Origin of the sequence: Pseudonocardia sp. (genome assembly GCF_029263155.1) — a bacterium.
Lineage (GTDB): Bacteria > Actinomycetota > Actinomycetes > Mycobacteriales > Pseudonocardiaceae > Pseudonocardia.
Map to the genome: position 1 here is coordinate 113,409 of NZ_JAJCYB010000074.1, position 92,925 is coordinate 206,333.

At 73.0% G+C, this 92,925-nt stretch carries 92 protein-coding genes, 2 tRNA genes, 1 other RNA gene, 2 pseudogenes and 1 riboswitch (1 of these 98 cut by a window edge); of the genes and pseudogenes, 35 read left to right on the forward strand and 62 right to left on the reverse strand.

Translation table 11 applies throughout. The annotated features are described in order from the left end of the window. On the forward strand, window positions 1–76 hold the 3' end of the coding sequence (locus Q1K26_RS15110) for a GNAT family N-acetyltransferase (protein ID WP_300012383.1). It extends 971 nt beyond the left edge of the window; only the last 76 of its 1,047 coding nucleotides appear in the window; the start codon falls outside the window, past its left edge; its stop codon occupies window positions 74–76. Between the two features lie 40 nt (window positions 77–116). Here Q1K26_RS15110 and ugpC read toward each other — a convergent pair whose 3' ends face one another. After that, complete coding sequence (ugpC, locus tag Q1K26_RS15115; protein ID WP_300012386.1) at window positions 117–1,202, reverse strand: sn-glycerol-3-phosphate ABC transporter ATP-binding protein UgpC; 1,086 nt, start codon at window positions 1,200–1,202, stop codon at window positions 117–119. Between the two features lie 255 nt (window positions 1,203–1,457). Between ugpC and Q1K26_RS15120 the strand changes: the two genes are divergently transcribed. The 4 genes from Q1K26_RS15120 (at window position 1,458) to Q1K26_RS15135 (ending at window position 5,852) form a co-directional block, all read left to right on the forward strand. After that, window positions 1,458–2,834: an ABC transporter substrate-binding protein gene (locus Q1K26_RS15120; RefSeq protein WP_300012389.1), complete on the forward strand. Its 1,377-nt coding sequence runs from the start codon at window positions 1,458–1,460 to the stop codon at window positions 2,832–2,834. Window positions 2,835–2,900: 66 nt separating this feature from the next. Next, window positions 2,901–3,881 carry a sugar ABC transporter permease gene (locus Q1K26_RS15125; protein ID WP_300012392.1) on the forward strand — a complete coding sequence of 327 codons (981 nt, stop codon included), beginning with the start codon at window positions 2,901–2,903 and terminating at the stop codon, window positions 3,879–3,881. Continuing rightward, window positions 3,878–4,810 (forward strand): carbohydrate ABC transporter permease, encoded by a 933-nt coding sequence (locus Q1K26_RS15130; protein ID WP_300012395.1) that lies wholly within the window; start codon window positions 3,878–3,880, stop codon window positions 4,808–4,810. Before Q1K26_RS15125 ends, Q1K26_RS15130 begins: the two co-directional genes overlap by 4 nt. Window positions 4,811–4,838: 28 nt before the next feature. Further along, the gene (locus Q1K26_RS15135; RefSeq protein WP_300012398.1) at window positions 4,839–5,852 is read left to right on the forward strand and encodes a LacI family DNA-binding transcriptional regulator; all 1,014 of its coding nucleotides are present in this window, start codon (window positions 4,839–4,841) and stop codon (window positions 5,850–5,852) included. Window positions 5,853–5,888: 36 nt separating this feature from the next. Here the strand turns inward: Q1K26_RS15135 and Q1K26_RS15140 are convergent, their stop codons facing one another. From Q1K26_RS15140 to Q1K26_RS15155, 4 genes are read right to left on the reverse strand one after another with little or no spacing between them, the layout of a single operon-like run. Beyond that, window positions 5,889–7,196: a GH1 family beta-glucosidase gene (locus Q1K26_RS15140; RefSeq protein ID WP_300012401.1), complete on the reverse strand. Its 1,308-nt coding sequence runs from the start codon at window positions 7,194–7,196 to the stop codon at window positions 5,889–5,891. Continuing rightward, complete coding sequence (locus tag Q1K26_RS15145; protein WP_300012404.1) at window positions 7,193–8,197, reverse strand: glycoside hydrolase family 6 protein; 1,005 nt, start codon at window positions 8,195–8,197, stop codon at window positions 7,193–7,195. Before Q1K26_RS15145 ends, Q1K26_RS15140 begins: the two co-directional genes overlap by 4 nt. After that, complete coding sequence (locus tag Q1K26_RS15150) at window positions 8,194–10,149, reverse strand: galactose oxidase early set domain-containing protein (RefSeq protein WP_300012406.1); 1,956 nt, start codon at window positions 10,147–10,149, stop codon at window positions 8,194–8,196. Before Q1K26_RS15150 ends, Q1K26_RS15145 begins: the two co-directional genes overlap by 4 nt. A gap of 13 nt (window positions 10,150–10,162) precedes the next feature. Beyond that, a complete protein-coding gene (locus tag Q1K26_RS15155; RefSeq protein WP_300012409.1) occupies window positions 10,163–12,322 on the reverse strand; it encodes a glycosyltransferase family 2 protein in 2,160 nt (719 codons plus the stop codon). A gap of 358 nt (window positions 12,323–12,680) precedes the next feature. On the opposite strand from Q1K26_RS15155, the gene Q1K26_RS15160 reads away from it, so the two are divergent. Continuing rightward, the gene (locus Q1K26_RS15160; RefSeq protein WP_300012412.1) at window positions 12,681–13,721 is read left to right on the forward strand and encodes an endonuclease/exonuclease/phosphatase family protein; all 1,041 of its coding nucleotides are present in this window, start codon (window positions 12,681–12,683) and stop codon (window positions 13,719–13,721) included. Here the strand turns inward: Q1K26_RS15160 and Q1K26_RS15165 are convergent. The 3 genes from Q1K26_RS15165 to Q1K26_RS15175 form a co-directional block, all read right to left on the reverse strand. Further along, window positions 13,718–14,803: an aspartate-semialdehyde dehydrogenase gene (locus Q1K26_RS15165; RefSeq protein WP_300012415.1), complete on the reverse strand. Its 1,086-nt coding sequence runs from the start codon at window positions 14,801–14,803 to the stop codon at window positions 13,718–13,720. The genes Q1K26_RS15160 and Q1K26_RS15165 overlap by 4 nt on opposite strands. Beyond that, window positions 14,800–16,065, reverse strand: a complete 1,266-nt coding sequence (locus Q1K26_RS15170; RefSeq protein ID WP_300012418.1) for an aspartate kinase — start codon at window positions 16,063–16,065, stop codon at window positions 14,800–14,802. Before Q1K26_RS15170 ends, Q1K26_RS15165 begins: the two co-directional genes overlap by 4 nt. A gap of 122 nt (window positions 16,066–16,187) precedes the next feature. Further along, on the reverse strand, window positions 16,188–16,484 hold the full coding sequence (locus Q1K26_RS15175) for a hypothetical protein (RefSeq protein ID WP_300012421.1): 297 nt from the start codon (window positions 16,482–16,484) through the stop codon (window positions 16,188–16,190). A 342-nt stretch (window positions 16,485–16,826) separates the two neighbouring features. Here Q1K26_RS15175 and Q1K26_RS15180 point away from each other — a divergent pair, with 342 nt between their 5' ends. The 4 genes from Q1K26_RS15180 (at window position 16,827) to leuA (ending at window position 21,838) form a co-directional block, all read left to right on the forward strand. Then, window positions 16,827–17,978 carry an ATP-binding protein gene (locus Q1K26_RS15180; RefSeq protein ID WP_300012424.1) on the forward strand — a complete coding sequence of 384 codons (1,152 nt, stop codon included), beginning with the start codon at window positions 16,827–16,829 and terminating at the stop codon, window positions 17,976–17,978. After that, the gene (locus tag Q1K26_RS15185; protein ID WP_300012426.1) at window positions 17,975–19,150 is read left to right on the forward strand and encodes a hypothetical protein; all 1,176 of its coding nucleotides are present in this window, start codon (window positions 17,975–17,977) and stop codon (window positions 19,148–19,150) included. The genes Q1K26_RS15180 and Q1K26_RS15185 overlap by 4 nt, the downstream gene beginning before the upstream one ends. Before the next feature lie 61 nt (window positions 19,151–19,211). Next, complete coding sequence (locus Q1K26_RS15190) at window positions 19,212–19,853, forward strand: response regulator transcription factor (RefSeq protein ID WP_300012429.1); 642 nt, start codon at window positions 19,212–19,214, stop codon at window positions 19,851–19,853. A 188-nt stretch (window positions 19,854–20,041) separates the two neighbouring features. Then, window positions 20,042–21,838: a 2-isopropylmalate synthase gene (gene leuA, locus Q1K26_RS15195; RefSeq protein WP_300012432.1), complete on the forward strand. Its 1,797-nt coding sequence runs from the start codon at window positions 20,042–20,044 to the stop codon at window positions 21,836–21,838. A gap of 190 nt (window positions 21,839–22,028) precedes the next feature. On the opposite strand, the gene Q1K26_RS15200 is transcribed toward leuA, so the two are convergent. Further along, window positions 22,029–22,634 carry a hypothetical protein gene (locus tag Q1K26_RS15200; protein WP_300012435.1) on the reverse strand — a complete coding sequence of 202 codons (606 nt, stop codon included), beginning with the start codon at window positions 22,632–22,634 and terminating at the stop codon, window positions 22,029–22,031. A gap of 119 nt (window positions 22,635–22,753) precedes the next feature. Between Q1K26_RS15200 and Q1K26_RS15205 the strand changes: the two genes are divergently transcribed. Beyond that, window positions 22,754–23,602 carry a nitrilase-related carbon-nitrogen hydrolase gene (locus Q1K26_RS15205; RefSeq protein WP_300012438.1) on the forward strand — a complete coding sequence of 283 codons (849 nt, stop codon included), beginning with the start codon at window positions 22,754–22,756 and terminating at the stop codon, window positions 23,600–23,602. 7 nt (window positions 23,603–23,609) lie between these two features. On the opposite strand, the gene Q1K26_RS15210 is transcribed toward Q1K26_RS15205, so the two are convergent. The 3 genes from Q1K26_RS15210 to Q1K26_RS15220 all read right to left on the reverse strand — a co-directional run bounded on the left by Q1K26_RS15210 (window position 23,610) and on the right by Q1K26_RS15220 (window position 28,586). Then, a complete protein-coding gene (locus tag Q1K26_RS15210) occupies window positions 23,610–24,227 on the reverse strand; it encodes a DUF4232 domain-containing protein (protein ID WP_300012441.1) in 618 nt (205 codons plus the stop codon). A gap of 81 nt (window positions 24,228–24,308) precedes the next feature. Next, window positions 24,309–25,847 carry an asparagine synthase (glutamine-hydrolyzing) gene (gene asnB / locus Q1K26_RS15215; protein ID WP_300012443.1) on the reverse strand — a complete coding sequence of 513 codons (1,539 nt, stop codon included), beginning with the start codon at window positions 25,845–25,847 and terminating at the stop codon, window positions 24,309–24,311. Window positions 25,848–25,958: 111 nt separating this feature from the next. After that, window positions 25,959–28,586, reverse strand: a complete 2,628-nt coding sequence (locus Q1K26_RS15220; RefSeq protein WP_300012446.1) for a CHAT domain-containing tetratricopeptide repeat protein — start codon at window positions 28,584–28,586, stop codon at window positions 25,959–25,961. Window positions 28,587–28,635: 49 nt separating this feature from the next. Here Q1K26_RS15220 and Q1K26_RS15225 point away from each other — a divergent pair, with 49 nt between their 5' ends. After that, window positions 28,636–29,991, forward strand: coding sequence for a S8/S53 family peptidase (locus tag Q1K26_RS15225; RefSeq protein ID WP_300012449.1), 1,356 nt, complete (start codon window positions 28,636–28,638; stop codon window positions 29,989–29,991). 67 nt (window positions 29,992–30,058) lie between these two features. On the opposite strand, the gene Q1K26_RS15230 is transcribed toward Q1K26_RS15225, so the two are convergent. From Q1K26_RS15230 to Q1K26_RS15275, 10 genes are all read right to left on the reverse strand, one after another. Next, window positions 30,059–30,529, reverse strand: coding sequence for a hypothetical protein (locus tag Q1K26_RS15230; protein WP_300012452.1), 471 nt, complete (start codon window positions 30,527–30,529; stop codon window positions 30,059–30,061). 1 nt (window position 30,530) lies between these two features. Next, window positions 30,531–31,103, reverse strand: coding sequence for a sigma-70 family RNA polymerase sigma factor (locus tag Q1K26_RS15235; protein ID WP_300012455.1), 573 nt, complete (start codon window positions 31,101–31,103; stop codon window positions 30,531–30,533). Between the two features lie 205 nt (window positions 31,104–31,308). Continuing rightward, entirely contained in the window at window positions 31,309–31,698 is a 390-nt protein-coding gene (locus Q1K26_RS15240) for a group 1 truncated hemoglobin (RefSeq protein WP_300012458.1), read from the reverse strand. 102 nt (window positions 31,699–31,800) lie between these two features. Continuing rightward, the gene (locus Q1K26_RS15245; protein ID WP_300012461.1) at window positions 31,801–32,913 is read right to left on the reverse strand and encodes an ABC transporter ATP-binding protein; all 1,113 of its coding nucleotides are present in this window, start codon (window positions 32,911–32,913) and stop codon (window positions 31,801–31,803) included. 7 nt (window positions 32,914–32,920) lie between these two features. Then, window positions 32,921–33,943: an ABC transporter ATP-binding protein gene (locus Q1K26_RS15250; protein ID WP_300012463.1), complete on the reverse strand. Its 1,023-nt coding sequence runs from the start codon at window positions 33,941–33,943 to the stop codon at window positions 32,921–32,923. Further along, window positions 33,940–34,863, reverse strand: a complete 924-nt coding sequence (locus Q1K26_RS15255; protein ID WP_300012466.1) for an ABC transporter permease — start codon at window positions 34,861–34,863, stop codon at window positions 33,940–33,942. The genes Q1K26_RS15250 and Q1K26_RS15255 overlap by 4 nt, the downstream gene beginning before the upstream one ends. A 2-nt stretch (window positions 34,864–34,865) precedes the next feature. Continuing rightward, window positions 34,866–35,867: an ABC transporter permease gene (locus Q1K26_RS15260; protein ID WP_300012469.1), complete on the reverse strand. Its 1,002-nt coding sequence runs from the start codon at window positions 35,865–35,867 to the stop codon at window positions 34,866–34,868. Window positions 35,868–35,936: 69 nt separating this feature from the next. After that, complete coding sequence (locus Q1K26_RS15265; RefSeq protein WP_300012472.1) at window positions 35,937–37,601, reverse strand: ABC transporter substrate-binding protein; 1,665 nt, start codon at window positions 37,599–37,601, stop codon at window positions 35,937–35,939. Between the two features lie 408 nt (window positions 37,602–38,009). Continuing rightward, window positions 38,010–38,231: a DUF397 domain-containing protein gene (locus tag Q1K26_RS15270; RefSeq protein ID WP_300012475.1), complete on the reverse strand. Its 222-nt coding sequence runs from the start codon at window positions 38,229–38,231 to the stop codon at window positions 38,010–38,012. Further along, window positions 38,228–39,139: a helix-turn-helix transcriptional regulator gene (locus Q1K26_RS15275; protein WP_300012478.1), complete on the reverse strand. Its 912-nt coding sequence runs from the start codon at window positions 39,137–39,139 to the stop codon at window positions 38,228–38,230. The genes Q1K26_RS15270 and Q1K26_RS15275 overlap by 4 nt, the downstream gene beginning before the upstream one ends. Window positions 39,140–39,497: 358 nt before the next feature. Between Q1K26_RS15275 and Q1K26_RS15280 the strand changes: the two genes are divergently transcribed. Next, window positions 39,498–39,677, forward strand: coding sequence for a hypothetical protein (locus Q1K26_RS15280; RefSeq protein ID WP_300012481.1), 180 nt, complete (start codon window positions 39,498–39,500; stop codon window positions 39,675–39,677). A gap of 51 nt (window positions 39,678–39,728) precedes the next feature. On the opposite strand, the gene recR is transcribed toward Q1K26_RS15280, so the two are convergent. From recR to ffs, 5 genes are all read right to left on the reverse strand, one after another. Continuing rightward, window positions 39,729–40,346, reverse strand: coding sequence for a recombination mediator RecR (gene recR / locus Q1K26_RS15285; RefSeq protein WP_300012484.1), 618 nt, complete (start codon window positions 40,344–40,346; stop codon window positions 39,729–39,731). 12 nt (window positions 40,347–40,358) lie between these two features. After that, window positions 40,359–40,691, reverse strand: coding sequence for a YbaB/EbfC family nucleoid-associated protein (locus Q1K26_RS15290; RefSeq protein WP_300012487.1), 333 nt, complete (start codon window positions 40,689–40,691; stop codon window positions 40,359–40,361). Window positions 40,692–40,872: 181 nt separating this feature from the next. After that, window positions 40,873–43,209 (reverse strand): HAD-IC family P-type ATPase, encoded by a 2,337-nt coding sequence (locus Q1K26_RS15295; RefSeq protein ID WP_300012491.1) that lies wholly within the window; start codon window positions 43,207–43,209, stop codon window positions 40,873–40,875. A gap of 137 nt (window positions 43,210–43,346) precedes the next feature. Next, window positions 43,347–45,566, reverse strand: a complete 2,220-nt coding sequence (locus tag Q1K26_RS15300; RefSeq protein WP_300012494.1) for a DNA polymerase III subunit gamma and tau — start codon at window positions 45,564–45,566, stop codon at window positions 43,347–43,349. 49 nt (window positions 45,567–45,615) lie between these two features. Then, window positions 45,616–45,712: signal recognition particle sRNA small type (ffs, locus tag Q1K26_RS15305), an RNA gene on the reverse strand. 103 nt (window positions 45,713–45,815) lie between these two features. On the opposite strand from ffs, the gene Q1K26_RS15310 reads away from it, so the two are divergent. Continuing rightward, window positions 45,816–45,900, forward strand: a tRNA-Ser gene (locus tag Q1K26_RS15310). A 102-nt stretch (window positions 45,901–46,002) separates the two neighbouring features. Here the strand turns inward: Q1K26_RS15310 and Q1K26_RS15315 are convergent. The 3 genes and pseudogenes from Q1K26_RS15315 to Q1K26_RS15325 form a co-directional block, all read right to left on the reverse strand. After that, on the reverse strand, window positions 46,003–46,395 hold the full coding sequence (locus tag Q1K26_RS15315; RefSeq protein ID WP_300012497.1) for a hypothetical protein: 393 nt from the start codon (window positions 46,393–46,395) through the stop codon (window positions 46,003–46,005). Window positions 46,396–46,670: 275 nt separating this feature from the next. Beyond that, window positions 46,671–48,093: pseudogene (locus Q1K26_RS15320) on the reverse strand (IS1380 family transposase). A gap of 235 nt (window positions 48,094–48,328) precedes the next feature. Further along, window positions 48,329–48,907, reverse strand: coding sequence for an XRE family transcriptional regulator (locus tag Q1K26_RS15325; RefSeq protein ID WP_300012500.1), 579 nt, complete (start codon window positions 48,905–48,907; stop codon window positions 48,329–48,331). 51 nt (window positions 48,908–48,958) lie between these two features. Between Q1K26_RS15325 and Q1K26_RS15330 the strand changes: the two genes are divergently transcribed. From Q1K26_RS15330 to Q1K26_RS15355, 6 genes are all read left to right on the forward strand, one after another. Next, on the forward strand, window positions 48,959–49,972 hold the full coding sequence (locus Q1K26_RS15330) for an NAD(P)/FAD-dependent oxidoreductase (protein WP_300012503.1): 1,014 nt from the start codon (window positions 48,959–48,961) through the stop codon (window positions 49,970–49,972). A 354-nt stretch (window positions 49,973–50,326) separates the two neighbouring features. After that, window positions 50,327–50,392, forward strand: a riboswitch (guanidine-III (ykkC-III) riboswitch). A 14-nt stretch (window positions 50,393–50,406) separates the two neighbouring features. Further along, window positions 50,407–50,721 (forward strand): SMR family transporter, encoded by a 315-nt coding sequence (locus Q1K26_RS15335; RefSeq protein WP_300012506.1) that lies wholly within the window; start codon window positions 50,407–50,409, stop codon window positions 50,719–50,721. 122 nt (window positions 50,722–50,843) lie between these two features. Beyond that, window positions 50,844–51,113: a GlsB/YeaQ/YmgE family stress response membrane protein gene (locus tag Q1K26_RS15340; protein WP_300012509.1), complete on the forward strand. Its 270-nt coding sequence runs from the start codon at window positions 50,844–50,846 to the stop codon at window positions 51,111–51,113. A 105-nt stretch (window positions 51,114–51,218) separates the two neighbouring features. Then, on the forward strand, window positions 51,219–51,638 hold the full coding sequence (locus Q1K26_RS15345; protein WP_300012512.1) for a hypothetical protein: 420 nt from the start codon (window positions 51,219–51,221) through the stop codon (window positions 51,636–51,638). Then, window positions 51,635–51,952, forward strand: a complete 318-nt coding sequence (locus tag Q1K26_RS15350) for a transcriptional regulator (RefSeq protein ID WP_300012515.1) — start codon at window positions 51,635–51,637, stop codon at window positions 51,950–51,952. Before Q1K26_RS15345 ends, Q1K26_RS15350 begins: the two co-directional genes overlap by 4 nt. Window positions 51,953–52,017: 65 nt before the next feature. Then, window positions 52,018–52,419 carry a protein-tyrosine phosphatase family protein gene (locus tag Q1K26_RS15355; RefSeq protein ID WP_300012518.1) on the forward strand — a complete coding sequence of 134 codons (402 nt, stop codon included), beginning with the start codon at window positions 52,018–52,020 and terminating at the stop codon, window positions 52,417–52,419. Window positions 52,420–52,650: 231 nt separating this feature from the next. Here Q1K26_RS15355 and Q1K26_RS15360 read toward each other — a convergent pair. From Q1K26_RS15360 to Q1K26_RS15375, 4 genes are all read right to left on the reverse strand, one after another. Further along, window positions 52,651–52,738 (reverse strand) — tRNA-Ser (locus tag Q1K26_RS15360). Window positions 52,739–52,901: 163 nt separating this feature from the next. Beyond that, entirely contained in the window at window positions 52,902–53,312 is a 411-nt protein-coding gene (locus Q1K26_RS15365) for an NUDIX hydrolase (protein WP_300012521.1), read from the reverse strand. An 85-nt stretch (window positions 53,313–53,397) separates the two neighbouring features. Continuing rightward, window positions 53,398–53,862: a nucleoside deaminase gene (locus Q1K26_RS15370; RefSeq protein ID WP_300012524.1), complete on the reverse strand. Its 465-nt coding sequence runs from the start codon at window positions 53,860–53,862 to the stop codon at window positions 53,398–53,400. Further along, entirely contained in the window at window positions 53,859–54,377 is a 519-nt protein-coding gene (locus tag Q1K26_RS15375) for a tRNA adenosine deaminase-associated protein (protein WP_300012527.1), read from the reverse strand. Before Q1K26_RS15375 ends, Q1K26_RS15370 begins: the two co-directional genes overlap by 4 nt. 93 nt (window positions 54,378–54,470) lie before the next feature. Here Q1K26_RS15375 and Q1K26_RS15380 point away from each other — a divergent pair, with 93 nt between their 5' ends. The 3 genes from Q1K26_RS15380 (at window position 54,471) to Q1K26_RS15390 (ending at window position 58,164) form a co-directional block, all read left to right on the forward strand. Beyond that, window positions 54,471–55,679, forward strand: coding sequence for a M20 family metallopeptidase (locus Q1K26_RS15380; RefSeq protein ID WP_300012530.1), 1,209 nt, complete (start codon window positions 54,471–54,473; stop codon window positions 55,677–55,679). Window positions 55,680–55,869: 190 nt separating this feature from the next. After that, window positions 55,870–57,156, forward strand: a complete 1,287-nt coding sequence (locus Q1K26_RS15385) for an amidase (RefSeq protein WP_300012533.1) — start codon at window positions 55,870–55,872, stop codon at window positions 57,154–57,156. A gap of 60 nt (window positions 57,157–57,216) precedes the next feature. Further along, window positions 57,217–58,164, forward strand: coding sequence for a prephenate dehydrogenase (locus Q1K26_RS15390; RefSeq protein ID WP_300012536.1), 948 nt, complete (start codon window positions 57,217–57,219; stop codon window positions 58,162–58,164). A 105-nt stretch (window positions 58,165–58,269) separates the two neighbouring features. On the opposite strand, the gene Q1K26_RS15395 is transcribed toward Q1K26_RS15390, so the two are convergent. From Q1K26_RS15395 to ligD, 3 genes are all read right to left on the reverse strand, one after another. Next, complete coding sequence (locus Q1K26_RS15395; RefSeq protein ID WP_300012668.1) at window positions 58,270–58,875, reverse strand: putative glycolipid-binding domain-containing protein; 606 nt, start codon at window positions 58,873–58,875, stop codon at window positions 58,270–58,272. 83 nt (window positions 58,876–58,958) lie between these two features. Beyond that, window positions 58,959–59,147: an antitoxin gene (locus tag Q1K26_RS15400; RefSeq protein WP_300012539.1), complete on the reverse strand. Its 189-nt coding sequence runs from the start codon at window positions 59,145–59,147 to the stop codon at window positions 58,959–58,961. Between the two features lie 78 nt (window positions 59,148–59,225). Beyond that, window positions 59,226–60,143, reverse strand: coding sequence for a non-homologous end-joining DNA ligase (ligD, locus tag Q1K26_RS15405; protein ID WP_300012542.1), 918 nt, complete (start codon window positions 60,141–60,143; stop codon window positions 59,226–59,228). A 27-nt stretch (window positions 60,144–60,170) separates the two neighbouring features. Between ligD and Q1K26_RS15410 the strand changes: the two genes are divergently transcribed. Further along, entirely contained in the window at window positions 60,171–61,082 is a 912-nt protein-coding gene (locus tag Q1K26_RS15410) for a Ku protein (RefSeq protein WP_300012545.1), read from the forward strand. A 131-nt stretch (window positions 61,083–61,213) separates the two neighbouring features. Here the strand turns inward: Q1K26_RS15410 and Q1K26_RS15415 are convergent, their stop codons facing one another. Both Q1K26_RS15415 and Q1K26_RS15420 read right to left on the reverse strand, forming a co-directional pair. Then, entirely contained in the window at window positions 61,214–62,296 is a 1,083-nt protein-coding gene (locus tag Q1K26_RS15415) for an LCP family protein (protein ID WP_300012548.1), read from the reverse strand. Window positions 62,297–62,574: 278 nt separating this feature from the next. Further along, a complete protein-coding gene (locus Q1K26_RS15420; protein WP_300012551.1) occupies window positions 62,575–63,096 on the reverse strand; it encodes a VOC family protein in 522 nt (173 codons plus the stop codon). Between the two features lie 86 nt (window positions 63,097–63,182). On the opposite strand from Q1K26_RS15420, the gene Q1K26_RS15425 reads away from it, so the two are divergent. After that, the gene (locus tag Q1K26_RS15425) at window positions 63,183–63,788 is read left to right on the forward strand and encodes a hypothetical protein (protein ID WP_300012553.1); all 606 of its coding nucleotides are present in this window, start codon (window positions 63,183–63,185) and stop codon (window positions 63,786–63,788) included. A gap of 105 nt (window positions 63,789–63,893) precedes the next feature. Here Q1K26_RS15425 and Q1K26_RS15430 read toward each other — a convergent pair whose 3' ends face one another. The 4 genes from Q1K26_RS15430 to Q1K26_RS15445 form a co-directional block, all read right to left on the reverse strand. Beyond that, window positions 63,894–64,607: a maleylpyruvate isomerase family mycothiol-dependent enzyme gene (locus Q1K26_RS15430; protein ID WP_300012556.1), complete on the reverse strand. Its 714-nt coding sequence runs from the start codon at window positions 64,605–64,607 to the stop codon at window positions 63,894–63,896. Continuing rightward, the gene (locus tag Q1K26_RS15435) at window positions 64,604–64,738 is read right to left on the reverse strand and encodes a hypothetical protein (RefSeq protein ID WP_300012559.1); all 135 of its coding nucleotides are present in this window, start codon (window positions 64,736–64,738) and stop codon (window positions 64,604–64,606) included. The genes Q1K26_RS15430 and Q1K26_RS15435 overlap by 4 nt, the downstream gene beginning before the upstream one ends. 87 nt (window positions 64,739–64,825) lie before the next feature. Beyond that, window positions 64,826–65,905, reverse strand: coding sequence for an alpha/beta hydrolase (locus tag Q1K26_RS15440; protein WP_300012562.1), 1,080 nt, complete (start codon window positions 65,903–65,905; stop codon window positions 64,826–64,828). A gap of 128 nt (window positions 65,906–66,033) precedes the next feature. Further along, window positions 66,034–66,609, reverse strand: coding sequence for a TetR/AcrR family transcriptional regulator (locus Q1K26_RS15445; protein WP_300012565.1), 576 nt, complete (start codon window positions 66,607–66,609; stop codon window positions 66,034–66,036). A 76-nt stretch (window positions 66,610–66,685) separates the two neighbouring features. Between Q1K26_RS15445 and Q1K26_RS15450 the strand changes: the two genes are divergently transcribed. Both Q1K26_RS15450 and Q1K26_RS15455 read left to right on the forward strand, forming a co-directional pair. Next, window positions 66,686–67,825, forward strand: a complete 1,140-nt coding sequence (locus Q1K26_RS15450; RefSeq protein WP_300012568.1) for an acyl-CoA dehydrogenase family protein — start codon at window positions 66,686–66,688, stop codon at window positions 67,823–67,825. A gap of 31 nt (window positions 67,826–67,856) precedes the next feature. Next, entirely contained in the window at window positions 67,857–68,606 is a 750-nt protein-coding gene (locus tag Q1K26_RS15455) for an SDR family NAD(P)-dependent oxidoreductase (protein WP_300012571.1), read from the forward strand. A 143-nt stretch (window positions 68,607–68,749) separates the two neighbouring features. On the opposite strand, the gene Q1K26_RS15460 is transcribed toward Q1K26_RS15455, so the two are convergent. The 9 genes from Q1K26_RS15460 to Q1K26_RS15500 form a co-directional block, all read right to left on the reverse strand. After that, window positions 68,750–71,134 carry an excinuclease ABC subunit UvrA gene (locus Q1K26_RS15460; protein WP_300012574.1) on the reverse strand — a complete coding sequence of 795 codons (2,385 nt, stop codon included), beginning with the start codon at window positions 71,132–71,134 and terminating at the stop codon, window positions 68,750–68,752. A gap of 27 nt (window positions 71,135–71,161) precedes the next feature. Further along, window positions 71,162–71,572 carry a VOC family protein gene (locus Q1K26_RS15465; protein WP_300012577.1) on the reverse strand — a complete coding sequence of 137 codons (411 nt, stop codon included), beginning with the start codon at window positions 71,570–71,572 and terminating at the stop codon, window positions 71,162–71,164. Window positions 71,573–71,577: 5 nt separating this feature from the next. Further along, the gene (locus tag Q1K26_RS15470) at window positions 71,578–72,027 is read right to left on the reverse strand and encodes a helix-turn-helix transcriptional regulator (RefSeq protein ID WP_300012580.1); all 450 of its coding nucleotides are present in this window, start codon (window positions 72,025–72,027) and stop codon (window positions 71,578–71,580) included. 22 nt (window positions 72,028–72,049) lie between these two features. Further along, a complete protein-coding gene (locus Q1K26_RS15475) occupies window positions 72,050–72,394 on the reverse strand; it encodes an MmcQ/YjbR family DNA-binding protein (RefSeq protein ID WP_300012583.1) in 345 nt (114 codons plus the stop codon). Next, window positions 72,394–73,221: a class I SAM-dependent methyltransferase gene (locus Q1K26_RS15480; RefSeq protein WP_300012586.1), complete on the reverse strand. Its 828-nt coding sequence runs from the start codon at window positions 73,219–73,221 to the stop codon at window positions 72,394–72,396. Before Q1K26_RS15480 ends, Q1K26_RS15475 begins: the two co-directional genes overlap by 1 nt. A 30-nt stretch (window positions 73,222–73,251) precedes the next feature. Continuing rightward, window positions 73,252–73,755: a PaaI family thioesterase gene (locus Q1K26_RS15485; protein WP_300012589.1), complete on the reverse strand. Its 504-nt coding sequence runs from the start codon at window positions 73,753–73,755 to the stop codon at window positions 73,252–73,254. A gap of 205 nt (window positions 73,756–73,960) precedes the next feature. Then, window positions 73,961–75,259 (reverse strand): FAD-dependent oxidoreductase, encoded by a 1,299-nt coding sequence (locus Q1K26_RS15490; RefSeq protein WP_300012592.1) that lies wholly within the window; start codon window positions 75,257–75,259, stop codon window positions 73,961–73,963. A 369-nt stretch (window positions 75,260–75,628) separates the two neighbouring features. Continuing rightward, a complete protein-coding gene (locus tag Q1K26_RS15495) occupies window positions 75,629–76,435 on the reverse strand; it encodes a YmdB family metallophosphoesterase (RefSeq protein WP_300012594.1) in 807 nt (268 codons plus the stop codon). 23 nt (window positions 76,436–76,458) lie between these two features. Continuing rightward, window positions 76,459–77,637, reverse strand: coding sequence for a cobalamin-independent methionine synthase II family protein (locus Q1K26_RS15500; RefSeq protein WP_300012597.1), 1,179 nt, complete (start codon window positions 77,635–77,637; stop codon window positions 76,459–76,461). A gap of 123 nt (window positions 77,638–77,760) precedes the next feature. Here Q1K26_RS15500 and Q1K26_RS15505 point away from each other — a divergent pair, with 123 nt between their 5' ends. Further along, entirely contained in the window at window positions 77,761–78,615 is an 855-nt protein-coding gene (locus tag Q1K26_RS15505) for a MurR/RpiR family transcriptional regulator (RefSeq protein ID WP_300012600.1), read from the forward strand. A 47-nt stretch (window positions 78,616–78,662) separates the two neighbouring features. Here Q1K26_RS15505 and Q1K26_RS15510 read toward each other — a convergent pair. The 6 genes and pseudogenes from Q1K26_RS15510 to Q1K26_RS15535 all read right to left on the reverse strand — a co-directional run. Continuing rightward, a pseudogene (locus Q1K26_RS15510) lies at window positions 78,663–78,866 on the reverse strand (LuxR C-terminal-related transcriptional regulator); the annotation flags it as partial. 79 nt (window positions 78,867–78,945) lie between these two features. Then, the gene (locus Q1K26_RS15515) at window positions 78,946–79,194 is read right to left on the reverse strand and encodes a helix-turn-helix transcriptional regulator (protein ID WP_300012603.1); all 249 of its coding nucleotides are present in this window, start codon (window positions 79,192–79,194) and stop codon (window positions 78,946–78,948) included. Next, entirely contained in the window at window positions 79,194–79,694 is a 501-nt protein-coding gene (locus tag Q1K26_RS15520; protein ID WP_300012606.1) for a DUF2975 domain-containing protein, read from the reverse strand. Before Q1K26_RS15520 ends, Q1K26_RS15515 begins: the two co-directional genes overlap by 1 nt. A gap of 73 nt (window positions 79,695–79,767) precedes the next feature. Then, window positions 79,768–80,667, reverse strand: coding sequence for an alpha/beta fold hydrolase (locus Q1K26_RS15525; RefSeq protein WP_300012609.1), 900 nt, complete (start codon window positions 80,665–80,667; stop codon window positions 79,768–79,770). 48 nt (window positions 80,668–80,715) lie between these two features. After that, entirely contained in the window at window positions 80,716–81,750 is a 1,035-nt protein-coding gene (locus Q1K26_RS15530; protein ID WP_300012612.1) for a helix-turn-helix domain-containing protein, read from the reverse strand. Window positions 81,751–81,924: 174 nt separating this feature from the next. Continuing rightward, window positions 81,925–83,094: an FAD-dependent monooxygenase gene (locus Q1K26_RS15535; protein ID WP_300012615.1), complete on the reverse strand. Its 1,170-nt coding sequence runs from the start codon at window positions 83,092–83,094 to the stop codon at window positions 81,925–81,927. Window positions 83,095–83,250: 156 nt separating this feature from the next. Between Q1K26_RS15535 and Q1K26_RS15540 the strand changes: the two genes are divergently transcribed. After that, complete coding sequence (locus tag Q1K26_RS15540; protein WP_300012618.1) at window positions 83,251–83,841, forward strand: TetR/AcrR family transcriptional regulator; 591 nt, start codon at window positions 83,251–83,253, stop codon at window positions 83,839–83,841. 50 nt (window positions 83,842–83,891) lie between these two features. On the opposite strand, the gene Q1K26_RS15545 is transcribed toward Q1K26_RS15540, so the two are convergent. Continuing rightward, complete coding sequence (locus tag Q1K26_RS15545; protein ID WP_300012621.1) at window positions 83,892–84,656, reverse strand: DUF4386 domain-containing protein; 765 nt, start codon at window positions 84,654–84,656, stop codon at window positions 83,892–83,894. Continuing rightward, a complete protein-coding gene (locus tag Q1K26_RS15550; RefSeq protein WP_300012624.1) occupies window positions 84,653–85,696 on the reverse strand; it encodes an NAD(P)-dependent alcohol dehydrogenase in 1,044 nt (347 codons plus the stop codon). Before Q1K26_RS15550 ends, Q1K26_RS15545 begins: the two co-directional genes overlap by 4 nt. 108 nt (window positions 85,697–85,804) lie before the next feature. On the opposite strand from Q1K26_RS15550, the gene Q1K26_RS15555 reads away from it, so the two are divergent. The 4 genes from Q1K26_RS15555 (at window position 85,805) to Q1K26_RS15570 (ending at window position 89,359) form a co-directional block, all read left to right on the forward strand. After that, complete coding sequence (locus Q1K26_RS15555) at window positions 85,805–86,497, forward strand: TetR/AcrR family transcriptional regulator (protein WP_300012627.1); 693 nt, start codon at window positions 85,805–85,807, stop codon at window positions 86,495–86,497. A 135-nt stretch (window positions 86,498–86,632) separates the two neighbouring features. Further along, a complete protein-coding gene (locus Q1K26_RS15560) occupies window positions 86,633–88,048 on the forward strand; it encodes a serine hydrolase domain-containing protein (RefSeq protein ID WP_300012630.1) in 1,416 nt (471 codons plus the stop codon). Window positions 88,049–88,083: 35 nt separating this feature from the next. Next, entirely contained in the window at window positions 88,084–88,695 is a 612-nt protein-coding gene (locus tag Q1K26_RS15565) for a DUF1648 domain-containing protein (RefSeq protein ID WP_300012633.1), read from the forward strand. 331 nt (window positions 88,696–89,026) lie between these two features. After that, entirely contained in the window at window positions 89,027–89,359 is a 333-nt protein-coding gene (locus Q1K26_RS15570) for a DUF3024 domain-containing protein (protein WP_300012671.1), read from the forward strand. Window positions 89,360–89,760: 401 nt separating this feature from the next. Here Q1K26_RS15570 and Q1K26_RS15575 read toward each other — a convergent pair whose 3' ends face one another. After that, complete coding sequence (locus Q1K26_RS15575) at window positions 89,761–90,225, reverse strand: hypothetical protein (RefSeq protein WP_300012636.1); 465 nt, start codon at window positions 90,223–90,225, stop codon at window positions 89,761–89,763. Between the two features lie 35 nt (window positions 90,226–90,260). Beyond that, window positions 90,261–90,527 (reverse strand): hypothetical protein, encoded by a 267-nt coding sequence (locus tag Q1K26_RS15580; RefSeq protein ID WP_300012639.1) that lies wholly within the window; start codon window positions 90,525–90,527, stop codon window positions 90,261–90,263. Between the two features lie 427 nt (window positions 90,528–90,954). Between Q1K26_RS15580 and Q1K26_RS15585 the strand changes: the two genes are divergently transcribed. Next, a complete protein-coding gene (locus Q1K26_RS15585; protein ID WP_300012642.1) occupies window positions 90,955–91,899 on the forward strand; it encodes a hypothetical protein in 945 nt (314 codons plus the stop codon). 31 nt (window positions 91,900–91,930) lie between these two features. Beyond that, on the forward strand, window positions 91,931–92,806 hold the full coding sequence (locus Q1K26_RS15590) for a hypothetical protein (RefSeq protein WP_300012645.1): 876 nt from the start codon (window positions 91,931–91,933) through the stop codon (window positions 92,804–92,806). Window positions 92,807–92,925: the final 119 nt, after the last annotated feature.

The window sequence follows — 92,925 nt, forward strand, 5'->3', positions numbered from 1 at the left end:
CGCGGAGATCACCGACGGTGAGGTGCGCCTGCGCGCGGGGCTCAGCCCCGCGACGAACGGGACCCTCGTCGGATAGGTCCGTACGACGGTCCCACTCGTCGCGGGTACGGCGGTCCCTACAGCTCGATGCGACTGCCGCTCTCCCCGGCGAACAGGTGCAGGGCGCCCTGCCTCGGCGCCAGGTGCACCACCGAGCCCTTGGCCGGTGGTGTGCGGCCGTCGACGCGGGCGATCACCGCCTTGCGCTCGCCACCGATCTCGGTGCTGCCGTAGACGTAGGCGTCGGCCCCGAGCTCCTCGACGACCTCCACCTCCGTGGCCAGGCCCTGCCCGGCGTCGGCGAGCGACATGTCCTCGGGACGGACGCCGACGGTGACCGACCGGTCGGAGCCGACGGCCTCGGCGGCCCGGCGCGGCACCTGGATCTCCGAACCGCCGAACTTCAGCACGTCACCGTCGAGGTCGATCGGGAGCAGGTTCATCGCGGGCGAGCCGATGAAACCGGCGACGAACAGGTTGGCCGGCTTGTCGTACATCGCGCGCGGCGAGTCGACCTGCTGCAGGAGGCCGTCCTTGAGCACCGCGACGCGGTCACCCATCGTCATGGCCTCGACCTGGTCGTGCGTGACGTAGACGGTGGTGATGCCCAGCCTGCGCTGCAGCGACGCGATCTGCGTGCGTGTGGACACGCGCAGCTTGGCGTCCAGGTTGGACAGTGGCTCGTCCATGCAGAACACCTGGGGCTGGCGAACGATCGCGCGACCCATCGCGACGCGCTGGCGCTGTCCGCCGGACAGGGCCTTGGGCCGCCGATCGAGGAAGTCGGTGAGGTCGAGGATCTTCGCCGCCTCCGCGACCCGCTCGGCGATCTTCGCCTTGGGCTGCCCGGCGATCTTGAGGGCGAAGCCCATGTTCTCGGCCACCGTCATGTGCGGGTAGAGCGCGTAGTTCTGGAACACCATCGCGATGTCGCGGTCCTTGGGCGGCATGTGGGTGACGTCGCGGCCGCCGATGTGGATGGCCCCCTCGTCGATGTCCTCCAGGCCGGCGAGCATGCGCAGCGAGGTGGACTTCCCGCAGCCCGAGGGGCCGACGAGGACGAGGAACTCCCCGTCGGAGATCTCCAGGTCGAGCTTGTCGACCGAGGGGCGCGTGGCGCCGGGATAGATGCGGGTCGCCTTGTCGTAGGTGACGGCAGCCATGAGGAATCCTTCCCACCGGCAGGAACGTGCCGGACGATCCGAGTGTGAGGACGGTCTCACTCTGGCACGACCGCCGCTCCCGCACTAGCGCGATCACTGCACGTAGTTGGTTCGTCACGCAGGCATGGAGTTACGGGATCGTTAACGACCCGGTGTGGCGCCCGCGTTGCGTAAACGCTTCCATGGCCCATCGAACGTCACACGATCGGGCACGCCGCCCGTTCGGACTCACCCCATCGACGCGGAGAGGTGTGCATGTCTGCACCAACGTCCCGCCGGACCCCGCGCACGGTCGCGGTCACCTCCGGCGCCATCGCCCTGGGTCTGGTGCTCGCGGCCTGCGGCGGCAGCCCGGCCGCCGACGGTGGCGGCGGCGGCCAGGCCGCCGGCGGTCCCGAGTGCGCCGCCTACACCCAGTACGGCGACCTGTCCGGCACCACGGTCTCGGTCTACACCTCGATCGTCGCGCCTGAGGACCAGTCGCACATCGACTCCTACGACGCCTTCGAGAACTGCACGGGTGCCACGATCGAGTACGAGGGAAGTCGCGAGTTCGAGGCCCAACTGCAGGTGCGCATCAGCGGCGGCAACGCACCCGATCTGGCCTACATCCCGCAGCCCGGCCTGCTCTCCACACTGGTGCAGGACACCGGCTCGGTCGTGGCCGTGCCCCAGGCCGCGGCGGCCAACGTCGACCAGTACTTCCCGGAGACCTACCGGGAGGCAGGCTCGGTCGACGGCACCCTCTACGCGACGCCGCTGGGCGCCAACGTCAAGTCCTACGTCTGGTACTCCCCCCAGCAGTTCACCGAGCGTGGCTACACCGTCCCCACCACCTGGGACGAGATGATCGCCCTCTCCGACAGCATCGCGGCCGAGGGCAACACCCCGTGGTGCGCAGGCATCGAATCCGGTGACGCCACCGGCTGGCCACTCACGGACTTCACCGAGGACGCGATGCTGCGCACCGCGGGCCCCGACGTGTACGACCAGTGGGTCGCCCACGAGATCCCGTTCAACGACCCCCAGGTCGCCACCGCGCTCGACCGCGTCGGCAGCATCCTGAAGAACCCGGCCTACGTCGGCGACGTCACCGCGATCGCCACCACATCCTTCGGCGACGCCGGCCTGCCGATCCTCGACGGTGCCTGCTTCATGCACCGCCAGGCCAACTTCTACGCGGCCAACTGGCCCGAGGGCACCGACGTCTCCGAGAACGGCGAGGTCTTCGCCTTCCCCTTGCCGCCGATCGACCCCGCCCTGGGCGAGACCATCCTCGTCGGTGGCGAGTTCGTCGCTGCCTTCGCCGACCGCCCCGAGGTCCAGGCCTTCCAGGCCTACCTGTCCTCGCCCGAGTGGGCGAACGAGAAGGCCAAGGCCACCACGGCCCTGGAGCAGACCGGCTGGATCAGCGCCAACACCGGGCTGGACACCGCCAACCTGCTCAGCCCGATCGACGTCAACTCCGTGGAGATCCTGCAGGACCCCGAGAACGAGTTCCGGTTCGACGGCTCGGATCTGATGCCCGGCGCGGTCGGGTCCGGCACGTTCTGGACGGCGATGACGAACTGGGTCACCGGGGCGAGCACGGCAGACGCCCTGAACCTCGTCGAATCGTCCTGGCCGCAGTAGGGCCCTGAGACCGACGCCCGGGGGCGGGCCCGCCCCGCCCCCGGGCGTCCGTAGGAGGTGGTCTTGATGACCCTGCTCGACAAGGTCTTCCAGCTCGTCGTCGCCGTCGCGCTGTTCGCACTGATCATGGCGCTGGTGCTGTTCGTCTCCGACCGGCTGCGCGGTCGCCGGGCCGAGTCGTGGCAGGGATTCACGTTCGTGCTGCCCGCGGTGCTGCTGTTGCTCGTGGGACTGATCTACCCGGCCCTGCGCACCCTCTACCAGTCATTTCTCAACCGCAACAGCACCGGGTTCGTCGGCCTGGACAACTACATCCGGGTCTTCACCCAGCCGGAACTGCTGTTGGTGCTCCGCAACACCGCCCTCTGGGTGATCATCACCCCGGTGCTGGCCACCGCGATCGGTCTGGTCTACGCAGTGCTGATCGACCGCTCGCGGGTCGAGTCCTTCGCCAAGGCCCTGATCTTCCTGCCGATGGCGATCTCGTTCGTCGGCGCGTCGGTGATCTGGAAGTTCCTCTACGACTACAAGCAGGTCCGGCTCGTCGACGGCGAACCGACGGGGCAGATCGGCCTGGTCAATCAGTTCATCCAATGGCTCGGCGGGGAACCGCAGAACCTGCTGGTCAACGAGCCGTGGAATACGTTCCTCCTGATCATTGTGATGATCTGGATCCAGGCCGGGTTTGCGATGACCGTGCTGTCGGCGGCCATCAAGGCGATCCCGGACGACATCGTGGAGGCCGCCCGCCTCGACGGCGTCGGTGGCCTGCGGATGTTCTTCGCCATCACGCTGCCGAGCATCCGCCCGGCCGTGGTGGTGGTGCTGACCACCATCGCGATCGGCGTGCTCAAGGTCTTCGACATCGTGCGCACCATGACCGGCGGCCAGTTCGGCACCAGCGTCGTGGCCAACGAGTTCTACACGCAGAGCTTCCGGTCCTCGGACTTCGGGCTCGGCTCGGCGCTGGCGATCCTGCTGTTCGTGCTCGTCATGCCGATCGTGATCTACAACGTGCGGCAGATGCGGAAGGTGGACGCGCGATGACCGTCGTCAACGAGGTGCCCGACGCCGCACCCGGCAGCACCACTCCCGGCCTCACCTCCGGGGCAACCGAGAAGCGGTCCTCGGTCGCGAAGAAGGGGCTGACCTCGCCGTGGGCCTCGCTCGCGGCGATCGTCATCGCCGTGCTCTGGACGATCCCCACACTCGGGTTGTTCATCACCTCCTTCCGCCCCGAGCGCGACGTTCGCAACACCGGCTGGTGGACGATCCTCACGGACCCGTCGTTCACCCTCGACAACTACGACGAGGTGCTGTTCGGCGGCACGACGGAGCTGTCGAACTACTTCGTCAACTCCATCATCATCACGATCCCGGCCGTACTCATCCCGATCGTGCTGGCCACAATCGCCGCGTACGCGTTCGCGTGGACCAACTTCTGGGGCCGCGACATCCTGTTCGTCGCAGTGTTCGCGCTCCAGATCGTGCCGCTGCAGGTGGCCCTGATCCCGCTGCTGGAGATCTACGTCAGCACCGGGCTCTCGGGCTCGTACTGGACCGTGTGGATCTCCCACTCGATCTTCGCACTGCCGCTGGCGATCTTCCTGCTGCACAACTCGATGCGCGACATCCCAGCCGAGCTCGTCGAGGCCGCGCGCGTCGACGGTGCCGGGCACGTCCGCATCTTCACCCGGATCATGCTGCCGTTGATGACACCGGCCATCGCGGCGTTCGGCGTGTTCCAGTTCCTGTGGGTGTGGAACGATCTCCTCGTGGCCCTCACCTTCGCGGGTGGCACGCGCGACGTGGCCCCGCTCACGGTCCGCGTGGCCGAGCTGACCGGCACCCGCGGCGGGGACTACTACCTGCTCGCGGCGGGTGCGTTCGTCTCGATCGTCATACCGCTCATCGTGTTCCTGTCCATGCAGCGCTTCTTCGTCCGCGGGCTGCTGGCGGGAAGCGTCAAGGGTTGACGTCGGCGGGGTCGGGGGACCCGACGGGATGAGCACGATCAGGGACGTCGCCGATGCGGCCGGGGTGTCGATCGCCACGGTGTCCCGCGCCCTGCACGGGTTGCCCCGGGTCGCCGAGGACACCCGGCGCAGGGTGCTGGACGCCGCGGACCGGCTGCACTACGTCGCCTCCCCGAGCGCGGCGCGCCTCGCGGGCGGGCAGACGATGGCCATCGGTGTCGTGGCGCCGTTCGTCAACCGGTGGTTCTTCGCGGCGGCGGTGCACGCCGCGGAGGAGCTGCTCCGGCCGGCCGGCTACGACCTGCTGCTCTACAGCATCGGCGCCGACGCCACGGAGCGCCGCCGCGTGCTCGCCGGCAACCTGTTGCGCAAGCGGGTCGACGGCGTGCTCGTGCTGGGACTGCAGCCCGACGCCGACGAGGTGGCGGCCCTGTCCGCGGCGGGTGGGCCGGTGTCGATCATCGGTGCCGAGGTGGACGGCTGGGGCAGCGTCCGCATCGACGACGAGGGCACGGCCCGCTGCGCCATGGCCCACCTGCGGGGCCTGGGTCACCGGCGGATCGGCTACATCGGCGGCGACCGCGACGATCCGCTGCACTCCACGGCGCCGACGGATCGTCACCGCGGCTACCGGCGGGAGCTGGCGGCGGCCGGGATCGCCGCCGACCCCGCCCTGGAGACCGTCGGGGGATTCACCGTGCGCGGCGGGATGGCGGCTATGGCGCGCCTCCTGCCGGCCCGCCCCACCGCCGTGTTCGCGGCGTCCGACGAGATGGCGATGGGGGCGGTGCACGTGGCGCGGCAGGAAGGCCTGCGGGTGCCCGAGGACCTGTCGGTGATCGGCATCGACGACCACGAGATGTCCGAGCTGTTCGACCTGACGACGGTGGCGCAGCCGGTCGAGGAGCAGGGGGTGCTGGCCGCGGAGATGCTGCTCGCGGCACTGGCCGACCCGGCCGCCGAACCACCGGTGATCACGGTGGCGACCAGGCTGACCGTGCGCGGGACCACCGCAGCACCCGACCCGGCCGGGCTCACGTGACCGTGACCGGCCCCCGGGGCCCGGCGCGGCCCGGTCTCAGCGCCGCGCCGCGATCTCCGCGGCCAGCCACCGGTAGGACGCCTTGGGCCGCCGGTCCCGGGTGGCCGGGTCGACCTCGACGATCCCGAAGGTCTGCGTGTACCCGTAGGCCCACTCGAAGTTGTCGAGCAGCGACCAGACCAGGTAGCCGCGCACGGGGGCGCCGGCGGCGCGGGCCCGCTCCGCGGCCGCGAGGTGCGAGCGCAGGTAGGCGATGCGGTCCTGGTCGTCGACGCTGCCGTCGGGCAGCCGACGCGCGTCGGGGTAGGCGGCACCGTTCTCGGTGACGTAGAGCGGCACGTCCGGCGCGATGGCGGCCACGCGGAGCAGGACCTGCTCCAGACCGGTCGCGTCGACCTCCCAGGCCATCGTGGTCAGCGGCCCGCGGGGGTGCAGCCCGAAGTCCCCGGCACCGGGATAGGCGCGCTGGTCGGGCACCGAGCGCCCGTCCGGCAGGGCGGGACCGACGCGCAGCGGCGTGTAGTAGTTGACGCCCAGCCATGCGGCGCTGCCCCGGATCAGCGGGAGGTCCGCGGCGTGCGCGTCGTCCCGTGGCACCGCCTCGGGGTACCGGCCCGCGAACAGGGCATCCAGCCACAGCCCGTTCTGGATCTCGTCGACGGTCCGCGCGGCGGCGGCGAACTCCGGTGACTCGGGAAGCACCGGGTAGAGGTTGCAGACGACGCCGGTGTCGGCGCCCGGCATCGCCCGCGCGCCGAGCGCGTGGGCGAGCAGCAGGTGGTGGGCCGCCCGGAACGCCGCGGTCGCGTCACGGATCCCCGGGGCGTGCACGCCCGAGCCGTGCCCCAGGAAGGCCGCGCACCACGGCTCGTTGAGGGTGGCCCACCGGGTGACCCGGTCGCCCAGTGCGGAGTGGGCGGCCTGCGCGTAGTCGGCGAAGCGCAGCGCGGTGTCCCGCACCGGCCAGCCTCCGGCGTCCTGCAGCGGCTGCGGGAGGTCCCAGTGGTACAGCGTGGGCATCGGGGCGATGCCGCGGTCGAGCAGGCCGTCGACGAGCCGCGAGTAGTAGTCCAGGCCCGCCGGGTCGGCGCTCCCCCGTCCCGTGGGCTGCACCCGCGGCCAGGACAGCGAGAACCGGTAGGCGTCGACGCCCAGGCCCGCGAGCAGGTCCAGGTCCTCGTCGAGCCGGTGGTAGGAGTCGCAGGCGACCGACCCGTCGGACCCGTCGAGGATCGCGCCGGGCCGGGCGGCGAAGGTGTCCCAGATGCTCGGCGCCCGCCCGCCGCCCGCACCCTCGACCTGGTAGGCGGCGGTCGCCGTCCCGATCAGCAGCCGGTCGTTCACCCCGCGCTCCGCCGCGCCAGGTCCAGGCCGTACTCGGGGAACCACTGACCGGCCTCCGGCTCGCCCGGGCGGCACGCGCCGTCGGACTCACCGGGGCGCTTCACCCAGAGCAGGGCGTCCACCAGCGGGATGCCCGGATCGGTGGTCGGGACGGTGCCGAGCGCGCGGCCCGGCGGGTTGCAGAAGCTCGGGGCGCCGTCGATGTCCTCCGTGGGCGGCGGGCCGGCGCCGTTGCGGCTGGTGTCGATGACGAACCGCGCGCCGCCGAGGCGCTGTGAGATCGCCGTGCCGAACTCCACGTTGTCCTGCGTCGACCGGAAGTTGGCCACGTTCAGGCTGAACCCGTCGGCCCGTCCGACCCCGGAGCGCTCCAGCGCGCCGGCGAGCGCGTCCACGTCGGAGATGAAGCCGGGGTTGCCGGCGTCGAGGTAGACGGTGGCGCCCGCGCCCTTCAGCGTGTCGATCGCGTCTGCGAGCAGCGTGTAGCGCTCGTCGCGCAGCTCGCCGTCGACGCAGCCCGACAGCTCGTGCGGCACGGCGTCGGGTTCGAGCACGACGGTGGCGTCGCGGGCGTCCACCGCGGCCGCGAGCCCGTCGATCCAGGCCCGGTAGTAGCCGGCGTCCGGGGCACCGCCGCCGGAGAAGCTGCCGCAGTCACGGTGGGGGATGTTGTAGGCCACCAGCAGCGGGCGGGCGCCCGCGGCTGCGGCCCGGCCGACGTACTCGCCCGCCTGGGCCTGCACCTGCTCCGCGTCGCCGGTCACCCACAGCGGCAGCGGCTGCTCGGCGATCTCCCGGACGAGCTCGGCATCGGACGTCCGGCCCTCCGCCTCCCACTGCCTGACCTGGGCGGCGGCCGCGGTGTTCGGGTCGACGTAGAAGCCGGTGGCCACCGGCCCGGACCCGCCGATGGTCTGCTCGGCCGTGCAGGCGACGGCCGACGCCGCGATGAGGACGCCCGCGACCAGCGCGGCCAGCGCGCCCGACGTCGCCGGTCTCATGTCACCTGCACCCATCTCGCCACGGACGGCGTCCCCGTGTCATCCACGAGGAACAGCATGTAGTAGCCCGCCGGGACCAGTGTCCGCGACCCCGGGACGCCCAGTCCGAGCGTCCCGTCCGGGCGTCGCTCCATGTCCAGGGCCACCGTGCGCTGCTCCAGATCGGTCACGTGGGTCACGGCGCTGGGCCGGACCAGCCGGGCCCGATCGACGCTCCCGGCGTCCGGCGTGGCCACCGTCATCGTGTCGCCCGGCGCCACGGCGGCGGGCGCGTCGGTGATCTCCGGGCGCGGGCCGTGGAACATGTAGGGCGGCGTGTAGATCTCCAGCCGGTGCTCGAACTCGGCGTCGCGGGTGTTGTTCACGTCGGAGAACAGCGCGTCCCCGCCCATCACCAGCACCTGACCGTTGGGCAGCAGCAGGCCCTCCGTGTGGTAGTCGCGGCCCACCGAGGAGTCCGCCGCGGGACGCAGCGAGTTGGTCGACGGCGTGTAGAGGCTCGCCTCGTAGATGTGGCTCCGGCCCTTGCCCCGGTAGTCGCGCGAACCGCCGGCGATGAGGATCTCGTCGGTCGGCAGCGTCACGACGTTCGGGTACCGGGTCGGCTCGGGCAGGTCCGGCCCCGGCGTGTACGCGGGGGTCTCGGCCGTGAGGTCGATGATGTCGGTCCGGCTGGTGGACAGCGGCGACTCGCCCACCCCTCCCCCGCCCACGACCATCAGGCGCTGGTCCTGGACCGGGCCGATCCACGCCGAGCCGCTGGTCTCCATCAGCTCGGGATCCCGCAGGCCGGCGACCGGCTCGAAGGTGTTGTCCTCCAGTTGCCAGAACCCGGGCACGCGGCCCTGGTCCGACGGCCCGTAGCCGGTGCTCGACCCGGTGAAGAACAGCTCGCCCTCGTTCTCGGTCTGGAACAGGGCCGGGTAGGTCGGGAAGTACCGGAACAGGTCCGGCCGCTCGGTCCAGGTCTTCGTCACCGGGTCGTAGAGCTCGTTCTGCCCGGGCAGGATCTCCCCCGTGCCGTCGAGCCCGGACACCGACAGCACGGTGCCGTCGTGCAGGGGGGTGAGGCTGGGGTACCAGCGCTTGTGGGCCATCGAGTCGACGCGCACGTACTCCTCGGCGATCGGGTCGAACTCGAAGGCGTCGTCGATGCCCTGGTAGTCCTGCTTCTCCAGGTCCATGTTCTCCGCGAGGCCGTAGAGGTTCTCGGCGTCCGGGCCCACCGCCAGCCCGGAGATCGAGTACTGGGCGGGCGTCGCGGTGACCCCCGCCGCGCCCTCGACCTCGGACTCCACCCACACCACGGTCTCGCTGGCGGTCACGGTCGCCGTGCCGTCGCGGGCGATCACCTTCTCCGCGGGCGGCAGCGAGAACGCGTTGGTGGCGCGGTACGCCTTGCCGTCGGGGGCCACGAACTCGGTGCCGGCCGGGAAGTCCCGTCCGGCGTCGGGGAACTCGTTCTTCACCCGCATCGGCCCGCCCGCGTGGGTGACGTCGCCCTCGAGCACCTCGTAGCGCTGGGTCCCCCCGGCCACCAGCAGGTTCCCGTCGGGGAGGAACGCGTGGCCCGCGCAGAACATGTCGGCGGGGGTGAGGACGTCGCGGGTCTGCCCGGTGACGGGGTCGTAGAGCAGCGTCCTGAACGTCCCGGCGTCGAACTGGGCGCGGTCGTTGCCCGACCCCGCGATGATCAGCACCTTCCCGGTGGACAGCAACGCCGCGTGGATCGCGTTGACGCGCTGCTCCTCGGGCAGCTCGATCACGTCCCAGCGGCCGAACTCCGCCATGTAGTCCGCACTGTTGATCATCTGGTCACGCTGCCACGCGGTGACCAGCGCGATGCCCGGCGGCACGTTCACCGCGATCAGGACGGCCGGCACGAGCACTATCATGATCATCCGGCTGCGTTTCTTGATCGCCACCAGAGATCTGCGCAGCAGGCGCCTCACGTGGGGGAACTCCTCACTTCGCGGGGTCGGAACGCGGCACGGGTGACGGGCGCGGCGGCGGGGCGACGCGCGGCACCATCGGCACGGCAGGCTCGGGAACCGGCGGGCGGCGAGGCTGCGGGGCCACCGATCCGGGCGCGGCGGGGCGCGACGGAGCGCGGTGTGCGGGCACAGCGGCGCGCACCGCGACCAGGTCGCGATCGGCCGCCTCGGGCGGACCGGCCGGCCGCGGTCGGGGAACGGGCCGCGCCGACGGCACCACCGCCCGGTCCCGCGGCGGCCCCGGCCGGGGCGTGCCGTCCGGCTCTACGACGGGGAACGGGGCCGACCGCAGCAGCGACGCCCGCGGCGGCGCGCCGCCGGGCTCCTCGTCCTCGGGATCGACCCCGACCTCGGCGGGCCGGTCCGCCCGGGCCAGCCCGACGGGGTCGGCGTCCACCGCGGCGTCGACCACGCCCGCGCCGGTGGCCGCGCTGGGCGCCATGTCGGCGGTGAGCCACCACAGCATCACCGGCGTGAGGCTCACGAGCAGGGCGATGGCCGGCCACATCATCACGTCGATGTTGGCGTAGCCCAGGACCACCGAGCCGGTCAGCGCGGTGACGAGCAGCACCGTCCACTGCAGATGGCGCCGGAACGTGACCAGCCGGTCCCGGCTGGCCGAGCCGCTCTTGGGCGTGACGACGAACCGCGCGGGCCTGCGCAGCAGCGTGGCGATCAGCGAGCTGGCGTAGATCGGCGCGGAGATCACCGACATCGCCATGCCGCGCAGGCCCGGCGAGTTGTCCGGCTCGTACGGGCTGACGTTGTAGCGGCGGTTGCGGATGTAGACCCACATCTGGAACGCCGTGGCGTCGACGTAGAGCGCCAGCCACAGCTGCGGCGGCACCACGATGCCCGCGACGCCCATCGTCAGGTAGAGCACGGCGTTGACCGAGCCGAGGATCCAGCCGATCGCCATCGACGGATAGAACGCGGTGATCAGCAGGTAGTGCAGGATCCGGCCGGGCGGCAGCCGGCGCAGGCGCTTGCGGAACGGGCCGCGCAGGATCTCGAACGTGCCCCGCGACCAGCGCAATTGCTGGGTGAAGTAGTCGGTCCAGGTCGAGGGACCCTCGCCGACCGCGACGACGTCGGGAGTGTACACCGACTTCCACTTCCCGCCGGTGACGGGGTTGCGCCGGGAGTGGATCGCGAGACCCGTCGCCATGTCCTCGGTGATCGAGTCCTCGAGGCCGCCGACGCACACCAGCGCGTCGATCCGGATGGCGTTGTTCGTGCCGACCAGCATCGGGGCCCCGTAGGCGTTCGCCGCACGCTGGATCACGCTGTGGAACGGGAACTGCTGGCTCTCCGCGCCCTTGGTGACGAAGTTGTCGACGTTGGCGTAGCACTGCGGGCCCACGACGAAGGCCACGTCGGGGTCGCGGAAGTAGCCCAGCATGCGCTCCACGTAGATGGGCAGCGGCACATGGTCCGGGTCGACGGAGAGGAACACCTCGTAGCGGTGCCCGTAGCGGTCCACCCAGGCGTTGTAGTTGCCGTGCTTGGTCTTCGCCTTGAAGCGGCCCGTGGGCTGGTTGTACTCCGGGACGCCCCGCCGGGAGAAGTGCCGCACGCCCTCCTCCAGGCACATGGCCCTGACCTCGGGATCGTCGCCCTCGTCGAGGAGCCAGACGTGGAACACGCCGTCGTGTCGGATCCGGCGCGCGGCCGCCACGGTGGCGCGCACCATCTCCACGGGTTCCTTGCCGGGCACGATCGTGGTCAGGAACGCCACCCGCACCCGGGGGTCGGGCCGTACCGGCACCGGGTCGCGCGCCAGCATCGAGGCCAGCGACAGCGAGAACACGTTGACCAGCCGCAGGCCCTCGACCAGAGCGATCGACGCGATGACGAAGACGTTCGCCGCGATCGTCCACGACCGGTTCTCGTCGATCTCGGGGGCGTGCGACGGCTGGAGCAGCCACCAGACGAACGCGGCCTCGAACAGGACGTTCAGCGTGATGATGAGCAGCGAGACGGCCCAGGACCTGCGGCCCGCGGAGGCGTGCACGCCGCGGTAGGTCACGCGGTAGCCCGGTCCGGGCTCGACGACGTCCCCGGAGAGCCGGCTGAAATCGCGGACGGCGAACGCGCCGGTCTCCGCGCCGGTCGCCGAGCTGCCCTGCACGCACTACCCCCGATCGGCTCGCCCCGGGGAGAGCCTGGTGCAGGACTCGCCACGTCGACAAATCCCGCGACACGCACGGATCCGGCCCGCGGTACACCCGACCAGCCCAATGCTGGGCCGGTTGCGTCACGCGCCTGTGAGAAGAGTCATAACGCCAGGCCCCACACCGCGGATGCGGGGCCACCGGGGGACGTTCGGCCGGACGCCGCCCCGGCTAGGTCACGCGGCCGGGATGCCCGCCCGCCGATGGCGCTGTCGCCGGGCTACGGGTCGCGCGCCCACCTCCGGCCGTGCGGGCGAGCCCACGAACCGGTGTGTGCGAGCCGGTGATCGGGCCTCCCTGGCAGACTCGGGCGCGATGAGACAGATGCGCGTCCGGGCGCAGCACGTCGCCGGGCGCGTCGTCGGGGCGGTGTTCGTGCTCGGACTCGCGCTCGTGCTGCTTCCCGATCTCGTGCTGCTCGACCACGTCACGCCGTTCGCCCAGCTCGTGGCGTTCCGGCCCGTCGTACTGGCGGGCGCGGCCGCGGTGGCGGCCGGGCCGCTGGTCGTGCTGCTCCTGCGCCGCCGGGCGCGCTGGTTCGTCGCCGCGGTGCTCGCCGTGCTCGTGACGGCCACCGGCACCCTCGCGACCCGGGCTCTCCCCGGTCCCGACACGGACGGTCCGGTGCTGACGGTCCTGGCCCTCAACGTCCACGACGGCGGGGCACCGGTCGGCGCGACGGCCGCGCTCATCGCCGACGAGCGGCCGGACCTGGTGGCCCTGCCCGAGGCGGGCGCGGAGTACCGATCCCGCCTCGCACCGCTCGTGGAACCGCTGGGCTACCGACTCTTCGGCTCCACCGGCGAGGGCGTCGGCGACATCGACGGCGTGTCGGCGCTGGCCCACGCCGACCTCGGGGACGTGACCGCGACGGTCGACCCCACCACCCCGTTCCCGTCGGTCGTGCTGACCGGGGGCGCGCTCGGCGCGCTGCGCTTCGTCGGGTTCCACTCGATCGCACCCGTGCCGGGCCGGATCCGGCAGTGGCGCTCCGATCTCGCGCACGTTGCCACCTGGTGCGCGGCCCCCACCGCGGCGATCGTCGCGGGCGACTTCAACGCCACCCTCGACCACTCCGCGTTCCGTTCGGGCACCGCGGGCTGCGGCGACGCCGCCGAGCAGGCGGGTGCCGGCCTGGTCGGCACGTGGCCCAGCTCCTGGCCGCGCGCGGTGGGCACCCAGATCGACCACGTGGTCGCGACCCGCGGCCTGAGGGCGGAGTCGCTCGACGTCCACGACGTCACGGGCACCGACCACCGCGCCGTACTGTCCCGGCTGCGGCAGGTCACGCCCCCGGACGGAGGGCACGCCCACCCGACCGGGCGGATGAGCGTGCCGTTCGGCCCGACGCGCTAGCGGCTCGCGGCCACCGTCTCGGCGATCTCGTAGGTGTTCAGCGCCGCGCCCTTGCGGAGGTTGTCGCCGCAGAGGAACAGCTCCAGCGTGTCCGGGAAGTCCAGCGCCTGGCGGACCCGGCCGACCCAGGTGGGGTCACCGCCCACCGCGTCGACGGGGGTGGGCCACTCGCCCGCGGCCGGGTCGTCGCGCAGCACGATGGTCGGCTGCGCGGCGAGCACCTTGTGGGCGGCGTCGACCGTCACGTCCCGGGCGAAGGTCGCGTGCACCACCAGCGAGTGCGTGGTGACGACGGGCACCCGGACGCAGGTGGCCGACACCTTGAGGTCCGGGATGCCCAGGATCTTGCGGGACTCGTTGCGGACCTTGAGCTCCTCGGAGCTCCAGCCGTCGTCCTTGACCGAGCCGGCCCACGGCACGACGTTGAGCGCGAGCGGGGCGGGGAACGGCGAATCGCTGCCCAGCCCCGCATCGGCCAGCGCGGCCGCGACGTCGCCACCACGTACCCCCACGTCCTTGCCCGCGACGGCCGCCAGCTCCGCGTAGAGCCGGTCCACGCCGACCTGCCCCGCGCCCGACGCCGCCTGGTAGGACGCCACGACGAGCGCGGTGAGCCCGAACTCGCGGTGCAGCGCACCCATCGCGGCCATCATCGACAGCGTGGTGCAGTTCGGGTTCGCGATGATCCCCTTGGGCCGGTTGGCGGCCTCGTCGGCGTTGACCTCCGGCACCACCAGGGGCACCTCGGGGTCCATGCGGAACGCACCGGAGTTGTCGACGGCCACCGCACCCCGCGCCGCGGCGATCGGCGCCCACTCGGCACTGACCTCGTCGGGCACGTCGAACAGCGCGATGTCGACGCCGTCGAAGACCTCGGGCTCCAGGAGCCGGACGGTGACGTCCTCGCCGCGCACGCGCAGCACCTTGCCCGCCGAGCGGGCCGAGGCGACGAGCCGGATCTCCGACCACGGCACGGTCTCCCGCGCGTCGATGATCTCGATCATCGTGGAACCCACCGCCCCGGTGGCACCCACGATCGCCAGAACGCACGGCGCCGATGATTCGCTCGCAGGCTCGCTCATCGCCCCGTCCCTCCGTGCACCACGGCCTGTTCCTCGCCGCCGAGGTCGAACGCCCGGTGCAGGGCCTGCACGGCGGTGTCGAGCTGCTCGGTCCGGCAGATCACCGAGATCCGGATCTCCGAGGTGTTCATGGTCTCGATGTTGATCCCGGCCTGCGACAGGGCCTCGCAGAAGGTGGCGGTGACGCCCGGGTGGTTGCGCATCCCGGCACCGACCAGCGAGACCTTGCCGACCTCGGCGTCGTAGAGCACCTCGGCGAACCCGATCTCGGACTGCACGGCCTTGAGGGCGTCGACGCCACGCTGCCCGTCGGTACGCGGCAGCGAGAACGTGATGTCGGTCAGCCGGTCGGAGGTGCGGCTCACGTTCTGCAACACCATGTCGATGTTGATGTCGGCGTCGGCGACCGTGCGGAAGATCCGCGCGGCCATGCCGGGGGTGTCCGGGACGTCCGTCACGGTGATCTTGGCTTCGGACCGGTCGTGCGCGACCCCGGTGATGATCGCGTTCTCCAAGGGGATCTCCTCGATCGAGCCGGTGACGAGCGAGCCCGGCTTGTCGTTGTACGAGCTGCGCACCCGCAGCGGGACGTTGTAGCGACGGGCGTACTCCACCGCGCGCAGGTGCAGGACCTTCGCCCCGCAGGCCGCCATCTCCAGCATCTCCTCGTAGGTGATCCGGTCGATGTGCCGCGCGTCCCCGACGATGCGCGGATCGGCGGAGAAGATGCCGTCGACGTCGGTGTAGATCTCGCAGACGTCGGCCTCCAGCGCCGCGGCCAGCGCGACGGCGGTGGTGTCGGAACCGCCACGCCCCAGCGTCGTGACGTCCTTCGAGTCCTGGCTCACGCCCTGGAAGCCGGCCACGAGGACGATCGAGCCCTCGTCGAGGGCCTCGCGCAGCCGGCCGGGCGTGACCTGCACGATCCGCGCGTCGCCGTGCTTCGCCGTGGTGATCATGCCGGCCTGGGAGCCGGTGAACGAGCGGGCCTGCGCCCCGAGGCCGTGGATCGCCATCGCCACGAGCGCGTTCGAGATGCGCTCACCGGCGGTGAGCAGCATGTCCATCTCCCGCGGCGGCGGTGAGGGGGAGACCTGCTCGGCGAGGTCGAGCAGCTCGTCGGTGGTGTCGCCCATGGCGGACACCACGACGACGACGTCGTTGCCCTCCTTGTGCGTCCGGACGATGCGCTCCGCGACTCGCCTGATCCGCTCCGCGTCCTGGACGGATGATCCGCCGTACTTCTGCACGACGAGGGCCACGAGCCGACCTCCAGTCCTGGCCACCAGTCGGGGCCGTCGAGTATCTGGTCGGAAGACGACCCTACCGGCGGAACCGGACAGCGCAGAACGCAATGACCCCCGCCACACCGCGGGCGGGAGCCTCAGGAGGCGCGGCGCACCAGGCGGACGACGACCGCGGTGATCGCGAACCAGATCAGCGCGGCGGTGCCGTAGTTCAGCACCACACCCACCTTGGGCTCCTCGGGCTGGAAGAGGTTGCCCAGGCCCAGACTGAAGGTGCTCGCGAGGTCGGTCACGATCCGGGTGAGCCCGTTCTCGGGGTTCGCGTCCAGCAACGTGAGCACGATGAAGACGACGAGCACGCCGACGATGGCCATACCGATGATGCGCAGGACGTTGCCGAGAGCATCGATGCCCCGACGTGCCGTGGTACCCACTGCCACAAGACCTCCCCGACCGAAGACCGCCATAGTGGCAGCAATCGGCCGCACCGACCTACCCGTGGGTATCACCCAGTCGGGTGACAGCGTTCCGGCCGGACCCCGCTGCCCCCAAAGAGCGGACAGGCGCGGTCGAACCGCTGGGCGGCACCATGGGGAGCGGTCGGGGCGACATCCGGTCGGACGCGGAGGGGGCGGCATCGGGTGTCGCTCCGCCGGTCCGGGCCGACCGAACGCGGTCCCGCACACCCGAGGACCGGACCCGCCGGCTCCCGCCGTCCGGGTGCGTGCCGCACCGCGACGTCGGGTGGGGCCCGCCGGCGAATCACCGGAGGTGCGATGAGAACCGCCACGGGCCGGAGCGGGCATCGCGACGCGCTGCAGCGTTTCGATCTCGCTCTGCAACGCGCGATCGGGGCGGGTCTGGCCGTCGCGTTGGTGGTCGCGCTGGCGACCGCGGTGCTGGGCCGCTCGCTCTACCCGGCCTGGTGGTGGCTCGCCGTTGCCCCGGTGGTGTTCGGATGGACCGCCGCCGCCGTGTGGCTGTGCCTGGTCGGCCGGTTCGGCACCTCGGCCCGGGTCCTGTTCACGCTGGTCGTCGGCGGCTCCGCGATCGGCGCGGCCATCGCGACCGACTCGGCCGTACGCGACGCGAGCACCGCGGTCCTGCCGGTGGTGGTGATCGCGATCGTCGGGGTCGGCTTCCTCGCCGCGCCCCCTGTCGCGCTCGTGCTGGGGGCCATCCTGATCACCGGCAGCACGCTCGGGCCGTTCGCGATGCGTCCCGGGACCAGCTGGCTGCTGCTGACCGAGTCCGCCATCCAGACCGTGATCCTCGGCTCTGCGATCGCCGGTGGACACGTCGCCCGTCGGTTCGCCTCCGCCGAGGAACGCGCTCTCGACGAGGTCGCCACGGCCACCGTCGCCGACCGGGCGGCCGCTGCGGCCCGGGCCGAACGGCGCGAGCTGGAGCGGGAGGTGCACGACACCGTGCTGAGCACGCTGTCCGCCCTGGGCCGGGCGAGCCTGGCCGACACCGCCGCGCTCCGCGAGCGGTGCGCCGCCGACGCCCGGTTCCTGCGCAGCCGGGGCGGCCAGGGCACGGGTCCACCCACCGGTCTGCGCGAGCAGCTCGAAGCGATCGTCGAACCGTTCGTCGCGACGGGGTTCCCGGTGCGGCTCACCGTCACCGCGCCACAGGTGCAGCTCCCACCGGTCGTCGCCCGGTCGCTCGCCCGGGCGACGCGCGAGGCGCTCACCAACGCCCGGCGCCACAGTGGCGCCGGATGCGCGCAGGTGCAGGTGCGCTCCTGGCCGGGCGGCGTGGAGGTCCGGGTGGTCGACGCCGGGATCGGGCTGCGGGCCGCCGCCCAGGATCGCCTCGGCACCCGCCGATCGCTCGTCGAACGCCTCGGCGACGTGGGCGGGCTCGCCACGGTGCGGTCGGGGACGGAGGCCGGTACGACGGTCACCCTGCGGTGGCCACGATGAGCGGTCGGTGGTCGCGGGAACGCGCGGCCGACCGCTGGCGGGAGTTGCAGCCCTTCGTCGGGGCTCCGCTGGCGGCGGGCCTCACCGTGGTGAGCATCTGGCCGCTGATCGCCCTGGCGCAACAGTGGTCGGAGTACCAGCGACCGGCGGTCGCGGCGGGCGTCTACGTCGCGTCGCTGGCCCTGATCGCCGGGCTGTGGCGGCGCGGCCGTTCCGGGATCTCGCCGACCGTCGCGCTACTGGCGGGTGTCGCGGTGGTCGTCCTCAACCTGACCCTCATCGCCGAGGTCGCCTCGACCTCGCCCTTCGGCGAAGCCGCGTGGATGTGCGGGTGGGGCGCTGCGGTACCGATGTTGCTGGCCTTCGCCCGGCCCGTGGAGGAGGCCGTCACCATCCTCGCCGCTCTGACGGTCAGCAGTGCCATCGGACTGTCCCGCTCCGGACCGAGCACCCTCACGCTGCATGCGACGGCGTTGGACATCGCGTTGCCGGTTGCGGCCGCCACCTCCGGACTCGCACTGGTCGTCGCGCTGCGCCACAGCGCCGCCAACGCGCGCGAGAGCCGCTCGCGCGCCGAGGCGATCGCGGAGCGCCACAGGGTCCTCGATGCCGTCGAGGGGGAACGGACGGTCCGCTCGCGGGACTGGGTGGCCACCATCGCGCCGGTGCTGGAGGACCTGGCCCACGGCCGCCGGTCCCCGCACGATCCCGAGCTGGCGGACACCTGCCGACGGCTGGCTGCTGCCCTGCGCGCCAACCTCGACGACAGCGCCGAGTCGATCCTGACCGGGCTGCTGCCCACCGGCAGCCCGGTCCGGATCACCGTGCGCGACCAGGACGTCGGACATCGCCTGCTGGAGACCGAGCGGATCGCACTCGTCGGGACGATCCGGCGGCTGTGCGAGGGCGCCGCCGGCGGTTCACTGCAGGTCACCCTGCTCGCCGACCGCGCAGACGCCGCGGGCCCGCAGGCGCTGGTCGTGCTGGCGGGTGCGGACATCGCGCCGCCGTGCGGGGAGCGCGAGAGCGGCTCGTTCCAGACGGGACCCGACGGACAGTGGTGGTACGACTTCCGGCTGCGCTGTACGGCCGCCCCGGCCCTGCTCGCCCCCAACCTCCTGGAGCGCCCTCCCGGCGCCACAGCTGCCCACCGACCCCCTCTTCCGGGGTGATCCTGCTGCCCGATCCGGGCCGGCGTGCAACGGATCGGGTCCCGGGTGCGATCCTTCCTCTGTGTCCAGGATCACCGTCGCACTGGTTGACGATCACGAGTTGGTGCGTGACGGCCTCGTCGCCTGGCTGGCCGGCACGTCCGAACGGATCACCGTACTCGACTCCACATGCACCGTCGGCGCACTCCGATCGGGCCCGGGCTGGGGTGCCGACGTCGTCCTGCTCGATCTGAACCTCGGCGACCGGACCACCGTCGAACAGAACATCCAGGTGCTCACCGATGCCGGTTCCCGGGTCGTCGTCGTCAGCGAGAACGAGAAGCCGACGGTCGTCCGGGAGGTCCTGCGCTGCGGGGCGATGGGCTACGTACCCAAGTCGGCCACCGCGGCGCAGATGGTGGAGGCCGTCGAACAGATCCACGCCGGTGGGACCTACATGACGCAGTCCCTCGCACTGGCCCTCCTGGCCGAGCCCGAGCCGAGCCGACCGGAGTTCAGCCGCCAGGAGCTGCGCACGCTGCAGATGTACGCAGGCGGTATGCCGCTCAAGTCGGTCGCTCTCCGGCTGGAGATCAGCGAAGGCACCGTGAAATCCTATGTGGACCGCATCAGGGAGAAGTACCACAGGGCCGGTCGCGGGGCGCCGACGAAGATCGAGCTCTACCGGCGGGCGGTCGAGGACGGCCACCTGCCCAGCGGGTGATCCCACCCGCTCCGGCGACGCCGGCAGGTCGGGGGGTTGGCAGCGGGCGCCGGGATGCGGCTAGGGTGGGCATCGTGGCGCGCCTGCTCCTTGGTTGCCGCGGCGGGGTCTGACCGACCGGCCCCTCGTCGCGGGTTCTCGGCGTGCGCCGGTCTCACCCCGATCGGCCACATCTGGAGCACACTCGCATGACCACCTCGCCCGACTCCTACACCGCTGCCGCGACCAGCGGGCTGCGCACCCCGTCGCTGCCCGTCCCCGACGCCCAGCCCGCCTGGAACCGGCAGCGCGGCTCGCACCTGCCCGTCGATCGCTACCGGCCGTTCCACGAGCTGGTGGAGCCGGTGTCGCTGCCCGACCGCACCTGGCCCGACACCCGCATCACCACGGCCCCCCTGTGGTGCGCGGTCGACCTGCGCGACGGCAACCAGGCGCTGATCGACCCGATGAGCCCGAGCCGCAAGCGCCGGATGTTCGAGCTGCTCGTCCGCATGGGCTACAAGGAGATCGAGGTCGGGTTCCCGGCCGCGAGCCAGACCGACTTCGACTTCGTCCGCGAGATCATCACCGAGGACCTGATCCCGGACGACGTCACGATCCAGGTGCTGACCCAGGCCCGCCCGGAGCTGATCGAGCGCACCTACGAGGCCTGCGAGGGTGCGCCGCGCGCGATCGTGCACCTCTACAACTCCACGTCGATCCTGCAGCGCCGTGTGGTGTTCCGGGCCGACCGCGCCGGCATCTCCAAGATCGCCACCGACGGCGCGGAGGAGGTGCTGCGGTTCAGCGAGAAGTACCCGGCCACCGACTGGCGTTTCGAGTACTCCCCCGAGTCCTACACCGGCACCGAGCTCCAGTACGCCGTCGACGTCTGCAACGCCGTCAGCGAGGTCTGGCAGCCCACGGCCGAGTCGCCGATGATCGTCAACCTGCCGGCGACGGTGGAGATGGCCACGCCCAACGTCTACGCCGATTCCATCGAGTGGATGCACCGCAACCTGGCCCGCCGCGACGGGATCGTGCTGAGCCTGCATCCGCACAACGACCGCGGCACCGCGGTGGCCGCGGCCGAGCTCGGCTACCAGGCGGGCGCCGACCGCATCGAGGGCTGCCTGTTCGGCAACGGCGAGCGCACCGGCAACGTCGACCTGGTGACGCTGGGGATGAACCTGTTCACCCAGGGCGTCGACCCGCAGATCGACTTCTCCGACATCGACGAGATCCGGCGCACCGTCGAGTACTGCAACCAGCTGGGTGTGGCCGAGCGCCACCCGTGGGGCGGCGACCTGGTCTACACCGCGTTCTCCGGCAGCCACCAGGACGCGATCAACAAGGGCTTCGCGGCGATGGAGGCCGGAGCGGCCGAGGCCGGCACGGACGTCGACGCCTACCGCTGGGAGGTGCCGTACCTGCCGGTCGATCCCAAGGACATCGGCCGCAGCTACGAGGCCGTGATCCGGGTGAACTCGCAGTCCGGCAAGGGCGGCGTCGCCTACATCATGAAGGCCGAGCACCAGCTGGACCTGCCACGACGGCTGCAGATCGAGTTCTCGAAGGTCATCCAGGAGGTCACCGACTCCGAGGGCGGCGAGGTCTCGCCCAAGGAGATGCGCGACGTCTTCGAGACCGAGTACCTCGACCGCGTCACCCCGCTCAAGCTGATCCGCCACCGGCTGACCAGCGACGGCGAGGGCACCGACGAGATCGTGGCCACCGTGCGCGTCGAGAACGACCTGCACGAGATCGTCGGCCGCGGCAACGGCCCGCTCGCCGCGTTCGTCGACGGGCTGGCCGGCATCGGCTTCGACGTGCGGATCCTCGACTATCACGAGCACGCGATGTCCTCCGGTGACGACGCCCGCGCCGCGGCCTATGTCGAGTGCACGGTGGAGGGCAAGGTGCTCTGGGGCGTCGGCGTCGACGGATCGATCGTCAGCGCGTCGCTCAAGGCCGTGGTGTCGGCCGTGAACCGCGCGATGAGGTAGCGTTTCTGGACGGCCGAGCAGATCACCGCAGCCCTGGCCGCGGCGGGCTTCGTCGACGTCGAGGTGACGGCGGCCGGTCATCGACCGGCCCCGAGCCCACCCTGCTCACAGTCACCGCCGCGGCGCCGGCTTTAGCGGCGGATGCGGTGCGAACGCGACATATCTGTCGCTATCGCACCACAGACGTCGATCATGACGCGGCGGCGGACCGGCCCTCGGCGAAGAACGCCGCCACCGCGGCCGCGTCGGGCAGGTCGGTCGCCGGCCGCAGGGCGCCGAAGCCCGCGTTCCAGAACGGGCCCTCGCGCGGCGTCCACGGGCCCACGTAGGCGTAGGGCTCGGGGTGGGCGTCGTCGCCGGGCGAGATGCCGTAGTTGACCTCGTCCGCGGTGATCGCCAGGTCGAAGTGCTCGGGCCACAGCACCGGCTCCTGGTCGGGGGCGAACGCGCGCAGGCCGGCGTCGCCGCGGGCGAACCAGCCGGTGATCTCGGCGGCGGCGGCCGGGTCGACGGAGATGTCGGTGTCCGGGTCGATGCCGGTCGTGTCGTGGTAGACGCCCTCCGGCGCGCCCGCCACGACCCCCACCGCCGCGGCCAGCTCGCGGTAGGTGCCGGCCAGCGGTGCGCGCCCGCCGTCCCAGAGGAGGTCGGTGCCCTCCACCCGCAGCGGGACGGCCACCCCGCCGAACCCGCCGGGGGTCACCCGCAGCCGGATGGTGCCGTGGGCGCGGTGCTGCGGGCCGGCGATCAGCAGCTCGGCCACCCCGTGCAGCGAGCGACGGGTCGGTTCGTCCATCGGGTCCTCCGTGTCCTGCTCCGCACCCGGATCGGGCGCCGGACCGGCTGGAGGTTACGCCGGTGTTGCACGACCGGGGCGGTGCCCGCGCCACGGCACGCGGCCGCACAATGAGCGGCATGCGAATCGCCATGGCTCAGGTGGACGCCGTCCTCGGCGACGTGGAGGCCAACATCGCGCGGGCCGAACGGGCGATCGCGGAGGCCAACGACGAGGGCGCGGATCTCGTGGTGTTCCCGGAGCTGTCGCTGACCGGGTTCTCCATGGCCGACATCGCCGACGACGTGTCGATGCCGCTGGACGACGAGCGGCTCACCGGCCTGGCCGCGCAAGCCCGCGGCGGGCTGCTCGTCGGGTTCCCCGAGGCGCAGGCGCACGGCCTGCACACCTACAACAGCGCCGCCTACTTCGAGGGCGGGAAGCTGGTGCACGTCCACCGCAAGCTCTACCTGCCCAACTACTCGATCTTCGAGGAGCGCAAGCACTTCCTTCCCGGCCAGACCTCGCGCGCCTACCCCGTGCAGGGCGGGCGGCACCGCGCGGCCACGCTGATCTGCAACGACGCCTGGCAGCCCCAGCTCGCGTTCCTGTCCACCCAGGACGGCGCGATGATCATGCTGGTGCCGGCGGCCAGCGCGCAGAGCATGTTCCCCGACCACTACGACTCCCGCGACTACTGGCAGGGCATCACCCGGTTCTACGGCCGGATGTACCAGCTCTACGTGGTGTTCGTGAACCGCGTGGGCGCCGAGGGCCAGCTGCGCTTCTGGGGCGGCTCGCACGTCGTCGACCCCTGGGGCGAGGTGATCGCCGAGGCGAAGGAGTTCGAGGAGCACCTGCTGACCATCGACATCGACGTCGCCGAGGTCCGGCGCAGGCGCCGCGGCATCCCGCTGGTCCGCGAGGCCCGCCTGGGGCTGCTGCGCCGCGAGATCGACCGGCTCCTCGAGGAGGGCGGCGACCTCTAGTCCACCGTCAGGAATCCACCGTCAGGGGCCCGACGAAGGTGCCGGGACGGGTGGCGCTGTCCTGACGCAGCACGGTGTCCCCCGACGTCCACGGCACCGTCAGCTGCGCGGTGTCGCCGGGGGGCGTCGTCACGACCCGCGCCGGCACCCACTCCGTGGACCCCAGCGAGCCGACCGAGCCGGGCTCGTAGGTGAGGTAGGTCAGCGTCGCGGTGGCGCTCTCCCCGGGACGCAGCGTCTCCTCCGGGCGCTCGTCGGTGGCTCCCGGCCGCAGCACCTGGTAGGTCTCCCCGTTGGGGTCCGGGGGCCCCACCAGGTCGACGCCCGGCACGCCCCGGATCCCGCAGGGCTGCGCCGAGGAGTTGGTGTAGACGATCGGCACCGTGCGCTGCCCCTCGCCCGCAGGCTCACCCAGGCCGACCGTCAGGTCCGCCGCGGTGCAGCGCGCCTGCGCGGCCGGGGCGGAGGACGTCTCCGAGACGGGCGCCGGGCTCGTGGACGGGGGCGCCGAGGGGCTCGTGGACGGGGCCGGCGCCGGGTCCGGCGCGGCGGCGCAGCCTCCGGCGGCGACGACCAGCGCAAGCACCGCCACGGCGCGGGCGGTCGAGCGGGAAGGAGAGATCATCACATCCCGATCATCCCGGGCGGGTCACCCGCCGGGCACGCGGGGCCCGCGAGCGGCCGGGCCGCCCCCGGTGCCCGCGGGCTACGCGGTGGCGAACGGCTCCAGCGTCGCGTCCGCCCGGATCCCGGCGAACTCCCGGTTCCAGATCGCGAAGTACATGACCTCCTCGTCGCTGCGCAGCGGCCAGCAGTGGGCCGGGGCCTCCGGCGCCCGGCCGGCGTCGGTGCCGGCCACGCGCTGCGCGGCGAGCGCGGCCAGCACCGTGCCCGCGCCCGAGCCGTCGCCGAACTGCTCCTTGCCCCGCCACAGCAGGTCCTCGGGCAGCCAGCCGGTGAACGCCTCGCGCAGCAGCGCCTTCTCCGGGCGGGCGCCGGACGCCGTCGTGCACTGCTTCCACTCCGGCGGCAGCGCGAGTGCGGTGCGCACGAGCGCCGCGTCGAGGAACGGCTCGCGCGCCTCCAGGCCGTAGAACATGGTGGTGCGGTCGCAGCGCTGCAGGTTGAGGCCGTGCAACTGCTCGAGGCTGCGCACCAGCTCGGCGTGCAGCGCGTCCGGGTCGGCGAACTCGTCGGTGTGCACGTAGGAGTACCCGGCGAACAGCTCGTCGGCGCCCTCCCCGGTGAGCACCACCTTCACCTTCCGTGACGCCTCGCGCGCCAGCAGCAGGTTCGGCACGGCGCTGCGGACCAGCGCCGGGTCGAAGTGCTCGATGACGGTGACGGCCTCGTCGAGCGCCTCGGCGATGGCGTCGGCGGTGACCTCGATCTCGTGGTGGTCGCTGCCGACGTGGCGGGCGACGCGGGCCGCCGCGACGAGGTCGGCGCTGCCCGGGGTGCCGACGGCGAAGGTCGGCAGGACCTCCCCGCGCTCGTGCGCCTCACGGGCGGCGATGGCCGCGACCAGCGCCGAGTCCAGGCCGCCGGACAGGAACACCCCGACGCCGACGTCGCTCATCATCCGTCGCCGCACCGCGGCAACCACGGCGTCGCGGACCTCGTCGAGCACGACGTTGTCCCACGTCTCGTACCGTGCCCGGCGCGCGGGCCGGACCTCGACGGGCACCGCGTCGGCGAAGCGCACGACGCCCGCGCCGGGTGTCCACAGCGAGCCGGGCGGGAACGCCTGCACGCGTGGCCGGTCGACCTCGTCGAAGGCCCGCAGCTCGCTGGCGAACACCGTGACGTCACCGTCGTCGACCCAGTACAGCGGCTTGACACCCATCGGGTCGCGCGCGACCAGGCCACCGCCGTCGGCGGTGACCATGGCGATCGCGAACATCCCGTTCAGCGTGGCCACGGCCGCGGGCCCGCCGCGCATCACCGCGTGCAGCGCGGCCTCGGTGTCCGACTTCGACATCAGCACCCCGTCGGGCAGCCGCGAGGTGAGCCGCTCGTGGTTGTAGATCTCACCGTTGCCGACGATCCACACCGTCTCGTCGAGGTCGGACAGCGGCTGGTGCCCGCCGCTGACGTCGATGATCGAGAGCCGCTGGTGCCCGAGCCACGCCCCGTCGACCTTGTGGACCCCGGTGTCGTCGGGTCCGCGGTGCGCGATCCGCGCGAGCATCCGCTCGCACCTGTCAGGGTCGATGTTGCCGTAGGCGGCCACGATCCCGCACACGATGTCCCACCTTCTCCCGCGCCTGGCGTCGACCGCGGGAATCCCAGCATGTCACGCGACACGGCGCGCTCGTCGAGCGTGCGATGCCGCCTTCCCCGCCACGGCGGCACGTCAGGCCCCACCGTAGGCCGTGAACCCGCACCAGTTGACGAACCCGCGCGGGTCCGAGGTGTCCAGGGCGGCGCGGGCCCGGTGCAGCGCATCGGTCATCCGGAGCCCGTCGGCGAGCCCCCGGTGCAGGTGGGCGGCCAGCGCGATCGACTCCGAGTCACCCACCGGAACGATGCTCGCGACCAGGCCCGCCGTGCCGCGCGACAGCAGGGCGCCGACGAAGCCGAGCACCTCGTCCCCCGCATAGCTGGTGTCCGCCGCGGAGTCGCAGGACGCGAGCACCATCCGGGCGGGCGCGATGCCGCGCAGGTCGAGCTCGTGCAGCGTCAGGGGCCCGTCCGCCATCTGCAACGACGAGAAGATCGGGTTGTCCGACCGGAGCACGCCGTGGCAGGCCAGGTGCACCAGCCCGGCGCCGGACATGGCCTCCAGCACGGACGCGGTCGTCGCCGCCGACCCGGTGTGCACGACCGCTCCGGTGTGGCAGGCCGCCACCGCGGCCGCCTCCGGCTCCGCACCGGGCAGATCGGGACCGGCGACGACGAGCACCGACGCGGGCGCGCCGCGGCGTCGCCGGGTGGCCGCCCACAGGGACGCGGACGGGGCCACGCCCACCGGCCCGTCGTGCAGGGCGGACCACGGGACCCGGTGGGTGTCGCTGGTCGGTATCACCACCAGGGGCACGTCCGGGTCCAGGCCGAGCGGCCCGACGGCGAGCCGCCGCAGCGTGGCCAGCGCGTGCTCGGCGCTCGCGCGGGCACCCTCCAGCGCTGCGGGACGGCCCGGTCTGGTCAACCGGCGCAGCGCGAACAGCAGGGAGTCCGACTCGAACCGCAGCGGCGCCAGCGGGCCCAGCTCGACGACCCGGGTCCGGGTCCGGTCCACGACGAGAGCGAGCAGGTCCGCGCCGTGGCGCACGTAGGAGACGAGGACGCGGTCCTCGAGCAGGTCCCGCACCGCGGAGGCCGGGACCACCGCCCCCGGCGTGCCGGGCGAGGCCCGGCGGCTCCAGGTGGCCCGCCGGATACGGGCCTCCCCCGCCGCCTGCCGCGCGAGCAGCGCCGCCGGTTCCACGCCGGTCCCGCGGCGGGCCTCGGCCAGCTCCGCGCGCAGCGCCGCGAGCGCCGCCCGTTCCTCGATCACGGCGTCGGGCGCCGGCGGATCGGCCACGAGCAGCGCCGCGGCGCGGGTGCGCTCGGTCCAGTCGAACGTCCGGGCCGGGCGTCGTGACCGCAGCAGGACGCCCAGCCCCAGCCGGCCCAGCTCCACACCGTGTCCCGACGCGAGCGCGCGCAGCTCCATCGACGGGAGCGCCGCGCGATGTGCGGCCAGGTCGTCGAGGCCGGCCCGGCAGTGGGCGAGGACCCCCGCGCCGTCGTCCGCCGCGGCCGCTGCGAGACCCGCGGCCAGGCGGCCCTGGAGCCGCAGGAGCACCGGGCCCTCACGGGACCGGTCGTACGCGGACATCCACCGCCTGCGGGCGGTCCCGGAGCGGCCCGCCGCGGACGCGACCCGTCCGGCGACGATGTCGGCCGCGACCGCGCCGGCCACCATCCCCGATCTGCCCAGGGTGTCCGCGGCCCGGCAGATCCGTCCCACGTCCTGGGCCTGCGACCGCGCGGACTGCCGGCCCGCCTCGACCGAGACGACGGTGGCCAGCGCGACCCACCCGTTCCGGCGCTGGCTGCGGAACTGACCGATCGCGCGGTCCGCCTCGGCCCGGGCCTGCTCGGCGTCACCGGCGTGCAGGACGACCTCGGCGAGCCGCAGCCGGGCCTCGGCCGCGATCAGCGGCACGTCGTTGAGCTCGAGCGCGTCCGCCGCGCGGCGGCCGAGCTCGGCCGCCTCGGGGAGGGCCCGCAGCGCGAGGAGCGTCTCGGTGTGCTCGGCGTAGAACTCCCCCAGCGGCAGCCCGGCGGCGGTGAGCAGCTGGACGGCCTCGTCGAACTGGCGCAGCGCCTCGGAGAGCCGGCCCGACTGGGCCAGCACCACCCCCCGGTTGTGCGCCACGAAGCCCACGAACGCGGGCCCGACCTCGCGGGCCAGCGCCGCGGCCAGGTCGATGTGTTCCAGGGCTCGGTCGAACTCGCCCGACAACGACTCGGCCAGCGCCAGGTTGTTGGCGGCCCGCGTGCGGACGTCGACCGGGGCCGCCGGGGCGGACAGGATCTCCCGCAGGATCTCCGCGCCGGACGCGACGTGCCCGACGTTGCAGAGCAGGACGGCTCGCTTGAGCTGCAGATCCGGGGAGTCGGCCGCGGTGACCAGCTCGCCCGCGCGGTGCAGGTCCCGGCGCGCCGCCGTCGTCTTCCCCAGCTCCAGGTTCACCGCCGCCCGGGTCGTCAGCACCTCACCGAGCCGGTGCGGCAGCCCGCCGCGGCGGGCCAACCGACTCGCCTCCATCAGCAGGCGCAGGGCGGCGACGTTGCGCTGCTGTGCGCGCTCGGACCACGCGACCGCGCGGAGGGCCACGACCAGGGCCTCCACCGCCCCGGCGCGCCGGGCTTCCCGGACCACCGAGCGCGCCTCGGTCTCGAACCCGGCCGGATCACCCACGACGCCGTCGTGGGCGGCGATTGCCCGTATCAGCAGTGCACCGTCTGGGCTCTCGTCATCGGCGCCGGTCACCGGGAGGATTCTGCCCACGACGGCTCGGCGCGTCGAGGAGAGGAAACCCATGGCGACACCCCCGAAGATGCCCTTCCCGACCCACGACTACCCGGACGAACGGACCCGCGAGCAGCGGCAGCGCGAGCGCCGCGAGGTGGTCAAGCAGGCGGCGAGCCTGCTGCGTCTGGCGACCGACGACGCCGAACGGCGGCGGATCGTCGGACGTATCCGCGAGCGGCGCGCAGGCGCACCGCGGTCGGTGCAGGTCGAGCTCGTGCCCCGGGCCGACGGACCCGATCTCGTGGCCGCGTCCGGGCGGCTCCTGATCCGGGAGCGTGACCTGGCGGCCAACCGGGAGGTGCTGCGGCGGCTGGGCATCACCGAGGCCGGGCGGACCGGCAACGTCACCCTGCTCGACGTCCCGGCGGGAGCGGCTCCCGACGGCATCGCCGCACTCGCCGCGCGGATCCGCAAGGACGGGGCGCCGGTCTCGGTCGACCATGTCGCACCGCTCGGTGCCTGGATGAAGGGTGAGGGCGGCCCCGAGCCGACGACGGGCGCCCGGCGCTTCCCGGCCGTCGAGTTCCCACAGAAGTCCCCGCCACCCGCGATCGCCGTCCTCGACAGCGGGATCAGCAACGCCGGCCGCACGGACGGCTACCTCGGGGCGAACATCGCTCCCGCCGATGTCGACCCGCTCGACATCTTCCCGACCCTCGGCCTGCTCGACGCCGACGCCGGCCACGGGTCGTCCGTGGTGGGCATCGTCCAGCAGGTCGTGCCGCCCGCCGCGATCGGCAGCTACCGCGTGGCCGACAGCGACGGGATCACGACCTCGTTCGACGTCGCGGACAAGATGCGCCTGGCGGTGCGGCAGGGAGCGATGATCCTGAACCTGTCGCTGGGCACGGCGACCGAGGACGGGAACCCGCCGATCGCGCTGCAGGACGTGGTCGACGAGCTCCTGCAGGACAACCCGGAGGTCCTGATCGTGTGCGCGGCGGGCAACGACGCCTCGACCACGAAGGTGTGGCCCGCGGCGTTCGCCGAGACCCACCCCAACGTCGTCGCCGTCGCCGCGCTCGACGCCGCGGGCGCTCCCGCGCCGTGGTCCAGCCACGGTCGGTGGGTGACCTGCTCCACGATCGGCGAGGGCGTCGCGTCCACCTACGTCGTGGGCACCGAGGACGGGCCACTCATCGGCGACCCCACGCCCGACACGTTCCATCCGCCCAACCCGTGGGCGGTCTGGAGCGGGACGTCGTTCGCCGCGCCGCAGATCGCCGGGGCGGTCGCCCGGATCTGCAGCCAGAACGTGGGGGTCGGGCCGCGCCAGGCGCTCAAGCTGCTCGAGGCGGACGCGACGCCGGCCGCGGCCGGCTCGCCGTACGGGTGGACGGTCGAGATCCTGCCGGGAACCTGACCGGACCCGGACCCGGACGCGGTATCGGCATCCCGGCAGGCTGCCGGTACCGCGACCGGCCGCCGCGTCACATCGCGGCGGAGGCGGTCTCCACGACGGTCCCGTCGGCGAGGCGACAGCGCAGCCATACCCGGGCGGTGCCGGAGGGGACCGGCACGGCGAACCGGCCCAGATCGTCGGCGACGGAGCTACCCACGACGGTCTCCGCACTGCGCAGCTCCAGCTCAGCGGCCTGGGCCGGGATCAGCTGCCCGAGCAACCGCCGCCCGGACGGCGTGGCGTCGAGTTCCACCTCGACCGTGAGGCCGTCGGACTCGAACGTGAGGATCCGGGGCTGCGCCGCCGCGCGGACCGCGACCGCGACGTCGTCGAGCAGGGAGTCGTAGGTCAGGGCGGCGATCTCGGCATCCACGGTGCGCCAGGTGAAGACCTCCCGGGCGGCGTCGAGCACCTCGGGGGGCGGCTCGTTCCGCCCGCGCAGCAGGGCGGCCAGCTCGTCGAGCAGGGCGCGGTCCCCGAACTCGGGATCGGCGTTCATCTCAGCACTCCGCCGCGCTCGTCGTCCCGCCGGCCGCGAGCAGCCGTCGCAGCCGCTCCAGGCAGCGGGCGCGGGTGGGGCCGATGCTGCCGATGGGCATGTCCAGTGCCTGCGCGACCTCCGCGTAGGGCGGCCCGACGACGATCACCATGTGCAGCAGCACCCGGCAGTTCTCGGGGAGCGCGGCGAACGCGTGCCAGAGCCTGCGGTCGCGGTCGCGGTCCATCGTCAGCGACTCCGGCGTGGGCGCGTGGCCGACGGCATCGAGGTCCAGCCGGGACTCGTCGTCGGTCGGGAACTCGCGTCCCCGCAGGCGCAGCAGCCGCAGCGACTCGCGGCGCGCCGTGGTGGCCAGCCAGCCGCCGAGGCGCTCGGGCTGGGAGATCCGGTCCAGGTTCTCCACCAGCCGCAACCACGTGGTCTGCGAGACCTCCGCGGAGTCCGCCGGACCCAACCGGTGAGCGGCGGCGATGGACCACACCAGCCGGCCGAAGCTCGTCACCAGCCCGTCCCACGCGTCCTTGTCGCCGGCTGCGGCCCGCCGCACGGTGTCCGCCACTTCGGTCGGTTCCACTCGCCCCATCCATGGTCCGCCACGCCCGCGGGTCTCGCGGAGCGCTGACGGTAACCCAGACGTCGCTGTCCATGTCCCACCCTTCCTCGGTGTCCTGTACGAGCGACCACGAGGCCCGGAGATACCGCGCGTCCGGGTGAGCACCACCACGGCGAACGGGGGATCACCGACGCTCGGTGATCCCCCGTTCGGCGACCGGTGGACGTCAGGCCGCCGCCGTGACCACCTGCGGGCGGTAGCTCTCGATGATGTCCATGAACTCCTTGTGCTCGGCCGCGGGCACGCCGAGGAAGTTCAGGGTGGATGCGATCTCCAAGGCGACGGCGTCGAACTGCTCCGGGGTGATGGCCATCGTCTCGTGGGCCTTGGTCATGTCCAGGCCGGGATAGCACTTCGGCCCGCCGGCCGCCTCCACCGACCACGCCGTGACCAGGAACTTGTAGCCCGGAGCGTTCGCAGGAACCCCGTGGTGAGCGTGCACCGCCTCGTTGGCGTTGACCGAGGCGTTCTCGAAGAGCCGGTCGACCAACACGTCGACCGCTCCTGCGATCGCGTAGATGCCTCCCAGCCGGTCGTACAGGGTCTCGTCAGCCATGTCCGCTCCTCGTTGCACGTGGTGGTGTGAGCAACCCCACTGTCCCAAGCACTCAGTCACGCAGTCAACGGTGCACAACACAACCCGGCACGATATGAGGGGTCAGTGGCCGAGGATCTCCGTCACCGATCCGGGTGGCTGCGGCACGTCACCACCGGCGAGCACGTCGTCCCCGGGGGCCGCGTCCACGCGGTGCGGCTGGAGGGTCCCGCTGCGGATGTCCTCGGCGAAGTGACAGGCCACCCGGTGCCCGACCGGCGACCCGTCGAGGACGCGCAGCTGCGGGCGCTCGTCGTCGCAGCGGGTGGGCTGGCGCCACGGGCAGCGGGTGTGGAAGCGGCAGCCCGCGGGCGGCGCGGCCGGGGACGGCAGGTCGCCGGTGAGCAGGATGCGCTCGCGGCGGTCCTCCAGCTCCGGGTCGGGCACCGGCACCGCTGAGAGCAGCGCGCGCGTGTACGGGTGCTGCGGGTCGTCGTAGAGGTCCTGGCTCGGCGCCTCCTCCACGATCGCGCCCAGGTACATGACCCCGATCCGGTCGCTGACGTGGCGCACCACCGCCAGGTCGTGGGCGATGACCAGGTAGGTCAGGCCCAGCTCCCGCTGCAGCCGGCTCAGCAGGTTGAGCACCTGGGCCTGCACCGAGACGTCCAGGGCCGACACCGGCTCGTCGGCGACGACGAGGTCGGGCTCGACACACAGCGCGCGGGCGATGCCGATGCGCTGGCGCTGGCCGCCGGAGAACTCGTGCGGGTAGCGGCGCAGGGCCGAGCGCGGCAGCCCGACCTGCTCGACGAGCTCGCGCAGCCGCGCGCCGTCGGCCGCGTCACCCTTCGACAGCCCGTGCGCCTTGATGCCCTCCAGCAGCAGCGACTCCACCGACTGGCGGGGGTCCAGCGACGACAGCGGGTCCTGGAAGACCATCTGGAACCGCCGACGCATCCGCCGCAGCTCCTCGCCCTTCAGCGAGGCCACGTCGGTGCCGTCGAAGACGATCTGCCCGGACGTCGGGTCGACCAGCCGCAGGATGGCCCGCCCGAGCGTGGACTTGCCGCAGCCCGACTCGCCCACCAGCCCGTAGGTCTCGCCGCGCTGCACCGTCAGCGACACCCCGTCGACGGCGTAGACGTGACCGACGGTGCGGTCCAGCACCAGGCCGCGCTTGATCGGGAAGTGGACGGCGACGTCACGGACGTCGAGCAGGGGCTCGGTGGTCATCGCCGCCTCATTCCGCGTTCGCCGGGACGGGGTTGTGACAGCGCAGCAGGCGGCCGCCGCTGGTGTCGGGCTCCGGCGTCGTGGTGCGGCAGACCTCGATCGCCCGCGCGCAGCGCGGCGCGAACGCGCACGCGTCGGTCCACGGCAGGTTGTCGGCGACCGAGCCGGGAATGGCCGTCAGGTCCTCGCCCGCGGGCGCGTCCAGGCGTGGGATCGAACCGAGCAGCCCGTTCGTGTACGGGTGGCGCGGCGTGCCGAACAGCCGGTGGCGTTGCGCGCGCTCGACGATCCGCCCGCCGTAGAGCACGTTCACCGTCTCGCACAGCCCGGCGACGACCCCCAGGTCGTGCGTGATCATCACCAGTGCCGCGCCGGTGTCACGCACCATCTCCTTGAGCAGTTCGAGGATCTGGGCCTGGATGGTGACGTCGAGCGCGGTGGTCGGCTCGTCGGCGATGAGCAGCTTGGGGCGGCAGGCCAGCGCGATCGCGATGAGCGCGCGCTGGCGCATCCCGCCGGAGAGCTGGTGGGGGTAGGAGTCCAGGCGCCGGCGCGGGTCGGGGATGCCGACGCGGTCGAGCAGGTCGGCGGCCTCGGTGCGGGCGGCCTCCTTGCGCATCCCGCGGTGCCGCGTGAGCACCTCGGTGACCTGCACCCCGATCGGGATGACCGGGTTCAGCGAGGACAGCGGGTCCTGGAAGACCATCGACAGGTCGCGGCCGCGCCGTTCCCGCATCGCGCTCTCCGGCAGCGTCAACAGGTCGACGCCCTCCATCACGGCGCTGCCGGTGACCCGCACGCCACGAGCCGGGAGCAGGCGGGTGATGGCCATGGAGGTGACGGACTTGCCGCAGCCCGACTCCCCGACCAGCCCGACGATCTGTCCGGGGGCGACGTCGAAGCTGACCCCGTCGACGGCGATCGTGTCCGGCTCGCCGCGCCGGGTGAAGGCGACGGTGAGGTCGCGCACGGCCAGCAGCGGCTCCCCCGCCGGCGTGCCGCCGGGCGACTTCTGCAGCGACGCGGTCATCGGCTGCCCTTCGGGTCCAGTGCCTCGCGCAGCGACTCGCCCAGCAGCGTGAAGCCCAGCGCCACCACGATGATCGCGAAAGCCGGGTAGAGCGCGAGGGCCGGTCGCACGTCGAGATATGCCTGGGCCTGGGCGAGCATCAGTCCCCACTCGGCGCGGCCCGGGTCGGCGTCGCCGAGGCCGAGGAAGGACAGGGCGGCGGCGTCGAGGATGGCCGTGGCCAGGGTCAGGGTGGCCTGCACGATCACCGGACCGAGCGCATTGGGCAACATGTGTCTCAGCACGACGGCGGAACGCCGGACCCCGAGCGCCGTGACCGCCACGACGTGGTCACTGTCCCGCTGGGCCAGCATCGCCCCACGCAGCAGCCGCGCGAAGATCGGCACCGCCACGATCGACACCGCGATGATCACCGTGGTCTGCGAGGGGCTGGCCGCCAGGGCCGCCACGGAGATCGCGAGGAGCAGGCTCGGGATCGAGAGCAGGACGTCGGTGACCCGCATGAGGACGTTGTCGACCCACCCGCCGAACGCGCCGGCGAGGGTACCGATGACCAGCCCGACCGCGAGTCCGATGAGCGTCGCGACCACGCCGACGACCAGCGTCTGCTGCGCGGCCAGGATCATCCGCGAGAAGAAGTCGCGTCCGAGCTGGTCGCCGCCCAGCGGGAAACCCTCCTGCGGGCCGGGGATCTGGCCCGGCCGAAGCTCGTCGAGCAGCTGCGGGAACGCCTCGGTGGCGTTGTTCGGCGCGATCACCGGGGCCAACACCGCGACCAGGACGAACAGCCCGACGATCGACGCGCCCGTGATCGCCACCGGGTCGCGGCGCAGCCTGCGCAACGCCTCCACGCTCAGGCTCCGGCCGCCGGCCACGTCGTCGATGCGGGCCCGGCGTCGCTCCAGCCATGTCGTCGCCATCGCTACAGCCGCACTCTCGGGTCGATGATCGCGTAGGAGAGGTCGACGAGCAGGTTGACGACGATGTAGACCAGCGCCCCGAGGAGCAGGATCGCCTGCAGCCGCGGGTAGTCGCGTCGTTCGATCGCCTCGGCGAGCAGGGTGCCCAGCCCGCCCCAGACGAACACCCGCTCGGTCAGCACCGCGCCGGCGAGCAGCAGCCCCACCTGCAGGCCGACCGTCGTCGACACCGGGAGCAGCGCGTTGCGCAGCACGTGCCTGCCGCGGATCGTGCCCGGCGTGAGCCCCTTGGAGCGTGCGGTCCGGACGAAGTCGGCGCCGGTCACGTCCAGAACCGATGCCCGGGTGATGCGGACGATCACCGCGAGCGGGATCGTCGCGAGCGCGACGGCGGGCAGCACGAGGTGGACGAGCGCGTCGAGGGTCGCGTCGAACTCCCCGGTGAGCAGGCCGTCGAGGATCGCGAAACCGGTGACGTCGGTGGCATCGATGCGGACCGACTGGCGTCCCGAGGGCGGGAACCAGCCCAGTTGCACCGCGAACACGGCCTTCAGCACGTAGCCGAGGAAGAACACGGGCACCGCGACGCCCACCAAGGTCCCGATCACGGTGCCCGCGTCCAGCGGGCGGCCCCGGTTGACGGCGGCGAGGTAACCCAACGGTATGCCCAGCCCGACGGCGAGGACCAGCGCCGCCACCGACAGCTCCACGGTGGCCGGCAGCGCCCGGGCGATCTCGAGCAGCACCGGCTGTCCCGTGATGGACGAGGTCCCGAAGTCGCCGGTGACCGCTCGGCCGAGAAACTGCAGGTACTGCAGCGGAATCGGCTGGTCCAGCCCGTAGAGCCGATTGAGTTCGGCGACGCGCTCGGGCGTCGCGCGATCGCCGAGCAGCGCGACCGCCGGTCCGCCCGGGAGGTTGCGCAGCCAGGCGAAGACCAGCAGCGACAGGAGGAGCAGCGTCGGGATCACCTGCAGGAGTCGGCGCAGGACGAACCGGAGCATTCATCCTCCCCGAAGACGAGCGCTAAGGGTGGCACCGCCCCGCAGGACGGTGCCACCCGGGGGTCGGCCTCAGTTCACGCCGACGGTGACGAACCGCTCGTCGGTCAGCGGGGACGGAACGAGACCCTGCACGCCCTCCCGCACCACCAGCGCGGGCGGCGAGTGGCTGATCGGGACGGCAGGCAGGTACTCCATCACCGCCGCGTTCGCGGACCGGTAGGCGGTGGCGCCCGCCTCCGGGCTGGTGGCGGCGTCCCCGGCGGCGATCTGCTGGAACAGCTGCGGGTTGTCGAACCCGAACTCCGGCTTCGGTCGTCCGAAGAACGTGCCGATGAAGTTCCCGGCGTAGTTGAAGTCACCGGTCCAGCCGAGCAGGTGCAGGTCGTGGGAGCCGTTGACGGTCACCGAGTCCAGGTATCCACCGTTCCAGGGCTGTGCGACCGGGTTCACGGTGATGCCGACCTGGCTGAGGTTCTCGGCCAGCGCGGTGAAGATGTTGGTGGGGTTGGGCATGTACGGGCGGGTCACGTCGGTCGGGTAGTAGAAGTCGAGCGTGAGGTTCGGCTGCCCGGCCTCCGCCAGCAGCGCCCGGGCTCGTTCGGGGTCGTACGGGATCGCTTCCAGGCCGGGGTTGTAGCCCTCGACGGCCTCGGGCATGAACTGCGTCGCGACCTCCGCCCCCTCGGGCAGCTGCGTCCGGACGAGCGATTCACGGTCGAGCGCGGCGGCGATCGCCTGGCGGACGCGGATGTCCTGCAGCGCGGGGTTGCCCGCCTGGTTGATGCCGAGGTAGAGGATGTTGAACGGCTGGCGGATGAGCAGCTGGTTGCCGGCGTCTCGCAGCCCCTGCCACTGTGCGGGCGGCGGGTAGTCGTAACCGTCGATCGTGCCGGCCTGCAGCTCCTGCTGGCGGGCGTTCTCGTCCGCGATGACCCGGAAGATCAGCTGGTCGAGCTGCGCGGGCTCACCCCAGTACTCGTCGTTGCGGACGAGCGTGATCGTGCCGCTGGCCCGGTCGAAGCTCTCGAACCGGAACGGCCCGGTGCCGATGGGGTGCTGGTTGGCGTACTCGCTGAACGTGAACGCCTCGCCGCTCTGGGTCACCTCGTCGCCGTTGTACTGCTCGATCGCCTCTGGGCTCTGGATGGACAGCGACGTGAGGCCGAACGCGGCCGGGAACAGGCCGCGCGGCTGGGTGAGACCCAGCACCGCGGTCTGCGCGTCGGGGGCCTCGCACCCCGCGTAGACCGACTCACCGACGCCCTCGATCTGGTTGTCGGCATAGCCACCGAACTGGTCGCTGTAGTAGATGGCCTGGCTCTGTGCCGCCGCGCTGGGCAGGTTGTGCCAGCGCTCGAAGTTGGCGCACACGGCGGCGCCGTCGAGCGGGGTGCCGTCGTGGAAGGTGACGCCCTCCCGGATGGTGAACGTCCACTCTGTGCCCTCGGCGTTCGGCGTCCACTCGGTGGCCAGGCCCGGCGCGAGGTCGGAGGTGCCCGGCGCGTAGGTGATGAGGGTCTCGTACATCTGGCGGGCGGGACGGAAGGTCTCCCCGTCCTGGGCGAAGAGGGGGTCGAAGTGCGCCGGTTCACCCGGCACCCCGAACACCATCGTGCCGCCGCCCTCGCCGCCGGCGGCATCGGCGCCGCCGTCCCGCTCGGATGCGCAGGCGGCAAGGGTCACGGCGAGCACGCCCGCGGTCAGGGCGGCGGACAGTCGTCGGGCAGATCTCATGGACGGCACCTCTTCGTAGGAGACCCGCGAACGGTAATGGGGTGAACTACGGATGGGTAGCCGTTGACGTCACGGTTGCGCTACGACGCGGGAGGCGGCGTAACGGCCCGCTCCCGGACCGTCACGGGGCGTCGGCGGCCGGTCCCGGACCGCGGGCGGGGACGCGCCGGCACGGCGCAGGCATGCGCATCCGTCGAGCACACCGGCGCTCCGGAACCGCCGCCACCGTGGCGCCGATGATCGTCGGTTCGGAACCCGGAGACGTGGCCCGATGCGCTGCGCGGTCCCGCGCGTCGATCTTCGACGGTGGGGCGAGGGAGGGCCGAAGATCACCGGAGCGGAACGGGGAGGCGTGCGAGCTGCGGCTCGGAGTTCCCGTACGTCGATCACCGGCCCCGCGCAGGCGGATCAGCCGGCGGCGGCGAGATCGGCCGCGGGCACGCCGGGACCGTCGAACTCCCCCGCCTTGACGCCGCGGACGAAGGCCGTCCACTCCTCGCCGGTGAAGGTGAGCGTCGTCGAGCGCGCCGCGTCCTTGGTGTCCCGCACGATCACCGAGCCGTCGGGCGAGTGCCCCACCTCGACGCAGTCGCCGAAGTTGCAGAAGCTGCTGGTCTTGAACTCGATCATCGCGGGGCAGTCCTCGGGTTCGGGGGGGCGTACTCGTCGTGATAACGACCGATCGTCGCCGCGGACACTTCCGCGGTCTGGGCGTGCCCCGATGCATCGGCGAAGACGTCTTTATACAGGTCCACATCGGAGGCGCCATTGAGGTAGCTGTCCCCGGCGTGGCCCTCCACGTAGACGACGTCGGAGCCGAGCGCGTGCGGGATCTCGACCAGCACGAAGTGACCGGCGTGGGCCCGGAGGATCCCCGCCGTGAACGGCAGCACCTGGATGGTCACGTTGGGCGATTCGGCCGCAACCGCGAGGTGCTCGAGCTGGGCCGCCATCACCTCACGGCCGCCGACGGGTCGGCGCAGCACAGCCTCGTCGAGCAGTGCGTGGAGTTCCAGCGGGGCCGGATCGGCACGCCGCAGTGCCTCCTGCCGCTTGGAACGCAGCTCGACCAGCCTGTCGATCTCGGCAGGCGGGTGATGCGGCAACGTCGCCGTGAGGACGGCCCGGGCGTACGCGGGTATCTGCAGCAGGCCGTGGACGACGGTGATGTCGAACGAGCGCACCGCGGTGGCGTCGTTCTCCAGCGCGGCGTAGCGGCCGGGTTGATCGAGCACGAACCGCTCGGGTGCGACCCCGTCGGTCAGCGGCTCCCACCACCCGTGTTCCCGCCCGTCCTTGACCAGCCGCAGCAGCATGTCGCTCTCGGTCTCGGACGTGACGCCGTAGATGCGCATCAGCTCGCGGACGTCGGGGACCTTCGGCACCCCCTTCCCCGTCTCCAGCCGGGAGATCTTCGACGTGGAGCACGTCATCATCTCGGCCACATCGTCGAGGGTGAGGCCGACCTTCAGGCGGAGTCGCCGCAGCTCGGCGCCGAGGCGCCGGCGGGATCCGATCGGGCTCTGCGGTGCGGCCATGGCCCCTTCTCGTTGGTGCGGGCGGGTGATGGTAGCGGGAATGCAATTGCATGAGGCACTGTCTTGCGGCAATCTAAGCACCAGCGCTCGATGTGGCGACAGTCACCACGCCGAGCCGCTGGCACATCTCTTCCCGAGAGGAGGCCGACGTGATCGCACCACCGACCGCGCCCCTTCTCGGCCCGCCTCCGCCCCGACGGTCGGTCCGGCACCCCGGACCCCCGTCTCCCGTTCCGGCCCGCGCCGGGAACCTCCGTCCCCCCGGTGACCACCAGGGGGAAGTCGCCACGGGAAGGAGCACGTCGATGTCCGCCAAGAAGATCCAGAACTCCGCCGCGCCCCGCGGGGGGTGGTCACCGTGATCGTCTTGCTGATCATCGGAGGACTCGCCCTCATCGCGCTGATCGCCGTCGTCGTCGGCATCGTCGACGCTGCCCATGCGCGGGCCTGGCGGGAGGTCGCGGCCGATCGCCGTGGCGAGTGGGAGGCACGCCGGCCCGAGTTCCACGGCCCGTACGAGGCCTGGGACGAGGACTGATCCCCGGGCGGTCCCGGGGAGTGACCGAGCCGGACCCGGCCGTCCGCGCAGCTACAGCGCGCGGCGGCCGGACAGGGCTCGGCCGAGCGTGAGTTCGTCGGCGAACTCCAGGTCGCCCCCCATCGGCAGCCCCGAGGCGAGCCGGGTGACCGACAGCCCGGGGAAGTCGCGCAGCAGCCGCACCAGGTAGGTGGCCGTGGCCTCGCCCTCGGTGTTCGGGTCGGTCGCGATGATCACCTCGGCGATCTCGGTCTCGTCCGGCGCCGGGCCGGTGCCGCCCAGGCGCGCCAGCAACTCGCGGATGCGCAGGCCGTCGGGCCCGACGCCGGCCAGCGGGTCCAGCGCCCCGCCCAGCACGTGGTAGCGGCCCTTGAACTCGCGGGTTCGCTCCACGGCCAGCACGTCCTTGGGCTCCTCCACGACGCAGACGACCGTGGGGTCGCGGCGGGCGTCGGCGCAGTAGCGGCAGCGCTCCCGCTCCGAGACGTTGCCGCAGACCTCGCAGAACTGCACCCCGAGCTTGACCTTCTGCAGCACGTCCTGCAGCCGCGACACGTCCGCCGGGTCGGCGGCGAGCAGGTGGAACGCGATGCGCTGGGCGCTCTTGGGCCCGACCCCGGGCAGCCGGCCGAGCTCGTCGATCAGGTCCTGGACCGGCCCCTCGAACACGAGACGATGTCCTCAGGCCCCGGGCAACCCGGGCAGGCCGCCGAGCCCACCGGCCAGCGGCCCCATCTTCTGGGCCTGCAGCTCCTGCGCGGCGCGCGCGGCGTCCTGCATGGCGCCGACGATGAGGTCCTGCAGCGTCTCCACGTCGGACGGGTCGACGAGCTGCGGGTCGATCTTCACGCCCTGCACCTGGCCCGACGCCGTCATCCGGACGTGCACGAGCCCGTTGCCCGCCTGCCCGACGACCTCGGTGGTGGCCAGCTCGGCCTGCGCGGACATCAGCTGTTCCTGCATCTGCTGGGCCTGCTGCATCAGCGCCTGCAGGTCGAGATCCCCCGGGTTCACGGCACGCTCCATCTGATCGGTCGGCTCGGAGAGTCCAGCCTACGGCGCCCGCCGATCGACGCGGCCGGGCGGGCCGGGCCCCCTCGCCGTCGATCAAGGGCAGATGGCGGCCCGCGAAGATCCGCCGGCGACCATCAGACCTTGATCGCGGCCGGGACGGTTCGTGTCAGGGATGGTCGGCTCACCGTCTCCGGTAGACCACTCGCGCCGCGATCTCGATCGCCACGACTCCCACCGCCGCGACGGTGAGGCCCGTGAGCAGCGTCGGGGTGTGAGCGGGGTCGAGCTGCCAGAACTCCTGACCGAAGAAGATCGGCAGGAACAGGGCGTAGCTGAACGCCGCCACCGACGCCGCGATCATCCCGAGCTTCCACCAGGCGAACGGGCGGGCGACGACCACGAGCACCCACGTCGCCACGACGTACAGCGCGACGACCGCGGCGGTGCTCTGCTGGATCTCCGTCGCCCCGGCGTCGCCGCGCACCAGCAGGTAGGTCACGAAGGTGACCGACCCGGCGACCAGGCCTGCGGGCACCGACAGCCGCAGCACCCGCCGCACGAACCCCGGGCGGGCCCGCTCGACGTTCGGCGCCAGCGCGAGGAAGAACGCCGGGATGCCGATCGTCAGCGCACCGATCAGCGTGAGGTGTCGCGGCAGGAACGGGAAGGGCACGCCGATCGCGCCGATCGAGATGGCCAGGAACACCGAGTACACCGTCTTGGTGAGGAACAGGTTCGAGACCCGCTCGATGTTGCCGATCACCCGCCGCCCCTCGGCCACGACGTACGGGAGCGTGGCGAAGGAGTTGTCCAGCAGCACGATCTGCGCGACGGCGCGGCTGGCCGGGCTACCCGAGCCCATCGCCACGCCGATGTCGGCGTCCTTGAGGGCGAGCACGTCGTTCACGCCGTCGCCGGTCATCGCGACGGTGTGCCCGCGCGACTGCAGCGCGCCCACCATGTCCCGCTTCTGCGCCGGCGTGACGCGGCCGAACACCGTGCCGGCCTCGAGCGCCTCGGCGAGGCCCTCACGGTCCTCGGGCAGCCTGCGGGCGTCGACGGGGGCGTCGGCCCGGGGCAGGTGCAGCGACGCGGCGACGGCCCCGACCGACAGCGCGTTGTCCCCGGAGATGACCTTGACCTCGACGTCCTGCTCCGCGAAGTAGGCCAGCGTGCCCGCCGCCTCGGGTCGCACCCGCTGCTCCAGCACAACGAGCGCCGCCGGGTCGACGGCGCCCAGCGCGTCCCCCGCGATGTCGGCCCGGCCCAGCAGCAGCACCCGCAGCCCGTCCGCGCCGATCCGCTCGGCCTCGGCGCGCTCGGGGCTGTCGGCGGCGAGCAGGACGTCTGCCGCCCCGAGCACCCACTGCCCGTCCTCCCCGAAGCCCGCGCCGCCCCACTTGCGGGCCGAGGAGAACGGGACCGTCGAGGTCGTCGTCCAGCCGGGGTCGGGGCAGCCCTCGACCACGGCCTCCAGGCTCGCGTTGGGTCGCGGATCGGCCGCTCCGAGTGCGCCCAGGACCCGGCGCAGCGCGGACTCGTCCTCGCCGGCGAAGGCGCGGACCTCCGCCAGTCGCATGCCGTTCTCGGTCAGGGTGCCGGTCTTGTCGGCGCACACCACATCGACGCGCGCGAGCCCCTCGATCGCCGGCAGCTCCTGGACCAGGCACTTCCGCGCCCCGAGCCGGACCACGCCGACCGCGAACGCGATCGACGTCAGCAGCACCAGCCCCTCGGGCACCATCGGCACGAGCGCGGCGACCATGCCGCGCAGGGCGTCGTCGATGTCGGCGGACTCGGTGCGGAACTGGCTCCAGATGATCAGTGCGGCGGCCGGAACCAGCAGGTAGGTGATCACCCGCAGGATCGTGTTGATGCCCTCGCGCAGTTCGGAGCCGACGAGGGTGAACCGGCTCGCCTCCTCGGCCAGCTTCGCGGCGTAGGCCTCGCGGCCGACCCTCGTGGCCCGCTGCGCGCCGCTGCCGACGGTGACGAAGCTGCCCGAGAGCACCGGGTCGCCCACCTGCTTGTGCACCGGGTCGGACTCACCGGTGAGCAGTGACTCGTCGATCTCCAGGCCCTCGGCGGCGAGCACCACGCCGTCCACGACGATCTTGTCACCGGGGCCGAGGTCGATGACGTCGTCGAGCACCACCCCGCTGGGCGAGAGCTCCACGATCTCCCCGTCGCGGCGCACCCGGGGGCGCGCCTCCCCGACGATCGCGAGCCGCTCCAGGGTGCGCTTGGCCCGCAGCTCCTGCACGATGCCGATCAGCGTGTTGATGATGATCACGAACCCGAACAGGCCGTCCTGGATCGGACCGATCACCAGGATGATCGCGAACAGCACGCCGACGATGGCGTTGAAGCGCGTCAGGACGTTCGCACGGACGATCTCGGAGACGCTGCGGCTCGCCCGCGCCGGTACGTCGTTGGTCTGCCCGGCGGCGACCCGCTCGGCGACCTGCGCGGCGGACAGGCCGGCGCGGACGTCGACGTCCTGCTCAGTGGTGGACACGTCAGCGGAGCCTACGCAACGGGGACGGACCGGGTGATCGGACCGATGGCCGATGCGGCCCGGCATCTCGTACACCCGTCCCACAAGCGGGTGTGCGGGCGGTGGGTCCCGTGGCCGGCCCGCGGCGACGGGAGCACCTAGCGCTGGTCGAGCGCCCGCGCGCCGAGCTGGGTGGTGAGCAGCTCGATGGCCGCCTCCTCGGGGTCGCGACGCTCGGCCGGGGCCGCAGCGGCCCCCGAGGCCGCCTCGGCGATCATCGACTCCTCGTCGTCGGGCGGCGCGTCGTCCGGGGGCGGCTCGGGTGGGAGCGGCTCGCCGCTGTCGGGCGTGGTGGAGCGACGCGTGGGTGGTGGCCGCACCGGCCGCTTCGGCGCGGGCGGCGGGGCGGGCGCCGGGCCACGGGGGTCACCACCGGTCGTCGCGCCGCCGTCGCCGTGCTCGCAGCGGACCCGCCAGCGCACCCCGAGGACGGCGTGCAGCGACTCCGCGATGACGTCGGTGTTGCTCTGCTCCGACAGCAGCCGCGCCAGCGGCGCCGTGCCGATGCTCAGCACCAGCGTGTCGGACTCCACGGCCCGCACCGTGGCACTGACGAGCAGCGCGGCCGTGCGCTTCTTGCGGTCCTTGGCCGCGGCGAGGATCTCCGGCCACACCCGGCGCACGGCGGCGGCGTCGAGCCCGGTCGCCGGGGCGGGCGGCGGCGTGGACTGCTCCGCACCGACGGTGTCGGGCGCTCCGGACGGACGATCCCCGGGTCCCGCGGCGGGCACCGGCGCGGGTGGGCCGTCGGCGGCCGGCGTGCGTGCCGCAGCGGCCTCGGGGCGCCCGGCAGCCGATGCGGGCCGGTCGGTGGGCCGCGCCGGGGCCTCGGTGTCCGCGGCCCCGATGGCGGGCGCGGCGCCCTCGGCCCGGACGTCGTGCGGTGCGGGGGGGCCGGTCGTGGGCGCGGCGCTCCCGCTCCGGACCGCGCGCGATGCCGCGGCGCCGGGTGGCGGCGCCGCGGTGGCTGCGGCCTCGGGCACGGGTTTCCGGGAGCTGCCCGCCGGAGCATCACCGGCCGGCACGGATGAACGGGTGCCCGCGGGCGCCGGCTCGGTGGCGGTGTCGTCGTCCGCCGCCGACGCGCTGGCCCGGCGGAACGTTCGGGTCGGCGCCGTGCGGTCCTCGACAGGCTCCGCCATCCCCGACGTGGCGGAGATGTCGCTGCGGCGTTCCAGCCGTTCGAGCCGTTCGAGCAGCCCGGCCTCGGCGGTGCTGGCGGCCGGGAGCAGCATCCGCGCGCACAGCAGCTCCAGCAGCAGGCGGGGGGCGGTGGCGCCGCGCATCTCGACGAGCCCGGTGTGCAGGATCTCGCCGTAGCGGGTGAGCGTGGCGGGGCCGAGCCGGGCGGCCTGCTCGACCATCCGCGCCACCTCGTCGTCGGCCGCCTCCACCAGCCCGCGCTCGGCGGCCTCGGGCACCGCCTGCAGCAGGGTGACATCGCGCAGCCGTTGCAGCAGGTCGGAGGCGAACCGGCGCGGGTCGTGACCCGCCTCGACGAGCCGGTCGACGGTCTCGAAGACGGCCGCGCGGTCGCCTGCCGCGAGCGCGTCGACCATGTCGTCGATCAGCGCGACGTCGGTGACGCCGAGCAGCGCCACCGCGCGCTCGTAGACCACTCCCTCCGGCCCGGCGCCGGCGAGCAGCTGGTCGAGCACCGACAGCGAGTCCCGTGCCGAGCCCCCACCGGCCCGGATGACCAGCGGATACACCGCGGGCGCGACCACCGCTCCCTCGTCGGCGCAGATCCGTTCCAGCAGCCCGCGCAGCGTGCCCGGCGGGATGAGCCGGAACGGGTAGTGGTGCGTGCGCGAGCGGATGGTGGGGAGCACCTTGTCCGGCTCGGTGGTGGCGAACACGAAGACGAGGTGCTCCGGCGGCTCCTCCACGATCTTGAGCAGGGCGTTGAAGCCCTGCGTCGTGATCATGTGCGCCTCGTCGACGATGAAGACGCGGTAGCGCGACTCGGCCGGGGCGAAGAACGCGCGGTCGCGCAGCTCGCGGGTGTCGTCGACCCCGCCGTGCGAGGCGGCGTCCAGCTCGGTGACGTCGATGTTGCCCGGCCCGCCGGGCGCGAGCGCCACGCAGGACGCGCACACGCCGCACGGATCGGGCGTGGGGCCCTGCTCGCAGTTCAGCGAGCGGGCCAGGATCCGGGCGCTGGAGGTCTTGCCGCAGCCCCGCGGGCCCGAGAACAGGTAGGCGTGGTTGATCCGCCCGGCCGCGAGCGCGGTGCGCAACGGCTCGGTGACGTGCTCCTGCCCCACGACCTCGGCGAACTTCGCCGGGCGGTACTTGCGGTACAGAGCCAGTGCCACGGGGGCGAGGCTACCGACCGGCACCGACGGTGCGGACACGAGCCAGGACATGAGGCGGACCCCGCGCACCCGCCAGAGCCCGCTGACCCTTGCTGCCTTCCGGCCCTGGGGGAGTTCACAGGATGGACGCCGCGCGGGGTCCACCGCCGAGTCTAGCCGGGAACGGAAGGGCTGACGAAGGAGGCCCGCTGTGGGTGGGCATGTGCCGGGTCGGCCGGCCGCAGCGGGGAGGTTATGCTTCTCGGCGTTGGAGGATTCGCCTAGTGGCCTATGGCGCACGCTTGGAAAGCGTGTTGGGTTCACGCCCTCGGGGGTTCGAATCCCCCATCCTCCGCAGGTGAGACCGGGTGCCCCGCTCGTCGGGACACCCGGTTTCGTCGTTCGTCATGCTGATGTCCGACACGGGGCCCGGTCGGCATCCTGGCGTCGGCGCACCTCAGGTGCGGCGCCACCACCAGGGCAGTGACGGATCGACGGTGGGATCGTCCAGGGTCTTGTCCAGGAACAGGACGTCGAGCTGGGCGACCTGGCGACGGAGCGATGCGCGGCGATGCCGTGGCAGGGCGTGCAGAGCCTGTTCGAGGACATCCCGGCTGAACGGGCCGATGAACCGGACCCGGTCGTTGTTCTCCCGCTGGAGCGTGGAGCGTGGTGTGACGGCGACGCGGCGCCATGAGAGAAGATCGGTGCGGACGCTGCCCGAGGAGAGCCGTGGCCGGTCGAGCCGGTCGAGCGCACGGCTGGTCGAGAGCGGAACACCGCGTATCGCAGTCGGGCGTGGCTGACGCTGGTTGCGCGCCCGTACCTGGGCGGGCCGCCTACGCGGCATGGACCTTTCGGATCGAAGCCATGCGACCAGCGTGCCAGGGCCCAGCGGGAGAGGGAAGGAGAACCCCCGCGGGCTCCGCCCACACCCGGCACCGCTCGGAGATCGGAGGGAGTGCGGCAGGGCTAGCCTCGATCTTTCGTAACGGTCGTACCGTGATCTCCGCGCTGCTCTGATGATCTTGCCGGTGGCCTGTTCGGTGTCGGGGCATGCGTGATCGCCGGCTCAGCGTGGTCTGCCGTTGCTCCGGGTCCTGGTCGTCGGGGTGGGTCCTGTGGTCAAGGGACGAGCAGCGCGCAGAGCCGGGCGTGCGCGGTGGTGATCACGTCGGCCCAGGGCCAGGCCGGGTCGATGTGCAGGACCCGGCGGCGTGCGGTGCGCACGATCCGTCCGGCGACGGCCAGGATGCGCAGCCGTAGCCGTTTGGGCTCGTAGGTCGCGGCCGACGCGGGCAGCGCGAGCCGGCCGGTGAAGGCGAGCAGGTCCGCGGCCAGCGCCGCGACGGCGAGCCAGACCCGGTTCTGGTCGAGCTCGTGGTAGGGCAGGTTGCGCATGCCGGTGTCCTTGCCTGCCCGGATGCGGTCCTCGACGCGGGCGTGCCGGCGGTGACGCAACTCGAGATCGGCGAGCTGGCGGCCGGGCCCACCGGGCCCGGTGTTGGTGAGGAACCCGGTGATCCGCATGCCGTCGGCGTCGGTGGTGCGCAGCTGCGCGCCCGGGTGCGGGCGTTCCTTGCGCAGGATCAGCCGGGTGCCGGGCGGCCAGGCCGACAGGTCCACCAGCGCGCTGGCCTCGGTGACCCAGGCGCCGTCACGCGGTTCGATCTGCACGCCGGTCTCCGCGGCGCGCGGCCTGCGCGCCTGGTACGCCGGGGTCCACGCCTGCGCCGGCAGGGCCGCGAGCGCGCCGTGGGTGTCGAAGTGGCCCAGGTTCGCCCCCAGCGAGAACTCCACCCCGACCTGGTCGAGATGGCGGGCGAAGTCCCTCGTGGCACCGGCGGCATCGGTGCGCACCAGCACCGGCACCCGACCCCGGGCGTCGCGGCGGCGCAGCGGTGCGGGCACCTGCGTCAGCGCCGCGTCCAGCACGGGGACGTGGTCGATGGCGGTGTTCGAACCGGCCCGCCCGGGGCGCAGCAGCTCGGCCACCGGCTCCCCGCCACCGCCGGTGCCGTGATCGACGAACCCGAGCAGCGGGTGGAATCCGAAACCCTTCTTCCAGGTCCGGGTCGCGTCCTGCTTCTCCGAGTGCGCGTCCAGCAGCGTGGCGTCCAGATCGATGACGGTGCGCCCGTCCTGGGTCGGCGCCCCGGCCCAGTCCCAGACCCGCTCCCGGGCCGTCGCCCCGCGCGGACGTGATCGCCGCGAGCGCGGCGTCGGCGTCCTCGGCGAGCCGGGCGATCAGCCGCGACACCGTCGGATCCGAGGCCACCGGCCCGAACACCCCCGGCTGGGCGCGCAGCACCGCCAGGTCGCAGGCGGCGTCCCCACCCAGCGCGATCGCGACCGCGAGATCCAGCACGATCTTGCCCGGGTCGTGCGTCGCGAGAGGCCGCCGCCACGGCCCCAGCCGGGCCGAGAGCTCCTTGGCCAGGCCACTGCGCCGCGCCGCCTCGATCAACAACGTTGCGCCGGCGTGCGACACCAGCGACTCGCCGCCAGCGATCACGGACAACCAGGGACGCAAGTCCTTATGCTTCACCCGCGGAGTGCCTCTCAGCTCGATCTGATGTGGTCTCGACTACCAACATCAAACCGCGCTGAGCAGGCACTTTCGCGTATCCAGGGCCCGCGTGTCGCTCACCAGATCAACCTCGATGAAAGCCCGAGGCTAGTGATCTCCTCACGGCGCCGAGGCGGCAGCCGGCGTCGATCACGAAACTCGCGCGCCTCCCCCGGGTCGTCGGCGGGTCGGCCCCGTCACCGTGCGTGCCGGATCACCGGCCCGCCGGACCGGCGCGGACGTGCAGGCGCTCGCCCTGGGGACCGAAGAGGCTGAGCAGCTCGGCCGGCCCGGGGCCGGGGTTGGTGAACCAGTGCGGCACGTGGGTGTCGAACTCCGCCACCTCCCCCGGGGTGAGGACGACGTCGTGCTCGGCGAGCACCAGCCGTAGCCGCCCGGACAGCACGTACATCCACTCGTAGCCCTCGTGGACCTGCGGGTCGGGCTCCGCGTCCGGCCGCGGCGGAATGATCATCTTGAACGCCTGCAGGCCACCGGGCCGTCGGGTGAGCGGGAGGAACGTCATGCCGTGGCGGGTGACCGGGCGGGGGCGGACGCGGGGGTCGCCGGTCTCCGGTGCGTCCACGAGCTCGTCGAGCGGCACCTGGTGGGCCCGGGCCAGCTGCAGCAGCAGCTCCAGGGTCGGGCGGCGCTGACCGGCCTCCAGCCGGGACAGGGTGCTCACCGAGATGCCGGTCGTCTCCGACAGCTGGGACAGGGTCGCGCCGCGCTGCTGGCGGAGGGCGCGCAGCCGGGGCCCGACCGCCTGGAGCACACCCTCCAGATTTGCCATACCGGCAACGATACTTGTCATTCGCGTCGGGCGCAGCGCACAGTGCGGAACATGGACGAGAGATACGACGTGGTGGTCATCGGTGGCGGCGCGGCCGGGCTCAGCGGGGCGGTGGCGGCGGCGCGGTCCCGGCGTTCGGTGCTGGTGGTCGACGCGGGCGCCCCCCGCAATGCCCCGGCCGGGCACATCCACAACTACCTGGGTCGCGAGGGGTGCCCTCCCGGCGAGCTGCTGGCGGCCGGCCGGGCCGAGCTCGACGGTTACGGCGGCACGGTCGTCGACGGCTCGGTCACGGCGGCCGAACCCGTCGAGGGCGGGTTCCGCGTGCGCCTTGCCGGTGGCGAGACCGTGCACGCCCGGCGGCTGCTGCTCACGACCGGGCTGGTCGACGAGCTGCCCGAGGTCGACGGCCTGGCCGGGCGCTGGGGACGCGACGTGCTGCACTGCCCGTACTGCCACGGCTACGAGGTGCGCGACCGGGCGATCGGGGTGCTCGCGACCGGGCCCGCCGCGATGCACCACGTGCAGCTGTTCCGGCAGCTCAGCTCGGACGTCACGCTGTTCCTGCACACCGGTCCGGAACCGACCGACGAGCAGTGGGAGCAGCTCGCCGCCCGCGGCATCGCGGTCGTGGACGGCGAGGTGGCGGGCGTGGAGGTGACCGACGGCCGGCTCTGCGGGGTGCGGCTGCGGTCCGGCGAGGTCGTCGCCCGGGAGGCGCTGGTCGTCGCGCCGCGCTTCACGGCCCGGACGCCCGCGGTGGCCGGGTTGTCGGTCACCGAGGTGCGGATGGGCGAGTACGTGGTCGGCAGCCAGGTGGACACCGACCCGACCGGTGCGACATCGGTGCCGGGGGTGTGGGCGGCCGGCAACGTGGCGGACGTGATGGCGCAGGTGGGAGCCGCGGCGGCGGCCGGGGTCCGGGCGGGTGCGGCGATCAACGCCGACCTCGTGGCCGAGGACGTGCGTGCCGCCGTGGCCGCGAGGCGGGTCGGGCCGTTCGCGGCGGAGCAGGAGCTGTGCGAGCGGGTGCTGGGCGAGCGCCGTCACGGGATGGCGGTGTGAGCGGCGGCCGATCGGGAGGCCGGGAGCGACCGGTGCCCGGGCACGGAACCGCGTGTGCGATCAGTGGTCGTGACCCGCGTGCCGGCCGGACAAGCTCTCGGCCCGGCGGTCCACGTCGTACCCGGGGGTCCGAGATGCGGCCCAACGTCAGGAGCGCGAGCGCGAAAGGCCCGCGCCCCCGCTCGGGAGATCCACCGTCGGCGTTGCCGAGCGAGGTCACCGTGACCGGACCCGGGTCCCGGTGACCGGCCTCGTCGGCGAACTCCGCGAACGGCGTCGACAGCTGGTCGACCCGCCGCGGTCAGACCGCCCACCAACGGGTTCCCGACGCCGCCGCGCGCCGGTACCGTCGGATCCGGACCGCACGACGCGGCACCCCGGACGAGGTACGCCGTACCCGGCACGACAAGACGGCGTGGCGACGGAGGTGTGTCATGGCGTGGATCGTGCTGGTGGTGTCCGGGGTCCTGGAGACCGTCTGGGCCTCGGCCCTGGCCCGCTCGGCTGGCTTCACCCGGCTCGTGCCCGGCGTCGTGTTCGGCGTCGCGCTGGTGCTGAGCATGGCCGGGCTCGCGTACGCCCTGCGGACGATCCCGGTGGGCACCGGCTACGCGGTGTGGGTCGGCATCGGCGCGGTGGGGACGGCGGCCTACGGCATGGCGGTGCTCGGGGAGCCGGTCACCACGGCGCGGATCCTGTGCCTGGTCCTCATCGTGGGCGGCGTCGTGGGCCTGAAACTGGTCCACTAGCGCGGTCCCGGGCCATGGTCAGGTCACGATTTCCTCATCTGCGCTTGGAACCGCGACCGATGGGGAACCCAGCCGTCAGCGGAAGCTCAGTGCGACCGCACGGGGCACGAACTGGAGGAAAAATGGGCATCATCGGCTGGATCATCGTGGGTGGCCTGATGGGCGCGCTCGCGAAATTGATCATGCCGGGGAAGGACCCGGGTGGCATCATCGTCACGATCCTCATCGGGGTCGCGGGCGGCTTGCTCGGCGGGTTCGTCGGCTCCTACCTGTTCGACGTCAACACCGCCGGATTCTTCAACATCAGCACCTGGCTGATCTCCCTGGTCGGCGCGCTCGTGCTGCTCGGGATCTACCGGCTCGTCGTCGGACGCCGCAGCGTCACCCGCTGACCACAGCATCGTGTCGACGGCCCCCTCCCGACCGGGAGGGGGCCGTCTTCTCTGCGAATCCGGCAACGTCTTTCCAAATCGGCAAGTACATGCCATCCTGCAGCCATGGAACTCAGTCGGGACCAGGCCGCATCCGCCCTCGCCCACGCCGACCGCTCCGCCGCGCGCGTCCGCACCCAGACCCGCTGGTTCGTGCGCTACCTCGCGGTGTTCGCCGCCGGGTTCGGGGTGCTCACCCTGGTGCTCGGCCTCGTGCAGCCGCTCTGGCTGCGGTTGACGATCAGCATGGCGCTGTGGATCCCGCTGGTCGCCGGCATGGCCTGGTGGGCACAGCGGCAGCGCGCCACGGCGGGTGGCGCGATCCGGCGGACCGTGCCGGGGTGGATCGGCACCGGTGCCCTGTACGCGGCGGCCCTGTTCGTCGGCACCCCGGGACAGCTGGGCAATCCGGCGTACTGGGTGCCGGCCGCCGTCGTCGTGACGCTGCCACTGGCCGTCGTGGCCTGGCGCGAGTCGCGCCGGTGACGACCACCGGGCATCCGCGCCACCGCCTCGACGACCTGCTCACCCACGCCGTCCGGCTCTCCATCGCCGCCGCTCTCGCCGACGTCGACCGGGCCGAGTTCGCGCTCGTGCGCGACAGCGTGGAGATCTCCGACTCCGTGCTGTCCAAGCAGGTCGCGGCGCTGGAGGCCGCCGGGTACGTCGAGGTCGAGAAGGGGCGGGTCGGGCGCAGACCGCGCACGTGGCTGCGACTCACCGACGCCGGCCGGGCCACCCTCGACCAGCACGTCGCCGCGCTGCAGGACATCGCGAGAGGGGCGGGCCGCCCGTCATGATCACCAAGACCGGGACCTGGGCTGCGCATCTGCACGTCCTGTCCCGATCGCACGGATCTTGCCGGGTGGATCTGCCCGACGGCGGTGCCGTGTACGGGCGCGGCCGACGAGCGCTCCCCGCCCCGACACCGGAGTTCGGCCTGTACCTCGCCCATCCGGGCCTGCGACCCCGGTGGCCGTCCGAGTCGATCGACTGGCCGGACTTCCGCACCCCGCGCGAACCGGCGGCCGCCGCGGCAGCGATCCGCCGCGCGTACGCGCTGGCCGCGGAGGGCCGCGTCGTGGAGGTCGCCTGCGGCGGGGGCACCGGCCGGACCGGCACCGTCATCGCGTGCATGGCGGTGCTCGCCGGGCACCCGGCCGACGACGCGGTCGCGTGGACGAGACGGCACTACCGGCGGCGCGCCGTGGAGACCCGAAGCCAGTGCCGCTGGGTCGCCTGGTTCGCCGCCACCACCCCCGACTGACGAGTGACTGACGAGCCCTGAGCACCACCCCGTCCTCGGCGACGAGCCGGATCGGGCCGAGGAACCTCACGACAGGTGTGGCGCCATGACCGGCACCGGGAAGAGCACCGCACCGGCGTCGCGGCAGGTGTGCGGTGCACTCGACGAATGTGCGGTGGTGGGGGGACGGGACCGCGCGCAGGAACGCCGGGCCTCCCGCGAACGGGGGCCCGGCGTTTCGCCTGTTCGGGCTGGCGGTGGCGGTGGGATTTGAACCCACGGAGGCTTGCACCTCACACGCTTTCGAGGCGTGCTCCTTCGGCCGCTCGGACACGCCACCGCGAAGAACCTTACAAGACGGCGAGCGACGATCCCACGCGGAGGGTGGGCGGCCGGGGCGGCGTTGCGACCTGGGTGCCGCGCCGGGCTCCGCGCTCGACCCGGAGGCGGTCGGCGAGGTGCTGGCGATCGTGAGTCCCGCTCGTCCGTGCGCGGAGCGCGCGTCAGGCCCGGCCCGCGGCCCTCAGCGCGACGTCGACGAGCCGGGAGCGATCGAGACCGCCGACGACCGTCAGCGGGATCCACTCGGCCCGGTCGCTGCTGCCGTTCGTCTCGTGCCGCAGCGTTCCACCGGTGATATCACCGGTGTAGAGGACGCTGATGGCGTGCACGGCGTCGGCCCGGTCGGTCCACAGGCGGGAGTCGACGCCGATCACCGGCCCGAGCGCGACGGCGAGCCCGGTCTCCTCGGCCACCTCGCGGACGGCCGCGTCGCGCGGATCCTCGCCGTGGTCGATCCCACCGCCGGGCAGGGTCCATCGCGGTCCGCCGGTGAACCGGACCAGCAGCACGGCGCCGTCCCGCACGCACACCACGTACGCCCCGACGCGCTGGCGCTGCTCGACGCTGCCCACCGGCGAAGGCTAGTCGAGCGCCGGGCCACGGGTGGGATCCACGTGGTGGGTGTTCGGACCGTCCGAAACCCCGATGGTGTCGACATCACCGGTGCGCGGCGAAGAACGACTCCATCAGCGCCGCGCACTCGGCGGCCAGCACCCCGCCGACGACCTCGGGCCGGTGGGTGAGGCGGCGGTCGCGCAGGACGTCCCACAGCGAGCCCGCAGCGCCGGTCTTGGGCTCCCACGCCCCGAACACCACCCGCTCGACGCGGGCCAGGCCCAGCGCGCCCGCGCACATCGTGCACGGCTCGACGGTGACGGCCAGCGTGCAGCCCTCCAGCCGCCACCCGCCGAGGACGGCTGCGGCGGCACGCAGGGCGAGGATCTCGGCGTGGGCGGTGGGGTCGCTCAGTGCCTCGCGCCCGTTGCAGGCGGCGGCGAGCTCGCGGCCGTCGGCGTCGACGACCACCGCGCCGATCGGGACGTCCCCGGTGCGCGGGGCGGCGGCCGCCAGTTCCAGGGCGCGCCGAACAAGCTCCTCGTCCGAGGTGGGGGACGATGTCACCGCGCGTCGACGACCTCGGCGAGCGCGTCGGCGAAACCGCAGCGACGGCCGATGCTGGCCAGCTGCTCGTCGGGGTACAGGTCCAGCTCGCCCGCGAGGATCTCCAGCTCGTCGGCGGACAGGCCGAAGTCGGCCAGGATGGCGAGGTCGCCCTCGGGCCACGGGTCGTCGAGCGCGTCGTCGTCGGGCGGGAGTTCGACCCGCAGGAGGTCGAGCACGTCGGCGGCCACGTCGTAGTCCAGGGCGGCGACCGCGTCGGAGAGCATCAGCGTGACGCCGCCGGGGATGGGCCGCAGCAGCACGAAGAACTCGTCGTCGACGTCGAGCAGGCCCACGACCGCACCCTCCGAGCGGAGCTCGCGCAGCTCGGTGATGGCGGTGTCGAGGTCGACGAGCGCGTCGGCGCCCAGGCGGATGCAGCGCCACCGGCCCTCCTCCCGGATCACCGCGACGGCGTATCCGGGCAGGGCCTGTTCCCGCACGTTCGCGGGCGCCTCGACACTCTGCACCGCCATGACACTACGGTAGGCCTCCGACACACTGTGGTCCACACCACAACCGGAAAGTGGCCGCCGGGTAGCTGCCGCGGGGATGCCAGGATCAGCGCCATGTCCCCGGCCACCCGCACCGACCTGGCCGCGCAGGCCCGCTCGCTCCAGCCCCGCACCGTCGCGCTGCGCCGGGCGATCCACCGCAGGCCCGAGATCGGCCTGGACCTCCCGACCACCCGCGACGCGGTCCTCGACGCGCTGGCCGACCTCCCGCTGCAGGTGCACCGCGGGGCGGGGGTCAGCTCGGTCGTCGCGGTGCTCGACGGTGCGCGCAGCGGCCCCACGGTGCTGCTGCGCGGCGACATGGACGCGCTGCCGCTGCAGGAGGACACCGGGTTGGCGTTCGCCTCGGAGATCGACGGGCGGATGCACGCGTGCGGCCACGACACCCACGTCGCCATGCTCGCCTCGGCCGCGCGGGTGCTGGCCCTGCGCCGCGACGAGCTGGCCGGGCGGGTGCTGTTCATGTTCCAGCCCGGGGAGGAGGGCTTCCACGGCGCCCGGCACATGATCGACGAAGGGCTGCTCGACCGGACGGGGCCCGCCGGACGCCCGGAGTGGGCGTTCGCGCTGCACATCAGCGCGACGCTGCCGTCCGGGGAGATCCACGGGCGGCCCGGCCCGCTCATGGCCGCGGCCGACACCATCCGGATCACGGTGCGCGGGCGCGGCGGGCACGCCTCGGCCCCGCAGGACGCGCTGGATCCGGTCCCCGCGGCCGCGGCGATGGTCGGGGCGCTGCAGACCGCCCTGGGCAGGACGGTCGGGGCGCACGACCCGACCGTCCTGACCATCACCCACATCACCGCAGGCACCACCCACAACGTGATCCCGGAGACGGCGTTGATGGAGGGCACGATCCGGACGCTCGCCGAGCCCGTCCGCATCCAGGTCCGCGAGCTCGTGCGCCGCGTGTGCCGGCACACCGCGCTCGCCCACGGCTGCACGGCGGAGATCGTGATCGAGCCCGGCTACCCGGTGACCGTCAACGACGCCGACGCCGCGGCCCGCGTCGACACGGTGGCCGGCCGGGTCCTGGGGCCGTCGAAGGTCGCGCCGATGCCGACGCCGATCATGGGGGCCGAGGACTTCTCCTACGTGCTGGAACAGATCCCCGGTGCGCTGGCCTTCCTCGGCGGGTGCCCGCCGGGCACCGCCGCTGCGGCGGCGGCCCCCAACCACTCCAACCGCGTGGTGTTCGACGAGCACGCGATGGCCGCAGGCGTGGCGGTGTACGCGGGCCTGGCCCTGGACTGCCTGTCCTGACCCGGTTCCCGCACACCGGCCGAACTCGCCGATCGAGCACGGCGAGTCGGGCGTCCCGGCACGGCGGGTCGGCGGTTACGGCCCGACGAATCGGCGCGCACCGACCGCGCGTACGGCCGGCCACCGGCTGCCGCCTCGATCGCGGGCCCGACCGGGGTCGTGCCGACGGCGGACCGGCAGGATGGCGGGCGTGCTGTCGCTGACCGAGTTGTCCGCCGCCGTGACCGCCGGCGAGCTGTCACCCACCGAGCACGTCCGCGACGCCTGCGAGCGCCTCGCGGCCGACACCCACAACGCCGTGATCACCCTCGACGCCGACCGCGCCCTCGCACAGGCCGCCGCGCTCACCGAGGAGCTGGCGCGCGGGGAGCGGCGCGGGCCGCTGCACGGCGTCGCGCTGGGCGTGAAGGACCTGTTCGACGTCGCCGGGCTGCCCACCCGCTGCGGCTCGGACGTCCTCGCCGACGCCCCGCCCGCCGTGGCCGACGCCGCCGTGGTGGCCCGGCTGCGCGCGGCGGGTGCGGTCGTCGTCGCGAAGCTGCACACCCACGAGTTCGCCTACGGGCCCACCGGTGACGTCGCCGCGGCCGGTCCGGCCCGCAACCCGCACGACCCGTCGCGGATCACCGGCGGGTCGTCGTCGGGGTCGGCGGCGGCCGTCGCGGCCGGACACGTGGCGCTCGCGCTGGGCAGCGACACCGGCGCCAGCGTGCGCACCCCGGCGGCCCTGTGCGGCGTGGTCGGGCTCAAGCCCTCCTACGGCGCGCTGCCCGTCGACGGGGTGTTCCCGCTGTCACAGACGTGCGACCACGTCGGCTTCCTGACCGCGGACGTCGCGGGGGCGGCGCTGACCTGGGACGTGCTCGCCGGGTCCGGCGAGTTCCGGGTCGCGACGCGGGTGGGAGTGCTCGTCGACGACTTCTGGCGGGCCGCCGATCCCGTGCTGGACGCCGCCGTCGTCGCGGCCGTCGAGGAGCTGCGGGCGGGCGGCGTCGAGATCGTCGAGATCCGCACGCCCATGATCGAGGAACTGGCCGCGGTCTACCCGACGATCGTCGGGGCCGAGGCGTGGGCGACGCACCGCCACTGGGTGGCCGAGCGACCCGGGGCGTACCAGCCGGCCACCCGGGAGCGGCTGGCCGTGAACGCCGACATGCCCGCCCACGTCTACGTCGACGCGCTGCGCACCCGCGCGCGACTGACCGCCGAGCTGCGCGCCGCCGTCGGTGACGTCGACGCGCTGGTGCTGCCGACCACCCGCCTGCGCGCCACGCCGATCGGCGCGGACGATGTCGACGGCGTGCCGGTGCGGCCGTCGCTGCTCGGACTGACGCTCCCGTTCAACCTCACCGGCTGGCCCGCGGTGTCGGTGCCCGGGGCCGTGTCGGACGGGGGGCTGCCGGCCGGGGTACAGCTCGTCGGGGTCGGGCTGGACGAGCGGAGCCTGCTGCACCTGGCCGGATCGGTCTCCCCGTGAGTCCCTGGTGTCGGTGCACCGATGCGCACTCACGAGGGCGGGACGCCTACCCTGCTGCCCGTGACGGAGCGAGCGGTCTGCGTGATCGGCACCGGGTTGATCGGCGGGTCGCTGCTGCGCGCCGCGGAGAAGGCCGGGCGTGCGGTGTGGGGCACGAGCGCGTCGGAGTCCACGGCGGCAGAGGCCCGCGCCGACGGGTTCGACGTCACCACCGACACCGACGCCGCGCTGCGCCGCGCCGCCGAGGCCGACGCGCTCGTGGTGCTCGCGGTGCCGCTGCCCGTGCTGCCCTCGGTGCTCGGGCGGGTGGACGCGGTCGCCCCGACCGTGCGGCTGACCGACGCCGTCAGCGTCAAGGTGGCGGTGGCCGACGCGGTGGCCCGGCACGCGCCCCGCGCGCGGTTCGTCGGCGGGCACCCGATGGCCGGCACGTCGGAGTCGGGCTGGGCGGCCGGCACGGCGGGGCTGTTCGTCGACGCCGCATGGGTGGTGGCCGCCGACGACGGCCTGGACCTCGACGTCTGGCGCGACGTCGCCGAGCTCGCCTGGGCGTGCGGCGCCCGCGTGGTGCCGGCGGCGTCCGACGAGCACGATCTCGCCGTCGCGCGGGTCTCGCACCTCCCGCACCTGCTGGCCGCCGTGCTCGCCGCGGTGGGCGCCGACGGCACGGACGACCTGCCGCTCGCGCTCGCCGCCGGGTCGTTCGCCGACGGCACGCGCGTGGCCGGCACCCGCCCCGAGCTGGTACTGGCGATGTGCGAGGGCAACCGCGACGCGCTGCTGGCCGCCGTCGACGACGCGCTGGGGCGGCTCGGTGCGATGCGCGGGGCGCTCGCCTCCACCGGCGGGCTGTCGGCCACGGTGCACGCCGGGCACGCCGGGCGCCTGCGCTGGGCGGATGCCCGCGATCCGCAGGGCGTGCGCGTCAGCCTCACGGGTCGCGCCCCCCTGGCCCGCCTGCGCGACATCGGCCGCCGCGGCGACACCGTCACCGGCTGGAAACCCTGACCCACACCCCGACTCGCGCACACTCACACCCCGACTCGCGCGTGAACCCCGCGAGTCGGGGTTTCCGTGCGCGCGAGTCGGGGTTTCCGTGCGCGCGAGTCGGGGTCAGCTGGCGGCGGCCGTGGGGCCCGCGCCGGGAGCGGGCGGGCCGAGGCGGGTGGCCACGCCGGGATAGTGCGTGACCAGACCCTCGGAGTCGACCGTGAGGTCGGCGTGGAAGTCGTTCCAGGTGAACCCGACGGTGGCCGAGCCGGTGGTATCGAGCACGGAGACGGTGCGGTACTGCTGCTCGACGGCCTCCACCTCCAGGTCCGGCAGCGACACGAACACCACCGGCACCGTGTGCCCGTCCGCCTCCCGCTGCAGCCCGAGGCGCCGGATGGGCAGGGTGTTGAACATCGGGCTGTACGCCAGGTCGATGTCGACGGCACCTCCGAACGCACCGCGGTCGCCTCCCGAGCCGCGGTCGAGGAGCCAGAAGCCGTCCTCGGTGCGGTTCATCGTGAGGTGCCGTTCGCGCTGCGCGGTGGCGCAGGTGACCGAGAGCCGTTCGACCCGGCCGCCGTCGTCGACCACGAGGCGGTACGAGGCGGTGAAGTCACCCGCCGGGTCGGTACGGACCATCCGGCCCAGCGCGCGGAATCCTCCCGGCGCGAGCAGCAGGCGCGTGCCCTCGAGTCCGTGGCCGTCCTCGGCCTGCCAGGTGAGCATGGTCGTCACGGGGCCTACCGTAGTTGCATCGGCAGGGGCCGTGCCCCCTCCGGGTGAGGGGGCACGTCACATCTGCGTTGCACTCAGGGCGTCTGAGTGGCCGGCGGGTCCGGAATCAGCTCCTTGAGCTTGTCGACGGCCATGTCGACCTGCTCCGCGTGCCCGAACTTCTCCTTGACGAACTCGCCGGCCTGCTCGGCCGCGTCCTCGATCTTGTCGCCGTGCTCGTTGATGAGCTCTCCGGCCTTGCCTGCGAGGTTGTTGATATCCATCGGGTGCCCCCTTCTCGAGCGTTGTACCCGGCGCCATCCTGCACCCGCCGCGCCCGTCCGGACCAGCCGGTCAGCCGATCAGGGCTCCCGGACCGCGTCCGGTGCATCCAGATCGTCCCGGATGCCGCGGAAGACCGGTTGGCGCAGGCGACCGTCCTTCGTCCAGCCGAGGTGGGCGACCTCGACGACGACACCGGGCTCGCACCAGTGCGCCCCCTCCGCGTCGAGGCGCGGGAGCCGCTCCGTGAACGGGGGTGACGGCGCCGCGAGCGTCGTGAGCCGCTCGCCCAGCACCCGCTGCACCGAGTCGCCGGCCAGGCCCGAGCCGACGCGCCCGGCGAACGCGAGGCCGGTCCGGTCGAGCACGCCGAGCAGCAGCGCCCCGATCCGCGAGGCGCTGGTGCGCTCCTCGCGCCAGCCACCCACCAGGCACGGCTGCGTGCGCCGGTGCGTCACCTTCACCCATCCCGGGCTGCGCCTGCCCGGTCGGTAGACCGACCCCCGCTGCTTCGCGACGACGCCCTCCATGCCGCGCTGCGCGGTGGCGTCGAGCAGCGCGGGCCCGTCGGTGTAGATCGGCGACAGCGACACCGTCGACAGTGGAGCGGCGTCCAGGCGCTCCAGGGTGGCTCGCCGCTCGTCGAACGGCCTGTCGAGCAGCGACACCCCGTAGAGGCGCAGGATGTCGAAGGCCATGAACGTGACGGGCCGCGCCCGCGCCGCGCGCTCCTCGATGGGCCGGTGCATGCGGTCGGCGAGCGCGGAGAAGCTCGGCACCCCGTTCTCCAGGAGCACGACCTCGCCGTCGAGCAGGACGTCGGGGGCCAGCGTGAGCAGGTCCGCGAGCTCGGGGAAGTGCGTCGTGACGTCACGGCCGCTGCGACTGCGCAGCGTGAGACGGGAGTCGGCGACGTCGGCGAGCAGCCGCATGCCGTCCCACTTCACCTCGTAGAGCCAATCCGGGCCCGCCGGAAGGGCCCCAGGGGTGGCGAGCATGGGCTGCACCCGGTCATGCTGACATCCATGCGGGCAATGTGGAGCGGGGCTGTGTCGTTCGGGCTGGTGAGCGTGCCGATCAAGCTGTATGCCGCCACGACCAACCACGACATCCGCTTCCACCAGGTGCACGGCGCCGACGGTGGTCGGATCAAGTACAAGCGCACCTGCTCCCTCGACGGCGAGGAGGTGGACTACGCCGACATCGTCAAGGGCTACGAGACCGACGACGGCGAGCTGATCACGCTCACCGAGGAGGACATGGACGCGCTGCCCACGGCGACCGGTCACGAGATCGACGTGATCGAGTTCGTGCCGGCCGACCAGATCGACCCCCTGCTGTTCGACAAGTCCTACTACCTCGAACCCGAGGCGAAGGCGGCGAAGCCCTACGCCCTGCTGCGCGAGGCGCTGATCGACACCGACCGGATGGCCGTGGTCAAGGTGGCGCTGCGCCAGCGCGAGACGCTCGCGCTGCTGCGGGTGCGCGGCAAGGCGATCGTGCTGCAGACGATGCTGTGGCCCGACGAGGTGCGCGAGCCCGAGTTCGACATCCTCGACAACGACGTGGAGCTGCGGCCCCAGGAGCTGCAGATGGCGGCGTCGCTGGTGGAGAGCCTGGGCGCCGACTTCGATCCCGACGACTTCCACGACGAGTACCGCGACGCCGTCGTCGCCATGATCGAGCAGAAGCGCTCCACGGGCGAGGCCCGCCCCGCCCCGGTCGCCGAGAAGGCGGGCGACGACGGCGACAGCATGACCGACCTGCTCACCGCGCTGCAGCGCAGCGTGGAGGCCGCACGGGCCGGGTCCGGCAAGGCGGAGCCCGAGCCGGAGGAGAAGCCGGCGGCGAAGAAGGCCCCGGCGCGCAAGCAGGCGGCGAAGAAGGCGGACGACGAGGACGCGGCCCCCCGCAAGCGCACCCGCAAGCCGGCCTGACCCGGTTCGCCGCGACACCACGAGCGTCTCGCAGACCTACCACGTCCGCGCAGACCGTCCGGCGCCTGCGACGAGCCGATGGGTCTGCGCGCGCCCGGACGGTCTGCGCGACCGGCCACCACCCTCGCGGCTCAGGGGCCGAGCGCGCTGCCCGACGGGACCTCGTCCACGGCCAGGGCGTCGAACAGCGCCAGGGCCCGGTCGCGGTCCCAGTTCACGACGCCGTCGCGGACCGGCACCGTGGTGGTGACGCCGCCGTCGCTGACGCCACGCATGGCCAGGCCGAACGCCGCCAGGTGCCAGACGTGGGTGCCGTCGTCCACGGTGATGGCGCTGGACAGCCCGGTGGCCAGCGGGACCACCCGGAACGGGTTGAGCAGCGTGGCCGGGCTGGTGACCTTCGACAGCAGCGCGGAGATGAACGCGCGCTGGCGCTCGACGCGGCCGAAGTCCGAGCTCGCCGTGGCGCGCGTACGCACGTAGCCCAGCGCGGTGGCCTGGTCGAGCGTCTGGCAGCCCGCCTCGATGTCAAGCGCGGCCTTGGGGTCCTCGATGGCCTCGGGCACGCAGAGGTCCACGCCGCCCACCGCGTCGACGACGCTGACGAACCCGGTGAACCCGATCTGCACGTAGTGGTCGATCTCCAGACCCGTGGCGCCCTCCACCGTGCGCACCAGCAGGCCCGGGCCGCCGCCCTCGCCGTCCGACTCACCCCGCCCGTAGGCAGAATTGATCTTGTGGCGGCCGTGGCCCGGGATGTCGACCATCGAGTCGCGCGGGATGCTGACCAGCGTCGACGGCCCGCCTCCGGTGTGCAACAGCATGATCGTGTCGGTGAGCTCGGACTCCGGATCGCCGGTGGCGAGCTCGGCGCGCTGCTCCTCGGTGAGCTCGGCCCGGCTGTCGGACCCGACGATCAGGTAGTTCGTGCCCTCGGAGGTGGCGTCGCTCTCCGACGGCAGGGCGTCGACCCGGTCCAGGGTGGTGTCGATGTACACGGCGAACCCGATCACGAGGAACAGCACCACCCCGAGGGTCGTGCCGATGCGGCGGCGCCAGTCCGGGCGGCGGGGTGGCCGCGACGCCGCCGGCCGGTGCGGGGGCGGGCCGGACGGGCGGCGCTGCGGGCCGCCGGGGCGCCGCGGCGGGGGCCGGCGTGGGGCGTCCCGTCCGGGCGGGAGCACGGAGGTCTCCTGCACCGGTCTCGGGTTCACCGGCGGCCGGTGACCTCCCGGGGGCGGCGGCCAGGACGGCGGGAGCGGGGACGGCGGCCGGGGACGCTGGGGCTGCTGCCCCCAGCCGGGCCCGCCTCCCCGCCTCGGCGGGTTCCCACCTCGCTCGTTCATCGCACTCCCTCGCTGCGCCGGCCGGTACCGCGCGGGCACGCCCGACCGGACGATCACCGGCCGGTCACGATACGCGCGCGGGGTCACGGGCCTTCGCAGTACAGGACGTGCGACATCCCGCCGGGGTTCCGGGCACGGGCCGGGGCTCAGCCCTCCAGGAGCGGCTCGCCCTCGAAGATCCCCAGCTGCTCGGCGTAGAACTCGATGCCGACGCCGTTGGGATCGCGGATGTAGAGGCTGTTGTGGATACCGCGGTCCGGGCCGATGTAGGCGATGCCGGCCTCGTCCAGGCGCGCGCGGGCGGCCGCGAACTCCTCGTCGGTCGTCGACAGCGCGATGTGCTGCACCGCGCCGATCGTCTCGGAGAAGTCGGGGTGGTCGTGGCCGGGGAAGTCGAAGAAGCCGAGCAGGTTGCGGTTGCCGATGTCGAAGAAGAAGTGGCTCGACCCGGCGTAGTCGCGGTTCTCCACGAGCTCCACCAGCGGGAACCCGAGGACGTCCTGGTAGAAGCGGATCGTCTCCTCGACGTCGCGGCAGATCAGGGCGGCATGGTGCACGCCGCGCACGGTGCTGGCCGGCCGTTCGGCGATCGGTGTGAGGTACTTGTCCTTCAGCTCGGCACGGCGCGCGCGCACGGCGTCGAGTTCGGCACCCTCGGGCTGGGGCATCGGAGGAATCCCTTCTTCGGAGCGGGCTGTGACCCGACCAACGGTAGTTGTGCGATCAACATTCCGCCTGTGGGGTACACCAGGGTATGGACGAACGCTTCGACGGGTGGATCGCCGGTCTCGGCACGCGATCCGGGCTGCGTGCCGTCGTCGGCATCTGGCCGCGCTCGCCCCTCGGATCCTTCACCGACGTCATGGTGGAGACGGCGGGCGGTCACCGCCTGCTGCTGGCGCCGTCGGCGGAGGTGGCCGAGTTCGTCGCCGCCACCTACGTGTTCGACGAGGTGCGCGTCGGGCCCGTGCGCAGCCGCACCGACGGCACGCGCTGGGCGGTCGACGCGGACCCGTTGGCCCTGGAGTTCACCGTCGGCGGGCGCCCACCGCTGGGCACGCTGCTGCGGACCGTTCCGCGGCCGCTGGCCCGACACCCGCGCTGGATCTCGGTGATCGACGGCATCGCGCGCCGCGCGCTGCCCGGCGTGCGCACCCGCGGCAGCGCCGGTGGGGGCCGCGAGGAGTTCTACGGCGCGCTCGACCTGCACCGCATCACGGCCGCCACCGTGCACTGGCAGGGCACCGACCGGGGCGGCCTGGCGCCCGTGGACCCGCCCGTACGGTTCGGGTTCGGGTCGACTCCGCGCACGCCGGCGCTGGCCCGCATCACGACCGTGGTGCGCAGCACCGCCGGGTGACCGGCCGATCCCGCCACCAACGGCACGATCGCCCACCCGGGGCGTACGGGCCTGCCGTTCGTCGTCGGGCACCGGGGTGGACGCGGCCCCCATGCACGGGCGCCGCTACAGCCAGCGGGGCGGCTCGGGGACGGCGCCGGTGGACGCGGTCACCGCGCCGTCGCGGCCGGTGAGCCAGCCGAGCACGCCGGCCGCCATGCCCCGCACCTCGACCGGATCACCGTCCGCCGGGCCGAGGTTCCAGGTCCGGCCGCTGTCGGTGGCGGTGAGCACCGCGGACGGACAGCCGTCCTTGCCCGACAGTGCCCCGACGACGTCGTCGAGCATCGTGTCGACGACGTCGGGCGGCAGGTCGTCCACGGACGCGCCGGAACCGAGGTCGACGGCGTGCAGCCACACCTCGCGCACCCGCATCCACGGCACCGCGGTCGCCGGGATCACGCGACCCTGCGCGCTGCGCACCTGCGCCTCCCAGCCGCCGCCGTCCAGCGCGGCGAGCGCGGCGTCGAGGTCCTCGGCCGTGCTGCCGAGCTCGCGGCGCAGCGTGGCGGCCGGGGCCGTGGCGGTGGCGGCGATGTCGGCGTCGCGCTGCTGGGCATCGGCGTACATCGGGGTCTCGACGCCCGTACGGGCCCAGGTCGCGAGCCGCGTCAGCGCCTCGGCGTTGCGGGCGACGTGCGCCACGACATGGGCGCGCGTCCAGCCCGGCAGCGCGCTCGGGGCGCGCAGCGCGTCGTCGGGCAGGGCGTCGACGAGCTGCACCAGGAACTCCGTGCCCGCCCCCATCCACGGCAGCGTCCGGTGGACGTCGCTTGTCATGATCCCTCCAGCAGCGCCCGCAGCGCCTTCTCGTCGATCTCGCCGGCCCTCGTGACCGGCCGCCCGAAACCGCGCCGCGCCGGCCACGTGCAGGAGTCTCGCACCTCGGCCGGGGCCGCCGGTGCCGTCATGGGGTGTGTACCGCGGGAACGGACGGCCCGGAGGCCCGGCTCAACGCCCCAGCCGCCGCGGGGGAGGTCGTCTCGCGGTACCCGCACTCACGTCGTCACCCGGCGGTGCTCCACCAGCGCCAGTGCGGCCCGCAGCGCGCTGGCCGCGTCGAGGGTGGCGTCTCGGGCGGCGGCGCTGACCGCGCTGAAGCTGGCATAGCCGTGCACCAGCCCGGGGAAGCGGCGCGCCACCACCGGCACACCGTCGGACCGCAGCCGCTCCGCGAGCTCCTCGCCCTCGTCGCGCAGGGGGTCGAACCCGGCCGTGGACAGGTAGACCGGAGGCATACCGGTGAAACCCTCGGCACGCAGGATGGCGCCGCGCCGGTCGTCGTCCGGGATCCCCTCGGGCAGGTACAGGCGCTCCAGTTCGGCGAGCAACGCCGCGGTGAGGCCGAAGCCGGTGCCGAAGGTCTCCCGCGAACCACCCCGGCGGCCGGCGTCGGCGACCGGGTAGAGCGCCAGCACGAATGCCGGTGCGCACTCCCCCCGCTGCTGGTGGGCGACCACGAGCGCGAGGTTGGCGCCCGCGCTGTCCCCACCGACGGCGACGAGCTCCGGGCGGGCGCCGAGCGCCGCCGCGCCGTCCCGGGCTCCGCGGTACGCGGCGATCGCGTCCTCCAGTGCCGCGGGGTACGGCGCCTCCGGCGCGAGCCGGTAGTCCACCGACAGGATCCGGACGCCCGACTGCGCGGCCAGCAGCCGGCACAGGGGGTCGGTGGACGCGAGGCTGCCCAGCACGAATCCGCCGCCGTGGAAGTAGACGAGCAGCCCGGAGCTCTCCGGCGCCGACGGCGGGACGTAGAGCCGCGCGGCCAGCGGCCCGGCGTCACCGGGCACCTCGACGTCGCGGGTCAGCACGTCGTCGAGACCGGGTTCGGCCGTGACCTCGGCCGCGAGGTCGGCCTGACGGCGCTGCTCGGCGAGCGCCGCCTGGTCGACCACCCCGCCGTCGCGGCTGGCGAGCGCCGTGGTGACCCGTCCGAGCAGCTGCAGATCGAGATCGAGCACCTGCCCGTCGGCCCGCACCGGGGGGCCGGCCAGGGCCCGCTTGGCCGCGGACGGCAGCCCGAACAGCGCCCGGAACCCCCACCGCAGCGCCCGCACCCGAACCGTCGTGCCGATCATGGCTCGACGGTACGCCCGCCGCTGCGGGCGGCGCCGCTCCGTTCGACGGAGGTCACAGCGCTTCTCGCAGGTCACAGCGCCTCTCACAGGTCACAGCGCTCTCTGCAGATCACGGCACTCTCCGCAGATCACGGCTGCGACAGACCGTGCAGGAGCAGCGACGCGAGGTGGTCGTAGGCCTCGGCGTCGGCGAGCCCGGTGGCCGCCGCGACGCGCCGTTGCTGGATCCGCACCGTGACCGAGGTGACGACGTCGGCCGCGAACGCCACGTGGACGTCGCGGAACGCCCCCGCCGCGACCCCGTCGGTGATCAGTTCCCCCACCCGCCGCGCCGCGGCCCGGGTGTTGCGCTCGTACACCTCGGCGGCCGGGGCGAACGCGGCGACGTCGTCGAAGAAGCGCGCCGACGCCGGGGCCAGCTCGGTGGACACGGCGCGCAGGTAGGCGGCGATCCGCTCCTCGGGGGTCCGCGAGTCGTCCAGGCTCGCCTCGACCCGGCCGGTGGCGCCGCGGAAGAAGTGCACCACCGCGGCGCGGACGAGCTGCTCCTTGCTGCCGGCCAGGGCGTAGAGGGTGCGCTTGGAGCAGCGCAGGCGCGCGGCGAGGTCGTCGAGTGTCAGGTGGGCGAATCCCTCGGCGAGCAGGAGCTCGACCAGCGCGTCGAACAGCTCGGTGTGCCGTGCGGTGCCCCGGACCTGCGTCACATCGCCACCTCGTCCCCCGTACGCTATCGTTAACGGTACTCAAGTACCGTGTAGCGTACCGATTCTGGAGCCCGACATGGCCGTCGACCGGCTGCTGCCCACGAGCGAGGCCACCGACCTGCTCGCCCTCGTCCGCGACATCGCCGACAAGGAGCTGGCGCCGCGCGTCGAGGAGCACGAGAGGACCGAGACCTACCCCGAGGGCCTGTTCGCCACCCTCGCCGAGGCCGGCCTGCTCGGGCTGCCGTACCCGGAGGAGCACGGCGGCGGCGGGCAGCCCTACGAGGTGTACCTGCAGGTGCTCGAGGAGTTCGCGGCCCGCTGGGCCGCGGTCGCCGTGGCACTGTCGGTGCACGGCCTGTCCTGCCACCCGATGGCGGCGTTCGGCACCCGGGAGCAGCAGGCCAGGTGGCTGCCGCGGATGCTCGCCGGCGAGATCATCGGGGGCTACTCGCTGTCCGAGCCGCAGGCCGGATCCGACGCCGCCGCGCTGACCTGCAAGGCCGAGCAGGTCGACGCGGGGTACAGGATCACCGGCACGAAGGCGTGGATCACACACGGCGGGATCGTCGACTTCTACGCGCTGTTCGCCCGCACGGGCGAGGGGTCGCGCGGGGTCTCGTGCTTCCTCGCCCCGGGGCAGGTCGACGGACTCACCTTCGGCAGGCCCGAGGAGAAGATGGGCCTGCACGCCGTCCCCACCGTCACCGCGAACTGGGACGGCGCGGTCATCGAGGCCGACCGGCTCATCGGCGCGGAGGGCGACGGCCTGCCGATCGCGTTCTCCGCGCTCGACTCCGGACGGCTCGGGATCGCCGCCGTCGCCACCGGGCTGGCCCAGTCCGCGCTCGACGCGGCCGTCGACTACGCCCACGAGCGCAGCGCGTTCGGCAAGAAGATCATCGACCACCAGGGGCTGGGCTTCCTGCTCGCCGACATGGCCGCCGCCGTCGACTCCGCCCGTGCCACCTACCTCGACGCCGCCCGCCGCCGCGACGCGGGCCGCGACTACTCCCGGCAGGCCAGCGTGGCCAAGCTCGTCGCCACCGACGCGGCCATGAAGGTCACCACCGACGCCGTGCAGGTGCTCGGCGGCTACGGCTACACCCGCGACTTCCCCGTCGAGCGCTACATGCGCGAGGCCAAGATCATGCAGATCTTCGAGGGCACCAACCAGATCCAGCGCCTCGTGATCAGCCGCAAGCTCGCCCGCTGACGCTCCCCCACACCCCGATCAGGAGATCACCATGGAGATCGCCGGCATCGCCGCGCTCGTCACCGGCGCCGCCTCCGGGCTCGGCGCCGCCACCGCGGCCGAGCTCGCGACACGCGGCGCCACCGTCTACGGCCTCGACCGCTCCGCCGACGCGGAGACGCCCGAGGGGGTCACCCTGATCGCCGCCGACGTCACCGACGAGGACGCGGTACGGGCCGCGATCGCCCGCATCGACGACGACGGCGCACAGCTGCGTCTGGCCGTCAACTGCGCGGGCATCGCCCCGTCCGCGCGGATCCTCTCGCGCAAGGGCCCGCACGATCTGGACCTGTTCCACACCGTGCTCAAGGTCAACCTGCTCGGCACGTTCAACGTGCTGCGGCTGGCCGCCGAGGCCATGAACCGGCACGAGCCGGACGCGGACGGCCAGCGCGGCGTCGTCGTCAACACGGCGTCGATCGCCGCCTTCGAGGCGCAGGTCGGGCAGATCGCGTACGCCGCGTCGAAGGCGGGCGTGGCCGGCATGACGGTCACCGCCGCCCGCGACCTCGCCCAGTACGGCATCCGCGTGGTCACCATCGCGCCCGGGATCGTCGACACGCCGATGATGGCCGGGTTCTCCGAGGAGGTCCGGGCCGGGCTGGCCGCCGGGGTGCCGTTCCCGCAGCGGCTCGCGCAGCCCGCGGAGTTCGCGCGGCTGGTCACGATGGTCGCCGAGCACGACTACCTCAACGGCGAGACGATCCGCATGGACGGCGCGCTGCGGATGGCGTCACGCTGAACGGCCGCGCCCCGCGGGCGGCCACGTCGAGCTCCTGACCCGACCGGGCCTTCGCGCGCGGAACCGCGTTCTGCGCGCTGCCGGCAGCGCGCACGAGCCCAGCCGGCGCGCGAACACCGGCTGGGCCCGGCCGCCGCGCGGACTCACTCGCCGACGTAGGCGGCCAGGTGCTCGCCGGTGAGGGTGGAGCGGGCGGCGACGAGATCGGTCGGCGTTCCCTCGAACACGATCCGGCCGCCGTCGTGACCCGCGCCGGGACCGAGGTCGATGATCCAGTCGGCGTGCGCCATCACCGCCTGGTGGTGCTCGATCACGATCACCGACCGGCCGGCGTCGACGAGCCGGTCGAGCAGGCCGAGCAGCTGCTCGACGTCGGCGAGGTGCAGGCCGGTGGTCGGCTCGTCGAGCACGAAGATCTCACCCTTCTCCCCCATGTGCGTGGCCAGCTTGAGCCGCTGTCGCTCCCCGCCCGACAGCGTGGTGAGCGGCTGGCCGACGGTGAGGTAGCCGAGCCCGACGTCGGCGAGCCGGGAGAGGATCTTGTGCGCGGCCGGGGTCCTCGCGTCCCCGGAGGCGAAGAACTGCTCGGCCTGCGCCACCGACATCGCGAGCACCTCGCTGATGTCGCGGCCCCCGAACCGGTACTCCAGCACCGCGGCGTCGAAGCGCCTCCCCTCGCACACCTCGCACGGGCTGGCGACCCCGGCCATCATGCCCAGGTCGGTGTCGATCACCCCGGCGCCGTTGCAGTTGGGGCAGGCGCCCTCGGAGTTGGCGCTGAACAGCGCCGGCTTCACGCCGTTGGCCTTCGCGAACGCCTTGCGGATCGGGTCGAGCAGCCCGGTGTAGGTGGCCGGGTTGCTGCGGCGGGAGCCGCGGATCGCGCCCTGGTCGATCGCCACCACGCCCTCGCGGCCCGCCACCGAGCCGTGGATCAGCGAGCTCTTGCCCGACCCGGCCACACCGGTCACCACGACCAGCACGCCGAGCGGGATGTCGACGTCGACGCCCTGCAGGTTGTGGGTGGCGGCGCCGCGCACCTCCAGCGCACCGGACGGCGCCCGCACCGAGGGCTTGAGCGAGGCACGGTCGTCGAGGTGCCGCCCGGTCAGCGTGTCACTGGCCCGCAACCCCTCCACGGTGCCCTCGAAGACCACCTCGCCGCCCGCGGAGCCGGCACCGGGGCCGAGATCGACGACGTGGTCGGCGATCGCGATCGCCTCCGGCTTGTGCTCGACGACGAGCACCGTGTTGCCCTTGTCGCGCAGCTGCAGCAGCAGCGCGTTCATGCGCGCGATGTCGTGCGGGTGCAGGCCGATGGTCGGCTCGTCGAAGACGTAGGTGACGTCGGTGAGCGACGACCCGAGGTGCCGGATCATCTTGGTGCGCTGCGCCTCACCGCCGGACAGCGTGCCCGACGGCCGGTCGAGCGAGAGGTAGCCCAAGCCGATCTCGACGAACGAGTCCAGCGTGCGTCGCACCGTCTGCAGCAGCGGGGCCACCGACGGCTCGTCGAGCCCGCGCACCCACCCGGCGAGGTCGCTGATCTGCATCGCGCAGGCGTCGGCGATGGAGATGCCGGCGATCTTCGAGGCGCGGGCGTGCTCGGCCAGCCGGGTGCCGTCGCAGTCGGGGCAGGTGGTGAACGTCGCGACCCGCTCCACGAACGCGCGGATGTGCGGCTGCAGCGCGTCGATGTCCTTGGACAGGTACGACTTCTGGATCTGCGGGACCAGGCCCGTGTAGGTCAGGTTGATCCCCTCGACCTTGATCTTGGTCGGTTCCCGGTACAGCAGGTCGTGCAGCTCGCGCTTGGTGAACTTCACGATCGGCTTGTCCGGGTCGAAGTACCCGCAGCCGCGGTAGATGCGCCCGTACCAGCCCTCCATGCTGTAACCGGGGATCGTGAGCGCGCCCTCGTTGAGCGACTTGGAGTCGTCGTAGAGCGCGGTCAGGTCGATGTCGTTGACCGACCCCCGCCCCTCGCAGCGCGGGCACATGCCGCCGGTGACGGAGAAGCTGCGGCGCTCCTTCACCGTCTGCCCGCCGCGCTCGATGGTCACCGCGCCCGCGCCGCTGATCGAGGCGACGTTGAACGAGAACGCCTGCGGTGAGCCGATGTGCGGGGTCCCGAGCCGGCTGAACAGGATCCGCAGCATCGCGTTGGCGTCGGTGGCGGTGCCGACCGTCGAGCGCGGATCGGCACCCATCCGCTGCTGGTCGACGATGATCGCCGTGGTCAGCCCGTCCATCACGTCGACGTCGGGGCGCGCGAGGGTCGGCATGAAGCCCTGCACGAACGCGCTGTAGGTCTCGTTGATCATCCGCTGCGACTCTGCGGCGATCGTGTGGAACACCAGCGAGCTCTTGCCCGAGCCGGAGACGCCGGTGAACACCGTGAGCCTGCGCTTGGGCAGCTCGAGGTGCACGTCCTTGAGGTTGTTCACCCGCGCGCCCTGCACGCGGATCAGGTCGTGGCTGTCGGCGGGGTGCAGTACGGGCGTGTCCGTCACGGTGGCGGTGCTCATCGTTCCTCCGTCGGGGAGCAGGGTTGCTCAGCGCACCTCGAAGATGCGGATCATGTTGCCCGCGGGGTCGCGGAAGGCGCAGTCCCGGACCCCCCACGGCTGGTCGGTCGGCTCCTGGACCACGTCGGCGTCGCCGGCCTGCAGCTGCTCGAACGTGGCGTCGAGATCCTTCGTGGCCAGGTTGATGCCCGCGTAGGTGCCCTTGGCCATCATCTCCGTGACGGTGCGGCGCTCGTCGTCGGTGATGCCGGGGTCGGCGGCGGGCGGGGTCAGCACGATGGAGGTGCCGGGCTGCCCGGCGGGGCCGACCGTGATCCAGTGCAGCCCGCCGTACTCGACGTCGCCCCGCACCTCGAAGCCGAGGGTGTCACGGTAGAAGGCCAGCGAGGCGGCCGGGTCGTCGTGGGGCAGGAAGGCCTGGTGAATGGTGATGTCCATGCCGGTCACGCTAGGTGCGGCTCGGGGCCCGGTGCTTCTCGATTCCTGACCGGTCTGGTCACCTGCCTGGCCACGCACGGCGGCATGCCCTCCGTCGCACGCGGCGCCCGGCGACGGTAGACGCTGGGCGGCACCCCGACCAGCTCGGTGAAGCGCGTGCTGAACGTACCCAGCGAGGAGCAGCCGACCGCGAAGCACACCTCGGTGACGCTGAGGTCGCCGCGGCGCAGCAACGCCATCGCACGCTCGATCCGCCGCGTCATCAGGTAGCTGTAGGGCGACTCGCCGTAGGCGCGACGGAACTCGCGGCTGAGGTGCCCGGCCGACATGTGCACACCGTGGGCGAGCGCCTCGACGTCGAGCGGCCGGGCGTACTCGCGGTCCATCCGGTCGCGCACGCGCCGCAGCCGCGCGAGGTCGCGCAGGTGCTGGGTGGCGGCGGGGGTGCTGGTCACCCGCCAGATCGTGCCACGGGGATCAGCCGGGAGCGCCACGCATCCGCCAGGCGTCGGTCACCAGCTCGGCGAGCCGTTCCGCGTCGACCCGCTCGAGCCGCACCATCACCAGCGGGAGGCCGTCGTAGGACGCGACGGTGAAGAAGCGCTCCGGCTCCCCCAGCAGCAGCGCCTGCTTCTCGGCCTCGTCCCCCACGTAGAGCACCGCGATGTCGGTGCGGAGCACCCGCCGCCGGCCCGGGACCCGCTCCGGGTAGGACCAGACGAACCCCCTGCCGCCGACGCGGAAGTCGAAACCGTCGCTGTCGATCTCCTCGACGCCGGGCAGCGCGACCGCGAGCCGCCGAACGTCCTCGGCGTCGGCCATCAGCGCCCCGCCGGTGCAGCGGTGACGATCCACATCGCCGAGTCGAAGGTGACCCCGTCCGGTCCGAGGTGCGCGGCCAGGACCGCCCGCAGGTCGGTCATCGCCTGGTCGCGGGCCGGGCCGGCGAGCTCGTCGAGCAGCCCGCCGACGATCCCGAGCGCCATCCGCTCCGCCGTCGCGAGGTCGGGACCGAGGCACATCGGCTCGCGCACGCCCGGCAGGTCCGGCGGGCCGAAGCCGGCGGCCGTCAGCACCTCGCGGACCCGGTCGGGGTCGCCGAGCGAGAACGGCCCGACGCCGTCGAGCGGGCCGGCACCGACCGCGCGGCGCAGGGCGCTGACCCACTCCTGCTCGGCGTAGGGCTGCCACACGGCGGCGACGAGCCGGCCGTCCGGTGTGAGCGAGCGGGCGAGGTTCGCGAACGCCGCGACCGGGTCGCCGAAGAACATGACGCCGGTCCGGCTGATCACCCGCTCGTGGCATCCGGTGCCGAGGTCGGCGATCTGCGCGTCGCCGTGGGTGAAGGTGATGTTGGTGAGGCCCTCCCGCTCCGCGCGCCGCCGGGCCAGGTCGAGCAGGCGCGCGGACAGGTCGATGCCCGTGACGTGGCCCGCGGGGGCCAGCCGGGCGGCGTCGCGGCTGGTCTGCCCGGCCCCGCAGCCGACGTCGAGCACCCGGGCGTCGGGCTCCAGCGCGGCGGCCGCGAGGAACGCGGACCGGTAGCGGGCCACGCCGGCGTCGAACAGGTCGGCGTTGTCGGTCCAGAAATCACCCGTCGGCCCGTCCCACCCCTGTGCGGCGGCGACGTTGGAGGGATCGATGTCCACGCGGGCGACGGTACCGAGCCGATCATCCGCTCATCGCGTCGCGGTGGCCCGCTCGAAGTGGCCGGAGTCGACCTCCAGGAACAGCCCGTCGGCGCTGAACGCCAGCTCCCCCGCCGCGGTGTGACCCTCGGCCCGGACGAACAGCTTGCGGCCCTCGCGGCGCACCAGCCACGCGGTGAGCGCGTACGGCGCGCCGAGGACGACGGGCGCGCGGTAGTCCACTCCGAGATGGCGGGTGACGGCGACGTGCCCCAGCGCGAACGGCACGAACCCGCAGAGGTCGTCGAGCACCGCGGCCACCGCGCCGCCGTGCGCCACGCCGGGGCCGCCGACGTGGCGACGGTCGAACACGTGCTCGGCACGCACCCGCTCGCCGTCCCCGAGGACCTGCAGGTGGAAGCCGTGGGGGTTGTCCGGTCCGCACCCGAGGCACTCGGGGTTGTGCGCGGGCAGCACGTCACCGTTGCGGGCTGCGGCACTCGCCGCCGCGAACCGGGCACGCCACCGGTCGGCCACCGCGTCACTGTCCGTCACCGGCGCACCGTACCGGCCCTCACCGGCGCCATCGCGGCGAGTGCCGCCCGGGTCCGAGACACCGGGTTCGGCGCGGCGGCAGATCGGGCCCTCGACGGCGCGGGCCGACCCGCCGAGCCGCCCCCGATCCCCCGACGGCCCGGTCGCGGCCGGGTCGGCGATCTCCCGGAGCGGACCCGGGCCCCGCGGACCGACGCCGGGTCCGCTACCCGCGGGCGGCCGCCGGGTGCGCGGGGACGCCGACGAGATGACGGCCGAGCCGGCGCGCCAGCGCCATGACGGTGAACGTGGGCGGCAGGCCCCAGGCCACGGGGATCACCGACGCGTCGCAGACGTACAGGCCGCGGATCTCGGTCTGCAGGTCGGTGTCGACGACGTCGCCGACCTTCGCGGTACCGCCGGGATGCACGGCCACGTGCCCGGCCGCGAACACCGAGCGCGCGCCGGCGTGGCGCAGCACGTCACGGGCCCGCGCCTCGCCCCGGCCGAGCACGGACCGGTCCGCGCCGGTCAGCGGCTTGTCCACACCGCCACGGCCGGTCAGGCGGCCGCTGAGCACGTCGCGGGCCTTGACCATCACCGTCAACGTGCTGCGGTAGGCCGCCACCCGGTCCGGGCGGCCCGCGGCGACCGTGAGCGCGGAGTGCAGCCACCGTGGACGGCACAGGTCGGTGAGCACGTACCCGTCCTCGGCGAGCCGGTCGCAGGCGGCGAGCATCGCCGGTTCCGGGCCCGCGTCCAGGCCGTCGACGGAGCCGGACACCGCGAGCACCGGGTCGTAGAAGAAGTCGCGACCGGCCCGGGCGATCCCGCTGGCGCGCAGGATCACCGGCGTGCCGAGCCCGCCCGCGGCCAGCACCACCCGCCCGGCGTCGACGGCGACGGTGCGGCCCCCGATCCGCAGCTCCACCCCGCACGCCATCCCGGACCGCACGATGACCCGCTCGGCCCTCGCCCCGGTGACGACCCGCGCCCCCGCCCCGATCGCGTCGTCGACGAACTCCCGCGCCGTCCAGCGGGCCGCGCCGAACGCGCCGAGCCCGTCGCGGCGCAGCCGGTGCTGGTCGACGAACTTGGGGACCGGCTGCCAGTCCAGCCCGAGGGCCCGGGCGCTGTCCAGCAGCCGGGTCGCGCGGGGCCCCATCAGCTCGCGCGGGAGCGCCGCAGGCGCCAGTTCCGTCCGCAGTGCGTCGACGTCGGAGCCCAGGTCCAGGCCGTGCGCGCGCAGCACGTCGAGCGGGGGCTCCCACGCGGAGCCGAAGTAGTACATCGAGCTGCCGCCCAGCGTGACGCCGCGCAGCACCAGCACCGATCCGGAGCGGAACAGGCTGCGGCCGGGCACGAACAGCTCGCGCAGGGCCTGCCGTGCGCGCCCGCTCGGCGGATCGGCCCGCCCGCGCTCGACGAGAAGCACCCGGGCCCCGGCTCGCGCCAGCTCGCGGGCCACCCCGGCACCACCGGGCCCGCTGCCCACCACGACGCAGTCGTACCCGGCGCTGCCCATCGCTCCAGCATCCACTCCCGGCCCGGCGCACCGGCATGTCCTGCGAGGACGAAGCTGCGACGCCCCGGAGGGCCGGCATCGACACGTGCCGGTGCTCATCCTGCGCTGCCCGGACTGCGGACACGAGTTCCGCTCGCCGGTGGTGGAGGGCGCGAAGGCCCCCGGGCGGTGGACGTGTGCCGAGTGCGGGGGCCGTCGCGCGGAGCCGCACGGCACCGAGGTCGGCCTGCATCCGTTCCCGGGCGGCGCGTCCTGCCGGTGCTGCGGCCGAACCCGCGGCTCCGACCGGTCGTCGACGGCGCCGGCCGCCGGGCCGCCCGGACGGGCGCGATCTCGGTGCGAGCCGGTCGGTGACCGCGCAGCCGCGGATCAGTGGATGCGACGGACCGCGGACGCGGTCCCCTGCGCGGTGATCTCGATGACGACGGCGCCCAGGGCCAGCGGGCCGGTGGCCAGCTGGTAGGCGGGCAGCCGGGTGAAGTCCTCCCCGCGCAACCGGGCGGCGAAGTGGACGGGGTCGAACCCGCCGCCGGTGAACCCGAGCGGGCCGGTCATGCCGAGTTCGGTGACGTAGGCGGTCCCGCCGGGCAGCAGGTGCCCGCGCAGGGTCGGGTCGTGGGTGTGCGTGCCGACCAACGCCGAGATGCGCCCGTCGAGGGCGTGGGCGAAGGCGGCCTTCTCCCAGGGGGACTCGCCGTGCAGGTCGATCAGCACCGCCCCGGGCAGCGGCTGCTCCCCGGCGATCCCGGTCCAGGACGGCCACAGCTCCCGGGGCTGCGGCGCCTTCATCGCCGGCAGCGCCGCGGTGGGGGAGAGCAGGTTGAGCACCGTCAGGACGCGGTCGCCGTCGCGCAGGGTGAGCAGGCCCCGGCCGCGCGTCTCGTCGAGGTTGGCCGGGCGTACGACCTGCGGGCGGGCGAGCACCTCGTCGACGTCGGGTCCGTCCCAGGAGTGGTTGCCGCCGGTGACGGCGTCGACCCCGGCCTCCAGCAACAGGTCGACCACCTCGACGGTCATCCCGAAACCGTCCATCGGCAGCGGGCCGGTGACCGCGCAGTTCTCGGCGTTGACCACGACGAAGTCGGCCCGGTGCTCCTCGCGCAGCCGGGGCAGCCGCGCGGCGAGCCACGCCGCCGCCTCGGCACCGACGACGTCGCCCACCGCCAGCACGGTCATCGGTGCGGTCGGTGCGTCGGGTGTCACGCGCCGGCCCCTGCGGTCGCCGCGGTCCGCAGCGCGGCGCCGGCCCGGCGGGCCCCCTCGACCAGGGAGGCGAGCTTCGCCCAGGCGATACGGGGGTGGACCGGGGTGAACGAGGCGAAGGTGGCGAACCCGCAGTCGGTGCCACCGATGACCCGTTCCACGCCGACGACCTGTGCGTAGCGCAGCAGGCGCTCGGCGACCAGATCGGGATGCTCGACGTAGTTGGTGCAGGTGTCGATCACGCCGGGGACGAGGATCTTGTCGTCGGGCAGCGGATGGTCCTCGAAGACCTTCCACTCGTGGGCGTGCCGGGGGTTGGCCGCCTCGACGAGCACGGCGCGCGGGCGGGCCCGCACGACGATGTCGACGATGTCGGCCAGCTCCACGTCGCGGTGGTGCGGCGACTCGTAGTTGCCCCAGCACAGGTGCATCCGCATCCGGTCCGGGTCGATGCCTGCGGTCGCCGCGTCGAGGGCCTCGACGTGCACCGAGATCGCCCGGCGGAACTGCTCGACCGAGGCGTCGGCGTGCTGGGCGTGGCGGCCCAGGGCCAGATCCGGACAGTCGATCTGGAGCAGGAAACCCGCCTCGACGACGGCCTCGTACTCGGTGCGCATCGCCGCGGACAGGGCGGCCAGGTAGTCCTCGTGCGAGCCGTAGTGCCGGTTGGCCAGGAAGATCGAGATGACGCCCGGGGACGCGGCGGGGACCACCACCTCCGCCGGACCGGAACCGCCGAGCGCGTCGACGGCCGTGCGCAGCTCGCGCAGCTCGGCGGCGAGGTCGGCGGCCCTGGTGTAGCGGACCGGGCCGGTGCACGCCGGCGTCGCGGTCACCAGCCCGGCCAGGGCCTGCGCGGTCATCTCCGGGTAGTCGGCCAGGTCGGCCAGTTCCAGCGCACCGGCCTCCCCGTCGAACCCGCTGAGCCGCTCCTTCACGTAGGTGCTGTAGCCGATCTTGCTCTGCTCGCCGTCGCTGCCGGCGTCGATGCCGATCTCCCCCTGCCGGCGCAGGACGTCGGTGATCGCGCGGCGCACCATGGCGGGCAGGCCCGCGAGGGCCGCGGCGTCGGCCTCGCCGTTCTCCCGGGCCACCATCGCCGCGGCCAGCTCGGGTGGGCGCGGCAGGCTCCCGGTGTGCGTCGTCAGGATCGCCGTCGCGGAGCTGGTTCGCATGGCGCCCGACGCTATCCACCCTCCGGAAACATCGACCGCATGCAGGATGAACAATGGATGGATCATCCATCCGTATCGGCGCGACAATTCGGATAGATGTTCCGACTGCTCTAGCGTGACGGCGTGGACGGCGAACCGGAGGCACGGCCGAGCGGCTCGGTGCGCGACCGCATCCGCGGGCTGACCCCGAGCCTGTCCCCGGCAGGACGGCGCATCGCCGAGGCGGTCATGCGCGACCCGGCCCGCGTCGTCGAACTGACCGTGACCGATCTGGCCGTGGAGAGCGGCACGTCCCTGGCCAGCGTGGTGCGGTTCTGTCAGGAGCTGGAGCTACGCGGCTTCGGCGACCTGAAGCTGCGTCTGGCCGCGGAGACCGCGCGTTCCCCCGCCGCGGAGCCGGGTGGGTCCGGGCCGCGAGGGATACTGCAGGAGGTCCTGCACTCGAGCGCGCAGGCGCTGCACGCCGCCGCGACCGCGGTGGACGCCGACGTCTTCGCCCGGGTCGCCGGGCTCGTCGCCCGCTCGCCGCACGTGTTCGTGATCGGCGTCGGGACCTCGGCACCCCTGGCACAGGACTGTGCCTACCGGCTGCGATCGGTCGGAGTGCTCGCCGAGGCCGCGGCCGACGTGCACGTGCAGCACGTCGGCGCCGCATTCCTGCGGCCCGGCGCCACCTGCGTGGCCGTCAGCCACACCGGGCAGACGCGCGAGACCCTCGCCGCCGCCGACGCGGCGAAGGCGGCAGGCGCCGACACCGTCGCGGTCACCAGCTTCCACCGCTCGCCGCTGACCGAGCTGTGCGGCCACGCGCTGGTCGCCGGATCCGTCGAGACCCGCCACCAGATCGAGGCCCGGGCCAGCCGGCTGGTCCACGCGGCCGTCCTCGACGCGCTGCACAGCGCGGTCGTGCAGCTACGCGCCGGGTCGCCCGCGGCCGCTGACCTGGCCGCCCGGATCGTCGCCGAGCACCGCATCTGACCCGGCTGCCCGTCGGCGGCGGCGGGGCTCGAGGTCGACGACGCCGGTCACCCGCCGCCGCGGGAGACCAGCCCGTGCTCCCAGGCCCACACCGCGATCTCCACGCGGTTGCGGGCCGACAGCTTGGCCCCGACGTTGCCCACGTGCGTCTTGACCGTCGAGACCGCGAGGAACAGCTCCCCCGCGATCTCGGCGTTCGTCCGGCCGCGGGCGATCGCGCGCACCACGTCGAGTTCGCGGCGGGTCAGGGGTACGCGCTCGCGGTCGCGCCGCCCGATCCGGGGCCCGGCGGTGAGGGAGCGGGCGGGGACGGGCCGCACGCCGGCGATGTCAGGTGGCATCCGTCGTGGCGCCCACGCGGGGCGCGGCGTGGTCGTCCTCCACCCACTCGAGCAGGTCCCCCGGCTGGCAGTCGAGGACCCGGCACATGGCCTCGAGGGTGCTGAAGCGCACCGCCTTGGCACGACCGTTCTTCAGCACCGCCACGTTCGCGGGGGTGAGCCCGACCCGCTCGGCGAAGTCCCCCACGCTCATCTTCCGCCGGGCGAGCTCGACGTCGATCCGGACCACGATGGCCATCAGATCACCGCCTCCATGTCCGCCCGCAGCGTCGTCGCCTGCCGCAGCAGGGCGCGCATCACCACCATGAGCAGGCCGACGGCGGCCCCGACGAGCAGGAGCAGCAGGTGCAGTGCCGCCAGGCCCGGCGCGTCCTCGAGCTCGGCGACCGCGAAGACCGGCACCAACGCGCCCAGCAGCAGCACCCACGCGACGGCCATGGCCCACACGATCGCGTCCACCCAGGGCAGCGAGGCCGCGCTGAAGATGCGGTCCCGCGCCACCATGGTCAGCAGCCTGCCGGTGCACACGATCACCACCTGCACGCACAGCAGGCCGAGCACCGCGAGGATCATCGACGTCCAGTCGAGGCTCGCCACCTCCGGCGGGTCGCCCGCCGTCAGCTCGGACATGCGCGGCAGTACCAGCCCCAGCACCGCCAGCTGCCCGGCCGTCACGACCGTGAACAGCAGGACGAGCAGGACACGCAGGGGCAGCACGGCCCGATGAGTCGTCAGCACACGACGAGTGTCGATCTCAATCTATCGATTGTCAATCGCAATCAGGTGGAGCACGATGGATTCGGCGGCCCCCTCAGGGCGCGAGGTGCTCGACGAACCAGTCCCGGGCCGGTCCGCAGGCGGCGTCGAACCCCGTGACGTAGGCGTCGAAGTGCCCGCCGGGCAGGATGCCGAGCTTCTTGGGCTCGCGGGCCTTCTCGTACGCCGCGATCGCCAGTTCGCAGGGCGTGAGGTGGTCACCGAGTGCCGGCAGCAGCAGCAACGGGGTCGGGCTGATGTAGGGCAGGTAGCTGACCGGCTCGTACTCGGTGAACATCTCCACGCTGCGCAGTGTCACCTCGTTGCGCCACGACGGCGCGCGGCTCTTGCCGGTCTCGGTGAACCACGTGTACGAGTCCGGTGTGGGCAGCGCGGACGGCGCGAGGGGGTCCGCGTCCACGACCGGGACCATCGCCGGCGGGTCGCCACGGAAGCGGGCGAGGCGGTCGTTGTCGAACATCTCGCGGAACCCGGCGATGAAGTCCGCGCGCACCAGTGCGCGCAGGTTGTCGTGCCCGCTGACCAGCGGGACCTGGCTCACGACCGCCTTGACGCGGCGGTCGATCGCGGCCACCACCAGCACGTGCCCGCCGGAGTAGCTGCTGCCCCAGACACCGATCCGGGACGCGTCTGTCTCGGGCAGGGTGCTCGCGTAGGTGATGGCGTGGCGGTAGTCGCGGACCTGCGCCCACGGGTCGATCTCCTGGCGGGGCTCGCCGTCGCTGGCCCCGAAGTTGCGGTTGTCGTACACCAGCGCGTTCAGGCCGGCGGCGGCGAACACCTCGGCGAACGAGTCGAGGTACATCTCCTTCACCGCAGAGAAACCGTGTGCCATCACCACCGTGGGCGCGGCCGTGCCGGCCCCCTCCGCCGGGTAGAACCATCCGCGCAGGGTCACGCCCTCTGCGTCGAACTCGACATCGCGACGAGCCATCCGAAGTCCTCCTGGGATCGACCGGCCGACCCGGGACCTGGGTCCGACTCAGCCCCGGGTCGCTGTGGACCCAGTCTCCGGCTCGCGACCCGCAGCGCGTTGAACCGCCGCGACAGACCGTTGAACCCGCGCGCCACCCTCCGCGGGACGGCGGCGGTAGTCGCTGGGCGAGCGTCCGTAGCGGGCCTTGAACGCGCGGCTGAAGTGGCTGGTGTCGGAGAACCCCCACCGCCGGGCGATCGCGGCGATCGACCGGTCGGACCCGGCCAGGTCATCGCGGGCACGGGCCAACCGGCGCACCCGGATCACCTCGCTCACGGTCTCGCCGGTGGCGTTGAAGATCCGGTTCACCGTGCGGGTGGACACCCCGTGCGCGGTCGCCACGGCGGCCGGGGTCACCGTGTCGTCGAGCAGGTGCTGCTCGATGAACCGGTCCATCACCGCGCGCAGCGCGGGCCGCGCCGTGCTCGTCGACGGCACGTCCCCCTCGGTGCGCACCGCGCCGACGAACAGTTCCAGGGTCGCGTTGCGCGCCGCCGCCACCGCCGCGGGCGGCAGGCCCGGGAGGGCGTCGCTCAGGGTGTCCAGATAGCCGGTGAGCAGCCGGGTCGCCGGGGCGAGACCGTCGAGCAGCACCCCGCCGGTCATCCAGGTACGCCCGCTGACCTCGTCCAGCGCGGCCCGCGGGATGAGCAGGCTCCGCTTGGACAGCGGCTCCCACACGGCGAACCGCGCCGGCCGGGTGCTGTCCCACGCGACCGCGTCACCGGGCGACAACTCCGCCTCAGCGCCGCACTGGCTCACGGTCTCCCGCCCGACACGGGTGATCAGGACGACGACGAACTCGCCGTCGGTGTCGGCGACCTGGCGACGCTGCCGAGTGCCCGAGCAGGGACCACACTCGCAGTCGACCAGCGCGAGGTCGTCGATCCACCACCGCCGCACCCGGGCTTCGAACACCGGCGCGTCGACCCCGGCGGGAACCGACACCGTCCACGGGAGGTGGGTCGCCGACAGCATCTCCTGCCAGTCCGACGTCCGGTCCCCCGAGCCCGTCGCCCAGGTCTCGCCACCGTGGCCCATCAGCACCTCCGCCCGACATCACCGTCGAACAGTCCCCACGACCGTAGGTGAGCCCACCTGCCACCACCACCGGTCATCGGCGTGAACCGGAGCGCCGGCCGAGGCGCCGGGATCAGCGGGACGGGATCTGTCGATTGCGCCCGTCGGGCCCCGACGACGAGCGGACGGGGCCGGTCAGCGGAGGCCCGCCCCGGCCACCGCGACGTCCAGCCGCACCTCGGCCGAGCCGAACCGCAGCTCGCGCTGGCGCGCCAGCCACGCCCGCTGGGCCCAGCCGTAGCGGCCCAGCGCGCGCGCACCGCGCCTGGCCAGCGCATAACGCCAGGTCGCGGCGCGCGCGTCGCCCTGACCCCGCGCCTCCCGCCGCTGCAACTGCTGGGCGCGGCGGATCTCGGGCTCGCGCTCGGCCTGCACGGCCCGGCACGCGGCATCGACGGCGGGCGGGTCGGCCGGGGCGGTCGCCAACGGGACCAGGTGATTGGCGGCCACCACCACATCGCGCAGGGCGAGGTTGATGCCCTGGGCCCGCACCGGCGACATGGGGTGCGCCGCGTCTCCGAGCAACAGCACTCCCGGCACGGACCACGTGGGGGCGAACCCCACGAGGACGGTGAGCCGGATGGGCCCGTCGACCTGCCCGCGGTGGGTGAGCACGTGCTCGGCGAGCCACCCCGGGGCCGACTGCACGGCCGTGTGCAGCCAGTCGCCCCGCAGCGCCTCGGCGAGACCGCCCTTGGGCATGATCAGGCCGCACTGGAGCTGGTCGTCCCACGAGGTGTAGGCGACGAGCGGGTGGCGACCCCGGGCGATCATGATGTGGAAGTCGGTGCGGGCCTCGGCGGTGGGTGGCCCGGGGGACTTGAACCACAGCACGTCGTAGTCCTCGGCCGAGCGCGTCAGCTGCAGACCGCAGTGCTGGCGCACCGACGACCCGCGCCCGTCGCACCCCACGACCAGATCCGCGGGCCACTCGGTCTCGCCGTCCGGTTGCACGGCACGCACCCCGACCACCCGTCCGGAGGCGTCGTGGACGGGGGCGGCGAACCGCGTGCCCGGGTGGTACGAGAAGCCGGGGTGCTCGCGGGCGGCGTCGATGATCCGCTCCAGCAGCGCGGCGGGCGAGGCGACCCGGAAGGCACGCTCGCCGAGCTCGGCGACCGGCTCGGGGATCCGGAACACCTCCTCCCCGTCGATGTGGATGCGCCAGCTCGACACCGCCCGGCCCGGCACCGCGGCGAGCACCTCCCCGAGCCCCAGCTCGTGCAGCGCGTCGATGCCCAGCGGCATCAGGCCCTCGCCGCGGAAGGCAGCCCCGGCCGAGTCCTCACGTTCGAGCAGCCGCACCTGCGCGCCGTGTCAGGCCAGGAGCAGCGCCAGCGACGCGCCGGCCGGGCCGGCACCCACGATCACGATCCTCACGTGTCCTCCTCGAGACGATGCCGTCCACGTTAACGCAACGCTGCGTTGCATTGCAACGGGAAGTTGCATTAGGTTGGGCCCGTGACCGACGAGCGACGACGGCCGGGAGGGCGGACGGCCCGGGTGACGGCCGCGGTGCGGGCCGCCACCGTGGCGGCGCTGACCGAGCACGGGTGGAACGGGCTGGCCGTCGAGGACGTCGCGGCGCGGGCCGGGGTGAACAAGACGACGATCTACCGGCGCTGGGGCGGCCGCGAGGCCCTCGTCGCCGACCTCCTGCTCGCCGCGGCGGACCAGGGGACCGCGCTCCCGGACACCGGCACACTGCGCGGGGACCTCGCGGCCTTCACCCGCCAGGTACGCGACGCGCTCGTGGCGCCCGCCAACCGCGCGCTGCTGTCGACCCTCGCCGCCGGCGGGCCCGACAGCTCGCTCGCCGAGCTGGGGCGCGGCTACTGGGCCGCCCGGTTCGCCCGGGCCCGGCCGATGGTCGAGCGGGCGGTGGACCGGGGCGAGCTGGCGGCCGGTGTGGACGCCGACGCGTTGATCGTGCGCGTCGTCGGGCCCGTCTGGTTCGGCGTGTTCGGCCCGGGCACCGCCGTCGACGACGCCTTCGTCGAGGGCTGCGTCGAGATCGTGCTGGCGGGGACGGCGGCCACGGGCCGGCGCTGACGGGTCGTCGAGGCCGCGGCGTCGTCCGTCACCCGTCGGCAGATCGACCGCTATCGGTCGGAGCGCTCGCTCCCCCGCCCCGCGCGCAGGAGGAGCCACAGCGTCAGCCACAGCTCGCCCACCACCGACGGCACCGCGACGACGGCGAGCAGGACGCCCGCGTAACGGTCGTAGTCGACCAGCGCCACGTGCGCCGCGGTGTCGAGGGCGTACGCGGCCCCCGCGACCACCAGCAGCCAGCCGAGTGGTCGCGGCGCGATGCGGGAGCCGACGATCGTCGCCCCCACCACCACGAGGTGCAGACCGAAGACAGCGAGGCCGACGAGCCAGGTGAGGTCGAACGCCGCCACGGCGGCGGCGACCCCAGCCTCGCGGGTCGCGGGGTCGAGCCCGGCGAACGCCGGTTGGCTCGACAGCTGCAGGGCGATGAACAGCGGCACGATGGCGACGCCGAGGAACGCGGTGTAGGTCAGTCTCGACCACGCCGCGAGCAGCGACCGGTCGCGTCCCGCCGGACGCAGCACGACGAACAGCGCCCACGCGATGACGACGTCGAGGACGAAGACCACACCGAAGGCCAACACCGCCGCCCGCACGACCGGTGCCTCGGCCGCGAGCGCGGTCAGCGTCGCCGCCGGGTCGTCCGGGTCGACGAGCCGGGTGACGACGGCGAAGTTCGCGAAGATCGCGAGCACGAACAGGGCTGCGTAGCTGCTGCCCGCCCACAGTGCGGCGGCGCGGGGCGTGGTGTCGGTGACACCGGCGGCCTGCGCGGCGGCGGACGGGCCGGGTGAGGTCTGGGACACCGCCGTCACGTCGCCTGCCCGACCACGATCACGGACTTGCCGCGCGCCCGGCCGCCGGCGAGGTCGGCCAGCGCCGCGCCGGCCTCCTCCAGCCGGTACCGGCGGCCGACGGCCGGGCGCAGGATGCTGTCGGCCAGCAGCGCGGCCAGCCGGTCGGAGCTCGTGTGGTGCTCGCGTGCCACGAACGTCGTCAGCCGCTGCCGCACGAACACCGACAGCGCGAGGGCGCGCAGCTGCCGGTCCACCCCGCCGCCGATCCGGTCACCGTCCTCGCCGCCGACGATGACCAGCGTCCCGGTCGGCGTCAGGGCCCGGCGCAACCGGCGCAGCGGTCGCCGCCCACCGGTGTCGATCACCAGGTCGTACCGCAGGCGACCGTCGACCGGGTCGCCGGTCGTGTAGTCGACGACCTCGTGCGCCCCCAGCGAGCGCACCAGGTCCAGCTTCGCCGGGCCGGCCACGCCGGTCACGTGCGCCCCGGCGGCCCGGGCGAGCTGCACGGCGTGGCTGCCGACCCCGCCCGACGCGCCGATGACGAGCACCCGCTGCCCGGCCTGCACCCGGCCGATGTCGTGCAGGGCCTGCAGGGCGGTGCCCCCGGAGACGGCCACGGTGGCGGCCCCGACGAGGTCGACGCCGTCGGGGACGTGGCTGAGCTTGTCCTCGCGCGCGAGCGCGTACTCCGCCCAGGTACCGGCACCGATGCCGAAGACCCGCTGCCCCACCGCGAAGCGCGTCACGCCGGGGCCGAGGGCGACGACGACGCCGGCCAGGTCGAGGCCCGGGACCGGTTGGCGCGGACGGCGCAGGCCGAAACCGAGCCGCACCGCGAACGGCATCCCCGTGACGAGGTGCCACACCCCGCGGTCGACCCCCGCGGCGTGGACGGCGACGAGCACCTCACCGTCGCCCGGCCGGGGAACCGGACGCTCCGCCGGCGCCAGCCGGTCCGGCGACCCGTACGCGTCCTGCACGATCGCGCGCATCCGCGGCGGGACATCGGCCGCGGGCGCCTGTTCGTCGCGGGCTGCTCGTCGGGCTGCGGTCATGACCGTCCTCCTGCTCGTCAGACTTGCCGTACTTTGTACGATCCGATGCGGCGACGCTAGCCGTACAATGTACGAAGGGTCAATGGCCGACGGTGGGGAGACACTCGTATGCAGCAGGCCGACGGCCCGGGACCACGACGGCCCGGGGGCCTCAGCCGCGAGCGGGTGCTCGCCGCGGCGACCGCCCTCGCGGACCGGGTCGGGGTGGAGGGCCTGACCATCCGGGCCCTGGCGGCGGACCTGTCGGTCAAGCCGATGTCGCTCTACCACCACGTGGCGGGCAAGGAGGCGATCCTGGACGGCGTGGTCGACCAGGTCTTCGGCGAGATGGACCGGCCGCCACCCGGGCTGCCCTGGCAGGAGGCGATCCGCGTGCGGTGCCGCTCCGCGCGGGCCGTCCTCGCCCGGCACCCGTGGGCCGCCCCACTGCTGGAGTCGCGCACCTCCCCCGGCGAGGAGACGCTCGCCCACCACGAGGCGGTGCTCGCGTGCCTGCGCCGCGGCGGCCTGTCGGTCGCCCTGACGGCGCACGCCTACGCCGTCCTGGACAGCTTCGTCTACGGCTTCGCCCTGCAGGAAGCGGCGCTGCCCTCGCACGGAGAGGCCGAGTTCGCACAGGTCGCGGCACAGATCATGGACGGCCTCGACGCCCAGCGCTACCCCTCGCTGGCCGAGCTGACCCGCGAGCACGTCCTGCGGCCGGGATACAGCTTCGGGTCCTCCTTCGACGTCGGTCTCGACCTGCTGATCGACGGGCTGACCGCGCTGGACGATCAGGAGCGTGGCCCCGGTGTCGCGTAGTTCACGCCCGCCCGGACCCGTGGTCTCAGCGCCAGGTCAGGGCGAGTGGCGCCGTCCGGCCACCCCCGATCCCTGCCGATCCGCGGCACGGGTCCGCCATCCACCGAACGCTCAGGAGCCGGGAGAACCCGAAGAATGCGACTGTTCCTGGCTGCACTCGTACTCGGTCTCGGTGCCGTCCTGCCGGCAGCCACACCTGACCGATCGATCGCGGATGTCATCGACCGTGAGTTCTCCGCATCGGGCGTGCCCGGCGTGGCCTACGCCGTCGTGGTCGACGGTGAGATCACCTCGGTCGGCGCGCGCGGGGTCGCCGAGATCGGAGGCGACGAGGAGGTCACGCCGACCACGGCCTTCCTGACCGGCTCGATCTCCAAGAGCTTCACCGCACTGGCCGTGATGCAGCTGGTCGAGGCGGGCGAGGTCGACCTGGATACCGGGGTCTCGCACTACCTCCACGGCTTCTCCGGCCGGCCCGCCGGTGCGATCACCGTCCGGCAGCTGCTGAGCCACACCAGCGGCTTCTCCACGCTGCAGGGGAACGTCTCGCACACCGACACCACAGGCGGGAGGGACGAGCTCGAGCGCCGGGTCGACCGGATCGCAGAGGTGATCCCGGCCCATGAGCCCGGCGAGACGTGGGAGTACTCGAACACGAACTACCAGATTCTCGGTCGGTTGGTCGAGGTCGTGAGCGGGCAGGAGTACCAGGCCTACGTTGCCGCCCACATCCTCGAACCGGTCGGCATGGAGCACAGCTTCGTCGCCGACGGCGAGGTCCACGAGTCCATGGCGACCGGGCACCGGCCGTGGTTCGACACCACACGGCCGCTGCCCGCGAACCCGACCGATCGCGGGACGGCCCCGCAGGGAGGAGTGGTCGCGAGCGCCGGCGACATGGCCCGCTACCTGCAGATGATGATGAACGGCGAGGACGACGTCGTGAGCGCCGGGAGCAAATCACTGATGATGCGCCCGGCCGGTGCGGAATCGCCGTTCTACGGCTTCGGCTGGTTCGTGGACCCGGACGACGGGAGTGTGTGGCACTCCGGGTCGAGCCCCGGCTTCGAGTCGCTCGCGACGATGGTCCCCGCCGAGCGGAAGGCCGCTGTCGTGCTGGTCAACGGGGGTAGTGGAACGGGCTTCGGCGAGACGACCCGGCTCCGCAACGGGATCGTCGCCGCCGCGTTGGACCTCGACTACGACGACGGTGGGTCCCGCTGGCCGCAGAAGGCCCTGTTCATCGCCATGGTGCTGCTGCCGGTCGGCTATCTGCTCAGCATGGTCTGGGCCTGGCGTCGCCGGGGCGAGATACGCGCCAAGTCGGGCGCCTTCGGCCTGTTCAGCCTGTGGTTCCCGCTGCTCACCACGTTCGGTGCGGCGTGGGTCGTCCTCGGCCTGGTGCCGAGCCTGATCGGCGCACCACTGGCCACGATCGCCCTGTTCCAGCCCGATCTCGGTCTGGCCCTGGTCGCCACCGCGGGGACCGGTGTGCTCTGGGCGGTGTTCCGGCTCGGGGTGGCCTACACCGGCCGATCCGGGCCCGCCTGATCGCGGGTTCCCACCCGCCGCACCTACCGGCGATCATGCCCTCCATCGTCGTCCTGCTCACCGCGACCGACCGGCTGCCCGACGAGATCGCCATGCACTTCGCCCTCGGCGGGGCCGCTGATGGCTTCTTCGACCGGTGGGCCGTCGTCGCGATCCTCGTCGCGTTCGCGGTCGGCTCCACCGCGGTGTTCGCGCTGCTCACCCACCGCCATGCGCGCCTGTCGCCCGCCCCGATCGCCTCCGGCGACCCCGGGCGCCAGCTGGCCGGAACCGCCTGGGCCGTCGCGGGGGTCTTCGGCACCGTGACGTACTTCGCGATCGCGGCCAACCTCGACCTCGCCGACGCCGCGGACGCCGTCCTCCCCGGCTGTCGAATCCGCTTCACCTGCCCGCTGTCTCCACGTCTCGACACAGCTCCGCCACAGCCGGGCGGTCGTCCATCCGAGGGTGAGCCGCCGGATCCGGCCGCTCTTCGTCGGCCCGACCATCTCGGCAGCGGTTCCGCGGCTGATCGTCAGGACCTCCCCGTCGAGATCGCCGATCTGCAGCGCGGCCAACTCACCACGGCGGGCGCCGGTGTCCGCGGCCAACCGCGCCAGGAGCAGAACCTGTTCCCGACGGTGGACCTCCACCAGACCGGCCGATGACGTGAGACGTTGACGGGCGTCGGCGACCTAGTCGCCGGCGACCTGCAGGATCCGGCGGACCGTCTCGACAGGGGCGTGGAGCCGCGTCGTGCTCGTCGACGGCCCGCGCATCCCCCGCAGCGGCGGCGCGTCCAGGATGCCCTCCCGGTAGGCCCACCCGAATGCCGAGCGCAGGCACCGCACCCTGGCCGCGATCTCGCAGTTCCCACACTCCGGGGTGTCGCTGCCGCATCGAACCGCTGCCCCGAGATCTGTTCCTCGTGCCCGACCGTACGGCGGCCCCGGGAAGCGACGGTCGATCGATCCGACCTGGCATCCTGACGCGGTGGCGATGCCGGAACCGGATGTGGCACGGGTACGGCGCTGGTGCGCCGCGCGGGTACCCGAGCACGCCCTCCACCAGGTTCGTATCGAGTGCGACGCCACCCCACGCCACCTGACGATCGTCGAACGCCGCGCTCCGTGGCGCGCCGATCTCGGACCGGACTGGACCACCCTCCCGGTCGCTCGCCTGCGCTACACCGCGACCGACCGGACGTGGACGCTGTACTGGCGCGACCGCAACCTGCGCTTCCACCGCTACGACCAGCTGGCCGCCTCACCGCAGGTGGACGATCTCCTCGCCGAGATCGAGCACGACCCCACCGCCATCTTCTGGGGTTGACCTATGGCCGGGACGGCCGACCCCCTCACCGCGATGGAGACGGTCCAATGTTGGGATGACTGTGGGGACGTCGCGCGTCGAAATGACCTGAACGGCCGCCGAGAGCGACACGTATCCGCAGGTCGGGACCCTCGCGAAACTGGTGCGCCCGAAGGGATTCGAACCCCTAACCGTCTGATCCGTATCGGCACGCCGACACCGGCACCCGCGGCGTCCTGGGCATCGCTGCATGCGCGAGGCATCAAACCGGTCGCAAGATGCAGGGTGTGGCGACAGTTCGTGGACCAACCCGTGGACCACGACTGTCGACTGTGGAGCGCTCGCCTTCCCGCATTTTGGCGCGGTCGAGAAGCCCTCGACTGGAGCCGACCTGGCACACGATACGCCTGCATCGCCAGAGGTCAGGCGTCCCGGCGCTGGCGAGGTGCTTGCACCTCATCGGAGGACGTGCCCGCGCGAGCCGCCTCCACGCTGCGCTGCAGTGCAACAAGCAGGTCCTTCATGTTGTCGTCAGGAACGACGCCTGTCGTGTCTGCCGTGGGGCTCGAAGCAGCACCCACGACATGCAGGGCGACCGACTCCAGACGGTCGACCCGGGCAGCCAGGTCCGCCAAGGTGACCTGGCTCGAACGCGGCTGCGTAGGCCGCCTGTCCTCGATCCACCGGCGGATCAGCGCAGTTGGCTTGACCCGCTCAGCTTCGGCCTGATCCCGAACCCAGTCGAGCAAGGACTTGGGCAGACGCAGTGAGGTGACGACCATCGGGTCCGGTTCGACCTCGGTTTCCCACGTCGCCGTCTCGATTTCCTCGCTGAGGTCGGTGCTGCCGAAGTGTTCGCGTAGTTCCGCCAGATCCTTGTCGTTCATGTCATCTGCCCTCCGATGCGGGCTGGGATTGGGAGTCAACGTGCTCGGCGGATGAAGGTCCGACGCTCGCTGTCGGTCATGTCTCGCGCGGTGACGACGAACATTCGTCCGTCCTCACCGTTGGACAGGACAACCACCAGGTAGCGGCCGGCGTCGGTCGTACCGAACGCAACCTGCGTGCCGCCCCTGCCGGAGTTGAGCAGGCGAGGCCTACTGAAGACCGCCTGCTCAACCTCAGCCGGGTCGACCTTGTGCCGGGCTATGTGGTCCTCGCTGTCCTCGGTCCACCGAATCTCCCGCACCCACCTGAGCGTACTACGACGTACTACACATGAGTAGCAGAGCGACAGGACCTCGACACCCTCGCGTCGCGCGGAGGAGTGCGCTGTCAACGAACGGGAACCACCCAAGTCGACGCCAAGACCGTGGACCGAGATCAACTAGTCACCTTGAACAAGGATCTAACCCCGACCGTTCGTGCTGGTCAGGGCTAGTGTGACGATGGTGCGCCCGAAGGGATTCGAACCCCTAACCTTCTGATCCGTAGTTCGGACGTTGGCGTACGCATGGCGGGCGACCTGGGCGGACGGCGGCGAGAGTGGCGGCCGGGCGCGCAGATTCGGCACCACGTGTCAGCAGTTCGTGGATCAATTCGTGGATCGAGATCAACATCCCGCGCCCGCGGCGTGCTCGACTTGCGGCTTGGCCGGACTGCGCTCTACTTCGGTCGTGATCGCGCGACCAGTACTGGAAGCTCACCACGCCTACGTACGCGGAGACAACGCGTGGCAGCAGCGTGCGCGCCTGCACCAGTCCCTCTGGCGGCAAGCACACGGTCTGCTCGCCGGCATGCACGGTGACAAGCCGCTCGGTTCGCGCCTCCCCCCAACCGCCGACGCCGAACCTCCGACACTCTCGAACTACCTCTCACCACAAGCGCAGCACTGCGTCGAGGGCGCCGTCGCGGAAGCGCCGAAGACCGGTGCTCTCCTCGGCCGACCGCGGCTCTGGGTCGACCTACTCTCCAGCCAGCCGCTTTGCTTCAACCTGTTCGGGCCCCTTGCCGAGGACCACACGCTCGCCGGGCGGGTCCTGTCGATGCTCTGGCCCGACATCCGCACGGTCAACGACATCCGATTCGAGTGGTCACCCGGCCGGGGCGACGAGGCCTACACCGGCAACCGCTCCGCGTTCGACGTCTTCGTCGACTACGACGGCCCGCTCGGGCGCTCGTTCCTCGGGATCGAGGTCAAGTACCACGAGGACCTCTCCGGCAGAGCCGCGAAGGACGAGAACGGCAGGTACACGGCCTTGGCCAACAAGCACGGGATCTTCCGCGAGGATCTCGTCCCCGCACTGCAGAAGCCCCCGCTGCAACAGATCTGGCTCGACCATCTCCTCGCCCTGCAGCTGAGATCCAACCCGAAGAACGACGGCTGGAAGGCCGGCACCTTCGCACTGCTGTATCCCGTCGGCAACACCGCCTGCGCCGACGGTGCGGCGCGCTATCGCCGATGCCTCACCGACGTCGAAACCTTCGACGCTCGCACGCTCGACGACGTCGTCCAGGCCGCCCGACTGACGAGTCCAGCTTCATGGCCAGACGATGTGTACGCCCGCTATCTCGATCCGACCCTGGTCAACGCCACGATCGCCGATCCCGCCGGCGCATAGCCGGCTCGTCGTTCGCGGCATACTTCCCGCCGTGGACTACGAGGTCTCGACGCCCGTACCCGGCTCCGTCGTCGAGGCCGTGTCGCCAGTACGTCTTCCTTTCGAGCCCAGAGGCTGGCTCGTCGACTTCCGGCGTGACCTCACGCAAGCTTGCAGGACTCTGACAGCCGGCCCTGACCAGGTTCTTCACGCCGCCTACAGCTCGGCCGACCGTCGACTGTCCGACATCGAGAACGTCCTGAGCTACAACCTCGGAACCGGCGCTCTCCGGGCGGCCGCCGCGCACGGACTCATCCTCGAACGATCCTTCACCACACCACCAACTGGTCCGCACCACTACCGCTACGAGCTCGTCCTCGACAGTGCTCCGTGGCGGTACTGGCGACCGAGCCGGCTACTGGCCGACCTCACCATGGACGCCCCACTGTCCCTGTTCACCGAGCCGAAGGCCGGACGGTGGTGGCTCGCGGCCCGCCGCGGCGAGGTCACCGCACAGTCGAACCGCTCGGAACCACCCGAGGCCTATGCCTTGTCGATCACGGTGTCGCCTCCGGCCGGATGGCGCGGAAGCCTGTCGGGACTGATCAAGCCCCTCGCCGACGGCGTCGTCTCCGCACTCCACAACCACGCCGACCCGGTCGACCAGATCGTCGACCGCGCATCGTCGATCGACCCCACGCTCACGACCGGAGAACTGACAGCGCTCCTTGCGCGAACGGGACCAGCACCGCTCGGCACCGTGCGGCTCCTCACGCCACGGGGCGCCGGGGTGCAGTGGCTGCCAGCAGACGACGGCATCGTGGCGCTCGACATCCGGATCACGAGCCGTATCGCTCCGGGAACGGTCAAGGCGAGGGCACACCTCGTCGAGAAGCTCCCCCAGCCACGGCTGACAGTGAGTATGTAGGGGAGCCCCGCAGCGGTCGTCCTGACCCAACGTCTGACTGGCTGCGTGCCTTTAACGGGATCTGTCGGTCGGTCCGCTGCGGGGCTCGTTCTGCACTCACCAGACGCGCGGTGTGACCT

Bases quoted from the DNA above. Each gene is read 5' to 3' on its own strand.
- ugpC (WP_300012386.1), bottom strand. From the start codon at position 1,202: ATGGCTGCCGTCACCTACGACAAGGCGACCCGCATCTATCCCGGCGCC.
- Q1K26_RS15120 (WP_300012389.1), top strand. From the start codon at position 1,458: ATGTCTGCACCAACGTCCCGCCGGACCCCGCGCACGGTCGCGGTCACC.
- Q1K26_RS15125 (WP_300012392.1), top strand. From the start codon at position 2,901: ATGACCCTGCTCGACAAGGTCTTCCAGCTCGTCGTCGCCGTCGCGCTG.
- Q1K26_RS15130 (WP_300012395.1), top strand. From the start codon at position 3,878: ATGACCGTCGTCAACGAGGTGCCCGACGCCGCACCCGGCAGCACCACT.
- Q1K26_RS15135 (WP_300012398.1), top strand. From the start codon at position 4,839: ATGAGCACGATCAGGGACGTCGCCGATGCGGCCGGGGTGTCGATCGCC.
- Q1K26_RS15145 (WP_300012404.1), bottom strand. From the start codon at position 8,197: ATGAGACCGGCGACGTCGGGCGCGCTGGCCGCGCTGGTCGCGGGCGTC.
- Q1K26_RS15160 (WP_300012412.1), top strand. From the start codon at position 12,681: ATGAGACAGATGCGCGTCCGGGCGCAGCACGTCGCCGGGCGCGTCGTC.
- Q1K26_RS15165 (WP_300012415.1), bottom strand. From the start codon at position 14,803: ATGAGCGAGCCTGCGAGCGAATCATCGGCGCCGTGCGTTCTGGCGATC.
- Q1K26_RS15180 (WP_300012424.1), top strand. From the start codon at position 16,827: ATGAGAACCGCCACGGGCCGGAGCGGGCATCGCGACGCGCTGCAGCGT.
- Q1K26_RS15185 (WP_300012426.1), top strand. From the start codon at position 17,975: ATGAGCGGTCGGTGGTCGCGGGAACGCGCGGCCGACCGCTGGCGGGAG.
- leuA (WP_300012432.1), top strand. From the start codon at position 20,042: ATGACCACCTCGCCCGACTCCTACACCGCTGCCGCGACCAGCGGGCTG.
- Q1K26_RS15200 (WP_300012435.1), bottom strand. From the start codon at position 22,634: ATGGACGAACCGACCCGTCGCTCGCTGCACGGGGTGGCCGAGCTGCTG.
- Q1K26_RS15205 (WP_300012438.1), top strand. From the start codon at position 22,754: ATGCGAATCGCCATGGCTCAGGTGGACGCCGTCCTCGGCGACGTGGAG.
- Q1K26_RS15210 (WP_300012441.1), bottom strand. From the start codon at position 24,227: ATGATCTCTCCTTCCCGCTCGACCGCCCGCGCCGTGGCGGTGCTTGCG.
- Q1K26_RS15225 (WP_300012449.1), top strand. From the start codon at position 28,636: ATGGCGACACCCCCGAAGATGCCCTTCCCGACCCACGACTACCCGGAC.
- Q1K26_RS15230 (WP_300012452.1), bottom strand. From the start codon at position 30,529: ATGAACGCCGATCCCGAGTTCGGGGACCGCGCCCTGCTCGACGAGCTG.
- Q1K26_RS15240 (WP_300012458.1), bottom strand. From the start codon at position 31,698: ATGGCTGACGAGACCCTGTACGACCGGCTGGGAGGCATCTACGCGATC.
- Q1K26_RS15245 (WP_300012461.1), bottom strand. From the start codon at position 32,913: ATGACCACCGAGCCCCTGCTCGACGTCCGTGACGTCGCCGTCCACTTC.
- Q1K26_RS15250 (WP_300012463.1), bottom strand. From the start codon at position 33,943: ATGACCGCGTCGCTGCAGAAGTCGCCCGGCGGCACGCCGGCGGGGGAG.
- Q1K26_RS15255 (WP_300012466.1), bottom strand. From the start codon at position 34,863: ATGGCGACGACATGGCTGGAGCGACGCCGGGCCCGCATCGACGACGTG.
- Q1K26_RS15260 (WP_300012469.1), bottom strand. From the start codon at position 35,867: ATGCTCCGGTTCGTCCTGCGCCGACTCCTGCAGGTGATCCCGACGCTG.
- Q1K26_RS15265 (WP_300012472.1), bottom strand. From the start codon at position 37,601: ATGAGATCTGCCCGACGACTGTCCGCCGCCCTGACCGCGGGCGTGCTC.
- Q1K26_RS15270 (WP_300012475.1), bottom strand. From the start codon at position 38,231: ATGATCGAGTTCAAGACCAGCAGCTTCTGCAACTTCGGCGACTGCGTC.
- Q1K26_RS15275 (WP_300012478.1), bottom strand. From the start codon at position 39,139: ATGGCCGCACCGCAGAGCCCGATCGGATCCCGCCGGCGCCTCGGCGCC.
- Q1K26_RS15315 (WP_300012497.1), bottom strand. From the start codon at position 46,395: ATGCCGCGTAGGCGGCCCGCCCAGGTACGGGCGCGCAACCAGCGTCAG.
- Q1K26_RS15325 (WP_300012500.1), bottom strand. From the start codon at position 48,907: ATGGCAAATCTGGAGGGTGTGCTCCAGGCGGTCGGGCCCCGGCTGCGC.
- Q1K26_RS15330 (WP_300012503.1), top strand. From the start codon at position 48,959: ATGGACGAGAGATACGACGTGGTGGTCATCGGTGGCGGCGCGGCCGGG.
- Q1K26_RS15335 (WP_300012506.1), top strand. From the start codon at position 50,407: ATGGCGTGGATCGTGCTGGTGGTGTCCGGGGTCCTGGAGACCGTCTGG.
- Q1K26_RS15340 (WP_300012509.1), top strand. From the start codon at position 50,844: ATGGGCATCATCGGCTGGATCATCGTGGGTGGCCTGATGGGCGCGCTC.
- Q1K26_RS15345 (WP_300012512.1), top strand. From the start codon at position 51,219: ATGGAACTCAGTCGGGACCAGGCCGCATCCGCCCTCGCCCACGCCGAC.
- Q1K26_RS15375 (WP_300012527.1), bottom strand. From the start codon at position 54,377: ATGGCGGTGCAGAGTGTCGAGGCGCCCGCGAACGTGCGGGAACAGGCC.
- Q1K26_RS15380 (WP_300012530.1), top strand. From the start codon at position 54,471: ATGTCCCCGGCCACCCGCACCGACCTGGCCGCGCAGGCCCGCTCGCTC.
- Q1K26_RS15395 (WP_300012668.1), bottom strand. From the start codon at position 58,875: ATGCTCACCTGGCAGGCCGAGGACGGCCACGGACTCGAGGGCACGCGC.
- Q1K26_RS15400 (WP_300012539.1), bottom strand. From the start codon at position 59,147: ATGGATATCAACAACCTCGCAGGCAAGGCCGGAGAGCTCATCAACGAG.
- ligD (WP_300012542.1), bottom strand. From the start codon at position 60,143: ATGCTCGCCACCCCTGGGGCCCTTCCGGCGGGCCCGGATTGGCTCTAC.
- Q1K26_RS15410 (WP_300012545.1), top strand. From the start codon at position 60,171: ATGCGGGCAATGTGGAGCGGGGCTGTGTCGTTCGGGCTGGTGAGCGTG.
- Q1K26_RS15420 (WP_300012551.1), bottom strand. From the start codon at position 63,096: ATGCCCCAGCCCGAGGGTGCCGAACTCGACGCCGTGCGCGCGCGCCGT.
- Q1K26_RS15425 (WP_300012553.1), top strand. From the start codon at position 63,183: ATGGACGAACGCTTCGACGGGTGGATCGCCGGTCTCGGCACGCGATCC.
- Q1K26_RS15430 (WP_300012556.1), bottom strand. From the start codon at position 64,607: ATGACAAGCGACGTCCACCGGACGCTGCCGTGGATGGGGGCGGGCACG.
- Q1K26_RS15435 (WP_300012559.1), bottom strand. From the start codon at position 64,738: ATGACGGCACCGGCGGCCCCGGCCGAGGTGCGAGACTCCTGCACGTGG.
- Q1K26_RS15440 (WP_300012562.1), bottom strand. From the start codon at position 65,905: ATGATCGGCACGACGGTTCGGGTGCGGGCGCTGCGGTGGGGGTTCCGG.
- Q1K26_RS15450 (WP_300012568.1), top strand. From the start codon at position 66,686: ATGGCCGTCGACCGGCTGCTGCCCACGAGCGAGGCCACCGACCTGCTC.
- Q1K26_RS15455 (WP_300012571.1), top strand. From the start codon at position 67,857: ATGGAGATCGCCGGCATCGCCGCGCTCGTCACCGGCGCCGCCTCCGGG.
- Q1K26_RS15460 (WP_300012574.1), bottom strand. From the start codon at position 71,134: ATGAGCACCGCCACCGTGACGGACACGCCCGTACTGCACCCCGCCGAC.
- Q1K26_RS15465 (WP_300012577.1), bottom strand. From the start codon at position 71,572: ATGGACATCACCATTCACCAGGCCTTCCTGCCCCACGACGACCCGGCC.
- Q1K26_RS15475 (WP_300012583.1), bottom strand. From the start codon at position 72,394: ATGGCCGACGCCGAGGACGTTCGGCGGCTCGCGGTCGCGCTGCCCGGC.
- Q1K26_RS15490 (WP_300012592.1), bottom strand. From the start codon at position 75,259: ATGGGCAGCGCCGGGTACGACTGCGTCGTGGTGGGCAGCGGGCCCGGT.
- Q1K26_RS15495 (WP_300012594.1), bottom strand. From the start codon at position 76,435: ATGACCGTGCTGGCGGTGGGCGACGTCGTCGGTGCCGAGGCGGCGGCG.
- Q1K26_RS15500 (WP_300012597.1), bottom strand. From the start codon at position 77,637: ATGCGAACCAGCTCCGCGACGGCGATCCTGACGACGCACACCGGGAGC.
- Q1K26_RS15515 (WP_300012603.1), bottom strand. From the start codon at position 79,194: ATGGCCATCGTGGTCCGGATCGACGTCGAGCTCGCCCGGCGGAAGATG.
- Q1K26_RS15525 (WP_300012609.1), bottom strand. From the start codon at position 80,667: ATGGCTCGTCGCGATGTCGAGTTCGACGCAGAGGGCGTGACCCTGCGC.
- Q1K26_RS15530 (WP_300012612.1), bottom strand. From the start codon at position 81,750: ATGGGCCACGGTGGCGAGACCTGGGCGACGGGCTCGGGGGACCGGACG.
- Q1K26_RS15550 (WP_300012624.1), bottom strand. From the start codon at position 85,696: ATGACCGCAGCCCGACGAGCAGCCCGCGACGAACAGGCGCCCGCGGCC.
- Q1K26_RS15555 (WP_300012627.1), top strand. From the start codon at position 85,805: ATGCAGCAGGCCGACGGCCCGGGACCACGACGGCCCGGGGGCCTCAGC.
- Q1K26_RS15560 (WP_300012630.1), top strand. From the start codon at position 86,633: ATGCGACTGTTCCTGGCTGCACTCGTACTCGGTCTCGGTGCCGTCCTG.
- Q1K26_RS15565 (WP_300012633.1), top strand. From the start codon at position 88,084: ATGCCCTCCATCGTCGTCCTGCTCACCGCGACCGACCGGCTGCCCGAC.
- Q1K26_RS15570 (WP_300012671.1), top strand. From the start codon at position 89,027: ATGCCGGAACCGGATGTGGCACGGGTACGGCGCTGGTGCGCCGCGCGG.
- Q1K26_RS15575 (WP_300012636.1), bottom strand. From the start codon at position 90,225: ATGAACGACAAGGATCTGGCGGAACTACGCGAACACTTCGGCAGCACC.